Origin of the sequence: Nocardia pneumoniae NBRC 100136 (assembly GCF_000308755.1) — a bacterium.
Classification (GTDB): Bacteria; Actinomycetota; Actinomycetes; order Mycobacteriales; family Mycobacteriaceae; genus Nocardia; species Nocardia pneumoniae.
Genome location: NZ_BAGF01000035.1, coordinates 1 through 115037 on the forward strand (window position 1 = coordinate 1; position 115037 = coordinate 115037).

The window sequence follows — 115037 nt, forward strand, 5'->3', positions numbered from 1 at the left end:
AGCGCGGCTGACCGCACTGTTGCGCGGCGACGGGGACGGCGGGCGGCCGATCGGTATCATCAGTGGCCCGCCCGGGGTCGGGAAGTCGAGTCTGGCACTGCGGGTGGCGCACGCGCTGCGCACGGATTTTCCGGACGGTCAGCTGTATCTGGATCTGCATGGCTATAGCGCGATGCCGACGTCGACGGCGTACGAGGCACTGGACCGTTTCGTGCGGGCGCTCGACGACACCGCGCGGGGCGATCCCGAACTGGACGAAGAACGGCTGGCCCAGCGCTACCGTGCGTTACTCGATGGTCGGCGAGTGCTGGTGGTGATCGATAACGCGCTGACGCCGGAGCAGGTGCGGCCGCTGTTGCCGCCGCCGTGCTCCGCGGCGGTCGTCACCTCGCGGGGTCCGCTGTCCGGGCTGGTGGTGCGGGACAATGCGGTCCGGCTCGTGCTGCGCCCGCTGGCGCCGGTCCATGCCGAGGCATTACTGCGGACCGCGACCGGCTCGCCGGACAGTGGTGCCGCGGCGACGGTGGCGCGGATGTGCGGATATCTGCCGTTGACGCTGAAGATCGCGGCCGAACATGCGGCCCTGTCGAGCCTCACCCTGCCGGAACTCGCGGCGGAGCTGGCGAACGAACGCAACCGGCTGGACGCACTGGCCGGTGTTGACGGTGACCCGACATCGGAGGTACGGATGGTGTTCTCCTGGTCTTACCGACATCTGCCCGAGGATCTGCGCCGGGCGTTCCGGCTGCTCGGACTGCACCCGGGCGGTGAGTTCAGTACCACCGCCGCGGCGGCGCTGCTGGGTCTGCCGCCGGATCGAGCGCGCCGGACCCTCGACGCACTGGTGGCGTTCAGCGTGCTGGAGCGCCTGTCCCGCGATCGCTACCGATTGCTGGACCTGCTGCGGGAGTACGCCGCCGAGCGGGCTGCCGAAGACGAGCCGGAGAGCGAGCGCCACGCGGCGCTGACCCGAGAATTCGATTGGTACGCCCACACCGTCGACGCCGCAGACCGGCTGCTGGCGCCGATGCGGCGTCACGTGCCGCTGGGGCCGCCCGGTCCCGGAACCCCGATCACCGAGCTCGGTACCTATGACGCCGCTCTGCGCTGGTGCGATTCCGAACGAGCCAATCTGACCGCGGCGGTGCGGGCCGCGGGTACCGATGGTATGCCGGACCTCGCCTGGCGGCTGGCCCTCGCGGCGGTGACCTTCTACAAGATCCGCCGCTACCATGACGATTGGCTTGCGACCAGCGAGCTCGCCGTGGCCGCGGCACGGGCGGCGGGTGATGCCTTCGCCGAACAGTGGTGCCTGACCAGCCTGGGTGGCGCGCTGGTCGAGGTCGGCCGGATCGATGAGGCGCGGTCGGCGTACGAGCAGTCTCTGCGGATCAATCGCGAGATCGGGGATCGGATCGGGGAGGGGATGGCGCTCGGGAACCTCGGGGAGGCCGCGCGCGAGCTCGACCGCCCCGACTACGCGCGTGAGCTGGGCGAGCAGGCGCTCGCGATCTGGCGCGAGATCGGTGATCGGCGCAACGAGGCGATCGTGCTGCGGGATGTGCTGGCGCGGACGCGATTCGATCGCGGTGACTACCCAGCGGCGGAACAGCTCTACCGGGATGCCCTTGCGGCGTGTCACGGCATCGACTCGCATACCGAGGGGAACGTCCTCCACGATCTCGGCATGACCCTGCAGGCCATGTCGCGGCCCGGTGAGGCCGCCGACACCTATGAAGAGGCGCTTGCGGTGCGGCGAATGAGCGGCGACCGTTTCGGGGAGGGCGAGACCCTCGCTGCCCTCGGCGAGGCCCGCACGCTGCTCGGCGACCGGGTCGGGGCACAGAGCGCCCTGCTCCAGTCTTTGGGCGTCTACGGGGAATTGGGGTCGCCCCGCGCCGACGCCGTTCGCGCGCGACTGCGTCAGCTCGGGTTCGATCCGGAGGAGCGCCAGCCCGGTTAGACGGCCGCTATCCCGCCCGTTCGGCGCGGATCGCGCCGAGCGAGGTTCCGCGCTCGGCCAAGCCGTCCGCGACCCGCCGCTCGATATGGGTGATCACGGCGAAGAGATCGGCGCAGTAGACCGATGGATTGCGGAAGCCGCTTCCCGGTCGATACCGATGTGGATAGAGCCCGCCGCCGCAGATCCGGCGATGGACGCACGCGCGACAGGTGTGCGACAGCGCGTCGAACCCGAGTTGCCTGGCCACGAAGGCGGGCAGCTGTAGTACCTCGTCGAGCGAGTGCCGGACGACATCGAGCCCGGTGGCTGCCGCCCCCTCGTGCACCGCTTTCATGCTGTCGACCTGCTCATAGGAGCCGTCGGTCTCGATGACGACGAGCGTGACCGGATTCAAGCCGAATGACTCGTAGCTCTGAGTGCCCCCCAGCACCAGATGCACCAGGTCTTCGAAGATGCGCACCCTGCATGGACGTTCGGGTGCGTCGAACCACTGGTCGAAAATGGGGATGAGCCAGTCGGCATACGGCGTGCTCCGGTCGTCGGGGATCAATCCGGGCGGCGGGTTCTGCCAGGTGCCGTGCGGGAGAAGAAAATCGAGCGCGGGAACATCCAGGTCGAGCAGGCCACGCCAGACTCGGAGCGGGTCGGCCTCGAGCTGAACCGTGCTCAGCACTCCGCTGAAGAACGCGCTGCGGGCCGGTTCGCGCATGACTGCGATGGCCGCCGACACAGCGTCGTAACTGGATCTGCCGTCGCGGAAGCGACGGTGCAGATCGTTGGCCGTTCGGTCGCCGTCGAGGCTGATGCCGACACCGATGTCGGCGGCAATCAAACGGTCGGCCGTCTCCGCGTCGAGCAGCACACCGTTTGTCTGAATCGACGTGACGACCCGGATTGGAGCGATTCGGTCGCGCAGCGTCTCGACGATCCGCACGACGTAGCCGGGGCCGCCGAGCAAGGGCTCGCCACCGTGTAGCCGGACCGTGACGCTGTCCAGGTCGTGCGCCCGGGCGTGCTCGGCGATGCGATCGGCTGTGGCGGCGACGACGTGCGGCGTCATCCTGCGGGGTTGGTTGCGCCAGGATTGGTCCGCCAGGTGGTAGACGTAGCAGTAGTCACAGTCCAGATTGCAGCGCGACTGCACCTTGAGGATGAACTCGCGGAACGGGTGCAGGTTCTCGCTCGGTCGCCGCGTGCGCGGGCCGAAGCCCGGCCACGGCAGATCCGCGGGCATCGAACGATCCGGTTACCGGTCGTGTCGTGGGGTTCGAGCCGCAGTGACCAAGCGGCCGTTCGAGCTATGGGCGTAGGCGGCGCAGTCCTCGGCCCGGGGGTCTCGCAGGCGCTCCAGGGCCAAGTCGAGCGCGGCGGCCGGAGCGGAACCCGGCGAGATCTGGGTGGGCGAATTCATGGCGGCTCCTTCCGCAAAATGCAGCTCTATCATCGCATTTCAGCCACTGCGATGGGGTCCGAACGGAGAGGCCGGCCACCGATCGGGCCGCCGCGCGGGGTCGCGGGTCCGTCGGTCCCGGTGTGCCGGGTGTCCGGGTCGGCACTTGTCGGTGCCGGTCCCTAGACTCATGCCCGTGAGTTCACCGACGACTGCCCAGCGTTCCGCCACCGCGTCCGACCCTGCCGGGGACCGGCCGACGCTGCTGCTGCTGGACGGGCATTCGATCGCCTACCGCGCGTTCTTCGCGCTACCGGCGGAGAACTTCAAGACGGTCACCGGGCAGACCACGAACGCGGTGTACGGGTTCACCGCGATGTTGATCAACCTGCTGCGCGACGAGAAGCCGACGCATGTGGCCGCGGCGTTCGACGTGTCGCGCCAGACCTTCCGCGCCGAGGCGTACCCGGAGTACAAGGCCAACCGCACCACCACGCCGGAGGAGTTCCGCGGGCAGGTCGAGCTCACCAAGGACGTGCTCGGCGCGCTGGGCATTCCGGTGATGGCGATCGACGGCTTCGAAGCCGACGACATCATCGCCACGCTCACCACGCGCGCGTCGGCCCAGGGCTTCCGCGTGCTCATCGTCACCGGTGACCGGGACTCCATCCAGTTGGTCGACGAGAACGTCACCGTGCTGTACCCCCGCAAGGGTGTCTCCGACCTGACCAGGTTCACCCCCGACGAGGTGATGGCCAAGTACGGTCTCACCCCGAACCAGTACCCCGACTACGCGGCGTTGCGCGGCGACCCGAGCGACAATCTCCCGGGCATCCCCGGTGTCGGAGAGAAGACCGCCGCCAAGTGGATCCGCGAGTACGGCAACCTGAACGCCCTGGTCGACAAGGTCGACGAGGTGAAGGGCAAGGTCGGCGACGCGCTGCGGGCCAACCTGAGCAGCGTGGTGCTCAACCGCCAGCTCACCGAGTTGATGCGGGACGTGCCGCTGCCGTACACGCCCGACCAGCTGGCGCAGGGGCCGTGGGATCGGGAGAAGATCCACCGCTTGTTCGACGATCTCGAGTTCCGTGTGCTGCGCGACCGGCTGTTCGAGACGCTGGCACCGCCGGAACCCGAGGCGGAGGCGGGCTTCGAGATCAGCGGCGGCGCGCTGGAGATCGGCGCCGTCGCCAGCTGGCTCGCCGAGCACGCGAAAGCCGGTGTGCGCCATGGCGTCTCGATCGTCGGAACGGGTACTCCGGCGCACGGTGACGTGCGCGCGATCGCCATCGCGGCCGGTGACGGCGAGAGCGGCTACATCGACGTCACCGTGCTCACCCCGGAGGACGAGGCGGCGCTGGGCGCCTGGCTCGCCGATCCGGCCGTGCCGAAGGCGCTGCACGAGGCGAAGGCCGCCGTGCACGCGCTACGCGGCCGCGGCTGGACCCTCGGCGGGCTGACCAGCGACACGGCGCTGGCCGCCTACCTGGTCCGCCCCGGCCAGCGCACCTTCAACCTCGACGACCTCTCGCTGCGCTACCTGCATCGGGAGCTGCGCGCCGAGACCGCCGAGACCGCGCAGCTGTCCCTGCTCGACGAGGAGGACACCGTCGACGCCGAACTGGCGCGGGCGCAGATGCTGCGTGCCCGCGCCGTCGCCGACCTGGCCGACGCGCTGGACGAGGAGCTGGGCAAGATCGAGTCCACGCCGCTGCTGGCCGATATGGAGCTGCCGCTGCTCGGCGTGCTGTCCACGCTGGAGGACGCGGGCATCGCGGTGGACACCGATCAGCTGGCGACGTTGCAGCGGCAATTCGCCGACCGGGTCACCGAGGCGGCCAACGCGGCCTACGACGTGATCGGCAAGCAGATCAACCTGGGTTCGCCCAAGCAGCTGCAGGTGGTGCTGTTCGACGAGCTGGACATGCCGAAGACCAAGCGCACCAAGACCGGCTACACCACCGACGCGGACGCGCTGGAGTCGCTGTTCGAGAAGACCCAGCACCCGTTCCTGGAGCACCTGCTCGCGCACCGCGACGCCACCCGGCTCAAGGTCACCGTCGACGGCCTGCTCAAGTGCGTCGCCGAGGACGGGCGCATCCACACCACGTTCAACCAGACGATCGCCGCGACCGGCCGGTTGTCCTCGACCGACCCGAACCTGCAGAACATCCCGATCCGCACCGACACCGGACGGCAGATCCGCGACACCTTCGTTGTCGGCTCCGGCTACGAGTCGCTGATGACCGCGGATTACAGCCAGATCGAGATGCGGATCATGGCGCACCTGTCCGGGGACGAGGGCTTGATCGAGGCGTTCAACTCCGGGGAGGACCTGCACAGCTTCGTCGCGTCGAAGGCGTTCGACATCCCGATCGCCGAGGTGACTCCGGAGTTGCGCCGCCGGATCAAGGCGATGTCCTACGGCCTGGCCTATGGCCTGAGTTCCTACGGACTGTCGGCGCAGCTGAAGATCAGCACCACCGAGGCGAAGGAGCAGATGGAGGTCTACTTCGCCCGCTTCGGCCGGATCCGCGACTACCTGTACGAGGTGGTCGAGCAGGCCCGCAAGGTCGGCTACACCGAGACGCTGTTCGGCCGTCGCCGCTACCTGCCCGATCTGGACTCCAGCAACCGGCAGCGCCGGGAGGCGGCCGAGCGGATGGCGCTCAACGCCCCGATCCAGGGCACCGCGGCCGACATCATCAAGGTCGCGATGATCAACGTGCACCGGGCGATGCGGTCGGCCGGGCTGCGCTCGCGGATGCTGCTGCAGATCCACGACGAGTTGCTGTTCGAGGTCGCGGAAGGGGAGCGGGAGACGTTGCAGGCGCTGGCGCGCGAACAGATGTCCTCGGCGATCGCCCTGTCGGTGCCCTTGGAGGTCTCGGTGGGCGTCGGCCGCAGCTGGGACGCCGCCGCGCACTGACAACCCGGCGAAACGCGCCGGTCGGACAGTACGGGCCCGGCTTCCGGCTTTTCGGGAGCTATCATCGGCTCGCCGCGCCAGCAAAGGAATCACCGTGAACGGGACGCGTGTCCCGCCGCGCGCGGGCATCTACCGTGAAGCTGGTCATATAGGGATTCACGCATACCGAGCGCAGGGGATGTCCCATGACTGTCACCGACGAATACCTGGCGAACAATGCGGCGTACGCGAGCACCTTCCAAGGCCCGCTACCTTTGCCGCCCTCGAAGGGCGTGGCCGTGGTCGCGTGCATGGACGCGCGGCTCAACGTCTACGGCGCGCTCGGCCTCGCGGAGGGGGAGGCGCACGTCATCCGCAACGCGGGCGGTGTGGTGACCGCCGACGAGATCCGCTCGCTGGCGATCAGTCAGCGGTTGCTCGGCACCAGGGAGATCATTCTGATCCACCATACCGATTGCGGCATGCTCACCTTCACCGACGACGCCTTCAAGGCCGCCATCCAGGAGGAGACCGGAATCAAGCCGGAGTGGTCGGTGGAATCGTTCTCGGACCTGGAAACCGATGTGCGCCAGTCGATCGCGCGCATCGTCGCCAGCCCGTTCGTGCCGCACAAGAACGCCATCCGCGGCTTCGTCTTCGACGTCGCCACCGGCGAGCTGAACGAGGTAGCCGCTCGCTGACGGAGCGAACAGCGTGATGCGACAACGAGATTCGATGCGCCGCTCGGATCGCGCTGTGACACAGTGCTTTACTGCGGGCGTTGCCGCACCAGGCGCGCCGAACCGCTGGCGAGATCCACCTCATCGCGCGGCGGCGCGCCGTCGGACTTGTCTTCCCGATGCATCAGCGTGGTCATGCGCTGCTCGAATTCGTAATGCTTCGCGCCCTGGAACAACGCCGTCACCTCTTCGAATCCGACGGCCGACACCGGACGACCGGACCGTTTCCTGGTCCACGGCAGTACGCGGCTTCCGGTGAGTTTGTTCCACCCGACTTCGGCGAAGGCGAGCGCGATGAGCAGCAGGGACAGACCCGGGATGGTCATGGCGACGAGACCCATGCCACCGACGGTACCTTCGCGCTGCCCGCAACCTCCTGAACTGCGCGAATGGTACTCGCCAGTAGACAAATCGGGCACTCGGATATGGTTGCTATTGCGCCGCGATGTCCCTATCCTCGATCGCGTGCCGAATCCCGTCGACCGCCACAGTGCAGCGCTCCGCGTCGCAGACCGCGACCGCGCTGTGTCCATGGCGTCGCTCACCGGGCCCTCCGTGGTTGCGTCGGCTACCGCCGCCGCGCCGGAGGATCGTGCCGGGCTAGTTCCGCTTACCGCGATGGTGGCGCGGCGTCGTCGAGGCCTCGTAGTAGCCCGCCGTAGCGGGGTCTGATCCGGACCGGCTCCCTCGCTGCGGGCTGTTCGACTTGTTAGTGCTGGTCCCCTCTGTCAACTCCAGGCACGACATTCTTCGGGAAGACCTACTTTCAATGACCATCCTGTCTCTCGATACCGAAACCTTCCATGCCGCCGCTCCCAAGGGCCTGCGGGCCGAAAGCGCCGGCCTCACCTCGGCGGAGTTCCACCGCCGCTACTGCGAGCACAATGGCCCCATCCGCCTCGGTGACTGGTCGCCTGCGGGCAGCCGCACCGCCGAGTTCACCGCCACCCTCGAGTTCGCCGGGCACCTGCGGACCGTCGTCGCCACCGGCAGCCCGGTCGCGGCGATGACCTCGGCCCTCTACGACGAGGGATTCCCGGTGGAGATCCTGCAGTTCCACCAGCGGCGCACCGCGAGTGGCACCGCCACCTTCGTGCAGTGCGAATGCGACGGCAGGCGCGGCTGGGGCGCGGCCATCGCCGACGACGGAGCCGAATCGACCGTGCGCGCGATGATCGCGGGCGTCAACCTGCTCGGCGCGTCCTGATAGCGAACGTCGACCGCGGGGAGGCGGAACACCCCGCGGTCGACGCGTCTCATCCGGCTGCGGACGCACGCCAGGCCCGGACTCGGACTGCCCCTCGCAGGGCGTCCGTGTCCGGGCCTGGCGTCGTATCGGTGTCGCGCGGGAACTTACCGCGCCGCGGTCACTGCTGACCGGCCTGCTGTTCAGCGAGCTGCTTGCGCACCTCGTCCATGTCCAGCGCCTTGACCTGGGTCACCAGATCCTCGAGCGCGGCGGGCGGCAGCGCGCCGGGCTGCGCGAAGACCAGCACACCCTCCCGGAAGGCCATGATGGTCGGGATCGAACGGATGTTGGCGGCCGCCGCGAGGCCCTGCTCGGCTTCGGTGTCGACCTTTCCGTGCACCACGTCGGGGTGCTTGTCGGAGGAGGCCTCGAAGGTCGGTGCGAAACTCTTGCACGGGCCGCACCAATCGGCCCAGAAATCGACGAGTACCACGTCGTTCCCGGTGACTACCTCGTCGAAATTCTGCTGGGTCAGCGTCTGGGTGGCCATGACGTCCTCTCGTTTCGGTGTGCCAGCTATAACGCGGGCTGCCTCGGTTATCTTCCACGGCGGATCCGGCCGACCGGCCACTCGCGCCGCTGATCACCATCCCATCGACGGATACCCAGCACGGTCGCCGGAAAATCCCGGTCCCGGGCGACGGCGTGGATCGCCTCCCCGAGCAGCTGCGGCGGCACCCGCCTGGCCAGGGTGATGTGCGGTGTCCAGGCGTCCGGGCGCAGGTTGGCCGGAATGCCGGGGCAGGGGGAGATCGTGTGGAAGATCCGCCGGTGCAGCGTCAGCAGCGGCTCCGACGGCGCCACCAGCCGCACCAGGATTAGGCGGCGCGCACCGAAGACCGCCAGCCCGCCGAGGCGCACCGCGATCGGCGCGAAGGCCTGCTCGTGCAACGCCTGCTCGATGCGCGGCCACACCTGCTTGGCCACCGCGGCGGTGATGTGCGGGCGGTTGGTCTCGTCGGTGCGCGCGGCCAGGCTCGACACGCCGGCCTCCGCCAGCAGCCGCCACTGCTGGCGGATCTCCGCGTCGGCGGCGTCATCGAGGAGTAGTTCGACCGACTGCACCATGGTTCCCCGAAGGTAACCGCATCGGGGGCCTGCGCGGGCCGGTTCCGCCGTCGGGGTGCCGCGGCGGGAGGATGTTCCGGTGAACGACGCGAACAAACCCCGTGCGGCGCTGCGGCTGGGCCTGATCGACGGTGACGGCATCGGGCCCGAGGTGGTGCGCGCCGCCAGGCAGGTGGTCGACGAGGCGCTGTCGGCGGTCGGCGCGGCGCCGGTCGACTGGGTGCCGCTGGCGATGGGACACCGTGCCATCGCCGAATTCGGTACTCCGCTGCCCGAGCGGACGCTCGACGCGCTCGACGGAGTGGACGGCTGGATTCTCGGCCCGCACGACAACGCGTCCTATCCCGCCGAGCATCGCGCCGCGGTGGCGCCGGGCGGCGCGATCCGCAAACGCTTCGACCTCTACGCCAATATCCGTCCCGCGCGGGCGTTTCCGGGCGTGCACGCCACCGCGCCGGACATCGATCTGGTGATCGTCCGGGAGAACAGCGAGGGCTTCTACGCCGATCGCAACATGTTCGCGGGCACGGGCGAGTTCCGGCCGACACCGGATGTCGCGATGTCCGTCGGCCTGGTGACCCGCGCCGCCTGCGAGCGGATCGCGCATCAGGCGTTCCGGCTGGCCGAGACGCGGCGCAGGCGGGTGACCATCGTGCACAAGGCCAACGTGCTGCCGCTGACCATGGGACTGTTCCGGGACGTCTGCTACGAGGTGGCCCGGTCCTATCCGGGTGTCGAGGTCGACGACGAGCACGTCGACGCGGCCGCCGCGCACCTGGTCCGCGCCGCCGCCGACTACGACGTGCTGGTCACCGAGAACCTGTTCGGCGACATCCTGTCCGACCTGGCGGGGGAGTTGAGCGGCTCGCTCGGACTGGCCGCGTCGCTGAACTGTTCCGCGACCAGGGCCATGGCCCAGGCCGTGCACGGCGCCGCCCCCACACTGGCCGGGCACAATCGCGCGAACCCCGCGGCGCTGCAGCTGTCGTCGGCGATGTTGTTGCGGTGGTTGGCGGTCAGGGACGCGGAGACGGCGTTCGCCCGGGCCGGAGCGCGGATCGAGCGGGCCGTCGCCGCGACGCTCGAGGCGGGCGTCGCCACCGCCGACCTCGGCGGCCTGGCTTCGACCAGCGAGTTCACCGAGCAGGTGTGCGCCAGGGTGCACCGCAGATAGCGCTGTGCATCCCAAAGCCGCTGGTCACCGAGCAAGCGGGTAGGGTGTCGCGGCGATGTACCGGCACGTGGACGCCAGGGCACCGTGCAACGACTTCGTGTCGCTGTTTCCGCACTGCCCAGCGCGAACCGCGCCGGTCGCTTAGATTGCCAAACGGGTGGTGACGCCCGGGTTGCGTGTAGTCGAAATGTGGAGGACTGCTGTGTCTGATCGATCGTTTCCCGGCAGGCGCGCCCTGCGGGCCGCACTGGGCGTGCTCGCCGCGGGCGCACTGGTGCTGACGGGCTGTACCACGAACACCGAGGAGTCCGGGCCCTCGGTGCCCAAGGTGCAGGTGGACAAGGTCGACGAGATCGCCGCGCAACTCCCCGACAAGATCAAGCAGTCGGGCAAGATCGTCGTCGGCGTGAACATCCCCTACCAGCCCAACGAGTACAAGGACGCCAGCGGCCGGATCGTCGGCTTCGATGTGGACCTGATGGACGCCGTCGCGACCGTGCTCGGCGTCAAGGCCGAATACGTCGAGTCGGCCTTCGAGAAGATCATCCCCGCGATCCAGGCGGGCACCTACGACGTGGGCATGTCCTCGATCACCGACTCCAAGGAACGCGAGCAGCAGGTCGACTTCACCACCTACTTCAACGCGGGCATCCAGTGGGCCCAGCAGAAGGGCAAGCCGGTCGACCCGGAGAACGCCTGCGGCAAGAAGGTCGCCGTGCAGGCAACCACCGTGGAACACACCGACGAGGTGCCCGCCAAGAGCGCCAAGTGCGTCGCCGAGGGCAAGCCCGCCATCGATATCAAGCCGTTCGACGAGCAGAGCGCAGCGACCAACGCGCTGGTCCTCGGCCAGGTCGACGCCATGTCGGCCGACTCTCCGGTGACCGCGTACGCGATCAAGCAGAGCGACGGCAAGATCGAGACCGCGGGCCCGGTGTTCGACTCCGCGCCGTACGGCTGGGCGGTGCCCAAGGGCGCGCCGCTGGCCGCGGTGTTGCAGAAGGCGGTCCAGCACCTGATCGACAGCGGTAAGTACCTCGAGATCACCAGGAACTGGGGTGTCCAGGACGGCGCCATCACCAAGTCCGTGATCAACGGCGCCGTGAGCTGATCGATGACCGACAACGACACCCGGCCGGCGCCCGGCGATCCCGGGCCCGACAGGGCGGACTCGACGCGGGAACCGGAGCCGATCAAAGCGGTTCCGCTGCGCAGGCCCGGTCGCTGGATAGCCGCGGCGATCATTCTGATCCTGGTGGCGCTGTTCGTCTACGGCGCCGCGACGAACCCGGCCTACCGCTGGGATACCTACGGAAAGTATCTGTTCGACAGCCGGATCACCGCCGGCGCCATCGTGACGCTGGAATTGACCGTGCTCGCGATGGCCATGGCCGTCGCGCTCGGGACGGTGCTGGCCGTGATGCGCCTGTCGCCGAACCCGGTCCTGCGGGCCACGGCGTGGGTGTACCTGTGGATCTTCCGCGGGACTCCGGTCTTCGTGCAGTTGGTGTTCTGGGGTCTGTTCCCCTCGCTGTATCGGCAGATCCACCTCGGCGTTCCGTTCGGCCCGCAGTTCTTCGAACTCGACGTGCAGGGGCTGCAAGCGGCGTTCGCCTTCGCCGTGATCGGTCTCGGCCTCAACGAAGCCGCCTACATGGCCGAGATCGTCCGGGCGGGCATCAATTCGGTCGGTGAAGGGCAGCGGGAAGCGTCCATAGCGCTCGGTATGTCCTGGAGCCAGACCATGCGCAGGACGGTTCTGCCGCAGGCGATGCGGGTGATCATTCCGCCGACCGGCAACGAGCTCATCGGCATGCTGAAGACCACCGCGCTGGTCACCGCCATCCCGTTGAGCACCGACCTCTACGGCCGGGCTCGCGATATCTACGGGGTGAACTTCCAGCCCATTCCGCTGCTGCTGGTCACCGCCACCTGGTATCTGGCGATCACCAGCGTGCTGATGGTCGGGCAGTACTATCTCGAGCGCTATTACTCGCGCGGCGTCTCCCGGCAGCTGACCGCCAAGCAGCTGCAGGAACTCGCCGACGCCCAAGCGGTGGTGAAGGCGAAATGAGCACCGATCTCGGAAAGACCACGCCTCCGTCGATGATCGTCGCGGATCGGGTGTGCAAGAACTTCGGTGCGCTGCAGGTGCTCAAAGGCGTTTCGCTCGAGGTGGGCCGCGGCGAAGTGCTGTGCGTCATCGGGCCGTCCGGCTCCGGCAAGTCCACCTTCCTGCGCTGCATCAACCACCTCGAACAGGTGAACGCGGGCAGGCTGTACGTCGACGGCGAACTGGTGGGCTACCGGGAGAAGAACGGCAAGCTCTACGAGCTGCATCCGCGCGACGCGGCCAAGCAGCGCCGCGAGATCGGCATGGTGTTCCAGCACTTCAACCTGTTCCCGCACCGGACCGCGCTGGAGAACGTCATCGAGGCGCCCACCCAGGTCAAGAAGGTCCGCAAGGCGGAGGCGGTGACCCGGGCGCGAGAACTGCTGGACCGCGTCGGCTTGGCCGAGAAGGCGAACGCCTATCCGGCGCAGCTGTCCGGCGGCCAGCAGCAGCGCGTGGCCATCGCCCGCGCGCTGGCCATGGACCCGAAGCTCATGCTGTTCGACGAGCCCACCTCCGCGCTGGACCCGGAACTGGTCGGCGAGGTGCTCACCGTGATGCGCGAACTCGCGGAGTCGGGCATGACGATGGTCGTGGTCACCCACGAGATGGGCTTCGCGCGGGAGGTCGCCGACCAGTTGGTCTTCATGGACGGCGGTGTGGTCGTGGAGGCGGGGCCGCCCCGCGAATTGCTGGCGAACCCGCGGCACGAGCGCACCAAGGCGTTCCTCTCGCGGCTGCTCTGAACCGGGCGCAGCGCGGCGCGAACCGCCGCCGAGCAGGTGTGTCAACGAGCAAGGCAGGGGCGTTGCACGCGGTTCGGCTGAGGGTGATACCTGCGGCCGTGTCGCGCGTCCCTTTACATGGCGGCGCGCAAGGCGATTCGCAGCTGACCGAGGAGGACCTTGGCCGCCGGACTACTCGGATGATGGGTGCGCCAGGCCAGTGCGAGCTGTCCACATAGTTCCGGCTCGACGATGCGGACGGCCCGCACCCCGAATGCCGCGGCCTCCTGTGTGGTGAGCGCGGGCACCACGGCGACGCCGAGGCCGCGCGCGGCCAGTCGCAGCAGCAGCGGGGGCGCCGCCGCCTCGTAGGCGATGCTGGGCTCGAAACCCGCGGCGGCGCACGCACGCTGGAATACGCCGCGAATACCGGTGCCTGGGGGCAGGCAGATCAGCGGACGATCACGCAGCGCCGCGAGCGGAATCTCGGCGTCGTAGTCGGCGTCCGCCACCGGGACCGCTGCCACTATCGCCGTGTCCAGCACCACGTCGATGCCGATGCCGGGATCCAGTTCCGCTCCGGTCAGTCCGACCAGCGCGATGTCCAGTTCGCCGCGGCCGAGGGCGGCGAGCATCCGCTCGGACGTGTCCTCGCTGAGGCTGATGGCGACCTGCGGATGGTCGTCGTGGAAATCGGCGAGCACTGCGGCGACATCGAATTCCTCGACCGCCGCGCCGGAGATGAGCCCGACCCGGACCTGTCCGCGCAGCAGGCCGGTGAACTCGTCCACGGTCCGGGTGATCCGCTCGGCAGCGGCCAGCGCCTCTTCCGCGTGCGGCAGCACGGCGGCGCCGACTTCGGTGAGCCTCACCGTGCGCCCGCCGCGGTCCAGTAGCGGCTGGCCGAGTTCGCGTTCCAGTTGCCGGATCTGCGCGCTGAGACCGGGCTGGGCCAGATGCAGCCGGGCCGCGGCGCGGGTGAAGCTGGCCTCCCGCGCGACCGTGACGAAGTACCGGAGCTGGCGCAATTCCATAACTGTTGATTCTAGATCACAGAAGAACTATCTGTTTTACTTCTTGATCGCGGTAGAGCATCGTCGAAGGCATGGGAAACAACACCGCACAGACCATCGACATCGACGCCTTCACCGGTCCCGTCTTCCGCCCGGGCGAACCGGACTACGACGCGGAGATCGCCGGTTTCCAGACCGCCTACACCCACCGGCCCGCGCTGATCGTCGGCGCGGTGCACGCCGAGGACGTGCGCGCCGCGGTGGAATACGCCGCGCGCCACGATCTTCCGATCGCCGTGCAGGCCACCGGGCACGGGCTGTCGGTCGCGGCCGACGGGGGAGTGCTCATCAGCACGCGCCGGATGACCCGCATCCGGATCGATCCGGTGAGCCGGACGGCGCACATCGGCGCGGGGGTGCGCGCGGGCGCGCTGGTCGAAGCGGCCGCCGAGCACGGGCTCGCGCCGCTGAACGGTTCGTCGCCCTCGGTCGGTGTGGTGGGTTACCTGCTCGGCGGCGGGGTCGGGCTGCTCGCCCGGCAGTTCGGGTACGCCGCCGAGCACGTCCGGGCGATCGAGCTGGTCACCGCCGACGGCCGGGTGCGCACGCTGCGGCCCGGCGACGAGCTGTTCGGCGCGGTGCTCGGTAGCGGAGGCAACTTCGGCGTCGTCACGGCGCTGGACGTCGCGCTGGTTCCGCTCACCGAGGTGTACGGCGGGCAGTTGGTGTTCGACACACCGCTGGTCGAGCCCGCGCTGGACGCGTGGCGGCGGTGGACCGCGACCGTGCCGGACGAGCTGACCTCGACGGTCACCATGCTCGCCTTCCCGGATATTCCGCAGGTGCCCGCGCCGCTGCGCGGGCGGTACGTCGCCTCGATTCGGATCGCCTTCACCGGCCCGGCCGAGGAGGGCGAGCGCCTGGTCGCGCCGCTGCGCGCGGTCGGCGAGCGGCTGAGAGACGACCTGCGCGCGATGCCCTACACCGAGTCGCACACCATCCACAGCGACCCCGACCACCCGCATGCCTACGCCGCCACCAACGCGCTGCTCGGTGCGCTCCCCGAGGACGCGGCCGCCGCACTGCTGGCCGCCGCCGGTCCGGAGTCCGGCGCGGGCGCGGTCGTCGACGTCCGTCATCTCGGCGGGGCGTTGGCTCGTCCGGGCGACGCCGGAATCGCGGTGGATCATCGCGAGGCCGAGTACATCGTGCGGATCATCACCGCACCAGAAGACGACGCGGCCCGGGCCGCGATCCGTGCCGCGCTGGCGCCGTGGACTCTCGGGCACAGCCTGAATTTCCTCTACGGCGCCGGCGAGGAGGCCGACGAGGCGCAGACCCGCGCGGGATATCGGCCCGAGACCTACGCGCGGCTGGCCGCGCTCAAGGCGAAGCACGACCCGCGCAACCTCTTCCGCTTCAACCGCAATATCCGGCCCGCCCGCTGATGCCCTTCGCGCCGTCGCGCCCTGGTCGGCGCGACGGCGAGATGCTATCTTCGTGATATCACTCTGATATTGGGAGGATGTCATGCAGTTTCGCTCCGCGTTCCGCCTCAACGGCTTCCTGGTGCTGTTGGGCTGGTTCGTGCTCACGGTGGCGTTCGGCGCCGCCGCGGCGCTCGGTTTCGTCGCGGGAGCCAAGGACGGCAACGCGCTCGCTATCGGCGGTGCGGTGGCCGCGACGGTCGTCGTGGTGGTCCTGCTGTTGCTCGCGACCGGCCTGACCGTGGTGAACCCGAACGAGGCCAAGGTGGTGCAGTTCTTCGGCCGCTACGTCGGATCGGTGAGCGAGCCGGGGTTCTTCTCGGTGCTCCCGTTGACCGACCGCAAGAGCATCTCGCTGCGCGTGCGCAACTTCGAGACCCAGAAGCTCAAGGTCAACGACGCCGACGGCAACCCGGTGGAGATCGCCGCCGTGGTGGTCTACCGGGTGGTGGACAGCTTCAAGGCCGCCTTCGCCGTCGACGACTACGAGGAGTACGTCGAGACCCAGTCCGAGGCGGCGGTCCGCCATCTGGCCACCACGCATCCCTACGACGCGCACGACGCGGGCCGCACCAGCCTGCGCGACGGCGCCGAGGTCGCCGAGGAACTCACCGTCGAACTGCGGGAGCGCACCGAGATGGCGGGCATCGAGGTGCTGGAGGCCAGGATCACCCACCTCGCCTACGCGCCCGAGATCGCCCAGGCCATGCTGGTTCGCCAGCAGGCCGCCCAGGTGGTCGCGGCGCGCACCCGGATCGTCGAGGGCGCGGTCGGCATGGTCGGCTTGGCGCTGGAGCGGCTGGCCCAGGAGGGCATGGTGGAGCTGGACGAGGAGCGCAAGGCGGCGATGGTGTCGAATCTGCTCGTCGTGCTCTGCGGTGATCGTCCGACCCAGCCCGTCGTCAACGCCGGTTCGCTCTACTCCTGAGGCGGGCGGCCCGTGGCTGAGCGGAAGAAACTGCTGCTACGCCTGGACCCGGCCGTCCACGACGCCATCGCGAAGTGGGCGGCCGACGACCTGCGCAGTATCAATGCCCAGATCGAGTACGCGCTGCGCCTGGCGCTGGCACAGGCCGGGCGCACACCCAAAACCGGTGAGGGAACGGCGTCGGCAGGGGCGACCGAGTGACGCTGCGGCGCGTTCCGGACCGGAAATGGCTGGTGCCGGACCTTCCCGGCGCGAAGACTGGTTATCAGCAACCTTCCAGCGGCCCGCACCGAAAGGGGAGTCCGATGACCACGACAGTGCACGTCGACAACACCGTGCGCGACTACGACACCTGGAAGAGGATGTTCGACGATCTGGAACAGTTCCGCGCCGAGGCCGGAGCCCGCACCTGCCGGGTGGAGCGGTTCACGCACAACCCGAACCGGGTGCTCATCGACCTGGATTTCGATACCGCGGCAGCGGCCGAAGCCTTCCGGGACGCATTGCACAAGATCACCGACAGCGCACAGGCCCAGGCGATGCTGGTCTTCCACGAGGTCTCCCTCCTCGAACTGGTCGACGAGCACCACCCCTCCTCGCTCACGGCTTCCTAGTCACGAAGATGGCGGTGCCAGGGAACAGCTCGCCGCGCAGCGGGCTCCACTGGCCCCATTCGCGGTCGAGCCATTCCGGCCACTCCGGCTCGACGATGTCCTCCACCACCAGTCCCGCCGCGACGATCTCCCGCACCCGGTCGCCGATGGTCCGGTGGTGCTCGACGTAGGTGGGCACGCCCGCGTCGTCCACCTCGACATAGGGGGTGCGGTCGAAGTAGGGGATGGTGGCGGTCAGGCCCGCCGGGCCGGGATCGTCCGGGAAGATCCAGCGCATCGGGTGATTCACCGAGAACACCCACCGTCCGCCCGGCCGCAGCACCCGCGCCACCTCGCGCATCACCAGCGCCGAGTCGGCGACGAACGGCACCGCGCCGAACGCCGAACAAGCCAGGTCGAACGACGCGTCGGCGAACGGAAGGGCCTCCGCGTCCGCCTGCACCAGCGGCACCCGCGGGCCGCCGCGGGCCATGACGGCCTGTCCCCGCTCCAGCATCCCGTGCGACAGGTCCAGCCCTACCGGCCGCGCGCCCTGCCCGGCCAGCCAGCGCGAGCAGGGCGCCGAGCCGCAGCCGATCTCCAGGACCACTTTGCCCGCGACGTCGCCGAGCAGCCGCCAGTCGCCCTCGTGCACGCCCTCCGGGCACCACACGAACTCGCCGCCGGGGGAATCGACGCCGAGGAACTCCGCGTGCGTCCTGTGGTACTCCGCGGCGTCGGCATCCCACCAGCGTCGGCTGGCCAGCCTGCTGGCCGCCGATCCGATCCGGGTACGGGTCGTGCCCGCCGTTCCGAGCAGTGCGTTTGCTTGCGCGTGGTGATCTTCCGACACGCCGATCAGACTATCGGCGTGGCGGCCCGACCGGTTTGCCCGGCCGGACCAAGGTCGCGTACGCTGAACGCGCGAGTGTCTTCCGTACAACCGTACCGGAGTTCAACCCGTGCTGAGTTTCACGCGCGTTGCGTGCGGTACGTTCCTAAGTGTCCGTCTTCACACCTCGCGGTGAGATCGCAGCGTACCGAAAGTTCCAATGTCCGCAACCGACCACAATCCGTCCGGAGCAAACCGACACATGCCCACCACCGTCACCTCGCCGCAGGTAGCCGTCAACGACATCGGCTCCGCCGAGGATTTCCTCGCCGCCATCGACGCCACGATCAAGTACTTCAACGACGGCGACATCGTCGAAGGAACCATCGTCAAGGTCGATCGCGACGAGGTCCTGCTCGACATCGGTTACAAGACCGAAGGCGTCATCCCCTCCCGCGAACTCTCCATCAAGCACGATGTCGACCCCAACGAGGTCGTTTCCGTGGGCGATGAGGTCGAGGCGCTTGTTCTCACCAAGGAGGACAAGGAAGGCCGCCTGATCCTGTCGAAGAAGCGGGCGCAGTACGAGCGTGCGTGGGGCACCATCGAGGAGCTCAAGGAGAAGGACGAGGCCGTCCGCGGCACCGTCATCGAGGTCGTCAAGGGCGGCCTGATCCTCGACATCGGCCTGCGCGGCTTCCTGCCCGCCTCGCTCGTCGAGATGCGCCGGGTGCGCGATCTGCAGCCGTACGTCGGCAAGGAGATCGAAGCCAAGATCATCGAGCTGGACAAGAACCGCAACAACGTCGTGCTGTCGCGGCGCGCCTGGCTGGAGCAGACCCAGTCCGAGGTCCGCAGCGAGTTCCTGCACCAGCTGCAGAAGGGCCAGGTCCGCAAGGGTGTGGTCTCCTCGATCGTCAACTTCGGCGCGTTCGTCGACCTGGGCGGCGTCGACGGTCTGGTGCACGTCTCCGAGCTGTCCTGGAAGCACATCGACCACCCGTCCGAGGTCGTCGAGGTCGGCAACGAGGTCACCGTCGAGGTGCTCGACGTCGATCTGGACCGCGAGCGCGTCTCGCTGTCGCTCAAGGCGACCCAGGAAGACCCGTGGCGGCAGTTCGCCCGCACCCACGCGATCGGCCAGATCGTGCCGGGCAAGGTCACCAAGCTCGTTCCGTTCGGCGCGTTCGTTCGCGTCGAGGAGGGCATCGAGGGCCTGGTGCACATCTCCGAGCTGGCCGAGCGCCACGTCGAGGTCCCGGACCAGGTCGTCGCGGTCGGCGACGACGCGATGGTCAAGGTCATCGACATCGACCTGGAGCGCCGCCGGATCTCGCTGAGCCTCAAGCAGGCCAACGAGGACTACCACGCCGAGTTCGACCCGTCGAAGTACGGCATGGCCGACAGCTACGACGAGCAGGGCAACTACATCTTCCCCGAGGGCTTCGACCCCGAGACCAACGAATGGCTCGAGGGCTACGAGAAGCAGCGCGAGGAGTGGGAGTCCCGCTACGCCGAGGCGGAGCGTCGCCACAAGATGCACACCGCGCAGATGGAGAAGATGGCGGCCGACGCCGCGGCCGAGGCCGCGAACGGCGGCGGCGCGTCGAACTACTCCTCCGAGAGCGGTGCGCAGTCCTCCGCCAACCAGGCCGAGCCCGCCGGCGGTTCGCTCGCCAGCGACGCCCAGCTCGCCGCCCTGCGGGAGAAGCTCTCCGGCAACGCCTGATCGGCAAAGCCGAACGACTGCGCCCCAACCGGGATTCCGGTTGGGGCGCAGTCGTCTTTCCATCAGTGCCTGGCGGTGTGCTCATGCCGCCAGGGTTTCGTGGTACCGCGACGGACTTGGGGCGCTTCGGCAGGCGGTTGTGCCGCTTCGTGCGGCGCCACCATTTGGGCCGTGGTGAGCGCGACGACCTGGATTTGCTCGAGCCGCAACCCGAGCGTGGCCAGCCGGGCGATGACGCCCAGCCGATGCTCCGCCAATCCGGGCCGGATCTCCAGCGGATCCCGCTGCGGAGCGCGCAGGACGTATGTCCGGCGCTCAGCGTCGAATCGCACGGGCATGCCGTCCCGGATGGCGCGGTACGCGTCCAGATCCAGCGTGCTGTGCCGGATCGGGTCGATCATCAGCGATTCGATGAACTGCTCCGCCTGCCGCAGCCACGGCTCCCGCTCGGACGGGTCCAAGTGCTCGACCCGCTGGGCGACGCGCCACCGATAGTCCTCCGCCGCGGGGCGCAACAGAGACCGGTGTCGCTCGATCTCCACCGCGAAGGCCACGAGTTCTTCGTGGTCCGCGGCCAGGCGGTCGGGCGTCGAAGCATGGACCTCGGGCATAGTGCCCCCTATCTCTCAGGTTGCGGATTACTTTGCGTGGCAACCAGAGCGACGTCCGACGCGTTCTATTGTGCCGGAGGGGTCCGACAGAAATCGGTGCCGCGAGCGCGACACCGAGCCTGGCGATCAGACGGTTTTCAACGCGCCGCCGTCGACGATCAGGTCGGCGCCGACGACGCTGCGAGCGTGGTCGGAGGCCAGGAAGGCGACCTGGGCCGCGATCTCCTCGGCCTCGATCAGGCGTCCGGTGGTCATGCCGACGGCGGCGGGAAGCCGAGGGAGGAACTCCGCCACGTCGGTTCCGTTGGCGGCGGCGATCTTTCCGCCCGGCCCGTCTGGGGATGCCCAGAACGCGGTCCGCACGGGCCCGGGCGACACGGTGTTCACTCGCACACCGAGTGGGCCGAACTGCTCGGCCAGCACCTTGCTCAACGCCGTCACCGCCGCCTTGGCCACGCCGTAGTCGGCGACCGCGGCGCCCGGTGCGCGCCCGACGATCGAGGACACGTTGATCACCGTGCCGCGGCGCTCGAGCAGGCTCGGCAGCGCAGCCCTGGTCACCCGCACGGTACTGAAGAAGTTCAGATCCAATGTGCGCCGCCAGGTGTCGTCATCTATATCGAGGAATCCGGCGAGCGCGTTGAACTCCGCGCCGCCCACGTTGTTGACCAGTACGTCGATGCCGCCCAGCGTGGTGACCGCCGCCTCGACGAGCGTTCGGGCGCCCTCCGCGGTGCCCAGATCGGCCGAGACGACGTCGGCGCCCGTGGCGCGCAACTCGTCGGTGATCGTGCGTGCGGCGCCGACGACCCGCATGCCCTCCGCCGCCAGCGTCCGGGTGATCGCCAGGCCGATGCCGCGCCCCGCGCCGGTGACGACGGCGGTGCGCCCGGTGAGTCCGAGTTCCATGATCAGTGCGTCCTTTCTCAGTAGCCGACGGTGAAGCGGCGCTGGATGAATCGGGGTTGCTCGACTTCGTCGAGGAGAGCCAGGGCCACGTCCTCCGCGGAGATGTCCGCGCCGCCGACGAGCAGTTGGTCGCCTCCGATGCGGAAGCGACCGGTGCGCGCGCCGGGATTGATCCGGCCGGACGACGGGCTGAGGTAGGTCCAGTTGCGATTGGACTGGCGATAGACGTTCAAGGCGTCGCGCAGTGCGCGCACCACTTCGGCGTATTCCGCCGGTACGTCCAACGCCTCGGTGAGTATGCGGGTGAAATCGTCGCCGGTGTCGAGCAGTTGCACCCCGGGGGCGACCTCCAGGCTGCCCGCGCCGCCCACCGCGATCAGGCGCACCCGCGGGTGCCGGTTGAGCGCGGCCACCATCGCCTGCGCGCCGACTACGAAATTGCTTGCGTTGGCGATGGTGTCCGGGATGCCGTGTCCCGCGTTCACCGCGCTCACGACGACATCGAGATCCGCGATGGCGGCGGCGATGCTGTCGGCATTCAGCCAGTCGGCCACCTCCCACGTCTCCTGTCCCCGTTCGGCGGGGATCCGCGCGGCGTCGCGCGTGAAGGCGGTGACCCGATGCCCCCGCTGCAATGCTTCGGTGACGACCCGCGAACCGATGACGCCGGTCGCCCCGAAAACCCCGATATGCACAAGCACTCCTAAACATCGTTCAGTTACTACACGCCGTTCAGTAACGACACGGCCGATAGTAGCCAAACGCTGTAGAGTGTCAACCGTGGCCGAGATCGTGCGAAGTCGCCGGGAACGTCTGCGGGCGCAGACCCTCGCGGACATCAAGACGATCGCCATGCGTCTGCTCGCCGAGGGCGGACCCGACGCGATCTCGTTGCGCGCCATCGCGCGGGAGATGGGCATGACGGCGGGCGCCGTCTACGGCTACTACGCCACCCGCGACGACTTGATCTCCACGCTCATCTCCGACGTCTACACCGCACTGGTCGACCGCCTCGAAGCGGCGCGCGACGCCGTGCCCGCCGAAGACCCGGCCGGGCGCATCGTGGCGTGGGGAGAAGCGGTGCGTGACTGGGCGGTCGAGCGCCCAGCCGAATTCCGGCTCATCTACGGCGACCCGGTTCCGGGTTATCAGCCGCCACCCGGCGGCCCCGCCGCGGCGGCCGAATTGCGCGCCTGCACCGGCTTGGTGGGTCTCGCGGCGGCTGCCTGGCCGCATGCCGCGCAGCGACAGACCATCGGCGCGTGTGCGTGGTCGGACTTCGACGCGGACCTGGCCGAGCACGTCCGGTCAGAATTTCCGGCGCTGCCTCCGGACGCGCTCGCTCTCGCGTTGCGCATGTGGGGCCGGATGCACGGCTTGATCGCGCTCGAGGTGTACGGCCATCTGCGGCCCCAATCACAAGCTCCCGCAAAGCTTTTCCACGCCGAGATGGTAGACCTGATCCGCTCCCTCGGGCTGTAGGTCAGCGCCGCCTATCTCGTTGCGGCGCTGGGGAACGCTGATCGTCGCGGCGGTATCGGGGTGCCTGTTCGCGCGAGCCGTCGTGCGGCCGCGCTGCCGTCATCCGGTGTTCCGTCTCCACGCCGCTTTGGGACTGCCGAATCCGCCGCGGCGAATCCCCTCCACGATGGCTGTGTGAGCGACCGGTGGGCCTGGCGGCATTGTGAGGTAACTGCCGGTGGACGACAACCGAAACAGGGGGAGCATGCCGGGGCCGTGGGCTACTCGCACGGGCTTGATTCTGTATGTAACGATCCTTACAGTAGCGGCATGGCGGAGAAGTCGGTCGAGGTGGACAGAAGCGCCGCGGCGTCGAGGGAGCAATTTCTCGATGCGGCGGAGCGGTTGATGAGCGAACGCGGCTACGCGGGCACCTCGGTGTCGGCGATCTGCAAGCAGGTCGGCGTCGCGGCCACCTCGCTGTACTGGCATTTCGGCAGCAAGGAAGGGTTGCTCGCCGCGGTGATGGAGCGCGGGGCGGCGCGGTGGTTCGCGGGGCTGCCGCGCTGGGACGACCTGGTCGGCGACGTCGAGCAGCGCACGGAGGAAGTCCGGCGTCGCGGCGCGGCCGCGGTCACCAGCCATCCGGTTTTCCTGCGCCTGTTCTATCTGCTCGCGCTGGAGGGCAGCGCGGACCAGGTCGCGGGCGAGTTGGTCGTGCAGGTGCGCGAGCGTGCGCGCGGGTACTTCGCCGAGGCGATCGCCGCGATGCTGGCGGACGCGGTCGAGCCCGAAGTCGCGCGCGCCGCGGCCGACGAACTGGCGCGGTTCGCCGTCGCCTTCTCCGACGGCTGTTTCTTCGCGACCCAGCTCGAGCCCGGCGAAGCGGACTTGTCGACCATGTACGGCGATCTCGTCACCGCGCTGCATGCCCTCGCGCCCGCCGCGATCGCTCGGGCCCAGCACACGAAAGACCGGACAGGGCAGGGCCGGTCATGAGCGCCCGGCGAACAGTGTTGATCACCGGTGGCACGGGCAGCCTTGGCTTCCGGACCGCCGAAGCGATTCTGCGGGGAGACCCGGATCGGGTCGTCGTCATCACCGGCCGCGGCGCCGACGCGGTGGACACGGCCGCGGCACGACTCGGTGACCGGGCCGTGGGAATGCCCCTGGATTTGGCCTCGCTGTCCGCCGTGCGCGGCTTCGCCCGCGGGTTCGGCGAGGTGGGGCTTCCGCCGCTGGACGCGATCGTCTGCAACGCGGGCACCCAGATCGTTTCCGGCACCCTGCGCACCGTCGACGGCATCGAGCAGACCTTCGCGGTCAACCACCTCGCGCATTTCCTGCTGGTCCGCGAACTTCTGCCCGCACTGGCCACGCCTGGACGAATCGTATTCGTCGCCAGCGACACCCACGACCCGGCCAAACCCACCGGCATGCCCGCGCCGGTCTATACAACGGCGTGGGACCTGGCTTATCCGGACGATTCCGAGACGGTAGCCCCTGGCTCGGCCGGTCGTCGCCGGTACACCACGTCCAAGCTCTGCAACGTTCTGGCGACCTACCAATTCGCCCGAAAACTCGACACGCGGACCGTCCCGCCCGCCGTTACCGTGAACGCTTTCGATCCGGGTCTCATGCCGGGTACCGGGCTCGGCCGGGATTATCACGGAATCCAAGGCTGGGCCTGGCGCTATCTCCTTCCCGCGCTGACGATCGTCCCGGGAATCAATGTTCATACCCCGCGCCGTTCGGCCGCCGCACTGGCACGACTCGTGCTGGCACCCGAATTGGCCGGGACCACCGGGCGATATTTCTCCGGTCGGCGGGAGATCAAGTCCTCCGCCGAGTCCTATGACATCGCCAAAGGCGAGGATTTGTGGACCACCAGCGTGGAAATCATCGAGAAGAGGTAATCCGCTGGGCTTACCGCAGCCGCATGAGCGTGATCGTGCATTTGTACGCACACTGCCGCGACGGCGGCAGGCGGTCTTCGGTGCGCTCCGAGGCATCTTCGTCCACCGAGCCGATACCCCGTACGACCTCGCTTCTCGCGTGATGTCGCCTCGACGCACACCACGAACTGCGACTGCCGGTCTCCTGCCGCGCCCTGAGCGCATGCCCCGGTTCATCTAGTTCGAGTACCACGTGTGACCTGCGACGTTCGGCATATCGCGACGCGGGGGCGCACAGCAGAGTGGCCCAGCCTTGGCGAGAGGCTGGGCCACTTCGACATCGGGGGTTCAGCTGGCTGTTGCAGGTACCCAACGGACCGCGGGTGCGGTCGCGCGCTTCCGCGTGGCGGCGAAACTGTGCCGCGCGGGACTGATGAACGCGGTGAACCAAGAACGACGGTGCTCCGCGAGCGCCGCCGCCACAGCAGGGATCCGAATGCAGTGCACTCGCCCCGCCATACCCAGGCGGTGGCGACCCGTCTGGTTGATTCTGGTGCCCAATGTTGTTCCTTTACTTTGCTGGTGTCGGCCTGGATCGCCACGGCGAAGATTAGCCGAACGAAAGTGCCCGCCAAAGTATTTTCCGCGAGTAATTGCCTCGGCGTGTCGGAAACTCGGCTCGTCGAACCGGAAACCTCCGGAATTGTTGCGAATCGGTCTCGGCGTAGTCACGGATCGGGCAAACGGCGGCAGAAGTGGTGGAATGCGCGACCGCATTGGGTAATAGGGCTGATCGCCGTCCATGGGCGCCCGTCGGCATGCCCGTACATCGCACGCCACGCGGTCGGCGCTCGGGATCGGGGCGGCGCGGGCGAGCGCCCCGGCCGGATGCGAGACTGGGCGAATGTTACGAATCGGCCTCACCGGAGGCATGGGAGCGGGCAAGTCGACGGTGGCCAGGGTCCTCGCGGACCTCGGCGCGGTGGTCATCGACTCCGATCTGCTCGCCAGGGAGGTGGTCGCGCCGGGCACCGAGGGCCTCGCGGCGCTGGCCGAGGCGTTCGGCGCCGATATTCTCGCCGCGGACGGAAGTCTCGACCGTCCGGCGCTGGCGGCCAAGGCATTCGGTGACGACGCCGCACGCGCGAAACTGAATTCGATTACCCACCCATTGGTCGGAAAGCGCACCGCGGAATTGATCGCCGCGGCGCCGCCGGACGCGATTGTCGTGCAGGATATTCCGCTCTTGGTGGAAAACGGTCTCGCACCACTGATGAATCTCGTTCTGGTTGTGGATGTCGACGCCGAAACGCGTATCCGCCGCCTCGTAGAATTTCGCGGTATCGCCGAAGCCGATGCCCGAGCGCGTATTTCGGCACAGGCCACCGACGAGCAACGCCGAGCCGTTGCCGACGTGTTGCTGGACAACAGTGGCGCGCCCGGCGAGGTCGAGGCCGAGGTGCGCCGGCTGTGGGCCCGGCGGCTGGTGCCGTTCGAGCACAACTTGCGGACGGGGACCGCCGCACGACGCGGCGAGGTGCGGATCGTGCCCGCGAACCCGGACTGGCCCGCGCAGGCGCAGCGGCTGATCGCCCGATTGTGGGTAGCCTGCGGCGCCGCCGCGTCCCGGATCGACCACATCGGCTCGACCTCGGTGCCGGGGCTGCCCGCCAAGGACGTGATCGATCTGCAGATCACGGTCCCCGACCTGGCCGCGGCCGACGGCCTGCGGGATGCGCTCGGCGCCGCCGGATTCCCGGTTCGGCCGGAGACCACCCAGGACAATCCCAAGCCGACGCCGCAGGACCCCGCGGGTGTCGACACCGTGCTGTGGTCCAAGCGATTCCACCAGAACGCCGACCCGGGGCGGTTGGCCAACGTGCACGTGCGGGCCGAGGGCTCGCCCGGTCAGCAGTACGCCCTGCTGCTGCGGGACTGGCTGCGCGCCGACGCCGCCGCTCGCGCGGAATATGTCGCGGTGAAACGGGAAGGCGAGGCCAAGGCCGCGGGGTTGGGCGGTGCGGAGGCGACCTCGGCCTATCTCGCGGTCAAGGAGCCGTGGTTCGACGCCGCCTATCCGCGGGCCCTGGCTTGGCGGGACCGCTAGCGTGTAGCAACTGGGCGGGGCGGTCGGAAGGAGCCCTCGAATTCCCGCGACCGAGCGCTTACATCCAGGTCAGGTCGATGTCCATGGACTCCATCCAGCCCTCGAAGGTGTGGCCGTTGGCGGCGATGCCATCGATGGCGGCGGTCGCGTGCTGCACGGCGGCCTCGGCCTCGGCGAGCGTGACCAGTCCGGCGGCGTGCGCGGCGAACAGCTCGTCGACGTCGAGGAGCTGGGTTTCCCGCGAGGAGCGCACGACGATGTCGAGATAGTGGTCGACGGACTTCCACTTCTTCGGCGCGACCACGGTGAATTCCCCGACGTCGAGGTAGTAGTCCTGGTCGCGCCGATGGGCGGGGAGGTAGTGGAACACGGTCGCGCGCAGGAACAGCTTCGGCAGCAGCCAGGACTCGATGTAGTGGAACTGCGGATGATCCGAGGTGCGCGCCATGTACAGACCCCACGGCTCGACGTGGTATCGCTCGACCGGGCGTACGAAGCCCTTCGGGTCCGTATTGGTCAGGTCCGCGATATTGAAGTACTCGACTTTGGGCCGGTGCACGTCGACGGAAGGTGCCTGCGTCATGCATCAAGAATCTACCGCCGCCCCGACCGCGTCGAGCCGGACGCGGTAATCGGCTGGCTACATCCAGGTGAGCGTGATGCCGCGCGTGCCGAGCCAGTCCTCGACGCTGTGGTCGTGCGCCGCCAGTCCGTCCAGTACCGTCGTGGCGCGTTCGACGGCTCGATGCGCCTGGACCGTGTCGACCAGCCCGGCGGCGTGCGCGGCCAGCAACTCGTCGACGCCGAGGAGTTCGGCGGGGCGGCCGCGGCGCACGACGATGTCCAGATAGTGGTCCACCGACTTCCAGCGCTTGGGGCCGATGCGGCTGAACTCGCCGATGTCCAGGCGATAACCGGGGTCTCGGTGATGTGCGGGGTTGCGTCGCGCGACCGTGACGCGCAGCGAGAGCTCCGGCAGCAGCCAGGACTCCAGATAGTGCGAATCGGGTCCGCCGACCGCGCGCGCCATGTACAGACCCCACGGCTCGACATGGAACCGTTCGACCGGCCGGACGAATCCCTTGGCGTCGGTATTGGTGAGCTCGGCGAGATTGAAGTACTCCACCCGCGGCCGGTGCGGCGGCGGCGTGGTCGGCTCGGCGGGCCCCGGTGGCGCGGCCGTGGCGGCACCGGCCATAGCGGGAACCATGGTGCGGAGATCTCTGGCGACGTATCCGGCGAGGCCGGTGACGGCGGGTGCGGCGACAAGCAAGGGAATCAGACCGCTCATGACTGCACCTCGCTCCGCTCGGCTCCGTCATGCGCGGTGCGCGCTGTGTTGATGATTCGCTCGCTTCGCTCGCTCATGGTTCATCCTTCAACATCAGAACAACCACGTCAGGTTACACCCGGGGGAGGTCGTGCGCGCGGTTCCGGATAAAGTGTTCTCGAACACGAAACCTGTTGCCGCAACGGACATTTCGGACATGTAACCGAATGCGCCGATGGGTCCGAGGACAGCTGTGAGAACACCGCCGTCGCCGTTGTCCGACGCGAGGTCGGCGGCCGGAAATGTCGCTTCGGACACCCCCGCGCGAGCGCCCGCAAACGCGGCCAGACCGCGTCACCGGATCAGGGGATTCGCCGCCGTCGGAATCTGTCGGTGGCTCGGCCTAGGCTGGTGAACATGGCATTCGCAACCGAGATTCCGGCGGAGGGCTACGAGGACAGGGCCGCCGAGCAGCCGCTCGCGCACTCGGAGTTCCGCCCGGTCGGCGAGATCCAGCGCGTCGGCGGCCGGTTCGAGGTGGTCAGCGAACATCAGCCGGCCGGTGACCAGCCCGCCGCGATCGATGAGCTGGAGCGCAGGATCAAGGCGGGGGAGCGCGACGTGGTGCTGCTCGGCGCCACCGGCACCGGCAAATCGGCCACCACGGCCTGGCTGATCGAGCGGCTGCAGCGGCCGACGCTGGTGATGGCGCCGAACAAGACGCTGGCCGCCCAGCTGGCCAACGAACTGCGCGAGATGCTGCCGAACAACGCCGTCGAGTACTTCGTCTCGTACTACGACTACTACCAACCCGAGGCGTACATCGCCCAGACCGACACCTACATCGAGAAGGACAGCTCGATCAACGACGACGTCGAGCGGCTGCGCCATTCGGCGACCTCCAGCCTGCTGTCCCGGCGCGACGTGGTGGTGGTCGCGTCGGTGTCGTGCATCTACGGCCTCGGCACGCCGCAGTCGTACCTGGACCGGTCGGTGCAGTTGGAGGTGGGCACCGAGATCGACCGGGACGCGCTGCTGCGGCTGCTGGTCGACGTGCAGTACACCCGCAACGACATGGCGTTCACCCGGGGCTCGTTCCGGGTGCGCGGCGACACCGTGGAGATCATTCCGTCCTACGAGGAACTCGCGGTCCGCATCGAGTTCTTCGGTGACGAGATCGAGGCGCTGTACTACCTGCACCCGCTCACCGGCGACGTGGTCCGCCAGGTCGACACGCTGCGGATCTTCCCGGCCACCCACTACGTGGCCGGGCCGGAGCGGATGGAGCGCGCGGTGCGCGATATCGAGGCCGAGCTCGACGAGCGGCTCGCCGAACTCGAGCGTCAGGGCAAATTGCTCGAGGCGCAGCGCCTGCGCATGCGCACCCAGTACGACCTGGAGATGATCCGGCAGGTCGGGTTCTGCTCCGGCATCGAGAACTATTCGCGGCACATCGACGGCCGCCCGGCCGGTTCGGCCCCCGCCACGCTGCTGGACTACTTCCCGGAGGATTTCCTGCTCGTCATCGACGAGTCGCACAACACCGTCCCGCAGATCGGCGGCATGTACGAGGGCGACATGTCCCGCAAACGCAACCTGGTGGAGTACGGGTTCCGCCTGCCGTCCGCGGTGGACAACCGGCCGCTCACCTGGGAGGAGTTCGCCGACCGGATCGGTCAGACGGTCTACCTGTCGGCCACGCCGGGCCCGTACGAGCTCGGGCAGACCGGCGGCGAGGTGGTCGAGCAGGTCATCCGGCCGACCGGCCTGGTCGATCCGAAGGTGGTGGTCAAGCCGACCAAGGGCCAGATCGACGACCTGATCCACGAGATCCGCGAGCGCACCGAGCGCGACGAACGGGTGCTGGTCACCACGCTCACGAAGAAGATGGCCGAGGATCTCACCGACTATCTGCTCGGGCTCGGGATCCGGGTGCGCTATCTGCACTCGGAGATCGACACCCTGCGCCGCGTCGAATTGCTGCGGCAGTTGCGCCTGGGCGAATACGACGTGCTGGTGGGCATCAACCTGCTGCGCGAGGGCCTCGACCTGCCCGAGGTGTCGCTGGTGGCGATTCTCGACGCGGACAAGGAGGGGTTCCTGCGCAGCACCACGGCGCTGATCCAGACCATCGGACGCGCCGCGCGCAACGTCTCCGGCGAAGTGCACATGTACGCGGACAAGATCACCGACTCCATGCGGTACGCCATCGACGAGACCGAACGCCGCCGGGCGAAGCAGATCGCCTACAACGAGGAGATGGGCATCGATCCGAAGCCGTTGCGCAAGAAGATCGCCGACATCCTCGACCAGGTGTATCGAGAGGCCGACGAGACCGAGGTGGAGGTCGGCGGCTCCGGCCGCAATGTCAGCCGCGGCAGGCGCGCCCAGGGTGAGCCGGGCCGGGCGGTCAGCACGGGCGTCTACGAAGGTCGCGACGTCAAGTCGATGCCGCGAGCCGAACTCGCCGATCTCGTCAAAGAGCTCACCGATCAGATGATGAACGCGGCCAGGGAGTTGCAGTTCGAACTCGCCGGCCGGTTGCGCGACGAGATCGCGGACCTGAAGAAGGAATTGCGCGGCATGGACGCCGCCGGATTGAGTTGAGTCGCACTGTGTTCCACGCGCCGTCCTCGGTGCGGCGCCTCGCTGTGCTCGGGCGGCTTGGTGCGGTACGTCGCCAGGTCGTCACCGTGCTGAGCGTCGGAAACCGGCGCACCCTGGCGGCGCTGCCGCATGAGGTGGACTTGGCGTCGACTTTCGACGCTCTGCCTCCGCGGACCGGGCACCGCCCAGCCGCGGAGGCAGCGGGGCCGTCAGGCCTGGGTGGCCAGCCATTCGTTGACGCGGCGCTCGGCTTCCTCGCGCGAGACGTCCTCGACCTTGGTGAGCACCGCCCAGCGGTGGCCGAACGGATCGATGATCACGCCGTAGCGATCGCCGGTCACGAACGTCTGCGGTTCTTCGACGCTGCGTGCGCCGTGCTCGATCGCGCGCCGCACAACCGCGTCGACATCGGGGCAGTAGTGCACGATCGAGGTGTGCACCCACTCGCCGTTCGGGGCGAGCACGCCGTTGTCCGGGATCGGCATTCCCAGTTGCAGGGTCGAATCGCCGATCTTCAGCTCCGCGTGCGCGGGCTGGCCGTCGGGCAGGTCGTTGCGACTGAGCACCTCGGCCCCGAAGACGGCGGTGTAGAAATCAATGGCTTTGTTGCCGTCACCGACAGCGAGAAAGCAGGTGATCGAGTGGTAGCCGTCGGCGATGGGATTCACTGTGTTCGTCATGACCACAACTTTTGTCGATCGTGGTCCGGGGGTCTTGTAAGAAAGCGACACCGTGCCGAGTAATGCCGAATCCGCCGGACCGCGGCTGTCGCGTAATCCAGTGGCGCCCACCGACACCAAAGGCATTCTGCATCCGGCCGAGCAGGCCGAGCATCGCTCGTTGCATCGTTTGCCGCCGAGCAAGGCGGTGGATCGCTACGTCGAGTGGTACTGGGCGGTGCGCTGGGATCTGCGCGGCAGACCGCCGTATCGCGCCGAGGTGCTGTCCTATCCGAGCGTGAATGTCACCTTCGAGCGATCCGCCACGCACACCGGTGGATTCGTCAACGGTGTGCGCACCACCAAATTCATTCGCGAACTCAGCGGAGTCGGGGAGACATTCGGTATCCGCTTCCGGGCAGGTGGTTTCGGCGCGTTCACCGGGCTCCACGTCGGCTCCTTTCGCGACCGCGTCGTCGCCATCACCGACGTCATGCCCGATGCGGCCGGTTTGACCGAGCGGGTGCTCGACGCCGCCACCGACGAGCGGCGCCGCGCCGTCGTCGAGGAGTACCTCACGGGCAGGCCCGTGGTCGACGATCCGACCTACCGGCTGGTGCTGCGCATCGTCGACGCCATGGCCGCCGACCAGGAATTGACCAGGGTCGACCAGATCGCCGACCGCTTCGGCGTGCCCGCTCGCACGCTGCAGCGCATGTTCCGCCGATACGTCGGGGCGGGTCCGAAATGGGTGCTGCGGCGTTATCGGCTGCAGGACGGCGCCGATCTGCTGGCCAAGGGCCGGACCGAAGATCTCGCCGCGCTGGCCGCGGAACTGGGCTATTTCGACCAGGCGCACTTCTCGCGTGAGTTCACCGCGGAAGTGGGTATGGCACCCCTGGAATATGCCAAACATTCGCTACGATCCCGCGACGAGGTCACCGCGAAGGTCATGCCGACCAGGACGTAGTTGCTGGACAGCCAACGAGGAGCCGCAGATGGATGTCGTGGTGTTGATCGGGCGGGTGCTGTTCGTGGTGCTGTTCCTGAGCTCCGCGTTCGGGCACTTCACCCAGACCGGGGCGATGGCGGGGTACACGCAGAGCCGTGGCGTGCCCATGCCGAAGTACGCCGTGCTCGCCTCGGGTGTGCTGCTGGCGCTCGGCGGCCTGAGTGTGTTGCTCGGGGTGTGGGCCGATCTGGGGTCGCTGCTGCTGGTGGTCATGTTGCTGCCGACCGCCTTCCTGATGCACGCGTTCTGGAAGGAGACCGATCCGCAAGCCCAGCAGCAAGAGATGGTCCAGTTCAACAAGGATCTCGCCCTGGCGGGCGCCGCCCTGATGCTGTTCGCCTTCTTCGCGCACGTGGAGGAACTCGGATTGACCATCACCGGGCCGCTTTTCGACCTCTAGCCCGGTCGGCGCGCTAATATTGCACGTCCTTTATCGCGGGAAGAGGAAGACATGGACATCATCGGAGCGATTCTCGGCATATTCTGGGCCAACTATCGGCAGTGGCCGTAGCGGCGCGGTAGCCGAGCTCGGTCGGCCCGTCCCGGTGCGTGATTCACACGGCCGTGGGCGGGCCGATTCGTGTGTGATGTGCCCGGTCCTGTGACGAATATCCCAGGGGCGCAGTCGCCTTCGATTCCGTTGTGGCACATCACAGGTTTACTTCACCGAAATTGGGTCCGTGCTGGTTGGTCGGGCCATTCCGGCATTCTCCGGCGAATCGGTGGCGGGAATCGTCGAACACCCCAAGTGTGATGTCTTGCGATTTCGGATATTTCCGGTCGGTTTGCCGCTATGGTCGACCCCAGTCGCCGCGCCGCCGCCCCGACCTGGCCGGGAGATCCCCCGCGCGGCACCCGACCCACCGCATAGTTGGAGGAGAGAATGACCGCCTACCGGACCATTGTCGTCGGTACCGATGGCTCGGACTCATCATATGTCGCCGTCGAGAAGGCCGGCGCTCTGGCCGGCGTCTCCGGCGCGACGCTGATCGTCGCCTGCGCGTACTACCCGACCGACGATCGCGATATCGCCGCCGCCGCAGATGTGCTCAAGGAGGAGGCCTACCAGGTCCGCGGTTCCGCGCCGACCAACGAGATCCTGCGCATCGCGCGCGACAAGGCCATCGCGGCGGGCGCGGCCGACATCATCGAGCGCGCCGTGGTCGGTGAGCCGGTGGAGTCGCTGCTGTCGCTGGTCAAGGAGGTAGAGGCCGATCTGCTCGTGGTCGGCAACCGGGGTCTGAACACGCTGACCGGCCGGCTGCTCGGTTCGGTGCCCTCCGACGTGGCGCGCAAGTCGCGTTCGGACGTGCTGATCGTGCACACCGTGCGCTGAGGTTCACGGAGTCAGCGGGAGTACTCCCGGATCGAATCGGAATCCAGGCTCGCAGCCCGGCGGACGCCGGGCACCCGCGATGCAAAGCAGGCCCGACCGCGGCCGAACTGCTGACGAGGTCCGGTGTCGGTCGCGAATCGCGATGCGATACCGGACCTTTCGTCGTCCATGGGCAGTGCTGTCAGCGCAACCGGTCGAGCACATCCGGCAACTCGCCGCTGTGCACCACACCCAGCCGCTGGGTCGCGCGGGTGAGCGCGACGTACAGATCGTTGAGCCCGCGCGGCGATTCGCCGAGAATGCTCTGCGGCTCGACCAGGTAGACCGCGTCGAACTCCAGGCCCTTCACCTCGTGCACGGTCAGCACCCGCACCGACTCGCCCGCGAGGTCGCTCAGCTCCGCCACCAGCGCGTGCGGCGCGATCACCGCCGTGGTGCCCGGTCCGGTCTCGGCGGCGACGAGCCGAGCGACCTGCGCGTGCACGTCGCCGGGAGCGACCCGGTAGGCGCGGGGCGCGACGCCGGTCTCGCGGACCGACCGCGGCGCGGACGCGGTGGGATCGATCGCGGCGAGGACGTCGGCGGCGACGTCCATGATTTCGGCGGGGGTGCGGTAGTTGACGGTCAGCTCGGTCAGCTTCCACCGGGCGGCGACGTAGGGTTCCAGCATCCGCTGCCACGAGGACGTGCCCGCGGGGTCGCCGGTCTGCGCGACGTCGCCGACCACGGTGACCCACCGGTTCGGGATGCGCCGCATCACCATGCGCCAGGCCATCTCCGACAATTCCTGCGCCTCGTCCACGATGACGTGCCCGTAGGTCCAGGTGCGGTCGCCCGCGGCGCGCTCCGCGGTGGTCTGCCGGGTGCGCACGTCCTGGCGTTCGGCCAGCTGGCTCGCGTCGATCAGGTCGTAGGCCATGAGGATCTCGGGGTCGAGCTCGTCTTCGAGATCCTGCGGTGCGGAGCCGGTCAGGATGTCCAGCGCGTCCTGCGCCTCGGCGATCTGGGCGCGCCAGCGGCGACGGGCGCGCTCGCGCTCCTCGGTGTCGTCCACGCCGAGCAATTCGGCGAGCTCGTCCAGCAGCGGCGCGTCGGCGGCGCTGAACTCGCCGTTGTCCGGGCGCAGCAGTTCGGCGCGGTCGGCCGGGTCCAGTGAGCTCGCGGCCCGCTCCAGCCGCTTGGGGTCGGCGAGCAGGTCGGCGAGGACGTCCTGCGGCGACAGAATCGGCCACAGCTCGCTGATGGCGGCCTGGATCTGCGGGTCGGCGCGCATCTCGTCCCGGATCTCGGTGAGGTCGGCCGAACTGAGCAGGCTGGGACCTCCGGAGAGATCGGCGCCCATGGTGCTCGCGAGCTGGTCGGTCAGCGCGTCGATCACCGAGGCCGCGAAGATCGGCCGGGCCAGATTGTGCGGGCGGCGCGAGGACCGGGCGCGGCCACGAGCCTTGGTGACGATCTTGCGGTCCAGTACCACCGGATACCCGTCGAAGCTCAGCCGGATCGGTTCGGCAGGCACCTCCTGACGGTCGCGCACCGCCTGCTTGAGCACGTCGAGTATCGCCAGCGAACCCTTGATCTCGCCCGCGCGCAGGGAGTCCTCGCGGGTCGCCCGAACGCCCGGATAGAGGTCGCCGATGGTGGACAGCAGGACTCCCGTCTCGCCGAGTGAGGGGAGCACTTGCCCGATGTAGTCCAGGAAGGTGGCGTTCGGCCCGATGATCAGCACGCCGCTCTTGGCCAGCTGCTGGCGGTAGGTGTAGAGCAGGTAGGCGGCGCGGTGCAGCGCGACGGCGGTCTTGCCGGTGCCCGGCCCGCCCTGCACGACGAGCACGCTCTTGTGCTCGGAGCGGATGATCGCGTCCTGCTCGTGCTGGATCGTCTCGACGATGTCGTTCATGTGGCCGGTGCGTGCGGCGTTGAGCGCGGCCAGCAACGCGCTCTCGCTGCCGACACCGCCGTCGCCCGCGGTGACCCCGGCTCGTCGCGCGGCCTCCAGGTCGAGGTATTCGTCGTTGATCGCGGTCACCGTGCGGTTGCGCGAGCGGATGTGCCTGCGGCGGGTCACGCCGTCCGGGGCAGCGGTGGTGGCCAGGTAGAACGGCCGGGCCAGCGGGGCGCGCCAGTCCAGCAGCAGGGACTCGTAGTCGTCCTTCTCGTCCAGGATGCCGAGCCTGCCGATGTAGCGGTACTCCTCCTGGTCACCGTCGAGGTCGATGCGGCCGAAGCACAGCCCGTGCTCGGCGGCGTCGTATTTCGCCAGGTCCTCGGTGTAGAGCTGGGTGAAGGACTCTCGTTCGCTGCGGGCCTGCGGGGTGCCGCCGGTCTCCAGCAGCACCGTGCGCAGCCGGTTGCGCGCGTAGGCGCGCATCTCGTCCAGCCGGTCGTACAGCACCGACAGGTAGGCCTGTTCCTGTTCGGTCTCGCGGGTCCGCTCGGGGGTGCCGGCATCGGCGGCACGGTCCTGAGTGAGGTCGGGCAAAACGGAACTCCTTGTCACCGCGAAGAGCCGCGAGCACGCTACCCGGCCGGGCAGGTGAACGCTCGGAAAGCAGAGTTGTCGAGTCTACTGGGGTTGCGGAGGGCTCGCCGTAATCGCAGGTCACCCTCGTGACGGCGAGCTGGCGGCCTGGTCATCCGGCACGGCGAGCGTCACCGGCGTGAAGTGCTCGACCACCGGGAACGGGTCGTAGAAGTGATGCAAGAGGTCCTTCCAGCGCTGGTATTCCGGGGATCCGCGGAATCCGACGACGTGATCGTCGAGGTGGTCCCACTCCACCCGCAGCAGGTAGCTGCCCGGCGACTCGATGCCCCGGGACAGCGACAGCGACCGGAAACCGGGCATGCTCGCGATGATCGGCCGCGCCGCGGCGAAGGCGGCCTCGAAGTCGGCGGCCGACTCCGGGCGAACGGGCAGCAGGGCGTGTTCGATGATCATGCGTCGACCCGTCAGGAGGCGTGGGTGGTGTTCGGCCGGCGGACCGAGGTGGCGGCGCCGTCCCGGTGTCCCGCTGGTTTCGCGCGGTACATCGCGAGGTCCGCGTCGTGCAGCACGGCCTCCGGGGTGCGCCGGTCGCCCGCGCTGAGCTCGGTGACCCCGATCGAGGCGTTCACCTGGATGCGGTGCCCGCGGGCGATGATCGGCTCGGCCATGGTGGAACGCAGGCGGGCCACCAGCGCGTCGATGTCGACCCGCCGGGTGACGCCGGACAACAGCACGAGGAACTCGTCACCGCCGAGCCTGCCGACGATGTCGTCACCGCGCAGCGCGCGTTGCAGCCGCTGCGCGACGATCTGCAGCACGGTGTCGCCGATGGCGTGCCCGAGCGTGTCGTTGATCGCCTTGAACCCGTCCAGGTCGATGAACAGCACGGTGGACACCGGCAGCAGCTCCTCGGTGCTGGCCAGCGCGGCGGCCAGCTGGGACAGGATCAAGGAGCGGTTCGCCAGGCCGGTCAGCGAATCGTGCGTGGCCTGGTACTCCAGTTGCCGCCTGCTGGCGCGGAATTCGGTGATGTCGGCGAAGGACGAGACCGCCGAGGAACGCGCGTCGCCGGGATTGAGCAGGCGGCTGCTGCCCGACAGCCAGCGGCGCTGGCCGTCGACGCGGTCGACGCCGAAGACGTAGCCGGTGATGGTCTCGCCCGTGGCGAGGGTGCGTGCGACGGGGTGGCGGCTCGGCGGCAGCGGCTGAGCGTTGGCGTCCAGCAGCACCAGCGGCAGCGACTGGATGGTGCGGCCGATCACGTGCCGGTCGGGTCCCTCGGTGCCGAAGATGCGTTTGGCCGCCGGGTTCATCGACTCGATCCGCCCCTCCGGATCGATCACCACGACACCCTCCTCCAGCTGGGAGACCACCGTGGTGAAGTAGTGCTCGGCCTTGCGCTGCGCGGCCTCGGCGTGCCGCTGGGCGGTCAGGTCGTGGATGACCACCTGGTAGGCGAGCCGGTCGTGCCACGCGGTCAACACCGACACCGTTTCGACGGGGACGGTCTCGCCGTCCAGCCGCATCAGCGTCACCTCGGTCGGAACGGAGGCGGCGCCCGCGACTGTGAGTGCGCCGATGCGGTCGAGCATCGTGGGGACCGAGGCCGGATGGACGAAGTCGGTCAGCGGCCGGCCCACCACCTGTTCGGCGCTCTCGGCGGCCAGCAGCCGGACGGTAGCGGGATTGACGTAGACGACCATCCCGCCCTCGTGCACACAGATCCCGTCGGGGGTGTGCTCGACCAGGGAGCGGTAGCGCGCGGCCAGCTGTTCGGCGGCGTCGACCGCGGCGGCTAGCTTGTCATCACCCACTCGAACCCCCGATCATCGACCCCATTATGGCCATTGGAACACGGGATTATTGTGGTATCGACGTGGACAAGATCACACTGACCACGCTTTTGCTCTGATCACAGTACTGGCATTATTTCGCGTTCGATCCGGCGTGCATTACACAACCGACTGTGTCCCGGTGTGGACGCCCGCTCGGTCGGCCAGGGGCCGGTGGAGGAGCGATACCGCCGGGCGTCGACCCGAATACGGCTACCCATTCCATTCCGAGAAAACTCACCGCCGTATCAAGATCAGATGACGATTGCCGGGATCGGCGCGATCGTCGGATACGGCTGGATCGGGAGACTCTCTGGGCGGGTTTGCTCACCGGCGAGTGCGGCCTCCCTCCGCGCGCCGCAGGTCGTTCGTCGGATCGCCGTTGTCGTAGCCGCTTCGGCCAGGTCGACGACAGCGCGTTCCCGTGGACGCCGAGCGCGCCAGCGCGGGGGTGGATTGCGCTGATCGCGGTCCGTACGATGGTGCATGGTGTTGTGTATTCACGAGGGCTGGATCCGGGAGTGCGCCAGCGGAATTCGCCGATGGTGACTTTCGGCCCTGTTCGCGGCACTTTTGCGGTGGTGGCATAGGGGCGGACTGGATCGATCTGGAAAGTGGGGCGTGACAGATGGTTTCCTCGGGGCGGCGATTCACGTCGGAACAGTGGGCGACGGCGGCGGAACCGGAAGTGGCTGTGACCACCCGTGGGCCCGTGCCGGACACGGACGTGACCCGGACCGTGCGGGCGATCGGCCGCGTGCTGCGCAGACATCACCTCGACGCGGCCGCCCGGGCGCGCCTGACCGCGCCGCCCGACCCGGAACAGCCGACGGTGGCGCAGGTCGACGTCCGCGGCCGGGACATCACCACGCGGGTCCAGGTCACCGGGCCGCGCGGCTTCGCGGTCACGTTCGCGGTCGAACGCCTCGACCGTCAGCTGGCCCGCCTGGCCGCGCGGGAGTCACGGATCTGGCCCGACCCGGCGCGCCCTCCGCTGGCTCTGGTCGGCGAACCGAGGGGGATCGTCCGCAGGAAACTCTGCACCCCGCAGACCTGCACGCCCGCTGAGGCGGTCGCCGTGCTGGACGCGATGGACTACGACGCCCACCTGTTCACCGACGTGGAGACCGGCGAGGACGCCGTGGTGCACTGGGCGGCCGAGGGTGTGCGCCTCATCCGGCAGCGCGCGACGTGCCCGCCGGACTGGTCGCCGCAGGTGATCGTGGGCTCGGTCCCGATCGTCGTCGACGCGGAACCGGCCCCGCGCCTCAACCCGGGCGACGCCGCGAACATGCTCTGCCGCAAGGGATTGCCGTTCTTGTTCTACACCGACCCGGACACCGGCCGCGGCGGGCTGCTGTACCGGCGTTACGACGACGACCTCGCGCTCGTCGTTCCCGCCTGACGCGCTAGGCCAGCGGCGCGGACCAGCGGACCCTGGTGCCGCCGTTCGCGGCGCGTTCCACGGTGCAGCGGCCGTCCGACAGATGCGCGCGATGCGCGAGATTGGCCAGGCCGCTGCGCGTCACGTCCGCGGGCATGCCCGCGCCGTTGTCCTCGACGAGGACGGTCAATTCGTCACCGACGGCGATCTCGACGGACAGCCGGTTCCCGCCGGAGTGACGCACCGCGTTGCTGACCGATTCGCGCACCACGGCTTCGGCGTGATCGGCGAGCGCGTCGCCCACCACCGACAGCGGTCCGGAGAACCGCACGCTGGTCCGGAAGGCGGCGTCCGCGGTCTGCTGACGGATCGCGTCTTCCAGCCGCCGCCGCAGGGGGTCGCCGCCGTGCAGGTCGAAGATCGACGTGCGGATCTCCTGCACCACCTCCTGCAGACCGTCCATCTCGGCCGAAAGTCGTTGCCGCACTTGTGGATCCTCGGTGTGGGCCGCGGTGGCGCGCAGCCCGAGGCCGACCGCGAACAGCCGCTGGATGACATGGTCGTGCAGATCGCGCGCGATGCGGTCGCGGTCGGCGAGTACGTCGAGGTCGCGCATCCTGCGCTGGGTCTCGGCCAACTGCATGGCCAGCGCCGCTTGGTCGGTGAAGGCCGCGGTCAGTTCGATCAGGTCGTCGGTGTAGGGACCGCGGGCGGGTGGACGCGCGAGGATCAGCACGCCGAGCACGAGGTCGGCCGTGCGCAGCGGCAGGATCAGCGCGGGCCCCGCGGGCCCGATCGGTGCGCCCAGATCGACGGACCCGGCGTCGGTCACCTGCACCACCGCGCGTTCGGAGAGCGACTTGCCGGTGGCGGTGTCGGCGATGCGGACCCGTGGCGGGCCGGCGCCGGGGCCGAACCATTGCGCCACGAGGAGTTCGGTGGCCTCCTCGGGCGGCGTTCCCGGCGCCACCACGGCGAGCAACGCCTGATGCGAGCCGGTCAGCGCGCGAGCACGGGCGACCACCTGCGCGAGGACCAGATCCGGCGTGGTGCCCGCGAGGAACTCGGTCGCGATGTCGCGGGTCGCCGTGATCCATGCCTGCCTGGTCCGCGCGGATTCGTACAGCCTGGCGTTCTCGATCGCGATGCCCGCCGCGGCGGCCAGCGCCAGCACGGTCGACTCGTCGTCGTCGGTGAACGGTTGCCCGCCCGCCTTTTCGGTCAGGTACAGGTTGCCGAAGATCTCCTCGCCGATCCGCACCGGGACGCCGAGAAAGCTCCCCATCGGCGGATGCCGGGGCGGGAACCCCACCGACGCCGGATGTTTCGACAGATCCGCCAGCCGGATCGGCTCCGGTTGCACGAACAGCAGCCCCAGCACACCGTGCCCCTCGGGCAGTCGGCCGATCCGCGCCCTGGTCACCTCGTCGATGCCCTCGTGGATGAATTCGACCAGCTGCCGGTCGTGCCCGCGCACGCCGAGCGCGCCGTAGCGTGCGTCGACCAGGCGTGCGGCGGTCCGCACGATGGCGCGCAAGGTGTCGAGCACCGTAGCCGGGAGGCTGGTAGTGACGTCCGTCATAGATGTTTCCGGAGGCCGGGGGTGCGCAGAGCCCGCTCAGTCTAGTCGGCTGTCCGCGCGCTTGCCCCGGAGTCGCGGCAGCTGCACACCATGTGGGGTGCGGTCGATAGCCCCGAGTCGGGCTGGCGGGGCCCGCCCTGTGCACCGCGCGACCACCCGGCGGAATGACTGTCCGCGTCGTGCTGTTGACCAGTGTTGCCGGGAGGGCGATGCTACGAAGGCGTCCTGGCCCGTTTCCGGCCCCCATCCGTGATCTCCGGCCGAAGGTTCCCGCCATTCATCGAGGTGGCGGGCGGTCGGTGAAACTTGTCGGTGCCGATGCCTAGCATGGCGGCCGGGGGTATGTCCGGACGTCGAACACGAAGGAGAAGGGACGGCCTGTGGCGGAACGCCTCACTGTGCGCGGAGCTCGGGAGCACAACCTGAAGGGGGTCGACCTCGACCTGCCCCGCGACAGTCTCATCGTGTTCACCGGTCTGTCCGGCTCGGGCAAGTCGAGTCTGGCCTTCGACACGATCTTCGCGGAAGGGCAGCGGCGCTACGTCGAGTCGCTGTCGGCCTACGCGCGCCAGTTCCTCGGTCAGATGGACAAGCCCGACGTCGACTTCATCGAGGGTCTGTCGCCCGCGGTGTCGATCGACCAGAAGTCCACCAACCGCAACCCCCGCTCCACCGTGGGCACCATCACCGAGGTGTACGACTACCTGCGCCTGCTCTACGCGCGCGCGGGCACCCCGCACTGCCCGGTGTGCGGCGAGCTGATCGCCAAGCAGACGCCACAGCAGATCGTCGACCAGGTGCTGGCCATGGAGGAGGGCATCCGCTTCCAGGTGCTCGCCCCGGTCGTGCGCACCCGCAAGGGCGAGTTCGTCGACCTGTTCGACCAGCTGAACACGCAGGGCTACTCCCGCGTGCGGGTCGACGGCGTGGTGTATCCGCTCACCGATCCGCCGAAGCTGAAGAAGCAGGAGAAGCACGACGTCGAGGTCGTGGTCGATCGCCTCGCGGTCAAGCCGACCTCCAAGCAGCGCCTCACCGACTCGATCGAGACCGCGTTGCGGCTGGCCGACGGCATCGTCGTGCTCGATTTCGTGGACCGCGACGAGCACGCGCACGACCGGGAGCGCCGCTTCTCCGAGCGCCTGGCCTGCCCGAACGGGCACCCGCTCGACATCGAGGACCTGGAGCCGCGCTCGTTCTCGTTCAACTCGCCCTATGGCGCCTGCCCGGACTGCACCGGCCTCGGCATCCGCAAGGAGGTCGACCCGGACCTGGTGGTGCCCGACCCGGCGCTGAGCCTGAACGAGGGCGCGATCGCCCCGTGGTCGCGCGGGCAGACTGCCGAGTACTTCACCAGGCTGCTGTCCGGCCTCGCCGATTCCATCGGTTTCTCGATGGACACCCCGTGGCAGGACCTCCCGCTCAAGGCGCGCAAGGCGGTGCTGGAGGGCAGCGCCGACCAGGTGCACGTCTCCTACACCAACCGCTACGGCCGCAAACGCTCGTACTACGCGGACTTCGAGGGCGTGATGCCGTTCTTGCAGCGGCGCATGGAGAACACCGAGTCCGAGCAGATGAAAGAGCACTACGACGGGTACATGCGCGACATCCCGTGCCCGGTCTGCAACGGCGCCCGGCTGCGGCCGGAGATCCTCGCGGTCACCATCGCCGCCGATGGCGACAAGAAATCCATCGCCGACGTCAGCGACCTGTCCATCGGCGATTGCGCCCGGTTCCTGAACTCGCTGACCCTGGGCGAGCGCGAGACCGCCATCGCCGGGCAGGTGCTCAAAGAGGTGCAGGCGCGACTGGGCTTCCTGCTCGACGTCGGCTTGGAGTACCTGTCGCTCTCCCGCGCGGCCGCCACCCTCTCCGGTGGCGAGGCGCAGCGCATCCGGCTCGCCACCCAGATCGGCTCCGGCCTGGTCGGCGTGCTGTACGTGCTCGACGAGCCGTCCATCGGCTTGCACCAGCGGGACAACCGCAGGCTCATCGAAACCCTCACGCGCCTGCGCAATCTGGGCAACACGCTGATCGTGGTCGAGCACGACGAGGACACCATCCGCGCCTCCGACTGGGTGGTCGACATCGGCCCGTACGCCGGCGAGCACGGCGGCACGGTGGTGCACAGCGGGCCCTACGAGGAACTGCTCACCGATCCGAATTCCCTCACCGGCGCGTACCTTTCCGGCCGCGAGCGCATCGAGGTTCCGCTGGTGCGCCGGCCGGTCAGCAAGAAGCGGCAGCTCACCGTGGTCGGTGCGAGCGAGCACAATCTCGAGGGCATCGACGTCAGCTTCCCGCTCGGCGTGCTCACCGCGGTGACCGGCGTATCGGGATCGGGAAAGTCGACGCTGGTGAACGACATCCTGGCGACGGTGCTGGCGAACCGGCTCAACGGCGCGCGGCAGGTGCCGGGCAGGCACACCCGGGTCAACGGGCTCGACCACCTGGACAAGCTGGTGCAGGTGGACCAGTCGCCGATCGGCCGCACGCCGCGGTCGAACCCGGCCACCTACACGGGCGTCTTCGACAAGATCCGCACGCTGTTCGCGGCCACCACCGAGGCGAAGGTCCGCGGTTACCAGCCCGGCCGATTCTCGTTCAACGTCAAGGGCGGCCGCTGCGAGGCGTGCTCCGGCGACGGCACGCTGAAGATCGAGATGAACTTCCTGCCGGACGTGTACGTCCCGTGTGAGGTCTGCCACGGCGCCCGCTACAACCGGGAAACCCTCGAGGTGCACTACAAGGGCAAGACCATCGCCGAGGTGCTGGACATGTCCATCGAGGAGGCCGCGGCGTTCTTCGAGCCGGTCACCTCGATCTACCGCTATCTCAAGACCCTGGTGGACGTCGGGCTCGGCTACGTGCGCCTTGGTCAGAGCGCGCCGACCCTGTCCGGCGGCGAGGCGCAGCGCGTGAAGCTGGCCGCCGAACTGCAGAAGCGGTCCACCGGACGCACGGTGTACATCCTCGACGAGCCGACCACCGGCCTGCACTTCGAGGACATCCGCAAGCTGCTGGCCGTGATCAACGGGCTGGTGGACAAGGGCAACACGGTGATCGTCATCGAACACAACCTGGACGTCATCAAGACCTCCGACTGGGTGATCGATATGGGTCCGGAGGGCGGATCCGGCGGCGGCACCGTGGTGGCCGAGGGCACGCCGGAAGATGTCGCGGCGGTCGCGGGAAGCTACACCGGCCAGTTCCTCCGGGACGTGCTGGACCAGCCGCCCGCGCCGAAAGTCGCGAAGAAGGCCCCGGCGAAGAAGGCCGCCGCGGCCAAGGCCACGAAGCGGGTGACGAAGAAGGCGGCGGTGGTCGGCTGACCTGTCGTCGGCGCGGCGGGGTCCCGATTCGCTCGGGTCGCGCCGCGTTTCGTCGCTGGCGGGGCGGCTGAAGGTGTCGCCCCGTCGATGATGTCAGCAGGCGATGTCAGCGATTTGCGATCGCATCGATGAGCTCCGCGAGTTCTTTCGGCTTGGACCACATCGGCCAGTGACCGGTCGGCAGGTCGACGTACTCGGCATCGATGCGGCCCAGCTCGGCGAAGATCGCGGCTTCGCCGTTGTCCCGCAGCTTCTTGACCAGCTCGGCGGTCATGGTGCTGCAGATCACGGTGGTGGGGACGGCCCGGCGCGCGGGTGAATCGCTCAAACGCAGCGGTGCCGCGGCGATGGACACCGGCTCGGACACGGCGCGCTCGCGGAAGCGCGCCAAGGCCGCCTCGTCCAGTCCGGCCAGGCTGCTGCCCTCAGCCTCCAGCTCGGACCATTCCGGCAGGGTCCATTCGCGCGCCGCGATGTCGAGCGCGGAGTTGATGACGAAGCCGTTCGGCAGCGGCGCGCTGTCGACGTAGATCGCGCGGCGGAACAGCTCGGGTGCGCGGTCGATGGCCAGATAGGCGGGTGCCGCGCCGCCGGAATGCGCGACCAGAACGACGGTTTCACCCGGGGGCACCGCGTCGATGACGGCCTGGGCCTGGGCTTCCAGGGTCGCCGACAGCCGGTCTGGGTCCGCCGCGTCCAGGCCGGGCAGCGTGAGCGCTGTTACCTCGTTGCCGCGCTGGCGCAGATCAGGGGCGACCTCGTCCCACGCCCATGCACCGAGCCAGAATCCGGGAGCGAGAAGAATCCGAGTAGCCATGGCCTCACTGTGCCCTACCCTCTGGGAATTTTCCTAAACTTCGGGGCGGCAGAGTGTGATTCGTCCAGAATTCCCGCCCCGCGCCGTGATTTTCGCGTCGCGGCGGCCGGGTGGCTTTCCTCCCTGGGCCGGGAGTCGGCTCCGCTTCGCGTCAGTAGACCGGGCCGGTGTATTTCTCGCCCGGACCTTTGCCCGGCTCGTCGGGATGGGCGGACGACTCGCGGAAGGCGCGCTGCAGCGATTGCAGACCCTCGCGGATCGGCCCCGCGTGCGGACCCAGGTACTCCACCGACGCCGTCACCAGTCCGGCCAGCGCGGTGATCACGCGCCGCGCCTCGTCCAGGTCGCGGCGCGGACTGGCGTCCGGATCCTCCTCTGCCAGCCCGAGTTTCTCCGCCGCGGAGCTCATCAGCATCACGGCGGCGCGGCTGATCACCTCGACCGCGGGGATGTCGGCCAGTTCGCGTACGGAGGTGTCGAGCTCGTCAGTCATGCCCTTCAGGCTAGCGACGCCGCCCGCAGCATCCGGAGGTGGCCGATCTCCGTGATGTTCTTCATCAGCTCCGCGTTCACCCAGCCCGCCAGATGCGCGAGGGTCAATCCGGCGTCGGCGGGCCACGGATACGCGGTGGGGCGATCCAAGTCGGATCCGGTCAGTCCGTCGAGCACACGCTCCCACTCCGTGCCGAGGTCGCGCAGGCAGGCGATGGCCGCGGCGCCGTCGCCGGGCCAATGCACGTCCTCGCGTGCGGGTGGCGTCAGCCCCTCGGCGTGGTCGATGGCCGTGCCCCACCACCAGCCGATGTGCCAGGTGAGCCAGCCGATCGTGGGGACCGGCACGGGGTCTGGTTCGGTGTCGGCCCAGTCCGGTCGCCACACGCCGTCCGCGTCGGGGCGCACGGTCCAGGTGAGCCCGGCAGGTTCCCAGAGGAAATCCTCGGGCGCCAGCGCGTCGAGATGGATGCCGGCGAGCGACCAGGTCAGGTCGAACTGCCAGCGCAGCAGGTCACGGCGTGGTTCGCGCACCGGGGGAGCGTGGCACGCGCGATACGGCCGGGCAAGCGGTTTTCCTCCGGATTCGTCCCGATTCGGCGATAGCCGAACGGAATGTTAGACTGGCCGCTGACGACCGCCCCGGGGCTTGCCCGGGGCTGATAAGTGGAGCCCGACTCCCACCGTTTCCGACGAGTGATCGTACGGTCGACGGTCCGGTCACCCGCCCCGCGAGGGCGGGTTCCTCGTGCCGGGGTTCTCGCAGGAGAGCCGCCGCACGAGGGTCGATGCGAGTTCGCTCGTGATCGGCGATCGGTCGACATCGGGCCCCGTGTCGCGGAATACCGCGCCGGGGCCTTCGTGTTGAACAGGGGTTGCAGTTATTGCGTGCGGTCGTCTGACGACACCGCTTGACCTAGGAGGCCCCATCAGCACTGAGACCCGCATCAACGATCGCATCCGTGTTCCCGAGGTCCGTCTCATCGGACCTGGCGGCGAGCAGGTTGGGATCGTGCGTGTTGAGGATGCATTACGCGTCGCCCTCGAAGCCGACCTCGATCTGGTCGAGGTGGCACCCGATGCCCGTCCGCCGGTCTGCAAGATCATGGACTACGGCAAGTTCAAGTACGAGACGGCGCAGAAGGCGCGCGAGTCTCGGAAGAACCAGCAGCAGACGGTGATCAAGGAGCAGAAGCTCCGTCCGAAGATCGATGACCACGACTACGAGACCAAGAAGCGGAACGTCGTTCGCTTCCTCGAGGCCGGGTCCAAGGTCAAGGTGACCATCATGTTCCGCGGCCGTGAGCAGTCCCGGCCCGAACTCGGTTTCCGGCTGCTGCAGCGGCTGGCGTCCGACGTCGCCGACCTCGGTTTCGTGGAAACCTCGGCCAAGCAGGACGGTCGCAACATGACCATGGTCCTCGCCCCCCACAAGGGTGCGAAGACGCGGGTGAAGGCGCAGCAGGAGTCCGCGCAGCGCCCGGCGCCCAGCGCCGCACCGGCCGGTCAGCCCGCCGCGGAGCAGGCCGAGACGGCCGGCCCGCAGTAACACCGATCAGAACACCGGCGGTCCCACGGGGCCGCCGGACGACAGATAGAGGAATCCATGCCGAAGATGAAGAGCCACAGCGGCGCCTCGAAGCGATTCAAGGTGTCCGGTAAAGGCAAGCTGCTTCGCCAGCAGGCGAACCGTCGCCACCTGTTCGAGCACAAGCCCACCCGCCGGACTCGTCGTCTGGACGGCGTGGAGGTCGTCGCGGCCGCCGACGTCCGTCGCGTGAAGAAGCTGCTCGGTATCTGATCGCGCCGCCGCGCAGACCAGCCGGCACACCGCGACCGGACCCTGTCCGGCGCCATTCCCGACCCATTTCCGGGCGCCGCCCCGCGCCCCCACATCGAACAGGACTGACCAGTGGCACGCGTCAAAAGGGCCGTCAACGCGCAGAAGAAGCGCCGTTCCATTCTCGAGGCCTCCAAGGGCTACCGCGGCCAGCGCTCGCGGCTGTACCGCAAGGCCAAGGAGCAGCAGCTGCACTCGCTCGCCTACGCGTACCGGGACCGCCGGGCGCGCAAGGGTGACTTCCGCAAGCTGTGGATCGCCCGGATCAACGCCGCGGCGCGGATCAACGACATCACCTACAACCGCTTCATCCAGGGCCTGAAGGCCGCGGGTGTCGAGGTGGACCGCAAGATTCTCGCCGAGCTCGCGGTGTCGGACGCCGAGGCGTTCGCCGGTCTCGTCGCGGTCGCCAAGGCCGCCCTGCCCCAGGATGTCAACGCCCCGGCCGCCTGATCCGGACGCCGATTGATACCCGGACACGGACAACTGTCGGAACGACCCGTGGAAGCGCTCAACGAGCGCACTCCGCGGGTCGTTCTGTCGAGTCGGCCTTCGGCGGATCGCTGTGGAAGCTGACTTCATAGACTGGCGCAACCCTCGTGTCGTCGCCGCCGTCAAACTCCAGCGCGGCGCGCAGCGTCGCAAGACGGGCCGGTTCCTCGCCGAGGGCGCCAACGCGGTCGCCGCCGCGCTGGAGACGGCACGGGTGCACGAGCTGTTCTATTCGCGAGCGGCCGCCGAACGCGACCACGCGCTGATCGCCGCAGCGGCCGCCACGGGCGTTCGCACCACGCTGGTGAGCGACCGCGCGGCGCAGCATCTGAGCGAGACCGTCACCGCGCCCGGCTTGATAGCGGTCTGCGATCTGATCGACGTGCCGTTGGCGCACATCCTCGACGCGAGCCCGCGGATTCTGGCCGTTCCCGTCGAGATGGCCGAGCCCGGCAATGCGGGGACGCTGGTGCGGGTCGCCGATTCCGTCGGCGCCGACGGCGTGGTGCTGGCGGGCGACACCGTCGACCCGCACAACGGCAAATGCGTGCGGGCCAGCGCGGGCAGCATCTTCCACGTGCCGATCGCGCGGCACCGGGACGTCGGCGAGACGCTGGAGTCGATCGCGGCGGCGGGCATCACGATCCTGGCGACCGCGGCGAACGGTGAAGTCGACCTCGACGACGCCGACGAACTGTTCACCCGCCCCGTCGCGTGGCTGTTCGGGAACGAGGCGCACGGCCTGGATCCCGCCGTCGCGCGCCGCGCCGACCACCGCGTCCGCATCCCCATTCGCGGCCGCGCCGAAAGCCTGAATCTGGCGACCGCGGCCGCGATCTGCCTCTACGCGAACTCCCGCGTCCGCTACGGCGTCTAATGGTCAATCGCCGTACTTGCTCAGGTCCTGCATGATCTCCGCCGCCCACGCCGCGGGCACCGACTCCGGCCCGGCGACCCGCATCGCGCTCATCACCGTCAGCAGCATGCCGGTGGCGAGGAACCGCCGGGCCTCGGTCGCGGGTGCTCCGGTCAGTTCCCGGATCAGCTGGTAGATCGCGCCGAACCGCTCCCTGACCTCGTCGCCGATCTCGGGGTCGGCGCTGGCCGCGAAGCCGTGCAGCAGCACCTGGAGCAGTTCTCGTTCCGCCAGGAACACCGAATAGCCGTTGGCGAGGGCGGTCAGGGCCTCGTCGGGGCTCGCGTCGGGCGGCGCGGCATTGCGTGACGTCCGGAAGATGTCCTCGATCCGGTCGCATACGCGGTGCATCGCGGCGCGGAAGAGGTGCTGCTTGGTGCCGAAGAGCCGGATCACGTACGGCTGCGAAACGCCCGCGCGCCTGGCGATCTCGTCGGTCCGGGTGGCGGCGTAACCGGACTCGGCGAAGGCCGAGACGGCCGCGCACAATACCTGCTCGCCCCGTTCGGTCGCGGTCATTCTGGTCCTGGTCGTTCCCGCCATCGTGCTCCATCTCTGTCGGTTCTCGCGGCTGGCGATGTCGCTGGAGAACTCGCCACTGCTGGCTCGCCTTGACATGTTATCAGTCAATGCATACTGTTCGGGACATTAGTTATCAGTCAATTACAACAAGGGCTGGACATGACCGAAACTCTTCCCTCCGCCGCCGCGACGCCGGTCGCGGCGGCGCCCGCGCCGACCATCGGCGGGCGCAGGCTCGCCGCCGTCCTGGCCGCCGTCGGCATCCCGATGTTCATGGTCACGCTGGACAACCTCGTCGTGACGAACGCACTGCCGGTGATCCGCACCGAACTGGGTGCTTCGCTCACCGACTTGCAGTGGTTCGTCAACGCGTACACGCTGTCGTTCGCCTCGCTGCTGCTCACCGCCTCCGCCATCGGCGACCGGCTGGGCAGGCGCAGGATCTTCCTGCTCGGCATCGCCCTGTTCACGCTGGCGTCCGCCGCCTGCGCCCTGGCGACCGAGCCGGGCATGCTGATCGCCGCACGCGCGGTGCAGGGCTTCGGCGCGGCGGGCGTGATGCCGCTGTCGCTGACCTTGCTGTCGGCAGCCGTTCCGGAGCGGATGCGCAATGCGGCCATCGGCATCTGGGGTGGGATCGCCGGTCTCGGCGTCGCGCTCGGGCCGCTCATCGGCGGCGCGGTGGTGGACGGGCTGAGCTGGCAGTGGATCTTCTGGCTGAACGTGCCCATCGGCCTGCTGGTGTTGCCGTTCGCGGCGCGGGTGCTGGCCGAATCGCACGGTGGCAGCCGCCGCCTCGATCCGGTGGGCCTGCTGCTGTCGGCGGGCGGCGTGCTCGCCATCGTGTGGGGCGTCGTGCACGGGGCCGACGACGGCTGGACCTCCGCAGGTGTGCTGTCCGCGCTCATCGGCGGCGCCGCGCTGCTGGCCGGCCTGATCGGCTGGGAACTGCGGACGCCGGACCCGATGTTGCCGCTGCGGCTGTTCCGTTCCCGGGCCTTCAGCGTCAGCAATGTGGTCGGTTTTGCATTCTCGGTCGGCGTGTTCGGGTCGATCTTCCTGCTGGCACAGTATTTCCAGGTGGTGCAGGGCTACAGCCCGCTGGAATCGGGCGTGCGCACCATGCCGTGGACCATGGCGCCGATGGTGGTGGCGCCGATCGCGGGTCTGCTGGTGGACCGGATCGGCGCGCGCACATTGATCACCGCCGGGCAGGTGCTGCTGGCCGCCGCGCTGGCCTGGATGGCCGCGATCACCACCGTTGACATCGGCTACGGCTCGTACGTCGCGCCGTTCCTGCTCGCGGGCGTCGGCATGGGCCTGACCTTCGCGCCCGCATCGACCATCGTGATGGCCAGCGCGGCGCCGGAGGACCAGGCCATGGCCTCCGGTACCAACAACACAGTCCGCGAAGTCGGCGTGGCGATGGGTGTCGCGGTGCTCGCGTCGGTCTTCGCCTCGTCCGGTTCCTACCTCGGGCCGCAGAGTTTCGTGGACGGGCTGGTGCCAGCGGTGTGGGTCGGCGCGGGCATTGTCGCGGTGGGGGCGCTGGTGTCACTTCTGTTGCCGCGGCGGGTGGTCGCGGCGGGCTGATCGCATGCGATGCGCCTCTCCAACGCTTCGGCGGGGAGGGGCGCATTGTGCTGTAGGTGGCGCGACCGTGACACCGACCACGTCGTCGCACGTCATGGTGATCCAGGCTCTCCACCGCCGTTATCGGCGCTGGTCCCCGCGCCGATAACAGACTGTCCGGTCTGCGTTAGCGGGTAATCCGCGTGAATCGCCCCCGAGCCATCGAATACGATTCGACCAGCAGCAATGCGGGTCGGCAATCAGCTGTGCCCGCGAACCGATCCCCAGGGGAGAGACGGAGCATCGTGGCCGACGACATCGACGCAGGCGAGCAGAACGCGGCGCTGACCGAGGAGGCACTGGCCGCGGCCGCGGCGGCCGCCGAGAAGGCGTTCGCCGCTGCCGCCGACCTGGATGCGCTCGCGGTCGCGAAAACCGAACACCTCGGCGCCAAGGCGCCGCTGGCGCTGGCCCAGCGCGCTCTCGGTGGCCTGCCGAAGTCGGAGAAGGCCGACGCGGGCAAGCGGGTCAACCTCGCCAGGGGCCGCGTGTCCGAGGCCTTCGAGGCACGCCGCGCCACCCTGCTGGCCGAGCGCGACGCCGCCGTGCTGGTCGCCGAGGCCATCGACGTGACGCTGCCCGCGCGCCGCACGGCGGTGGGCGCCCGGCACCCGATCACCGTCATCTCCGAGCAGATCGCCGACGTGTTCGTCGCGATGGGCTGGGAGGTCGCCGAGGGTCCCGAGGTGGAGACCGAGCACTTCAACTTCGACGCGCTGAACTTCCTGCCCGACCATCCGGCGCGCACCATGCAGGACACCTTCCACATCGCGCCGGAGGGTTCCCGGCAGGTCCTGCGCACGCACACCTCTCCGGTGCAGGTGCGCTCGATGCTGGAACGCGACCTGCCGATCTACGTGGTCTGCCCCGGTCGCACGTTCCGCACCGACGAACTGGATGCCACGCACACCCCGGTGTTCTCCCAGGTCGAGGGCCTGGCGGTGGACAAGGGCCTGACCATGGCGCACCTGCGTGGCACCCTGGACGCGTTCGCCAGGGCGCTGTTCGGTCCGGAGACCCGGACCCGCATGCGCCCGAACTACTTTCCGTTCACCGAGCCCTCCGCCGAGGTCGACGTGTGGTTCCCGGACAAGAAGGGCGGTCCCGGCTGGGTCGAATGGGGCGGTTGCGGCATGGTGAACCCGAAGGTGCTGATCGCCAGCGGGATCGATCCCGAGGTGTACAGCGGGTTCGCGTTCGGCATGGGCTTGGAGCGCACCCTGCAGTTCCGCAACGGCATCCCGGACATGCGCGACATCGTCGAAGGCGACGTGCGTTTCACGCTGCCCTTCGGTATCCGGTCCTGAACCCACCCTTCGATCGAGAGAGCGAAACGTCAAGTGCGAGTAGCGCAGTCCTGGCTGACCGACATCATCCAGCGCACCAACCCCGAGTGGTCGGTGACGCCGGAGGAGCTCGACGCGGGATTCGTCCGGGTCGGGTTGGAAGTCGAAGAGGTCGACAAGCTCCAGCGCGTCGACGGCGGGGACGGGCGGCCGCCGCTGGTGGTCGGCCGGGTCGCCGAGATCACCGAGCTGACCGAGTTCAAGAAGCCGATCCGCTTCTGCAAGGTGGACATCGGCCAGCCCGAATTGCAGGAGATCATCTGCGGGGCGAGCAATTTCGCGGTCGGTGACCTGGTGGTCGTGGTGCTGCCGGGCGGTGTGCTGCCCGGCGGCTTCCAGATCACCTCGCGCAAGACCTACGGCCATGTCTCCAACGGCATGATCTGCTCGGTCGCCGAACTGGGCATCGGCAAGGACCACTCCGGCATCCTGGTGCTGGAGCCGGGCACCGCCGAGCCGGGTACCGACGCCAACGAGCTGCTCGGGCTGGACGACACCGTCATCGAGCTGAACATCACCCCCGACCGCGGCTACTGCTTCTCGGTGCGCGGGCTGGCCCGCGAACTGGCCTGCGGTTTCGATCTCGACTACGCCGACCCGGCCGTGCGGACGCTGCCCGACCACGAGCAGGAAGCCTGGCCGATCCGGGTCGAGCCGAGTTCGCTGTGCACCCGCTTCGCGGCGCGCCGGGTCACCGGCATCGATCCGACGGCGGTCAGCCCCTGGTGGTTGCAGCGCAGGCTGCTGCTGTCGGGTGTGCGGCCCATCTCGCCCGCGGTGGACGTCACCAACTACGTGATGCTCGAGCTCGGGCAGCCGCTGCACGCGTTCGACGCGGCGAAGGTGTCGGGCGGCCTGGTGGTCCGCGGCGCGAGCACCGGCGAGAAGCTGCGCACCCTGGACGACGTGGAGCGCGTCCTCGACCCCGAGGACGTGGTGATCGCCGACGATTCCGGGGTCATCTCGCTGGCGGGTGTGATGGGTGGCGCGAGCACCGAGGTGGGGGCCGAGAGCGCCGACATCCTGCTGGAGGCGGCCACCTGGAACCCGCTGCGGATCTACCGGACCGCGCGCAGGCACAAGCTGGTGTCCGAGGCGGGCAAGCGGTACGAGCGCGTCGTCGATCCGGAGATCAACGTCGCCGCGCTCGACCGCGCCGCGAGCCTGCTCGCGGAGATCGCGGGCGGCACCGTGGAACCCGTGCTCACCGACGTGCGGATCCCCGTTCCCGCCGCCGAGCCGATCCGCATCGACATCGATCTGGCCGATCGCGTCGCTGGCCTCGTCTACCCCACCGGGACCTCGGCGCGCCGCCTGGCTCAGATCGGCTGCACCGTCGAGGTCGGCGTCAGCGAGACCGGGCACGGTCAGCTGATCGTGACCCCGCCGAGCTGGCGGCCCGACCTGGCCCAGCCCGCCGACCTGGTGGAGGAGGTGCTGCGGCTGGAGGGGCTCGAGCAGATCCCGTCCGTGCTGCCCGCCGCCCCGGCCGGGCGCGGGCTCACCCCGGCCCAGCGCCGCCGTCGCGCGGTGAGCCGCGCGCTCGCGTTCGCCGGTGCCGTCGAGGTTCCGCCGCCGGTGTTCCTGCCCGCCGGTGTGTTCGACACCTGGGGCTTGGACGCCGAGGACCCGCGCCGGGTCACCACCCGGGTGCTGAATCCGCTCGACGTGGAGCGCGCCGAACTGGCCACCACCCTGCTGCCCGGGCTGCTCGAAGTGGCCGCACGCAACATCTCGCGCGGTGCGCGCGACCTCGCGATCTACGGCATCGCGCAGGTGGTGCTGCCCGGCCCGAACACCCGGGCCGTCGAGCCGCTTCCGGTGGACCGGCGTCCCACCGACGACGAGGTGGCCGAGCTGCTGGACTCGCTGCCCCACCAGCCGGTGCACGTGGCCGCCGTCCTGACCGGTCGCCGCGAGCCGCGCGGGCCGTGGGGGCCGGGTCGCCCGGTCGAGGCCGCGGACGCGTTCGCGCTGGCGGACGCGGTCGCCGACGCGGCGGGCGTCACCATCGAGCGCCGCCCCGCCGCTGTCCTGCCCTGGCACCCCGGTCGCTGCGCCGAGCTGCTGGTCGAGGGCGCCGTCGTCGGCTACGCGGGCGAGCTGCACCCCGCCGTGCTGGAGCGTTCGGGTCTGCCGCCGCGCACCTGCGCCGTCGAACTCGACCTGGACGCGCTGCCGCTGCGGGAAGCCAGGCCGGTGCCGCTGGTGTCGCCGTTCCCGGCGGTGCTCCAGGACGTTTCGGTGAGCGTCGAGAAGACGATTCCGGCGGCGTCGGTGGAGTCCGCGCTGCGGTCCGGCGGTGGCGAGCTGCTGGAGGACATCGCCCTGTTCGACGTGTACGAGGGCGCGCAGGCGGGCGAGGGACGCAAGTCGCTCACCTACGCGCTGCGTTTCCGCGCCGCCGATCGGACGCTGACCGAAGACGAGGCCAGCGCCGCGCGGGACGCGGCCGTCGCGGCGGCCGCCGACGCTGTCGGCGCGGTCCTGCGCGGCTGAGCCGCCGCACCGCAGATCCGGAGCCCGTGCAGCCCTTTCGGCGCACGGTCTCGTTCCTGTCGCTGCCTGAACGCTCTCTGTCGGCAACTGCGCCGCGGCCGGGGCGGTGCTGCGTCGAAGCTTGCGCTTCTGGATTCCCCGCGCGCCGAGCGCGTGTTCTCGCACCACCCGCCTGCCGCCTCGCTGCCGCGCGGGAGTAAGAACAGGGCATGCGACATCCGGCCAGTCCGATCCTCAACGCGCTGACCTACCTGCCGGAACGGGCGATCGCGCAGACCCCGGCGTTGCTCGGCATGGACTACACCGACCTGTCCGTGACCACCTTGGACGGGGAAGTCCTGCACGCCTGGTGGATTCCGGCGCGGGAATCGGCCGGGCACATCCTGTTCGCGCACGGCAACGCGGGCAATATCGGTGACCGGGTGCCGATCTTCGCGTTGCTGACCGAGGCGGGGTTCGACGTGCTGGCCTTCGACTACCGCGGGTACGGGCGCAGCACCGGAAGGCCCACCGAGCACGGCACCTATCTCGACGCCCGCGCGGCGCGTGAGGCACTGCTGGCGCAGCCCGGTGTGGATCCGAATAAAGTGCTCTACCTGGGCAAATCGCTCGGCGGCGGCGTCGTGCTCGAGCTGGCGCAGTATCACCCACCGGCCGGGGTGATGCTGATGTCCACGTTTACCGGCCTGCGCGACGCGGCCCGCTCGGTGTACCCGTTCCTGCCCTCGCCTCTGGTCCCGAACGCGTATCCGAACGAACGCCGCATCCGCGAGCTGCGCGCCCCGGTGCTGATCATGCACGGCGACCAGGACGAGCTGTTGCCGCCGCGGCACGCGGAACGGCTCTACGCCGCGGCCAGGGAGCCGAAACGGCTCGTCGTCTTTCCCGGCGCGGGGCACAACGACCTGATCACGGTCGGCGGCTCGGCCTGGTACGACCTGGTCCGGCACTGGGCGTCCAGCGTGCTGCGGCGGTGAACCGGACACCCAGGTCACCGCTGCGTAGCCTGGCGTCATGAGTGACAACAGCGAAATCGCGAGCCGGTTGGCCGGGTTGTCCGACGCGGAACTGGCGGGCGTCCTGCTGGTCGCGACGGCGGGACGGCCGGGGTTCGCGGCGGTCCACGCGGCGCTGGTGGGACTGCTCGAGTCGGGTGCTGAAGGCCCCGCGGCGGATGTGACTCCTGCCACGTCACCCGGCGCGGGTACGAACCCCGTCCAAGCGCCCGGGGTATCCGGGCAGGTCGGAGCCGGTTCCGCGGTACCGGCGGTACCGGTACCGCCGCCGGGTATCGCCACACCCGCCGAGAGCGGAGGATATTCGGCCTCGGGTGTTCCTACTTTCGAGTCAGTTCGCGATAAGGTCGAGCAGCGCTTCGGCACCGCGCAGGGTATGAGCGAACTCGACCGGCAGACTCCCGCGGGCCGCGGCGTGGACGAACAATGGCAGGCACGCGAGAAGGCAGCGCGGGAACGCCTGGATCGGATTCGGAAATCGTTGCACGACAACGACATCGACCCAGACCAGCCGTGACCCGGGCCGGGCGTGCCGGACGACGACTGTGATGGATGGATTTCGATGAGCGAGCCGCGTGAGATCGCCGAACGGCTGCTGGACGCCCAAGTGGAATTCCTGCTCGCCGAGGTGACCGGAGACCGCTTCGCCGAGGTGATCGCGCGCGACACCGAAGCCGTGCTCGCGGTCGCCGACACGCTGGTCTTCCGGGACGTCGTCGGGATCGAGCATGCCAAGGAAACCGTCCGCACCGTCATCGAGCTGATCGGCGGCAGTCCGGTGCTGGCCGACATGGTCGGGGTGTTCGCCGATTCCATCTACGACCACATCGCCGCCAACCACGACTACACGCTCGGCGAGGTGGTCGACCGCGAGCCGGTCGAGGCGCTGCTGGAGAAGATCTTCGGCATGCATCAGGCGCAGGAGCGCATCCTGGACCGGCTCACCGAGAGCCCGCTGGTCGCCACCGTCGCCTCGAAGTTCGTGGACAAGCTGATCACCGACTTCATGCAGGCCAACCGGGAACGCGCCGAGAAGATCCCGGGCGTCTCCTCGCTCATGTCGCTGGGGCAATCCGCCGCAAATCGGGCGAAGAAGGTCGCCGACAGCACCTTCGTGGGCGACCTGGCGGGCAAGGGCGCGCTGTTCGCGCTCAAGCGCACCAACAACGCCATCCGGGAGATGCTGCGCGACGCACCGGTGCACGACGCCGCGATGGAGTTCTGGGACCTGCACGCCGACGAACCGGTCAGCGGGCTGCGCGAATACCTGACCCAGAAGGATCTCAACGAGCTCGTGCTGCTGTGCTACGAGGTCGCGGTCACCACCCGCGAGAAGGAGTACTTCGGCCTGCTCGTGGACGAATGCGTCGAGGTGTTCTTCACCAAGTACGGTGACTACACGCTGGCGGCCATGCTGCCCGAACTCGGGCTCTCCGGCGACGACATCGCCAAGGAGATCCTGCGCTACGGCCCCGCGGTCATCGAGGGCGCGAAGCGGGATGGTGTGCTGGCCCGGCTGATTCGCGAGCGCCTCGCGCCGTTCTACACCTCCGACGCGGTGCTCGGGATTCTCGCGGGAGAATAGTGCTCGGCGACGGGGACAACTCCGCTACATCGGCAGTGCCGGGACGACAGCCTCGCCGACCTGCGCCAGCCGGTCGCACGGACTCTCTCCGGCGGTCTTGTTGACGAGCGTCAGTTGCAGCAGCCCCTGCTTCGCCGAGAACAGCACGTCGCACATCTGATCCTTGGCGGCGCCGTCGACGCGGAACTGGCGGCCCGCGCGTCCGGCGATGGTGACGTCCTGGAACTCGACATTGCCCGGCTTCCGCTCGAACTCGGCGACGGTGCCGCTGGTGGAGAACACGCCGAGGGTGAAGTCGGCGCCCTTCCATCCGCAGATCTCCCAGCCGGGCTGCTCGACGCCGCCGACGCCGACCTGTTCGGTCGCCGGGTCGAGTCCGGCCGCGGTCAGCGCGTTCTCGGGGATGCCGGTGCACGGGTCGAACAGCTGGGCTTGCGTGCCGCTGGCGCTCGTGGCCTGCGTGCTGGTCGCGGGCGGCGAGCCGCCGGATTCGTCTCCGCCGCAGGCGGTCAGCCCCAGCGCAAGCGCTACCGCCAAGGGAACCAACGTGATTCGGTACGCCATCCCGCTCTCTTACCCTTCGCCAGTGTCGGGCCGGACTGTATCAGAGCCGCACCACCGGGTTTGATACCGGGCGAAGAGGGGTATCACGCAGTGTGATTCGGCATCCGATCCGGCGGGGATGGATGCCGGTTTTGTCGCGCCCGGTAACCCTTCGTTGCCAGTGTGTTTAGAAGTCCGCACAGTGTCCGATTTGTCCGATTTTCGCGTTGACAGGGGGTAGGCGCTGTGAAAGCTTGCCCTTGTTTTCGTGCGCTCACCGCGGAGCGATCACGGCGGGGCAATCGGAGGAGCCAGGGTGGTGCGGTTACGTCGACGGCCGGAAAATTCCGGCGGCACACGGGTTGCCACGCCCGTCGCCCCCGTCGGTGAACGGCAGGCGTCCAGCAGCGGAATTGTCCGCCCTCGAACCATTCGCGGGCAGCTGGGCCGAATCCTGGTCGTTTCACTGGTTCTGGTGCTCGCGTTGCTGGGCGCCCTGGTCACCCGCGAGATCGACGCGTACCGCAAGAGCCGGGACACGGTGGCCGCGGTGTCGCTGGCGCTCGCGGTGCAGGACCTGGTGCACGAGACGCAGCGCGAGCGCGGCCTGACCAACGGCCTCCTCGGCGGCGACGGGCGACTGCGGCAGCCGGTGGACGACCAGCGCGGCGCCGTCGACCGCGCGCTGCGCGACTTGCAGCAGGCGATGGCGAGCAACCCGCCCGGCGCGGACCGGGTGCGCTCGGCCGCCCGGCCGCTGACCGACCTGGACGCGACCCGGTCCAGGATCGATGAGCTGCGTACGGCACGGCAGGCGGCCTTCCAGTACTACACCGACGCCATCGACGCGCTCAACCAGCTGTCCCTCGGTCTCGACCAGGCCAGCGACCCCACGGTCCGGCACGGTCTGCAAGCGCTGTACGCGCTGGGCGAGGCCAAGGAGCAGACCGCGCGGGAACGCGGCTTCCTCAACGGGGTCTTCGCCGCCGACGAGTTCGGGCCGGGCGAGTACGTGCAGTTCCTCGACATCCGTGCCGCCAAGCTGGCCGGTCTGGCCGCGTTCGCCCGCGACGCCACCCCGGCCCAGCGGTCCCGCCTGGACGCCGCGCTGGACAGCGCCGACGCGGTCGCGGCGGCGGAGTCGGAGAACATCGCGATCGCCTCCAGCGCGGGACGGCTGGTGCGGCCGGTCGACCCGATCACCTGGTGGACCCGGATGACCGCGGTGATCGACGAGCAGCGCACCGTGCAGCAGGCGGTCGGCGCCGACGTGCGCCAGCGCGCCGACGCGTTGCGCCGCGCGGCCGCGGTCATCCTCGGCGCGTTCGTGCTCGCCGCGTTGGCCGCCATCGCGGTGGAGGTGGCGCTGGTCGTCGCCGCGGTGCGGGCGATCGTGCGGCCGCTGGCGACGCTGGCCGCCGACGCCGACGACGTCTCGGGCAGGCGCCTGCCCGACGTGATCGCCGCCTGGCGCGCCGGCGCCGACACCCGGCCGGAGCCGCCGGCGCCGGTGCGCACACCGCCGGGGGCGAGCGCCGAGATCGCCGCGGTGGCCGGAGCGCTGGACCGGGTGCAGTCCACCGCGTTCGAACTCGCGTCGGAGCAGGCGCTGGTGCGCCGCAACACCACCGAGTCGATGGTGAGCCTGGCCCGCCGCAGCCAGAACCTGGTGCGCCGCCAGCTCAATCTGATCAGCGAATTCGAGCGCGAGGAACTCGATCCCAAGGCGCTGTCGAACCTGTTCGAGCTCGACCACCTCGCCACCCGCATGCGCCGCAACGCCGAAAGCCTGCTCGTGCTGGTCGGCGAGGCGAGCCCGCGCCGCTGGGCGGAACCGATCCCGCTGAGCGACGTGATACGGGCCGGTCTGTCCGAGGTCGACGACTACCGCAGGGTGGTGCTGCGACGCATGGACGACGTGCTGATCGCCGGGACGGCGGCCAGCGAGCTGGCGCACATGCTCGCCGAGCTGATCGAGAACGGACTCGCGTTCTCCCCGCCGGATCTCGAAGTGGAGATCTACGGGCGCGCCGTGCCGGGCGGCTATCTGCTCGCCGTGGTCGATCACGGTGTGGGCATGCCCGCGGAGCAGCTGGACCAGGCCAACGCGCGACTGCGCGGCGAACAGGACTTCGTCGTCGCGCCCACCCGCAATCTCGGCCACTACGTGGTCGGCAGGCTGGCCCGGCGTCTCGGGATCGGCGTCGAGCTGAGTGCCTCGCCGGTGAGCGGCATTGTCGCGCGTCTGATGCTGCCGCCGGGAATGCTGGAAGCTGAATCGGATTCTCCACGCGCGCGCGAGCAGTCCGCCGCGTCCGGAACCGAAACCGGGCGCGAGTCCGAACGGGCGGCCGCAGTGACGTACTCCGCGTCAGTTGGCCACGCGCGCGGTGATACCGCTCCACTTCCGGTTGTTTCGGGTCCGGAGGTGCAGCGCCCTCCCGCGGAAGTGGCCTATCGGATCGGTGCGCCGACCACGTCGGAGATCTCGGCCCCGGCGCAGTCTGTGGCCAGCGCGTCGGAATCGGCGGCCGCACCGATCGTTCCCATGATCGAATCCACTCGTCCGACCACGCAACCGGGCTCCGACGAGTCGGCGATTCAGCGCACCAAGAACGGCTTGGTCAAGCGAAACAAGAAGGCCCGCGCGGCCGCCGCGCGCCCCGGACCCGCCGCCGTGCCCCGGCCGCAGCTCGCACCAGCGGTCGATCGCTCTCCTGCGGACACCCGCAGCATGCTGTCCGCCTTCCGGGCCGGGCACCAGCGCGGCGCACCGGCCGCCGCACCGCGCCCCGCCGACATCCGCGCCGTCGATTCGGCGTACGAATTCCAGCCTGCCGTGCCCATCGCAGAGGAGGCCCGATGAGACATGATCGCGCAGCGCTCATCGAGCCGACCGGGTGCGGGAACCCCCGCGAGAAACAGGAGATCCGGTGACCACCCACCTATCGAGCGCCGACCCGCACACGTTCAACTGGATGCTGGCGAACTTCGTCCGCGAGACCCACGGCGTCCGGGAAGCCGTCGCGGTCTCGTCGGACGGACTGCTCATCGCGATGTCCGAAGGCTTGGACCGCACCTCCGCCGACCGGCTGGCCGCCATGGTGTCCGGTTTGGTCGGCCTCGCCAAGAGCGCGTCGCGCAGCTACTCGTTCAACGGGCTGAAACTGATCATGATCGAGATGAAACGCGGGTTCCTGCTCGTCTCGGCAATGGGTGACGGCAGCTGCCTCGGCGTGATCGCCGACAGCGGATGCGACGTCGGCCTGGTCGGCTACGAGATGGCGGTACTCGCCGACCGCGCGGGCGCACTGCTGGACCCGGCGCTGATCGCCGAACTCCGTGAGACGCTGCGGCGATGAGACCGCCGGATCTACCTCGGCTGCCGGACCCGCGCATGATCTCGGTCCAGGGCACCTACGGCGGGTTCGGCACGCCGCCGAACCGCCCGGCCGACGAATCAGCCGCTGGCGACGAACGATTCGTGCGCCCCTTCGTCGTCACCGCCGGACGCACCACCCCGCTGCTGGACGGGCTGCGGATCGAGACGCTGGTGCGGGCGGAGCCCGGGGCGCTGTCCGCCCCGCTGCGCTTCGAGCAGCACACCCTCGTGCGGCTGTGCCAGCAGCCGCACTCCATCGCCGAGATCGGGACCGCGCTGCGCGTTCCGATCGGGGTCGCGAAGGTCGTCGTCAGCGACCTGGCCGCCACCGGACACGTGACCGTGCGCGCCGCCGACCAGCTCACCGCCGCTGCCATCGAGAGGATCAGGGACCTTGTCCGGGCACTCTGACATACGAACGCCTACCATGCCGTCCTCGGTGAAAATCGTGGTCAGCGGCGGATTCGGCGTCGGGAAGACGACATTCATCGGGGCCATCTCCGAGATCGAGCCGCTGGTGACGGAGGCGGCGATGACCGAAATGGCCGTCGGCGTGGACGATCCGGGACGCGCGGACAAGACGCAGACCACGGTCGCCCTGGACTTCGGCCGCATCACCCTGGACGGTTCGCTGATCCTGTACCTGTTCGGCACGCCGGGCCAGGACCGGTTCGTCTTCCTCTGGGACGACCTGGTCGACGGCGCGCTCGGCGCGGTGATCGTGGTGGACACCGGCCGCGTCGACGACTGCTATCCGGTACTGGACTACTTCGAGGAACGCGGCACGCCGTTCGTCGTCGCGGTCAACCGGTTCGAGGGCGGCGCCCACTTCGACCTCGACGAGGTCCGCGAGGCGCTCGAACTGGAGCACTGGATTCCGGTGCTGGAGTGCGATGCCAGACAGCGCGATTCGGTCAAAGACGTGCTGGTGTCGCTGCTCGAGCAGGTGCTCCTGCACCGTACGGTCGACCTGCCCGCCTGAGCCGCTGGCTGAGCACCGCGGCACGCCTCGTCACCGGTCTGGGTCCACACCGCCGGTCGAGCACCGCGGAGCTGGCGTCGCGCATTTGACCACCGGCGCTTTCGCGGCCGTGCCGCTCGCCGCGATCCAGAGATGCTACGGTCCCCGCGACGGGACGACTCCTCGACTTGCCCGACGACGGCGAAGTGACTCCTGAGGAAGAGGATGTTCGACCCACCGATGAATTCGCCGCGCCGCGCCCGTCTGTAGTGGTGCCCGGTTCGACGAGTAGAAAGCGCAGCATCATGAGCAATGGCAAAGACCTCGCCCTGTCCCACGTCGGCGTGCTGGTCGCGGACCAGCAGAAGGCGCTGGAGTTCTACCGCGACGTGATCGGTCTCGAGGTGCGCGCCGACCTGCCGTTCGCGGGCGGGCGCTGGGTGACGGTCGGTCCGGCGCAGCAGCCGGGGATCGAGTTCATCCTGGAGACCCCCGAGATGGTTCCGGACGACGCGGCCCGCACGGCGGCGCAGAGCCGCCTGGCCAGTGGCGCGCAGGGAACGCTGATCTTCGTCACCGACGCCGTGGACGCGACCTTCGCCCGGCTGCGCGACGCCGGGGTCGAGGTGACGCAGGAGCCCATCTCGCAGCCGTACGGTGTCCGTGACTGCGGATTCCGCGACCCGTGGGGCAACCACCTGCGCTTTTCCGAACTCCCGGGCTGAGCCGGGACGGCCCGGCGCGGGCCGCGTCGCCAACATTCGCAGACCGGACAATACTGTCTGATCATGGGCGAATCGACGATCGACACCGCACAGGACGCCATCCGGCCGCTGCGTGACGACATCCGGTTCCTCGGTGGCGTGCTCGGCGACACCATCCGCGACCACGAGGGACCGGAGGTCTTCGACCTCATCGAGCGGGTGCGCATCGAGGCGTTCCGGGTGCGTCGCGAGGAGGTCGGGCGCAGCGCCGTCGCGCAGATGCTGGACGGTGTCGACATCGCGGTGGCCCTCCCGCTCATCCGAGCGTTCAGCTATTTCGTCCTGCTGGCCAACCTGGCCGAGGACATCCAGCGCGACCGTCGCCGCGCCGCGCACGAAGCGGCCGGGGAACCGCCGCAGGACTCCTCGCTCGCGGCGACCTACCGCAAGCTGGACGCGGCGGCGCTGGACGGCGACCGGGTCGCCGATCTGCTGGCCGACGCGCTGGTGTCGCCGGTGATCACCGCGCATCCGACGGAGACCCGCCGCCGCACCGTCTTCGACGCGCAGGCCAGGATCACCGAACTGATGCGGCGCCGCCAGCGCTACGCCGAGAGCGAACGCGAGCGCGCCGACCTCGAGTTGCGGATCCGTCGCCAGGTGCTCAGCCTGTGGCGCACCGCGCTGATCCGGTTGGCCCGGCTGCGCATCCAGGACGAGATCTCGGTGGGGTTGCGCTATTACGACCTCACGCTGTTCGACGTGATCCCGGCGATCAACGCCGAGGTACGCGCCGCGCTGCGGTCACGCTGGCCCGGTGTGGAGTTGCTGCCGCGCCCGATTCTGCGGCCCGGCTCGTGGATCGGCGGCGACCGGGACGGAAACCCGTACGTCACCGCCGATGTCGTGCGTCAGGCCGCCTACCGCGCCGCGGGGGTCGCCTTCGAGCGCTATCTGCGCGAGCTGGTCGAGTTGGAGAAGACCCTGTCGCTGTCGGCCCGGCTCGTCACGGTGACGCCCGAGGTGGCCGAGCTCGCCGAGACCGGATATCCCGATCCGGCCACGCACGCCGACGAGCCGTATCGCCGTGCGCTGCACCATATCCGCGCTCGCCTGACCGCCACCGCGCAGGCCGCGCTCGGAGAGGTTCCGCCGAACGGCCTGGATATGGGGGCGCGACCCTACGCGACCCCGCAGGCGGTGCTGGACGACCTCGACGCCGTGGACGCCTCGCTGCGTCGCAGCGGTGACGACCTGCTCGCCGACGACCGCCTCGCCGCGCTGCGCTACGCCCTGGAGACCTTCGGCTTCCACCTGCAGGGTCTGGACATGCGGCAGAACTCCGAGGTGCACGAGCAGGTGGTCGCGGAGCTGCTGGCCTGGGCGGGGGCGCACCCGGACTACGCGAGTCTGCCGGAGACGCGGCGGGTGGAGCTGCTCGCGGCCGAGCTGAGCACTCGCCGCCCGCTGCTGGGCCCGCACGCGCGGCTGAGCGAGTTGGCCGCGAAGGAACTCGGCATCGTCCGCGCCGCACGGGAGGTGGTGGAAACCCTCGGCGCGGAGGCGGTGCCGAACTACATCATCAGCATGTGCACGTCGGTCAGCGACCTGCTGGAAGCCGCCCTGCTGCTGAAGGAGGGCGGCCTGCTCGACCCGGGTGAGCCGGATGGGCCGCCGAGCTGCCCGGTGGGCATCGTGCCGCTGTTCGAGACCATCGAGGACCTCGGAGCCGGGGCGGACACGCTGTCCGCGGCGTTGGAGGTTCCGGTCTATCGCGAACTGGTGGCGGCACAGGGGATGCGCCAGGAAGTGATGCTCGGCTACTCCGACTCCAACAAGGACGGCGGATATCTCGCCGCCAACTGGGCGTTGTACCGGGCGGAGCTGGACCTGATCGAGGTGGCCCGCAAGACCGGAATCCGGTTGCGGCTGTTCCACGGGCGCGGCGGCACGGTGGGCCGCGGCGGCGGACGCAGTTACGACGCGATCCTCGCCCAGCCCGCGGGTGCGGTGCGCGGCTCGCTGCGGCTCACCGAACAGGGCGAGGTGATCGCCGCGAAATACGCCGAACCCGGTGCGGCGCACCGCAATCTGGAGTCGCTGATCGCGGGCACCCTGGAGTCGACCCTGCTGGACGTGGAGGGCCTCGGGCCGGACGCGGAGCCGTCCTACGGGATCATGGACGACCTGGCGGCGCGCGCCCGCGCGGCGTATTCGCGTCTGGTGCACGAAACCCCTGGCTTCGTCGAGTATTTCCGCCAGTCGACGCCGGTCGCGGAGGTCGGCGACCTGAACATCGGCAGCAGACCCGCGTCGCGCAAGCCGACCAACTCGGTCGCCGACCTGCGTGCCATCCCGTGGGTGATGTCGTGGAGCCAGGCGCGAGTGATGCTGCCCGGGTGGTACGGCACCGGCACCGCGCTCGAGCAGTGGATCGGCGGCGACCCGGAACGTCTGGCGACGCTGGCGGATCTGTACCGCCGCTGGCCGTTCTTCCGGACGGTGCTGTCCAACCTGGCCCAGGTGATGGCCAAGAGCGATCTGGACATCGCCGCCCGCTACGCCGAACTCGTCGACAACGCGGCGCTGCGGGAGCAGATCTTCGGCATGATCCGCGACGAGCACGCCAGAACCATCCGCATGCACGCCGCGATCACCGGCAACGATCACCTGCTGGCCGACAACCCCTCGCTGGCCGAGTCCATCCACAACCGCTTCCCGTACCTGGAACCGCTCAACCAGATGCAGGTGGAACTGCTGCGCCGACTGCGCGCCGGGGACGACTCGGAATTGGTCAAGCGCGGAATACTCCTGACCATGAACGGTCTGGCCACCGCCCTGCGCAACTCGGGCTAGCAGTCAGGTGTCGGAACGCCGGGATCCCCGGACCCCGCTGGGAGGAGTGCGGTGCGGTGTCGGATTGACGCTGCGGCTGTGGCGGGACTCGGGGTCCGTGTGGTCGGTGTCGGGCACAAGAGGAAGCCGCGCGCGTGATCGGTGCACCATGCGTAAATTTCGTACCCCGCATCGAGTCTCGAATGTGCGGAGCGGAGAAGTCGGCCGGACTCTGGCCGGGAAGGGACTCTCGATTGATGCAGCGGCGTGGCGGCACTCGCGTGACCGCATGATCGGCCACCGGGCAAGTGCCGAGCACAAAGCAAGCACCCGGCCATGGGCAGCTTCGCAGGAGTTGGTCTCTGCCGCATTCATTCGCGTGGTTGGAAGGAGAGTCGGTCGAATCCGGCTGAGAAGAAGCGCCATGCCGATCGATACAGCAGCTGTGGTGGCACGCGGGGATCGCGTGAAAGGGTCCTACGCACATGCGCAAGCCGCCCAGGACCGGGCTGGCATGCGGTAATTGCGGTCACCGTCGGTTTTTGGGTGGTTGGAGAAGAGAAGCCGGTCGGTTCCGGCTGGGAAGGAGCGCCGTGTCGATCGATGAAGCAGCCGTGGCGGCACTCGGGGATCGGGTCATAGGTCCGGAGCACAAGGGCATGCCGCCGACTTCCTGGGGTCGTACCGTGCGGGAATTCGTCGCCACCGGACCGACTCTCGATCAGCTGGAGACACCGGTGCTCACCGTCGATCGCGCGGCGGTCGCGACGAACATCGCGGTGATGGCCGACTGGGTGCGCGCGGCGGGCGTGCGGCTCGCACCGCACGGCAAGACCACGATGGCCCCGCAGTTGTGGGCCGATCAGCTGGCCGCCAGCTCGTGGGGGATCACCTTGGCCACGATTTGGCAGACGCAGGTGGCGCGATCCTTCGGCGTCGCGCGTGTGCTGCTGGCCAATGCGCTGGTCGATCCGATCGGATTGCACTGGTTGGCAAGAGAATTGGCGAACAACCCTGGTTTCGAGTTCATCTGTTGGGCCGACAGCGTCGAGACGGTCGCGCTGATGGACGAGCACTTGCGCACCGCGCCGGGCTCGGAGCGCGTCCGGGTTCTGGTCGAACTCGGCGGGCCGCGCGGCCGGACCGGAGCACGGACGGTCGAGCAGGCGCATGCCGTCGCGCGGGCGATCGACCGGGCATCGCGGCTGACGCTGGCCGGGGTCGGTGGCTACGAGGGCGCGCTCGCGCACGACCGCACCCAGGACGCCATCCGCGCGGTGCGCGACTATCTCGCCGAACTCGCCCGCCTGCATCACGAACTCGCTGCTGCCGGGCTGTATCGGGGTTCGGCGATCGTCACCGCGGGCGGCAGCGCCTACCCGGAGCTGGCGGTCGAATACCTCGCCCCGCTGGCCGACGAGCACGGCGCGCGTGGTGCCGCCACCACGGTCGTCCTGCGCTCCGGGGCGTACGTCATCCACGACGACGGCTTCTACGCGGCCATGTCGCCCTTGGCGGCACCCCGCTGCGAGCGGCCGTTGCGCTCCGCGATGCACGGCTGGGCCCGCACGCTCTCGCGCCCAGAGCCCGGGCTCGCCCTGCTGGACGCCGGAAAGCGCGATCTGCCGTTCGACGAGGGCTTCCCGATCCCGCAGCGCATTGCCGGACCGGACAGCATTCCACTCGATCCGGACGCCACGGTTTCTGCGCTCAACGACCAGCACACCTTCTTGCGCTTACCGGGCGGCGCCGCAACGGAATTGCCGATCGGCGCGGTCGTGCGCCTCGGCCTCTCCCACCCCTGCACTGCCTTCGACAAGTGGCGGCTCATCCCGGTGATCGATGACGCCGACGCCCCGACCCCGCGTGTGGTCGACTTCTTGCACACCTTTTTCTGACGGCGCGCCGAATCGGACGTCGAGGAGGTGGCGCAAGCCGGGAATCGGTCGATTGCGGGAAAGCGCAATGCTTTCCGGCGGCAGTGTCGGCAGCGGGAGCATCCGTCCGACCAGACCGGCGGCCGCACCCAGCAGGTCACCGCTGGGCGTGACCAGCGCGACCGCCGCCGCGGGACCTGTCTACGCGTCTCCCGAATCGGCTGTGCGCAGCGAGCGGTCGTCGCCAGACCCATTGCTGGCTGTCAGCGCGGCCCGGGCCTCGGGATCAGGGCCAGATGTTGTGATCGAGGTGAAAGAGGTTGTCAGAAGTCCACGTAGCCGCCGCCAGTGCAGTGTTGTTCCCGAGCCGTGTAGCGGCGATATCCCAACGGCGCGCCCGGAGTCGTGTACTTCGGCGAAGACGGCGCGCGCCCCGCCCTTTTCGACCCGCGTCGCGGCGGGCGAAAACGGACCGCGTCGGATCGTTTGCGCGGCAACGCTTTCCAGAGCAGGCAAGAGGGCGGCATTTCGTAGGTGCGCGTCGCGCGGGTCGGCTAGGTTGGGGAGGTGACCAAGGTCGTCTGGGAGGCATATCCGCAACGGGCCGGACTCGCTGAGCACGCACCCGGTTACCTACTATCCGACGATCCGTTCCAGATTGCCGAGCGGCTTTCCGATGTAGGTTTCGAGACGGTCCATCTCACCGGCGCCCGCTGGACTCGGTCCGACGAGAACTACACCTACACCGCGACCGTCACCGAATCCGAGGGGTCGCACGCTGATGCCGCCGCCGAGATCAATCGGTACCTGAAGGCGACCGAGCTCCAGCAGGACGTCCGGCGCATCCTGTACGCCTTCGTGATCCGCCAGGACTGCGGCGACGGGCCGGTCAGCCGTGACGAGGCATTACGGGTCGCCGGTAGTCATGCCGCCCTCGACGCGTTGATCTATCTGCGCCCGCGGGCCGATGACGTTGGCGTGGACGAGATACTGCACCGCGGGATCGACGCGCTCGCCCTGCTGCACGCCGAACGAGAACTGGGACTGCTGAACGACGACTAGCCGATCCGGTGGTCAGCTTGCCGCGCCGCCGATCAGCGCGCGCACCAACCGGTCCAGCGCGGGGCGTGGATCGAAGTCCGGCGCTGGATTCACCAGCTGGTGCAGGATGATGCCGTCGAACTGGGCGACGAGGATCCGCGTCGCCGCTTCGTCGCCGCCGACTCCGGCCAGGAGGGTGGCGGCCCAGTCGGTCAGCCGACGGTGCCCGCGTCGCACGCTCTCGCGCAGCGCGGGCATGGTCTGCGCTTCCAGGAACAGGGCGTAGCGGGCCAGCGTTCGTATCCGGTCGGTGCGCGCCGCGTGGACGACGAACGCGGCCATGCCGTCGACGAGTTCATCGACCGTGCGCGGAACGGGCTGGCGGTTGAGCGCTTCCCAGTCGGCGTAGTCGCGTGCTTCGAGCCGCTCGGCGATGCCGGTCAGCAGCGCCTCGCGGCTGCGGAAGTAGTTGGAGGCCGACCCGGCGGGCATGCCGGCGACCTCGTCGACCGCGCGGTGGGTGAGCGCGCGGGTGCCGCGGGACCCCAGCAGCTCGATCGCCGCGTCCAAGACCAGTTCGCGCTTGGTGGACACACCGTAATACTACATCGGTAGTGATGCTTGTTACAGCCGACGTGGCTCGCACTACATTAGTAGTAAGCTCGGGGCAGCTGCCTGCGGCGGTGCGGGCGGCGGAAAGGGAAAGCCGTGTCGCAGGCGGTCATCGTGGGCGGTGGCATCGGCGGTCTGGCGGCCGCGGTGGCCTTCCTCCAGCAGGGGTGGGACGTCCACGTGCTCGAGCGGGCCACCGAAATCACGGCCGTCGGCGCAGGATTGTCCTTGTGGCCCAATGCTCTTCGCGCCCTCGACGCGCTCGGTCTCGGCGATCGGGTCCGCGAACGCGCCGTCGAGGGAGGGACCGCGGGCATCCGTGACCCAGCGGGCCGCTGGCTGACGCGGATGGACGCTGAGGCGACCCGAGCGCGCTACGGCAGCCCGATCATGATGCACCGCGCCGATCTGGTGCACATCCTGCGCTCGGCGATCCCCGCGGACGCGGTGCGCACCCGCGTCACGGTGACCGACGCGGGGACCGACGGCACGGTGGTGCACTCGGCCGGAACGTCCAGCGGTGAGGTCGTCGTCGGCGCCGACGGCATCCGCAGCGTTGTGCGTCGCGCGGTCTGCGGGGAAGTGCGGCCGCGCTATGGCGGCTATACCGCGTGGCGGGTGGTCGTCACGCCGCGCGAGCCGGTCCTCGGGATGGGCGAAACCTGGGGCCGCGGCGAGCGTTTCGGCTACGGCGCGCTCGCCGACGGCCGGGTCTACTGCTTCGCGACGGCGAACATGCCCGCGGGCACCCCCGGCGGCGGGCTGGCCGAGCTGCGTGACCGCTTCGGCGCGTGGCACGAGCCGATCCCCGCCCTGCTGGCGGCGGCCGAAGAATCCGACCTGCTGAAGCACGACCTCTACGATCTGCCCGCGCTGAAAACCTATGTCGCCGGGCGTATCGCGCTGGTCGGCGACGCGGCGCACGCGATGATGCCCACCCTCGGACAGGGCGCCTGCCAGGCGCTGGAGGACGCGGTCGTGCTGGCGCGGGCGGCGGTCGACGGAGACCTGAGCCGCTACGACCGGGAGCGCAGGCCGCGTACGCGGATGATCGCGAGCCGTTCCCGCCGCCTCGGCGCGGCGGCGCAACTCTCGTTCGCGCCGGTCGTCGCGATCCGCGACTCCTTGGTGCGCGTGGTTCCTTCGTCGGTGCAGCTCAAATCGCTGGCCGCGGTGCTGGATTGGAGCTGTTAGCCGACCGCCGACACCGGGACACACGGCACAATCGCCGCAGGCGCGCGGATGCCTCGATGTCTTCCTGCGAGCACGCTGAAGTCGAGGTGAGGGGGCATCCATACCGAATGCGCAGGTGGGCGCCGACATGCGGACGGCAGCGGACGCTCGACACGGAGAAGTGGTGCGCAGCTTCCCCGCAGCGGGCCGCTCGGGCGGAGGGCGCCGACAACGTCCGGCGGACCGGTCGCATGAACTCGAGGTGAAGCCAGGTGATCGTCCACACCGACTGATCCGATCTTCGTGCGCCGAGGTGGGACACGGCTGGCGGACGTTGGATGACCGCCTCGGTCGGCCTCGACAGACGGTTACGGCACTGGGAAGTCGCGCAGGGCGTGGTCGCAGCGGGCGGCTTGGGTGCGGAAGGCGTCGGCGAGTTCCTGCGGCCCGGTGAGCAAGGTGAAGTCGAGGTCGACCGAGGTGATCATCCACACCAATTGCTCCGGTGATTCGGCGCCGACATGCAGGCGGCAGCTGTGGTCGTCGACGGCTTCCACGGCGCCCATCCCGGGCCACACGCGGTCGGCGGCGTCCTCGGCGGATCGGTGCAGGAGCACGGTCGCCTGACACGGCCATGCATGGAGCGACAACCGCATCGAAAGATACTTCGCCACATCGCCTTCCGGGGGCTCCCGTGGTGTGAAGCGGGGGCCGGTCGGGATCCGCGGGGTGATCCGGTCGACCCGGAAGGTGCGCCAGTCGGCGCGGTCCACGTCCCAGGCGACCAGGTACCAGTGCCTGCTGAAGTGCACAAGCGTGCGCGGCTCGACCATGCGCACGGTGGGTGTGCCGTCATGCGCGCGGTAGTCGAATCGCAGGCGTTCGTGTCGCTGGCAGGTCTCGGCGATGGCCATGAGGGTCCCGGGGTGGACCCGCGTGGCGGGCGCGGCGACGCGGAGTGTCGCGCCGCGCAGCGTGCGGACGCGATGCCGCAACCGGGGCGGCAGCACGTGTTCCAGCTTGGTCAAGGCGCGCAGCGAGGCTTCCTCGAGACCGGTTACGGTGCCGGAAGCGCTGCGCAGGCCGACGGCCACCGCGACCGCTTCGTCGTCGTCGAGCAGCAAGGGCGGTAGCGCCGCGCCCGCGCCGAGCCGGTAACCGGCGGCGCCCTGGGTCGCGTGCACCGGATAGCCGAGTTCGCGCAGCCGGTCGATGTCGCGGCGCACGGTTCGTCCGGTGACGCCGAGCCGTTCGGCCAGTTCGGCGCCGGTCCAGTCGCGGCGGGTCTGCAACAGGGCCAGCAGTTTCAGCAGGCGGGCCGACGTTTCCCACATCCCGTCAGAATGCCGGAAACTTAGGAACAAATCCGTCCTAAGCGGTTTCTACGGTGGCCCGCATGACTACCGACCAGGACATCCGCCCCTTCCGCATCGAGATCCCCCAGGAGAAGATCGACGATCTGCACCGCCGCCTCGCGAACACGCTGTGGCCGCGGGACCTGCCCGGCGTGGGATGGGGCAAGGGCATGCGCGTGTCCTACCTGCGGCCGCTGGCCGAGTACTGGCGCACCGAATTCGACTGGCGCGCCGTGGAAGCGAAGCTGAACGAGCTGCCGCAGTTCGTCACCGAGATCGACGGGCAGCAGGTGCACTTCCTGCATGTGCGCTCGCCGGAGCCGGATGCCATGCCGCTGGTGCTCAACCACGGCTGGCCCGCGTCGTTCGTCGAGTTCCTGCCGGTGATCGGGCCGCTGAGTGATCCCCGTGCGCACGGCGCCGACCCCGCGGACGCGTTCCACCTGGTCATTCCCTCGCTGCCGGGGTTCGCCTTCTCCGAGGTTGCCCCGGACGCCGGGGCGGGCTCGACCGAACGCTTCGCGGAAGTGGTCGCCGAGCTCATGGCGCGGCTCGGCTATGACCGCTACGGCGTGCAGGGCGGCGACGCCGGGTACTTCGTCGCCGCGCAGCTTGGGCACATCGCGCGTGAGCACCTCGCGGGCATCCACGTGAACGGTCCGATCACGATCCCCGCGTGGGACAGCTACGAATTCCGAAACGGCGCGGAGGAATCCGGGTCTGGGGGCGAGCGGTCCCAGGGCGGCGCGGACCAATCAGTGTCGGCGGGGGAGTGGTCCACCGGCGGTGCGGGCGAGTCCGCGTCCGCGGGGGACTGGTCCGCGGTCGGTGCGTATTCCGAGTACAGCCCGGAAGATCAGGCGAAACTGGCCGTGCTGACCGGCCCGGAAAGCTATTCCCGCTACGACTACGCGACCTTGCAGGCCAACCGTCCGCAGACGCTGGCGATCGGCGTGCACGACTCGCCCGCGGGGCTGTTGTCCTGGGTCACCGACCTGTTCCGGCAGTACACCAACCCGGCGATCGAATCGCCGGATGACGCGGTGGGCCGCGACGCGCTGCTGACCAACATCAGCCTCTACTGGTTCACCGGAACCTTCGCCTCGTCGCTTCGGCTCTACAGTGAGTCCGCGGCCTGGGGCGCGCCGGTGCGGAAGTCCGATGTGCCCACAGCGGCGGCGCTCTTCCCCGGTGACATGTCCATCCGCAAGCTCGCCGAAGACACGCACAATATCGTGCGGTGGACCGAGTTCGACCGCGGCGGGCATTTCGCCGCGATGGAGGCGCCGGATCTACTGACCGCGGACGTGCGGGAGTTCTTCCGGTCGCTGCGCTGATCATCGGGATCCGCCGCCGAGGGAGGACGTGCTGATCGACACACTCGGCCCAGGGTGGCCTACTCGCCGGAGTAGCGCGCGTGCATGGCGGCGGCTGTCGCCGCGAGTCGCGCGCGCAGCTGCGGTGGTTCGAGCACTTCGACGAACTCGCCGAGCGGAAGAAGGCCCGTCGCGAGCACCTCATAGGACTCGGAGGGCACGACCACCTCCACCCAGCCTTCGGCATCCGGCGGTCCCGCGGAGGCCAGTGCCTCGGCGACCGCTGCCGGGTCGTTCATCAGCCGCAGCAGCCGCACGTGGTCGGCCGCGATCCGGCAGCGCGCCCGCACGCGCAGCATCGAACGCGCGAAATCCTCCGCGGCGTCGGCCCAGTGCGCTCGCAAATCGAATTCCGCTGGGCGAACGAAGGTTGCGCCGGTCGGTTCGGCGGCAAGGATGCGGCTCACCCGGTAGGAACGCAGCGCCGACCCGTCCCGGGCCACCAGGTACCAGGTGCCCGCCTTGAGCACCAGGCCCAGCGGGTCGAGCAGGCGTTCGACCACCTTGTCCTTGCGGCCGTACCGCACACGCAGCCGCCGGTCGTGCCAGAGCGCGTCGGCGACGGTCGCGAGCGTCGGCGTCTCGTCCGGCCGGTGGAACCAGCCCGGCGCGTCCACGTGCACCCGCTCGGCGATGCGGGTCGCACGTCCACGCAGTTCGGGCGGCAGCGCGGCGAGCACCTTCAGCTGCGCGGTGGCCAGCACCGTGCCGAGCCCGAGATCGGCTGCGGCGCCGGGCAATCCGGTCAGCAGTACCGCGTCGGCCTCCTCGGTGGTGAGTCCGGTCAGCCGGGTCCGGTAGCCGTCGACCAGCCGCACGCCGCCCGCCCGGCCCGGCTCGCTGTACACCGGGACGCCCGCGGCCGAGAGCGCGTCGATGTCGCGGTACACGGTGCGCACCGACACCTCCAGCTCCCTGGCCAATTCCGGCGCCGTCAACCGGCCGCGCGTCTGCAGCAGCAACAGCAGCTGTACCAGTCGACTCGCCCGCACGCCTGCGACACTAGCCGGAAAACCTGACAGAAGATGGCAAGGATCAGCCGTACCGTCGTCCGCATGACCAATTGGAGCCGATTCACCGAAGAAGCGCCGCACATCGCCGAGATCTTCCTGCGCAGGCACCGCGCCGCGGGCAACCTCTGCATGCTCGGCACCCTCCGTTCCGACGGATACCCGCGGATCAGCCCGGTCGAGCCGCGCATCTTCGAGGACCTCCTCGTCATCGCGGGCATGCCGGGGACGACCAAGTTCCGCGACCTGGCCCGGGACCCGCGCTTCTGCCTGCACACCGCCACCGTCGACACGAACGTCTCCGACGGCGACGCCAAACTCTTCGGCACCGTCGTCGACCTCCCCGACCGGGCCGTGCACGCCCGCTTCGCCCAGCAGCTGTTCGACGAAACCGGCTTCGACATACGCGACCAGGAATTCGACCATTTCTACGTCGCCGATCTCACCGGCGCCTCGACCGTGGAGGTCGTCGAGGACCACCTCGACATCACCATCTGGAAGCCCGGCGAGGGCGAGCGCGTGGTCCAGAAGCGCTGAGCCGGCGGTCGCGCGTTGTCACCGGAGGGGCGCGTCGCATGGTACGCACCGCCCAGGTGCTCTATACCCTCTGGCGCACGGGGGCCGATGAAGGCCACACAGATGTGCTGCTATCGGCTCGACTCACTCCAGCCGCGCTCGGCGCGGCGGCGGGTGAGGAAGTCTCGTTCGGCCGCGTTCCCGGCACGGGTGATGGCGGCGTCGTAGGCGGCCACGGCGTCGGCGGTGCGTCCGAGCCGCGCCAGCAGGTCGGCGCGAATGGCGTGAAAGAGGTGGTAGCCGTCCAGTGCGAGGCCTTCCACTAGGTTCAATGCCGTTGCCGGACCGTCTACTTCGGCGACCGCCACCGCACGGTTGAGCGCGACGATCGGGCTCGGGGTGAGCGCGGCGAGCTGGTCGTAGAGCCGCAGTATCTGGGTCCAGTCGGTGGCCGCGGCGACGGGTGCGTCGGTGTGCACCGCGTTGATCGCCGCCTGCAGTTGGTACGGCCCCGGCCGGTTGCTGCGCAGACACTGCCGGACAAGGGCGTGTCCCTCGGCGATCAGATCGCGGTCCCACCGGCTGCGGTCCTGCTCCCGCAGCGGCACCAGTGACCCGTCGGCGCCGGTCCGGGCGGTTCGACGGGACTCACTCAGCAGCATCAGGGCCAGCAGCCCGGCGACCTCTGGTTCGTCCGGCATGAGCTCGTTCAGCAGGCGCCCGAGACGGATCGCCTCGGCGCACAGATCGGCGCGGACGAGGCGTGTGCCGGAGGTGGCGGTGTGTCCTTCGGTGAAGATCAGATACACGACGGCGAGCACCGCGCGCAGCCGAGCGGGCAGCTCCGCGTCGGCGGGCACACGGTAGGGGATGCGGGCGTCGCGGATCTTGCCTTTGGCGCGGACCAGCCGCTGCGCCATGGTCGATTCGGAGGTCACGAAGGCGCGGGCGATCTGCGCGGTGCTCAGGCCGCCGAGCAGTCGCAGGGTCAGCGCCACCTGCGCGGGCACCGCCAGCGCGGGATGGCAGCAGGTGAAGATCAAGCGGAGGCGATCGTCGCGCAGCGTGCTCACCACCTCGTCGGGCTCGTTCTCGGCGTGCAGCAGGGCGGCCTGCGCGTGCCGGTCCGCGCGGGACGCTTCGCGGCGCAGGCGGTCGATGGCCCGATTGCGTGCGGTGGTGATGATCCAGCCCGGCGGGCTCGGTGGGAGGCCGTCGGCGGGCCAGCGCTGGACCGCCGCGGTGAACGCGTCCTGCACCGCGTCCTCGGCGACGCCGATGTCGCCGAAGACGCGGATCAGGCTTGCCACCGCGCGCCCGTAGTGCTCGGTGAACACCGCCTCGATCACCGCGCCGGTCACGGGTGCGCCCATCTACTCGTCCTGGATCGGCCGGACCTCGATGGGCAAGGTGAGGACGGCGGTCAGCTTGCGTCCCCACGCCAGCGCCTCATCGAGATCGGCGGCTCGGATGACGGTGAATCCGCCGATGTGCTCCTTGCCCTCGATATAGGGGCCATCGGTGACGAGCATGTCGCCGTCCTTGGCGTGCAGCACGGTGGCGGTCTCGGGCGCGTGCAGACCGGCGGCGAACACCCACGCGCCCGCTGCCCGCATCTCGGCGTTCAGCTCGCCGAGATCGCGCATGATCTCATCCAGGTTGTCCGGGACGCCCTCGCCGTCGGGCTGGTAGATGCTGAGCAAATACTGCTTCATCGGGTCGTCCTCCTCATTCGCGCCGGTAGCTGGCGATGATGACGCCGGTGCTGGTCGCGACGGCGTCGGCGAACCGCAGATCGCCCAGTTCCACGCCGTCGAACAGTCGACGGCCCGAGCCGATCACCAACGGGTGGATCAGCACAACGTACTTGTCGACCAGATCCCGCCGCATCAGCGAGCGCAGTAGATCGCCGCTGCCGAGCACCACCAGGTTCCGGCCCGGCTGCCGCCGCAGCAGTTCGGGGACCGTCGTCGCCGCGTCGCCGGTGAGCCAGGTCGAGTTCTGCCAGGCCAGCGGCCCGTTCGCGGTGCGGGACGCGACGAATTTCTCGGTCTTGTCCAGCACCTCGGTGATCGGATTACCGATCTGGTGCGGCCAGTATCCGGCGAAATCCTCGTAGGTGCGTCTGCCGAACAGCAGCGCGCCGCGATGGGCTGACATATGCCTGCCCATCACCTCGGCCTGGACCGGATCGTCGTATCGGTGCGCCCAGCCCCCATAAGCGAATCCGTCTCTGGTGTCCTCGTCGGCACGCCCCGGGGCCTGCATGACGCCGTCCAGGGTCAGGTGTTCCACCGCGATGATCTTGCTCATGTCCGCTCCTTCCGCGGCCGGGTCGGCACCGGCCTCATCCTCTACACGAACGGACCCGCGGCGAATCGACAGTGACCGCGCGATTTCTCCGCCTAGCGGACGGATCCCTCTGGAGCGGACGAAGGAGTTCCCCTACTGAGCGGGCAGGAGGCGCTGGATGTCGGGATAGGTCAGGATGCCGGATGGCAGGGGCGTGTCGTGTAGCACGGCGCGCGCGACGTCCACGGCGGCTGACAGCGCCGCACGGTAGAGCAGGGAGCCGGTGCTGACCCGGCGCACGCCGAGTTCGGCCAGCGTCGCGATGGTGGGGCCGACGGCGGCGTACAGGATGTTCACCGGCAGATCGGTCGTTGTGACGATCCGTTCGATCCCCGCTCGGTCGGTCAGGCCGGGAACGAAGATGCCGTCGGCTCCGGCCGCGGTGTAGCGCTGAACGCGGTCGTGTGTGGAGCCGTGGTCGAGGCTCAGCCAGTAGGTGTCGACGCGGGCGTTGATGAACAGCTCCGGCGTGCGGTCCTTGATCGCGGCGATGAGCTCGGCTTGGTCGCCGGGTGCGGCGAGGGCGTTTCCCGCGCGGCCGTCTTCGAGGTTCACGCCCGCGATCCCGCACGCCGCGAGCTGCTCGACGAAATCCGCCACTGCGCTAGGTCTTTCGTCGAATCCGCCTTCGATGTCGACGGTCACCGGCACCGGCAGCCGCGCCAGCCGCTGGGCGATGGCGAGCGTTTCGCGCTTGGTGATGCCCGCGCCGTCGGCGAGCCCGGCAGCGGCGGCGACCCCGAGACTGGTCGTGCCGATCGCCGGGAATCCCTCTACCGCGAGCAGGGCGGCCGAGGCGAAATCCCAGGCGTTCGGCAGCACCAAGGGCTGCTCCCGGTAGTGCAGATCGCGAAAGATCTCGAACTTGGTCGTCGGGGCCGGCGCGGCAGGCGAAGTCATGTGGTGACCGTAGGCGCGAGACGCTTCGGCATCGACCGAAATGACGGGGCGCGATCATGGTGTGGTGCCGACCAGAGGAGCCGAACTCGCGGGCTTGGCCGCGCTGCTCGCCGACCGTACCCGCGCCGATATCTGCCTCGCCCTGTTGGACGGGCGGGCCTGGACCGCGGGCGAGCTCGCACGCCGCAGCGGCGTCGCGCCGTCCACCGCCACCGAGCATCTCAACCGCTTGCTGAGCGGTGGGCTGCTGGTCGAACACCGCCAAGGCCGCCACCGGTACGTCCAGCTGGCTGGACCTCAGGTGGCGGAGCTGCTCGAAGGCATGGTCGCCCACCTGGATCTACCCCGTCCCGCCGTGACCGGACTGCGGGCCGCCACCGTCGCCGCGGCGCTGGTCCGCGGACGCACCTGCTACGACCATCTCGCGGGCCGTCTCGGTGTGGCGGTGACCGACGCGATGATCGCGCGCGGCCTGCTCGACAGCGAAGGTGGTTTCGCACTCACGGCATCGGGCCGGAGCTGGCTCGCCGATCCGATGGGTATCGAACCCGCTGCGCTGCTGACTACGCGGCGGGCTATCGCGCGCCCCTGCCTCGACTGGACCGAACGACGCATCCACCTCGGCGGCTCGGCGGGCGCGCAGCTGTACCGGAGGCTGCGGGAGTTGGCGTGGATCGAGCGGGTCGGCACCGGACGCGCCGTGCGCGCAACGCCACGGGGTGAAGCCGGGCTGGCGGAAGCGCTCGGTATCGAACCGGTGGCGCTGCGCTGAATCGTCGGTGCCCAATGGACCAAGCGCACGGGCGAGCCGGTTCGACGAGCCGGAGACCTCCCTGACAGTGCGCTGGAGCGCCGCGAAGGCAGCGCCTTCGCGATCGAACGGGCTGGCGCCGCGCGTACGGTTGCTTGTGCGGTTTGCGTACTTCCCGGCCGGGTAACACCCTGCCCGTGACCGAGCCGGGCAACCCAGGCTGTGAATGAGCTTGCACAGTCATGCATAATCATCACATGGTTGATTCCTCGGGCGGACCCGTCATCCGGGTCGCGGTAGCCGGTGCCAGTGGGTACGCGGGCGGTGAAGTGTTGCGTCTGCTGCTGGGTCATCCGGCCTACCGAACCGGGCGCCTCGTCATCGGGGCGCTGACCGCGGGCTCGAACGCCGGAACCGCGCTCGGGGAGCTGCAGCCGCATCTGCTGCCGCTGGCCGATCGGGTGCTGGCGCCGACAACGGTCGCCGAACTGGCCGGGCACGATGTGGTCTTCCTCGGGCTGCCCCATGGGCAGTCGGCCGCCATCGCCGCCGAGCTGCCCGAGTCCACGGTGGTCATCGACTGCGGCGCCGACTTCCGGCTCACCGACCCGAAGGCATGGGAGAAATACTACGGCAGCCCGCACGCGGGCAGCTGGCCCTACGGTCTGCCCGAACTGCCCGGCGGCCGGGACAAGCTGCGCGGCGCGACGCGTATCGCGGTTCCGGGGTGCTACCCGACCGTCGCCAGCCTCGCGTTGGCTCCCGCGGTCGCCGCGGGCATCGTGGAGCCCGCAGTGCACGTGGTCGCGGTGAGCGGCACGTCGGGGGCGGGCCGCAAGCTGGACGTGGCGTTGCTCGGCTCCGAGGTGATGGGCTCGGCGCGGGCTTACGGCATCGCGGGCGCGCACCGGCACACACCGGAGATCGCGCAGAATTTGGCGGCGGCGGGCGGTACGGACGTCGCGGTGTCGTTCACCCCGGTGCTCGCCCCGATGCCCCGCGGAATCCTCGCCACCTGCACCGCGCCGATCAGGGTGGACGCCGCCCAGGCGCGCGCCGTCTACGAAAAAGCTTACGCCGACGAGCCTTTCGTGCATCTGCTGCCGGAAGGCGTACTCCCGCAGACCGGTTCGGTGCTGGGTTCCAACGCCGTCACCCTGCAGGTGGCCGTGGACGCCGACGCCGGGCTGCTCGTGGTGATCGGCGCGATCGACAACTTGACCAAGGGCACCGCGGGCGCGGCGGTGCAATCGATGAACCTGGCACTCGGATTCGACGAGACCGAAGGACTTTCCACCGTAGGAGTGGCACCGTGACGACAACCGATACCGCTAGCGGCAAGCTGGTCCGGACCCAGGGCGTGACCGCCCCGCTCGGCTTCCGCGCGGCGGGCATCGCCGCGGGCATCAAGGCCAGTGGCAAGCCGGATCTCGCGCTGGTGTTCAACGAAGGCCCGGAATACCCGGCCGCGGGCGTGTTCACCCGCAACAAGGTGAAGGCGGCGCCGGTGCTGTGGTCGCAGCAGGTGCTGACCGGCAAGCGGCTGCGCGCGGTGATCCTCAATTCCGGCGGCGCCAACGCCTGCACCGGCCCGGGCGGATTCCAGGACACGCACAAGACCGCCGAGGAACTCGCGGCCGCGCTGAGCAACTGGGGCACCGAGACCGGCGCGGGCGAGATCGCGGTCTGCTCGACCGGGCTGATCGGCGACCGGCTCCCGATGGACAAGCTGATCCCCGCCGTCACGGAGATCGTCCACGAGATGGGCGGCGGCCTGTCCGGCGGCTCGGACGCCGCCTGGGCCATCATGACCACCGACACGGTGCCCAAGGAGGCGGCGTTCCACCACCGCGACAAGTGGAACGTCGGCGGCATGGCCAAGGGCGCAGGCATGCTGGCCCCGTCGCTGGCGACCATGCTGGTGGTGCTCACCACCGACGCCGCGGTCACCGCCGACCAGCTCGACCACGCCCTGCGCAACGCCACCGCGCGCACCTTCGACCGGCTCGACGTCGACGGCTCCTGCTCCACCAACGACACCGTCCTGCTGCTCGCCAACGGCGCCAGCGAGGTGACCCCGAGCCAGGAGGAACTCGACGCGGCCGTGCTCGCGGTCTGCGACGACCTGGCCGCCCAGCTGATGGCCGACGCCGAGGGCGTCACCAAGCGGGTGCTGGTCACCGTCACCGGAGCGGCGACCGAGGACGAGGCGGTGGCCGCGGCCCGCACCGTGGCCCGCGACAGCCTGGTCAAGACGGCGCTGTTCGGCTCCGACCCGAACTGGGGCCGAGTGCTGGCCGCGGTGGGCATGGCGCCGGTGACACTCGACCCGAACCGGATCTCGGTGTCGTTCAACGGAAAACCGGTGTGCGTGGACGGCGTCGGCGCGCCGGGGGCCCGCGAGGTGGACCTGTCCGGCGCCGACATCGAGGTGCTGATCGACCTGAAGGTCGGCTCGGCGACCGCGACCATCCGCACCACCGACCTTTCGCACGGTTACGTCGAAGAGAACTCGGCCTACAGCTCATGAGTCAGGTGTTGCACACGCTGTCCGCGCTGGACAAAGCGCACGTTCTGGCCGATGCCCTGCCGTGGTTGCAGAAGTTCCGGGACAAGATCGTCGTCGTCAAATACGGCGGCAACGCCATGATCGACGACAACCTCAAGCAGGCCTTCGCCGCCGACATGGCCTTCCTGCGCACGGTCGGCGTGCACCCGGTGGTGGTGCACGGCGGCGGCCCGCAGATCAGCGCGATGCTGAAGAAGCTGGGTCTGCACGGCGAATTCCGCGGCGGCTTCCGGGTGACCACGCCCGAGGTGATGGACGTGGTGCGGATGGTGCTGTTCGGTCAGGTCGGCCGCGAGCTGGTCGGCCTGATCAACGCGCACGGCCCGTACGCGGTCGGTACCTCCGGTGAGGACGCCGGGCTGTTCACCGCGACCCGCCGCACCGTCGAGGTGGACGGCGAGCCGACCGACATCGGCCTGGTCGGCGACGTCACCGAGGTGAACCCGGACGCCGTGCTCGACCTCATCGGCGCAGGCCGCATCCCGGTCGTGTCGACCATCGCGCCGGACGCCGACGGCGTGGTGCACAACATCAACGCCGACACCGCCGCCGCCGCGCTCGCCGAGGGCATCGGTGCCGAGAAACTGGTGGTCCTCACCGACGTCGAGGGCCTGTACACGAACTGGCCGGATCGGTCGTCGCTCACCACGCACATCGACACGGACGCGCTGGCCGAGTTGCTCCCCGGGCTCGATGCGGGCATGGTGCCCAAGATGGAAGCCTGCCTGCGCGCCGTGCGAGCGGGAGTGCCGTCCGCGCATGTGATCGACGGACGGGTCCCGCACGCGGTGCTGCTGGAACTGTTCACCGGAGAAGGAATCGGAACGATGGTGACGCCCACCCCCGAAGGGCCGGGCTCGCTGGACGGAACGAAACAATGAGCACAGCTGAACTGCAGAAGCGGTGGTCTGCCGCGCTGATGAACAACTACGGCACGCCCCAGGTCGCGCTGGTGCGCGGAGCGGGCGCCGTGGTCTACGACGCGGACGGCAAACGCTACGTCGACTTCCTCGGCGGCATCGCGGTCAACAGCCTCGGCCACGCGCACCCGGCGATCCTGGAGGCGGTCACCCAGCAGCTCGGCACGCTGGGGCACGTCTCGAATCTGTACGCCAGCGAGCCGGTCGTCGAGCTGGCCGAACGGTTGCTCGCGCACTTCGGCGACGGCGAGGGCAGGGCGTTCTTCTGCAACTCCGGCACCGAGGCGGTCGAGGCGGCGTTCAAGATCGCGCGGTTGACCGGGCGGCACAAGATCGTCGCCTGCGAGGAGGCCTTCCACGGCCGCACCATGGGCGCGCTCGCGCTCACCGGCCAGCCGTCCAAGCGGACGCCGTTCGAGCCGATGCCACCCGGCGTCGTGCACGTGCCCTACGGTGACGCCGCGGCGCTGGACGCCGTGGTCGACGAGGACACCGCCGCGGTGTTCCTGGAGCCGATCATGGGGGAGAGCGGCGTGGTGGTACCGCCGTTCGACTACTTGGCCAAGGCGCGCGAGATCACCGCGCGCAACGGCGCGCTGCTGGTGCTCGACGAGGTGCAGACCGGCATCGGCCGCACCGGCACGTTCTACGCACACCAAGCCGTCGGCATCGTGCCGGACGTGATCACCCTGGCCAAGGGCCTCGGCGGCGGATTGCCCATCGGCGCGGTGCTGGCCAACGGACGCGCGGCCGAGTTGCTGACGCCCGGCCTGCACGGCACCACCTTCGGCGGCAATCCGGTGTGCGCCGCGGCGGCGCTCGCGGTGCTGCGCACGATCGATGAAACCGACTTGCTCTCGCATGTGGAATCGGTCGGCAAGCGGCTCAGCGACGGTATCGAGCTGCTGCAGCATCCGCTGGTCGACCAGGTGCGCGGCGCGGGTCTGCTGCTGGGCATCGTGCTCACCGACAACGTGTCGGCGCTGGTCGAGGCGCGGGCGCGGGCGGCGGGCTATCTCGTCAACCCGGCCAAGCCGAACGTGATCCGCCTCGCGCCGCCGCTGGTGCTCACCGAGACGCAGGCGGACAACTTCGTCGCCGATCTGCCGGAGATCCTCGACGACGCCCTTGCCGACGCGAAAGGGGCTGCGGCACAATGACATCCGTGCGGCACTTCCTGCGCGACGACGACGTCAGCCCGGCCGAGCAAGCCGAGATCCTCGCGCTCGCGGCCGAACTCAAGAAGGAGCCGTTCGCGCGGCAACCGCTGGCCGGCCCCCGCGGCGTCGGCGTGATCTTCGAGAAGAACTCCACCCGCACCAGGTTCTCCTTCGAGATGGGCATCGCCCAGCTCGGCGGGCACGCGGTGGTCGTCGACGGCCGCGACACCCAGCTGGGCCGGGAGGAGACGCTCGGCGACACCGGCCGGGTCCTCTCCCGCTACGTGGACGCGATCGTGTGGCGCACCTTCGAGCAGTCCCGGCTCGACGAGATGGCCGCCACCGCGACGGTTCCGGTGGTCAACGCGCTGTCCAACGAGTTCCATCCGTGTCAGGTGCTGGCGGATCTGCAGACGCTGGCCGAGCACAAGGGCGATCTGACCGGGCGCGAGCTCGCCTACTTCGGCGACGGCGGCAACAACATGGCGCACTCGCTGCTGCTCGGCGGCGTCACGGCGGGCCTGAACGTGACCATCGCCGCACCGGCCGGATTCGAGCCGCTGCCCTGGATCGTGGAGGCCGCGCGCAAGCGGGCCGCCGAAACCGGAGCCACCATCACGCTGACCGGCGACCCGGTCGCCGCCGCGTGGGGCGCCGACGCGCTGGTCACCGACACCTGGACCTCCATGGGACAGGAGAACGACGGCCGGGACCGGGTCGGCCCGTTCCGGCCGTTCCAGCTCAACGCCGACCTGCTGGCACACGCCAAGCCGGACGCCGTCGTGCTGCACTGCCTTCCCGCGCATCGCGGCGAAGAGGTCACCGACGAGGTGCTGGACGGACCGCGCAGCGTCGTCTGGGACGAGGCGGAGAACCGGCTGCACGCACAGAAGGCGCTGCTGGTCTGGTTGCTGGAGCGACGATACGGGGGCGGGAGATGAGCGAAGGCGGGCGAAGCGCCGGGAGTGTTCGCGCACATCGCGTCGAGCGGGACGGCGTCAGCGAGCGCCGACGCCTGCGCCGAGAAGGCGCTGTCGTGAGCGAGCGTCGGGCAGTGCGCCAAGGGCACAGCGGACGCACGACGAACCCGCTTGCCGGGGAGGCGCTGTCGTGAGCGTCTCGCAGTCGGAATCAGGCAGGACCGGTCCGGCGATCGCACGCACCCGCGCCGGGCGGCAGTCGCGCATCGTCGAGCTGCTGTCCGCGCACGCGGTGCGCAGCCAGACCGAACTGGCGGCGCTGCTCGCGGCCGAAGGCATCGAGACCACCCAGGCGACGTTGTCCCGGGACCTGGACGAACTGGGCGCGGTGAAGCTGCGCGCCGCCGACGGCGGGGCGGGCGTCTACGTGGTGCCCGAGGACGGCAGCCCGGTCCGCGGCGTCACCGGCGGCACCGACCGGTTGTCCAAGCTGCTCGGCGACCTCCTGGTCTCCACCGACGCCAGCGGCAACATCGCGGTGCTGCGGACGCCGCCCGGCGCCGCGCACTTCCTGGCCAGCGCGCTCGATCGCGCCGCCCTGCCCTACATCGTCGGCACCATCGCGGGCGACGACACCATCGCCGTCATCGCGCGCGAGCCGCTGACCGGCGCGGAGGTCGCCGCGAAGATCGAAGAACTCGCGTGAGCGCTCCGCGCTTGTCCGGCCGCGCCGGGTCTATGGGCCGTCGCGTTCACGCGAGGGATATCGGCCCCGTCGGTTGATGTCCGCCGCTTCGGCCCTGGCTGAGGCCCTTGGGAATCCCGCTTGCGAGCGCGGAGGGCGCTGGCTGTGCGAGGGTGTATGCGTGCCTGTTGTCCCAGCGTAGGGACGACACCACCCGGTTGTGAATGAGCTTGCATCATCATGCATAATCATTTGCAGGACGGTGCGGGCCGCTGTGGCGGGAAGCCGGTCCGTACTACACAGACGAGCACCGAAACATCGAGGAGCACACAGACATGTCCGAGCGCGTCGTACTCGCCTACTCCGGTGGGCTGGATACCTCCGTCGCGATCAGCTGGATCGGCAAGGAGACCGGCGCCGAGGTGGTGGCCGTCGCCATCGACCTGGGCCAGGGTGGCGAGGACATGAACGTGGTGCGCCAGCGCGCGCTGGACTGCGGCGCCGTCGAGGCGATCGTGATCGACGCCCGCGACGAGTTCGCCGACGAGTACTGCCTGCCCACCATCCAGGCCAACGCGCTGTACATGGGCCAGTACCCGCTGGTGTCCGCCATCAGCCGCCCGCTCATCGTCAAGCACCTGGTCGAGGCCGCCAAGTTCCACGGTGCGAGCACGGTCGCGCACGGCTGCACCGGCAAGGGCAACGACCAGGTCCGCTTCGAGGTCGGCATCGGCGCGCTCGCGCCCGACCTGAACGTGATCGCCCCGGTCCGCGACTACGCGTGGACCAGGGAGAAGGCCATCGCGTTCGCCGAGGAGAACGCGCTGCCGATCAACGTCACCAAGAAGTCGCCGTTCTCCATCGACCAGAACGTCTGGGGCCGCGCGGTGGAGACCGGCTTCCTCGAGGACCTGTGGAACGCCCCGACCAAGGACGTCTACGACTACACCTCCGACCCGACCGTCCACTTCGAGGCGCCGGACGAGCTGATCATCAGCTTCGAGCGCGGCGTTCCGGTGGCCATCGACGGCCGCCAGGTCAGCGTGCTGGAGGCGATCGTCGAGCTCAACCACCGCGCGGGCCGCCAGGGCGTGGGCCGGTTGGACATGGTCGAGGACCGCCTGGTCGGCATCAAGAGCCGCGAGATCTACGAGGCGCCCGGCGCGATCGCGCTGATCACCGCGCACCAGGCGCTGGAGAACGTCACCATCGAACGCGAACTGGGCCGCTACAAGCGGCAGGTCGAGCAGCGCTGGGGCGAGCTGGCCTACGACGGTCTGTGGTTCTCCCCGCTCAAGCGGGCGCTGGACGCTTTCATCGGCGACACCCAGCAGCACGTCTCCGGCGACATCCGGATGGTCCTGCACGGCGGCTCCGCGGTGGTCAACGGCCGCCGCTCCGAGCAGTCGCTCTACGACTTCAACCTGGCCACCTACGACGAGGGCGACACCTTCGACCAGTCGCTGGCCAAGGGCTTCGTGCAGATCCACGGTCTGTCCTCCAAGGTCGCCGCCCGCCGCGACCTGAACCAGAAGTAATCCGGCGTGAGCACGAATCAAGGTGCGCTCTGGGGCGGGCGCTTCGCGTCCGGACCGGCCGAGGCGATGGCCGCGCTGAGCAAGTCGACGCACTTCGACTGGGCGTTGGCCCCCTACGACATCCGCGCGTCGAAGGCGCATGCGCGAGTGCTGCACAAGGCGGGCCTGCTGTCCGACACCGACCTCTCGGGCATGCTGGCCGGACTGGATCGGCTTGCGGCGGACGTGGATTCGGGCGCGTTCGGCCCCGCCGAGTCGGACGAGGACGTGCACGGTGCGCTGGAACGCGGCCTGATCGAGCGGGTCGGCGCCGAACTCGGCGGCAGGCTACGCGCAGGACGATCGCGCAACGACCAGGTGGCCACCCTGTTCCGGATGTGGTTGCGCGATGCCGTGCGCCGGGTCGCCGCCGGTGTGCTCGCGGTGGTGGACGCGCTGGTGGAGCAGGCCGCCGCGCACCCGGACGCGGTGATGCCGGGTAAGACCCACCTGCAGGCCGCCCAGCCGGTGCTGCTGGCCCACCATCTGCTCGCGCACGCCCATCCGCTGCTGCGCGATCTCGATCGGCTGCGCGATTTCGACAAGCGTGCGGCCGTGTCGCCGTATGGTTCCGGCGCGCTGGCCGGTTCCTCGCTCGGACTCGACCCGGAGGCGATCGCCGCGGAACTGCACTTCGACGCGGCCGCCGCCAACTCGATCGACGCCACCTCGGCGCGGGATTTCGCCGCCGAGGCCGCGTTCGTGCTGGCCATGATCGGCGTCGACCTGAGCCGCATGGCCGAAGAGGTGATCATCTGGAGCACACCGGAATTCGGCTACGTCACGCTCGCCGACGCGTGGTCGACCGGGTCCTCGATCATGCCGCAGAAGAAGAATCCGGACGTCTCCGAGCTCACCCGAGGCAAGGCGGGCAGGCTGATCGGCAACCTCACCGGACTGCTGGCCACCCTCAAAGCGCAACCGCTCGCCTACAACCGTGACCTTCAAGAGGACAAGGAACCCCTGTTCGACTCGGTCGCGCAACTCGAGCTGCTGCTGCCTGCCATCGCGGGCTTGGTGTCGACGCTGACCTTCCACACCGACCGCATGGCCGACCTGGCACCGGCGGGATTCACGCTGGCAACCGACATCGCCGAATGGCTGGTCCGCCAAGGCGTTCCCTTCCGCGTCGCGCACGAGGCGGCGGGCGCGTGCGTGCGCGCCGCCGAATCCCGCGGCGTCGGTCTCGACGACCTCACCGACGAGGAATTCGCCGCCATCGACCCGGCGCTGACCGGAAAGGTGCGCGAGGTCCTCACCGTGCAGGGCTCCATCGCGTCACGCAACGCGCGGGGCGGAACGGCCGGTGTGCAGGTCGCGGCGCAGCTCGATGAGGTGCGTCAAGCGGCGTCCGCTGCCCGCGCCTGGCTGGGCTGAGCCAGGGGACCCCGTCATCCCGCCATGAGCTCTCCGCCGAGAAGTTCGGGCACCGCGCGAGACGGTGATATTCGGCCGGTGCTCAACTGCCGCTGGTTTCTCGGCCGAGTCTGCCCTACCCGGCATCGACCCCGTGCACGTCTATCTGTCCTGCAGCCGCAGCTCGAGGAGGTCCGCCCGGCGGGGTCCGGCACGGAAGCCCGGCTGGGCTGACCGCGTGCTCGGCGCGGCTCGGTTCGTCGTGCAACCGTCCGCGGAGATGTTCGATTGCGGCGAGTTGGTCTACGCGACGATGGTGATGTCGGCCCCGCTGAACAGCAGGTCGCTGGGACGCTGGGCCCCCGCGTCCGGCACGAGCTCGGCCCCCGGCGCCACCTCGTGTAGCTGCCGGAGGAATACTTCGACGGCCAGCGTGGCCATACTTTTGCCCGGACAGACATGCCTGCCGAATCCGAAGGTCAACGGCAGCTTGCCGGTTCCGTGCAGGTCCAGGCAGCCCGGGAACGCCTCCGGATCGCGGTTGGCGGCGGCGAACAGCACCAGCACTCCTCCTGCGGGCAGCCGGGTGCCGCTGGCCAGCACGACCGGCGTCCTGGCTCGGCGTTTCCACGCGACCAGGCCGGGATCGAGCTGGAGGATCTTCGCGGCCACCCGGGCGCAGCCTGCCGGGTCGTCGAGCAGATTCCACCACGTCCGCGCCGGGTCGTCTAGCAACCGCTGCAGGCCTTGCTGGATGCTGCCGCTTACTGTGTGCACCCCGGCGGCGAGCGAATTCGCCATGGCCGACACCGCGATCCGATGGGAGAGCCCGGCGTCGCGGAGCCTGCGCGCGAAACCGATCGCCTCGCTGCCGCGACCCGCTCGCACGGCTTTGCCGCTCACGGTGAACAACCAGCCGAGCGCGCCCACCGCGTCGGCCAGTTCGCGTCCGCGCATCGCGCGACCCAGCAGACCCGATTGCGCGCCGCTCCACGCGGCTACGTGCGGCCAGTCCGATGCGGGCAGGCCGACGGCCGCGCCCACCGTCCGCGCGGCGTACGCGATCGACAACGCCGTGATGTCGAGCGGCGATCCGGATCGATGGCCCGTTTCGCGCAGCGCGTCGTGAAAATGCTCGGCCATGTCCGCGGCCCGGCGCGGCCGGTCCGCGGCGGAAATCGTGAAGTGTCCGGACGGACCGGCCATGGTGTTCCACACCCGCTTGTGCAGCCGGTCGTCGGTCAGGTTGGCCGTCGCCTTGGCGGGTGGCGGAACCAGATGCCGCACGAAATGCGGGATCGCTCGCGGCGTCGTCGCGATGCGCGGGTAACCCACCAGGGGGTCCAGCGAATTCGCGTTGGAGATGCCGGGTGTCGTCGCGTCCAGTACCTCGCGCACGTCGGCGTACTTCCAGATCATGTGTAGCCCGGAGGGGTGCCGATAGGTCGGCTCCGGCCATTCGTGCAGTCGGCGATATCGTTCGTCGCGTTCGGCGTACGACATCTCATTGCAGGTCAGCTTGTCGAACGGAAATTCCGTCGCCGCGACGATCGGCTCGAGCACGACGTGATCGTAGGGATGCGCGGCGAAGAATGCCGACCGGTCTTTCTCGAGGGTGGGAAGCGTCGGTCGGGTCGACTTCGCGATCGAACCGGCCCGCGGCCCGCGCCCCTGGCTACGCTGCGGCAATGACCTTGCTGCTGCTTGCCTTTGCCATCGCCTCCGAGGTGACCGCGACTGTCTCACTGAAGCTTTCCGACGGATTCAGCAAGCTCATTCCGTCGATCGTTGTCGTCGTCGGGTACTGCGGGGCGTTCTACTTCCTGGCCCGGGCATTGAAACGCGGCATGCCGATCGGGGTGGCCTACGGCATCTGGTCGGCGGTCGGCGTCGCCGCGATCGCCGTGATCGGCGTGCTGTTCCTGGACGAACGGCTCAGCCTGGTGCAGGTCGGCGGCATCGCGCTGGTGATCCTCGGCGTGCTGGCGCTGGAACTCGGTGGCGCGCACTGATACCGCTGCCTGCGGTCGGCGCGTGACCGATCTCGCCGGATCGTGATCATGTTCCGCCACAATGTCCGCGCGCGCCGATCGTGAGCCATCGTGCCGACCGTCAATCCTCCACTCGGACAAGGTATCTCGCATTGGACAGTGCCGTGAGCACATCCTCGCGATGGGTGGGCCCCCGGGTCTCCAGGGTCAGCGACACCTCGACCTCGTCCACCGCCAGCCAGGTGCCGGTCCGTGAGTGCGCGACATCGACGACGCTCGCGCCCGTCTTCCCGATGACGGCGAGCAGCGCGCCGAGCGCGCCGGGACGATCGGAAATCGTCACCCGCACAGCCAGATAGCGGCCCGCCGCGCTCAGACCGTGGCCGATCACACGGGTCAGCAGCAGTGGGTCGATATTGCCTCCGGACAAGATCGCGCAGACCGGACCGCGCAGCTCGAGTTCCTCCGGCGCACGACTCATCAGCGCGGCGACCGCCGCCGCGCCCGCGGGTTCCACGACCAGCTTCGCGCGTTCCAAGCACAGCAGCAGCGCCTGCGACAGCGCTTCCTCGTCCACCGTTACGATCGCCGGAACATGCTCGGCCACATGGGCGAACGGCACCGCGCCGGGCTGCCCGACCGCGATGCCGTCGGCCATCGTCGACATGCGATCGACCCGGACCGGACGGCCCGCCGCCAGCGAATCCGGCCAGGCGGCCGCCTCCGCGGCCTGGACGCCGATCACCCGCACCCCAGGCGCCAAGTGCTGACACGCGACCGCGACACCCGCCAAGAGCCCACCCCCGCCGGTCGGCACCAGCACCGTGCCGACCTCGGGGAGTTGCTCCAGGATCTCCACACCGACGGTCGCCTGTCCGGCGACGATATCGGGATGGTCGAAGGGGTGGATGAGCGTCGCCCCGGTGCGGTCGGCGAAATCCAGCGCGGCGTCCAGTGACTCGTCGATGGTCTCGCCGACTTGGCGCACCTGCGCTCCGTACGCCTTGGTCGCCATGAGTTTCGGCAGCGACGCGCCGATCGGCATGAAGACCGTCGACTCGATGCCGAGCGAAGCCGCCGACCACGCGACACCTTGCGCATGATTCCCCGCGCTCGCGGCGACGACCCCGCGCGACCGCGCCTCCTCCGGCAGATTCGCGATGCGGTGGTAGGCGCCGCGAGGCTTGAACGACCCGGTTCGCTGGAGGTTCTCGCACTTCAGCCACACCTCGGCGCCCGCACGCTCGGACAACACCCGCGACGCCACCAGCGGCGTCCGGCGGATCACCGGAGCGAGCAGCCGCGCCGCCGCCTCGATCCGCGCCATCTCGACCAACTCCATGCCGCCATGCTGCCACTGTGCCTATCCGGCAGACGACGGTCAGACGGTCGAGCGACCGCAGCCACCAATGCGACCGGTCGGTACTGTGAGATTTTCCTGACCGTCACATGAGTGTCCGGGAACGCAACACGATTCCCCTAGCGTGTTGCCATGCCCCCGAGACGACGTTCGGCGCTGCTCGCGAGGTTGGTCGTCGACGAGCCAGGCCGCCCGCAGATCATCCTCGGCGAACTGCGCCGCGTGATCCTCGACGGAGCGGTGCCGCCCCGCACTCTCATCCCGCTGCGCGGGGTGGCGGAGTTGTTCGGGGTGAGCCACATTCCGGTGCGTGAGGCGCTGAAGACGCTGATCGGGGAGGGGCTGGTCACGCACGAACCGCACGCCGGATACGCGGTGGCTCAGCTGACCGCCGCCGAGCTGCGCGAGATGTACGTCGTGCGGGAGACGCTGGAGACCGCGTCGCTGGCCGCCGCGGCGCTGAATCACTCCGCCGCGGATCGCGCCGAGTTGCTGAACGTGAACGCGAGTCTGGAACAGGCGATCCGTGACGACGATCCGGCCGCCTACCATCGCAGGTCGCGCACGTTCCACGTCGCGTTGACCCGGCCCTCGCGCATGTTCCGGCTGCTGCACATGCTCGAGTCGGCGTGGAACGTCACCGAGCCGGTGCAGTCGATGGTGCATATCGGCCGGGCCGATCGGGTCCGTCTGCACACCGACCACGCCCTGATGCTCGACGCGTTTCTCGCCAGGGACGTCGATCGGCTGCTGCTCGTCGCCGAACAGCACCATCGCCGGCTGGAGGCCGTGATCGCGACGCTGCCCACCGACACGGGGTTGCTTGCTCCGGAAGATATATCTGCTGCGCAATAGCCGGGCAATAACCGCGCAACCACCGGGCAATAGCCGATTCCTACCGTCGTTTCGATCGCAGTTTCACCCTTCGGATGGGAAACACCATGACCGAAACCATCGCCCCGGTAGCACCGGCCGCCCCGACACCTACCGATTACGATCCGCGGCTCACCAACGAAGACCTGGCGCCGCTGCGCGACCAGGGCTGGGGCACGTACAACATCTTCGCGTTCTGGATGTCGGACGTGCACAGCGTGGGTGGTTACGTCACCGCGGGCAGCCTGTTCGCGCTCGGGCTCGCCAGCTGGCAGGTGCTCGCGGCGCTGCTGATCGGCATCACCCTGGTGTACTTCTTCTGCAACCTCGTCGCCAAGCCGAGCCAGGTGACCGGCGTGCCGTATCCGGTCATCTGCCGCAGCGCGTTCGGTGTGCTGGGCGCCAATATCCCGGCCATCATCCGCGGTTTGATCGCGGTGGCCTGGTATGGCATTCAGACCTTCTTGGCTTCGGCGGCGCTGGATGTGATTCTGGTGAAGCTCTTTCCGTCGCTCGTGCCTTACGCGGTGGCCGACGACTACGGGTTCCTCGGTCTCTCGTTGCTCGGCTGGGGCAGTTACCTGACGCTGTGGGTAGTGCAGGCCTGCGTGTTCTGGCGTGGCATGGAGTCCATCCGTCGATTCATCGACTTCTGCGGGCCCGCGGTGTACGTGGTGATGTTCCTGCTGTGCGGCTACCTGATCGCGAAGGCGGGCTGGGGCGCCATCGACCTGAAACTCGGCGCGGTGCGGTACACCGGATGGGATTCGGTGCCGGTCATGCTCGGCGCCATCGCGCTCGTGGTGTCCTATTTCTCCGGTCCGATGCTGAACTTCGGCGACTTCTCCCGATACGGAAAGTCGTTCACGGTGGTGCGGCGGGGCAACCTGCTCGGCCTCCCGGTGAACTTCCTGCTGTTCTCGCTGCTGGTGGTGATCACCGCTTCGCTGACCGTGCCGGTCTATGGCGAGCTGATCACCGACCCGGTCGCCACGGTGGCGCGGATCGACAGCACCTTCGCGATCGTGCTCGGCGCGCTGACCTTCACTGTCGCCACCATCGGCATCAACATCGTCGCGAACTTCATCTCGCCCGCCTTCGACTTCTCGCACGTGAGCCCGCAGCGGATCAGCTGGCGCGCAGGCGGCATGATCGCCGCGGTCGGCTCGGTGCTGATCACGCCGTGGAACCTGTACAACAACCCGGACGTCATCCACTACACCCTCGAGGTACTGGGCGCCTTCATCGGCCCGCTGTTCGGTGTGCTCATCGCCGACTACTACCTGGTGCGCAAACAGCACGTGGTGGTGGACGACCTGTTCACCATGTCCAGTAGTGGAACCTATTGGTACCGCCGGGGGTACAACCCCGCCGCGGTCATCGCGACCGCGATCGGCGCGCTGGTCGCCGTGATCCCGGTGCTGGCCAAGGATCTCACCGGGATGTACACCGCGGCGCAGTACAGCTGGTTCATCGGCTGCGGTCTCGGTTTTCTGGTCTACTTCGCGCTGGCCACCCGTACACGGTTGGCGGTGCGGGGAAGCGCGGACTGATGCGCATCCGGGTGGTCAATCCGAACACCACCAGGTCGATGACCACCACGATCGAGCAGTGCGCCAGGGTCGTCGCAGGCCCTGGCGTGCTGCTCGACGCGGTGACCTCGGAGATGGGACCCGCGTCCATCGAAAGTCACTACGACGAAGCGCTGAGCGTCCCCGGCCTGCTCGCCGCGATCCGGCGCGGGGAAGCCGACGGCGTCGACGGCTATGTGCTGGCCTGCTTCGGCGATCCCGGTCTCGACGCCGCCCGCGAGCTGGCCGCGGGACCGGTGGTCGGGATCGCCGAGGCCGCCATGCGCACGGCGAGCTACCTCGGTCGGGGATTCAGCGTGGTCACCACGCTGCACCGGACTATCGGCCGGGCCACCGATCTGGCGGACCGCTATGGGATGCGGCGGTTCTGTCGCGGCATTCACGCCTGTGAGATTCCGGTCCTGGCGCTCGGCGCCGATCCGGACGCGCGCAAGATCGTCACGGAGGTGTGCCGGGAGGCGGTCGAGGCGGACGGGTCGGACGCGATCGTCCTCGGCTGCGCGGGCATGGCCGACCTCTGTGCGCAGGTAGGCGCCGAGGTGGGCGTGCCGGTGGTGGACGGCGTGGCGGCGGCGACGTTGACCGTACAGTCGCTGCTCACGCTCGGTCTGCGGAAATCGGGCAGGGGAGAGTTCGCCGCGCCGCCGCCCAAGCCGTACACCGGGTCCCTGCGGTCCTTCGGCGCCTGAACGCGGTCAGGCGGCCGCGGCGGTGGCGAGCCTGTGCAACTCGGTGTCCGGCTCGGCGACGTCGATGATCAGCCGGGTAACCTCGGCGCCCGCCAGGTCGATACGAATGGCGTGGCCGTCGAACCGTGTGTCCCAGAATTCCTTGCGTCCCTTGCCGCGGAACGTGCCCGCCGCGATCACGCCTGGAAAGAACGTGCCGGGTGTGCGCACCCACGGTGGGCGGCGGTCGACACCGGCCAGACCGAGCGCGGTGATATCGGACAAATCGAAGGTCAGCCGTTCGCGCAGCGCGAGCAGTTGATGCGCACCGAGCACGTGAACCGTAACCGTCGTTCCCGTGACCTCGATCTCGACCATCGCGCACCTCATTCCACCGAGAACTCGTACAACATCAGGATGAAGAACGGTCCTGGCCAAAGCCTGTGCCGTTCCTATGATTTCTCTCAGTTTCGGGACATGGTGTTACAGGGATATGCGCATCTATCCATGTTTCGCCGATAGGCATGGAACAAAGTGGTGAAGCAGCCAGGAGGAGGGGCGGTCTTACCCCCGGCGGACGGATGTGCGTCGTGGAATGGGCTCGAGGCGGCCGGTTGATCGCTCCGTGCGCGGTGGCGCGCGGTCGATACGCCGTGGCCGCCTCGAACCGACGATCAGCGCACTCACGTTCCCGTGACGTGCGCGTGGGCGGCGATATCGAGGACTCCGGCCAGCCACGGCGTGTAGGCCTCCGGATTGTCGGCCAAGGCGTCTCGGAGCGCGTCCAACCGGATCCACGCGTAGTCGGCGACCTCGGCGGGGTCCGGCCGGGGTGTGCCGACAGCCAGCCGGCCGATCAGCACGTGATCCCACTCGGACTCGACGCGGCCGGTGCGCCGGTCCGCGGCGTGATAGCGGTAGATTCCGGCCTCGGTCAGGGCGGTCGTCAACCCCATTTCCTGGGACAGCCGGAGCGCCGCCGCGGCGGCGACCGGCTCACCGGGGGCGGGGTGGCCGCAGCAGGTGTTGGCCCAGAGCGAGGGGAACCTGGTCTTCACCGCCGCGCGCCGCTGCAACAGCACCCGGTCCGCCGCGTCGAACAGCAGCACGGAGAACGCGCGATGCAGAAGTCCGGGAGCCATATGGGCTTCGGCGACCGAACACGCGCCGACCGCGCGCCCCGCGTCGTCGACCAGTTCGACGGGCAGGGCCTCGCGGTCGGTGATCGGCTGGGCGAGGGTGTCGGTCACCTGCTCACCTTATCGGCGGCGATCAGCAGGTAGTGGAAGCTGCCCTCGCGATAGGCGGTCAGGAACGGCTTCTCCACACCCGTCGCGAGCTCGGATTTCGTGCGCAACTCCCAGTACGGGATGGTCGCCGCCGTGAGGTCGGTCACGGCGATGGGCACCAAGTGATTCTCGGCCAAAGCGCGGAAGTACTCGCCGCGCGGATGGATCATGCAGCCGTAGTGCGCGTCGATCCAGCTGACCGAGGACGAGCGTCCTCCGGTCACGTCATTGGAGCAGCCGGTGATGCACACGTAGCGTCCACCCGGCTCCAGCAGCCGGGAGAACTCGCGGAACAGATCGAACAGGTCCACGTACATCGTCGTCTCGTTGGTCCAGATGCCGCGCATGGAACCGGCCTCGAATCCGGTGTCCAGCATGTTGCGGAAGTGGAACCGCACCTTGTCCGCGACGCCGCGGTGGGCGGCCTGTTCGTTGGCGAAGCCGACCTGGTATTCGGAGATGGTCACCCCGTCGACCTGGCAGCCGAAGCGCTGATTGGCCATGAAACTGGTGCCGCCGCGGCCGGAACCGCCGTCCAGCAGCCGGTCGCCGGGGCGGACGTCACCGAGGTGGTCGAGCAGGAAGTCCGCCTGCGCGGTTTCCAGCCGGTGCAGCTCGGTGACGATGCGTTCCTCGCGGGTGTCCTCCGGTCCGGTCAGCACGGACAGGTCGGGCTCGCCGATGCCGTAGTGGTGGTGATAGAGGCCGTCGACCTCGCCGAGTCTGGTGTTGACCCGGTCGTCGTTCGGATTGTTGTTCCAGTACGCGGCGACGGACCTCTGGTAACTGGTACGCAGAACGGCCCCGGTCTCCGGGTTGAGCATGGTCATGCGCGATCATCCTCTCTCGGTGCTGGTACTGCCTCAGTGCGGGTCGCGATAGCGCTTGCTGTCGGCGTGCCAGGCGCGGTTGCCGCCCATCCAGGCCCACAGACCGGCGAGGAAGCGGCCCAGCTCCGGCGATCCCGCCGTGGCCAACGGCGCCGCTTCGCGTTCGAATCGGTGCACCAGTTCGTCGTGCACCTCGGCGGTGCGCACGACGGCCTCCCGGCGCGAGCAGCGCTCCTCGGCGGCCAGGACGGTCGGCAGGTTGAATTCCCTGCCACCGGAAAGGTCCTCGCGCGCCATGGAATACAGGTCGTTCACCATCTGGCTGGCGAGCGCGGCCGTGGTGACCACCCGGCGCACCGCGGGATCGGTGTATTCGGCCGCCCCCAGTTCATAGCCGCCGACCACGTCGGTCGGCGCCATACAGGGCAGGAAACTGTGCGGCTGCCGGTTGGTGAGGTACTCCCATACCGGCGGCATTCGTCCCGCCGCCCGCCATCCCGCCTCCGCGCCGAGTGCGATGAACCAGCCCGCGATCTCGGTGCGCAGCCGGGCCAGCTGCGCCGAGCTGGCGTAGCGGGCCAGATGGGCGAAGGAGGTGCGGAACGCGCGCAGGATCGGGTCGGCGTCGAGGGCTGCCTCGAGCTGGGCTTGGTAGCGCGCGGGCAGATGGACCGGATCGATCGCGGCGGCGGCCAACTCGAGACGCGGCCCCAATTCCGCCTCGGCGCTGGATGGCGTGCCGTCCGGCGCGTGGTCGTCGGCGTCCTCCTCGCAGTAGTAGTCGTCCACCGACCATTCCGACACCGCGCATTTCGCCACCGCAAGCAGCCGGTCGGGGTCGTCGCAGTCGGGATGCGCGAGCATGATCAGCCGCCCGAAGTCGGCGTCGCGCAGCGTGTCCAAGCGGCCTTCGTACAGGCCGATATCCCTGGCCCAGTCCACGATTCCGTCGTTGACGGCCGCGGCGAGCGCGGGATCGTCGCGCAGCGGTGGCGGACAGTACAGCGGGGGAATCGGGTCCTGATTATCGCGGTTCGCCTCGGCGATGCCCGGCCCGGTCGGCCCTCGTGGAACACGCCTGGAGTTGCCTGCGGGTTCCGGTTGGTCCCTTCCGGCTGGCGGGACAGATACCCCGCGGTGTCTGTCGAGGAACGCCGACGCTGTACCCAGCCCGGTCGGTCCGGTGGGAATGCGGGGCGGTGCAATCTGTCGCGCGGCCCCGAGAATCGCTTCCGATGTTCTGGCGCTGGGGACTGCTGTGGTCGGCGCGGTGCCCGTAGCGTTGCCCAGCGTATTGCGGGCCGTGGCCGGTGAGATCGCCGCGACGCCGGAGGGTGGCCGCGCAACCGATGGCGGCTCCGCCGAGGGCGGTAACGGCCCCGCTGAGGACGAGCCCGGGGCGCACGAGCCGTCGGCAGCCGCTGCGGTGCGGTCGATCCCGCGCGGCGGAAGCAGCAACGCGGCGCTACCGAGCCCGCGTGGGCCTGGTAATGCGCGTGGCGCGACCTTCGCTCGAGTGGGTAGTATCGAATCACTCTGCGCTACAGCATTTTCCGCGTGTGCTACGGCCGTCGAGCCCACGGCCTGCCGAGCAGCCGCGGACCGGCGCGGATCAATCGCGTCTACATTCTGCTCCCCAGTGGGAAACAGCTCGCGCGGCGCGGTCGCCCGGGTATCGGCGAGCAGCGCGATGACGGTGGCAGCCACCTCGTCGGTCGCCTTGGCCGCCGCGGCGCGGGAGAGCACCGACATGCCCCTCACCCCGGTCAGTCCGCTTGCCGGGCGACCAGGACGTTGTCGAGCACGCCCAGCGCGTCGGGCACCAGCACGGCCGCCGAGTAGTAGCAGCTGACCAGGTAGGAGATGATCGACTGGTCATCGATGCCTTTGAAGCGGACGTTCAGGCTCGGCTCGTACTCGTCCGGGATGCCGGTCTGGTGCAGGCCGATCACGCCCTGGTCCTTCTCGCCGGTGCGCATGGCCAGGATCGACGTGGTCTGGGTGTCGCTCACCGGGATCTTGCCGCACGGGAAGATCGGCACGCCGCGCCATGCGGGCACCCGGTGCCCGTCGATCTCGACCGGATCCGGGTAGAGCCCGCGCTTGCTGCATTCGCGCCCGAAGGCGGCGATCGCCTTCGGATGGGCGAGAAAGAGTTTCGTGCTGCGGCGCATGCTGAGCAGCTCGTCCATGTCGTCCGGGGTCGGCGGGCCGGACTCGGTGTAGATGCGCTGCTTGAGATCGCAGTTGTGCAGCAGGCCGAAATCGGGGTTGTTGACCAGGTCGTGCTCGCGCCGTTCGTAGAGCGCCTCGATGGTAAGCCGCAGCTGTTGCTCCACCTGGTTCATCGGGTCGTTGAACAGATCGGCGACTCGCGTGTGCACCCGCAGCACGCTCTGGGCCAGGCTGAGCTCGTACTCGCGCGGGGAGGCGTCGTAGTCGACGAACGTGCCCGCCAGCAGGGGCTCGCCGGAGTGGCCGGAGGCGACCTCGATGTCGGCCTCGCCCTTGGTGTTCTGCGGGCGGCTGGGCGCTGCGGCGACGCTGGCGAGTTGCTCCCGGAGCGCTGGGGCGCTGTCGAGCAGGTCGGCCAGCGATTGCCGGGGGAGAACCAGCAGGGTCGTCCTGGTGACGGTCTTGACCGTGACCGGCCAGATCGCCGACGGGTCGGTGAGCATGGCGTCGCCGAAGAAATCACCGCCGCCCAGCATGCCGAGCTTGGTCTGCTCGCCGTATTCGCCCGACCCGATCTTGGTCAGTTTGCCGTGCACGATCAGCAGGACCTGATCCATCGGATTTCCGAATTCCGCTATCACAGTGCCCGGTTCGAGATCGCGCTGTTCGAAATGCCGTGCGAGGGAAGCCAACACCGCTTCGTCGTCGAAGTCGCGCAGCGGCGGGAGCTCGCGCAGTTCCTGCGGTATGACCCGCGCGGTCGAGCCCTCGATGACAAATTCCACCTCGCCGTTGCCCACGGTGTGGGTCAGGCGGCGGTTCACGCGGTACACACCACCGCTGACCTGCGTCCATGGCAGCATGCGGGTGAGCCAGCGGGAGCTGATGCCCTGCATCTGCGGTTCGGATTTGGTGGTGTGCGCGAGCAGCCCGGCCGTGCTGGTACTGAGGCTCTTGCGCCCGTTGTTTTCCGTTTGGACCGGCATTTCTATGGTCATGCGTGCGTCCTCACCTCGAGACGGCCACCGAGACAATCGATGGTGACGGGTTTGGGGGTCGATAGTTCAGAGTCGCTGGGTGTTCACAACAAATCGGCAGACACGAGGTCTGCGAAGCTCATCGAACGAAATGACCTACGCGCCAGGGCGTTCCAGACGTGGTCAATGGTAGACCGCGAAACCGCCTGTGCGCAGAGAAATCTCGAAGATGCCTCGGCGGTATTCCGGATGGTCACGACACGCGGTCGATTCCGGTAACGGTGGGTGCCGTCCCGGGCTGGATCTCCGAATCAGTTTGTGATCGCTGTGAATTAGCTGTTTTCGTGGCTCTTGTTTGCCCGGGTCTACCGCTGCCCGTCGGGGCCGGACTACGGGTTCATCACCTTCCGCGGTCCGCTGGCGCTGACGCTTCCCGCCGAGCCGTACCCGCCACGGGCGTCCGGCCTGGAGTCGGCCGCAACGACACGGACGCCACGATGCCCACCATCGGCGGCGTCCACTACGACCTGACCGCCGCGGGCCGCGACCGGGCTCGGAGCGCCGCTGTTGCTCGGCTCGATGTCGTTCCGATCGGCACGCAGACCCTCCGATCCGCGCTGAGCAGGGCGTTGGGCCGGACGCGTTCGCGGGCAAGTACGGGAATGTCATGGCAGGCTGACCGTGCCGCCGGTCATGTGACGTGTCACAGCGGACACATAATGGACATGAGGTGTGGGAAGCTCGTCTGAACACCTCGGGGTGTGTGATGCGGGTCACGTTCCAGCGTAGGGCCAGGAGTGATGGTGAAGTTGAGTGCGAAGGATGTGGTGGGCTCGGTGCAGCGGTTGATGGCGACCGCGCAGAACGGCCTCGAGGTCATCCGCTTCGGCGGACTGACCCACGACGTCGAGGCGTCTCCGTTCGAGGTCGTCGAGCGCAGACGCATGTACCGGTTGCGCCGTTACTTCCCCGAGGACACCACGCCCGGCCGTCCCGTCGCCCTGCTGGTTCCCCCGCTCATGGTGAACGCCGACATCTGGGACGTGAACGCCGAAGGCGGCGCCGTCGGCATCCTGCACAGCGGCGGAGTCGATTGCTGGGTGGTCGATTTCGGCTCACCGGCGAGCGAGGAGGGCGGCTGGCAGCGTGACCTCGCCGACCACGTGCTCGCGATCAGCAGCGCGATCGACACCGTCACCGAGGCCACCGGCAGCGGCGTGCACCTCATGGGCTACTCCCAGGGCGGCATGTTCGCCTACCAGACCGCCGCCTACCGGTACGGCAAAGGCGTGGACAGCATCGTCACCTTCGGCAGCCCGGTCGACATCGTCGCGGGCATCCCGTTCGGGCTGCCCTACGGCATGGTCTCCGACCTCGCCGATTTCCTGGCCGACCACGTGGTCACCCGGCTGCCGATCACCGACTCCATGGTGCGGATCGGCTTCCAGCTGCTCGATCCGGTGAAGACCGCCAAGTCGAGGATCGATTTCCTGCGTCAGCTGCACGACCGGGAGGCCCTGCTGCCGAAGGAGCGTCAGCGCCGGTTCCTCAACAGCGAAGGCTGGGTCGGATACGCGGGCCCGGCCGCGGCGGATCTGCTCAAGCAGTTCGTCGCGCACAACCGGCTGATGCTCGGCGGTTTCGTCATCCGCGATCAGCCGGTCTCGCTGGCCGAGCTGAAATGCCCGATTCTGGCGTTCGTCGGCGAGGTCGACGACATCGGCCAACCGGCCGCGGTGCGCGGCATCGTCCGTGCCGCGCCGAACGCGGAGGTCTACGAGGCGACGCTGGTAGCCGGGCATTTCGGCTTGGTGGCCGGGAGCATGGCCACCAACCACACTTGGCCGCTGGTGCGGGAGTGGGTCCACTGGATGAACGGCGACAAGCCGCTGCCTCCCGAGATCGTGCCGATGGCCGAGCACGTGCCGAACAATCGCCCGCGATCGGCGGCCACCCGGGTGATCCACACCGCCGCGAGCCTGGCGGAAGCGGGCACCGGGGTGGGGAAGGCGCTCGAGGGCATCGCGAACAACACCGTGCGCGGCTCGTTCGAGCTGGCCGGCGAGGCGGCGCGGGCGCTGCCGAGGCTGACCCGCCTCGGCATGATCCAGCCGCACACCAGGATCTCGCTCGGCCGCCTGGTCGCCGAACAGGCGCGGCGCGCTCCGCAGCGGGACCTGTTCCTGTTCGACGACCGGGTGCACACCAACGCCGCGGTCAACACGCGCATCGACAACGTGGTGCGCGGCCTGATCCAGGTCGGTGTGCGTCCCGCGATGCGCGTCGGCGTGGTGATGGAGACCCGGCCCAGCGCACTGGCCGCCGTCGCGGCGCTGTCGCGGCTCGGCGCGGTGGCGGTACTGCTGGCTCCGAGCAGCGAACTGGGTCACGCCATCGAGCTGACCGGCGTGGAAACGCTGATCTCCGATCCGGAGAACCTGCGGCAAGCCGCCGCGACCGGCGCCAGGGTGCTGGTGCTCGGCGGCGGTGCCGCGCGCGAGCTGTCGATCCCCACCAGTGACCGGATGATCGACCTCGAGCAGATCGATCCTGCCCAAGTGCGGCTGCCCGCGTGGTACCGGCCGGATCCCGGTCTGGCCCGGGAGTTGGCGTTCGTGCTCGTCACCGGGACCGGCAACCGGCTGGAGACCAAGTACATCACCAACCATCGCTGGGCGCTGTCGGCGTTCGGCACCGCGACCACGGCGGACCTCAACCGCAGGGATACGGTGTACTGCCTCGCCCCGCTGCATCATTCGTCCGGGCTGCTGGTGAGCCTCGGCGGTGCGGTCGCGGGCGGAAGCCGGATCGCGCTGGCGCGTTCGCTCGATCCGCGGCGCTTCGCGGCGGAGGTGCACCGCTACGGCGTCACCGTGGTCACCTACACCTGGACCATGCTGCGCGACATTCTCGACGCCGATGTCTTCCCGGCCGGTCACCGGCACCCGATCCGGCTGTTCATCGGCTCCGGCATGCCCGCGGGGCTGTGGCGGCGCACCGTCGAGCAGTTCGAGCCCGCCCGCGTGCTGGAGTTCTACGCCTCCATCGAAGGCGACGTGGTGCTGGCCAACGTGACCGGCGCGAAGCGCGGCTGCAAGGGCAGGCCGGTGCCGGGCACCGCCAAGGTGGAACTGGTGGCCTACGACCCGATCACCGAGAGAATTCTCCTCGACGGGTCCGGTTTCGCCCGGCGCTGCGCGGACAACGAGGTCGGGCTGCTGATCGGCAAGGCGTCCGAAGGCGTGGACATCTCCGCGGGCGGCCTGCGCGGGGTGTTCACCGCGGGTGACTCCTGGATGCCGACGGAGAACCTGTTCCGCCGCGACAGCGACGGCGACTACTGGCTGATGGACCGCACCGACACGGTGATCCGCACCCGCCGCGGCCCGGTCTTCGGCCAACCCATCGTCGACGCGCTCAACGACATCACCGCCGTCGACATGGAGGTCGCCTACGGCCTCGACGTCGGCGACCACTGCGTCGCCGTCGCGGCGGTGAGCGTGCGCGAGGGCTTCCGCCTCGAACCCAAGGACATCACCGAGGCGGTGCGCGCACTGGAACCGGACCAGCGTCCCGACCTGGTGTATCTGGTGGACGACATCCCGCGCAGCCCGTCCTACCGCCCCTCGACCCGTGCGGTGCAGGCCGCCGGGCGACCGCGGCCGGGGCCCGGCACCTGGTGGTACAACCGCGCATCGGACGCCTACGAGGTCCTCACCGAGAGCCGGGCGCGCACGCTGTTCGGCGATTGACGAGGCGCTGAGCCCCCCTTGATCGCGCATTGCCAGTCACGTTGCCGAAGCACGGGATTCACCGGCCAATGGCATAGTGAGTCCTTGTGAGAACGAGCCTCATCTACCGCAACGGGACCGTCTACGAGGTGCTGATGCGCGGGTTGTACGGCAGGCACTACACGGCTCGGTATCGCGCCATCGCGGAACTCGTCCCGGCGGGGGCGAGCGTGGTCGACCTGTGCTGCGGGCCCGCGACGCTCTACACCCGCTATCTGCGCCACAAGTCGGTCGACTACACGGGCCTCGACCTGAACGAGCGCTTCGTCGCGCGGGTGAGCGAGGCGGGCGGGCAGGGCAAAGTGTGGAACCTGCGTTCCGACCAGCCGCTGCCCGCCGCCGACTACGTGATCATGCAGGCCAGCCTCTACCACTTCCTTCCCGAGCCGGGGCCGGTGATCGATCGGATGCTCGCGGCGGCCACCGAGCAGGTGGTCGTCGCCGAACCGGTCCGCAACCTGGCGACCAGCGACAATCCGGTCCTCGCCACCATCGGCAAGCGGTTCACCGACGCGGGCGACGGCGAACAGGCCCACCGCTTCACCGAGCGGACGCTGGACGAGTTCTTCACCGGGTACGGCCCTCGGGTGGTGCGGCAATCCCTGATCGCGGGCGGCAGGGAGAAGCTCTACGTGCTCACGGCGTAAGGGTCGCGGTCCGGTCCATCACCGCGAACCGGGTCTGTACGGTGTCCGGATCGACGACGCGGCACGACCCGCGGCAGCCGCCCGGTGGCCGGAATCCCTGAGCGTGAGGCCGGGAATCCGGGTTCGTCGTGGACCGGCCCCGGGCTGTCAGACGGTGAACGCGGTGACCGCGTCGATGACTCGGCCGACCTGCTCGTCGGTCAGGTCCGGCCACAGCGGCAGGCGTACGACGGTCGCGGAGAACTCCGCGCTCCGAAGGCACGGCCGGGGTGTGCGGCCGAGTTTGAAGCCCGCCGGGCTGGAGTCCAGCGGAATGTAGTGGAACGGCGCCGAGATGCCCCGCGCCGCGAGGTGGGCGATGAGGTCGTCGCGGCGGCGTTCGGTCGGGGTGCGCAAGTAGTACAGGTGCGCGGTGTGCCCGCGGTCGGCGGGCACCGACATGAGGCGCACGTCGTTGCGCCGAGCCCAGTCCGGGAGGGCGGCGGCGTAGGTGTCCCACACGCGGTGGCGCCCGGCCTGGATGGTGTCGAACTCCTCCAGTTGCGCGTCCAGCACGGCCGCGTTCAGCTCGCTGGGCAGGTAGCTGGAGCCGATGTCCTGCCAGGAGTACTTGTCCACCGCGCCGCGCAGGAATCGCGCCCGGTCGGTGCCCTTCTCCCGGATGATCTCGGCCCTGGCCATCAGGATCTCGTCGGTGAGCAGCAGTGCGCCGCCCTCGCCGCAGTGCACGTTCTTGGTGTCGTGGAAGCTGAGCGTGCCCATCGTGCCGATGGTGCCCAGCTGACGGCCGCGCCAGGTGCCGCCGAGCCCGTGCGCGTTGTCCTCGACGACGGCGAAGCCGTGCGCGTTCGCCAGCTCCAGCAGCCCGGCCATGTCGGCGGCGACGCCGCCGTAGTGGATGACCACCACGGCCTTGGTCCGCTCGCTGATCAGGGCGGCGACCGATGCCGGGTCCAGATTTCCGGTCGCCGGGTCGATGTCGGCGAACACGCAGGTGGCGCCGCGCAACGCCATGGCGGTGGCGGTGGAGGTGAACGCGAAGCTGGGCACGATCACTTCGTCGTCGGGGCCGAGTTCCAGCAGCAGGCCCGACATCTCCAGCGCGGAGGTGCAGGAGGTGGTCAGCAGGGCGTGCGGCGCGCCGGTGATGGCCTTCAACTTCGCGGTGGCCGACGCGGTGAACTGCCCGTCGCCGTGGCTGTGGTCGGAGGCCAGCACCGCCTCCAGATTGGCTAGTTCCTTCGGCGCCCGGAACGGGCGGCTGAAGATGACGCGGTCAGTGTTCAACCCGGTCGGTCTCCCTGCTGGCGGTGGTCGCGGTCGGTTCCGAAGCATCGGCCGGACGCGGCGTCGGCGTCTCGACGGTGAGATAGAGCGGCTTGCCCACCAGAATGTGCAGGGCGACGCCCAGATACTCGGCGATGAGTCCGAGCGAGAAGAGGATGGCGCCGGAGCAGAGCAGCAGCACGACGATGGTCGAGGCCCAGCCCTCGGGCGCCCAGCCATCGGTGGTCAGCGCCTCGAACACGACGATGGCCGCCATCACGCCACCGGCCAGGGCGAGCGTGACGCCGAGCAGGCTGACCAGCCGCAGGCCGCGCGTGCCGCTGCACAGCACCATCTTCCAGAACAGGGAGAACAGGCGGCGGTAGTTGTAGCCGGAGTCCTCGCGCCCCTCGGCGCGCAGCACCACCGGCGCCTGCGCGACGGCGCCGACCACCCAGGTCAGCGCGACGTCGAGGTAGACGCCGTTGGAGGCGACCTCGGCGAGTTGCCTGCCGATGTCGCCGCGGATCAGCCGGTAGCTTTCGAACCGGGTGGAATCCGGGAACGCGAACAGCGTCGCCAGCACCAGTTTGGCCCCGCGCGAGGTCAGGTTGCGCAGGAAGCCGTGCGGCCGGGTGTTGGTCGGCTTGGAGTACACCAGGTCGGCCCGCTCGGCCAGAGCCGTGTCCAGGAACGAGCTGATGAAGCGAGGATCGTGCTGACCGTCCTCGTCCATGGTGACGATCCAGTCGCCCGCCGCGGCCGACATCCCGGCGATCGTGGCCGCGTCCTGCCCGAAGTTGCGGCTGAGCCAGACCGTGCGCACCTCGGCGTAGGTCTGCGCCAGTTCCTGCAGCACCACGTCGGAACGGTCGGGGCCGTGGTCGTGCACGAGGATGATCTCGCTGACGGTGAAGGTGATCCCGCCGGGAGTTTCCACGGGGCGGGTCAGACCGTGCAATTCGGCGACCAGCCCGGCGATGGTGTCCTCGCCCCGGTACACCGGCACGACCACCGATATCGTGTGCGGCCGGTCCAGGCCGGGCCGAGCCGGATCACCGTTCGTCGCCGGGGCGCCGGAACGGAGTGCACGGGCATGGGGAATCGGCATCAGCTGGATCGACTTTCGATGACGGTGCGTGCCGGTACTCGTTGCAGGACTGCAGAGCCCGAACCGGTGTGGACTCTAGCACGGTGCGGTTTCCGGCTACCGGAGCAGCTGATCATGCCCTCATCATGGTGGCCTCGCTCGACCGATGCCAAGCGGACAGGCGCACTGTAGGGTTTGGAACTCGTGACGGACAGTGCAGTGCTCGGCTCGCCGCAGGATGTCTATTCGCGGCGGGATGTCTACCGGTGGGGGGCCATCACCGCGCTCGGAGTGGTCGCGGGTTATGTCGCTGTGCTGCTCGCCAATATCCGGCATTTCTTCACCGACGACACCGAATCCCAGTACACCTCGCTGTGGGTCGGTCTGGGCCGTGCGCTGCGTGAGGGCACCTTCCCGGTGATGGTGCCCGAGCAGTGGATGTCGGGCAACAACACGATGGACGACGCGGGCCTGTTCAATCCGCCGCAGCTGCTGATCGATCTGATCGCGCCTTCGGTGGACAACGTCGCGCTGTACGCCACCGTCGTGAAGCTGATCTTCTCGATCATCGCCGCGCTCGGCGTCTACCGGGTATGCCTGGCCTACGGCGGGCGTCCGTCCTGGTCGGCGGTGGCCGGTATCGCGCTACCGCTGTCGGGTTTCTTCCTGTTCTTCGACGAAGCCAGCTGGATGACCGCGCTCACCGGCACCGCGTGGCTGGTGCACGCCTGGGCGGCGTCGGTGCGATACACCCGCGGCCTCGGCGGGAGCGACGGGCCCGGAGGCGGTAGCTTGCGTGACCACGCAGGGCCCCGCGTACGCCGCATCATATCCAGCGGGCCGATCCCGGTGTTCGTCTATCTGTATCTGACAATCTCGACGCAGTACATCTTCCCGGCGGTCGAGGCCGTGCTGATGCTGCTGGCGGTGGCCGTGGGCGAGCTGGTGTACCAGCGCAAGTGGCAGCCCGTGCTGCGGCTGACCGTCGCGGCGGGCTGCGCGGGGCTCGCGGGCCTGCTGACCTTCCTGCCCTCCATGCTGTCGGCGAAGGTGACCTGGCGTGGCACCGCGCAGATCAACAACGATCAGTTCCTCACGGTGCCGTGGTCGGAGTCGCTCAACGCCAGCCTGCCCAGCTCGCTGCCCGCGTTCAGCTCGTGGTGGGGTTACGTGCAGCCGCTGCCGGTCACCTATATCGCCTGGTTCCTGATTCCGGCGCTGGCGTTCGTCGACTGGCGTCGCGCCCGCGAGGCGTGGCGGGAACTCAGCGCGGTGGCGCTCTTCGCGATCATGATGCTGATGTGGACCGCGGGCCCCGGTTCGGTCGGGCCGCTGCGCTGGCCCGCTCGCGTGCTCCCGATGCTGGCGATCGGTCTGCTGGTGCTGGTGTGCGTGCTGCTCGGTCGCTTCGGCACGGTGCGGGACGCGAAGAATCGCGGGATCGCGGCGGGTGTGCTGATCCTGGCGCTGTGGGTGCGGTCCTTCTCCGCCGACCCGCACGACTGGGTCTGGCACGTGGTAGCGGCGGTCGCGCTGGCCGCGCTGGTGGCCGCGGCGGTGTGGCTGGGACGAACCAAGGGCACCGCCGCGGCGTGCGCGCTGACCATCCTGGCGATGTTCCCGATCGCCTACTTCCAGGTCAGCGCCGCGCAACCCACTCCGATGTCCTGGAACCTGCCCGCCAAGCGGTCGGAGGCGAAGGCGGCGTTCCCCGATTTCGCGGGTAACACCATCCAGCTGGGCGACCGCGGTCTGCTGCAACCGCAGGACAAGAGCGTCGAAGGCGCCTACGGGTCGCTCGTCTTCGGCAACTACGCCCGGGGGCTCGAACTCACCTACGTCAACGGCTACACACCGAGCGGGCACTTCTATTTCGGCGAGCTGCTGTGCATGCGCTGGGACGGCAGCGTCTGCCCGGATGCCTACCGGCGGATGTTCGCACCGGAATCGGCCACGGGGCGGCCGCTGGTCGACCTGATGAAGCTGGACCGGGTCGTGCTGCAACGCGCGCTGTTCCCGGACGCGCCGAATCAGCCCGCGCCGGAGGGCTGGAAGTGGGTCGACTATCCCGGTCACGAACGCTACATCGCGGTGCTGGAACGAGTGGCCGGTCCGATCTCGACGACCAACGGCCGCGTCGCCGACGCCAAGGGCGTGACCGCGACTTCGATCTCCGAAACCGACACCACCAGCCGGGTGCGGGTGTCCTCGGCCGACGGCGGCCGGATCGTGTTCTCGCGGCTGGGCTGGCCGGGCTACCGAGTCACCGTGAACGGCCGGTCGATGCCCATTACGACGGTCGCCAAATCGTTCGTCGCCGTGGACGTCCCCGCGGGCACCCAGAACGCCGAGCTGGTGCTGACCTGGCGTCCGCCGGGCTGGAAGATCGGCATCGCCGCCGCGGTGGCGGGTGTGCTCGGCATCGGCGTGCTGCAGTGGCTGCACGTGCGCGCGCGGCGGCGCGAGGAGCCGGAGCCGAGCGATGATTCGGCTCCTACCGAGCCGGACCGCGAATTGGCGGACGTCGTTTCGTGACGGCGAACGAACGCCTCGCCGCCACGACCGCGGCGGCCGATGAGCCTGCCGCGGGGCTGCTGGTGCGCGTCGTGCGTAGGCAGGAAGTCGCCTTCGCCCTGGTCGGTGTGTGCAACACCCTGCTCGGTATCGCGCTGACGGTGGCGTGGCTGGCCGTGCTGGGTGACGCGTGGCCACCCGCTGTGGCCGTCGTCCTGGCCTACGGCATGGGCATCGTCGTGGCCTTCGTCCTGCACCGGACCCTGGTGTTCCGGGTGCGTGGCCGGGTGCTGCGCGATTTCGCCGGCTTCGTCGTGGTGAATTCCGGTGGGCTGCTGATGAATACGGTGCTGCTCTCGCTCGCGGTCACGGTATTGCGCCTCCCGCGGATTCCGTCCGCGGTGGTGGTGATGGGTCTGGTGGCGGTCGCCAGCTTCTTCGGCCATCGCTACATCTCGTTCCGCCGTCGCCCCGAGGTCCGGTCCGGCGGCGCGGCGGGGTAGTTCCCGGCACCGGCTGGCCGGGATAGCGCGGCGTTGCCTGTAGGGTCTGTGACTCGTGGCCGAACGTAGAACCTTCGCTTCGCGAGAAGTCTTCACCTGGGGCATCGTCACCGCGCTCGGTGTGGTCGCGGGATACGGAGCGGTTCTACTGGCGAACGTTCGGCATTTCTATACCGACGACACCGAGTCGCAGTACGCGCCGCTATGGGTGATGCTGGGTCGGTACCTGCGCGAGGGACGGTTTCCCGCGCTCGTGCCCGAGCATTGGATGGCGGGCAACTACACCATCGAAGAGGCGGGCCTGCTCAATCCGCCGCAGCTGCTGATCGATCTGATCGCGCCGTCGGTCGACGATCTCGCCCTGTACGCCACCGTGGTGAAACTGATCTTCGCGATCGTCCTCGGGCTCGGCGTCTACCGGATCTGCCTGGCCTACGCGGCGAAGGCGCCCTGGGCGGCGGTGGCGGGCGTCGCCATCCCCTTCACCGGATGGCTGCTGTTCTTCGACGAATCCAGCTGGATGACCGCGTTCACCGGCACGGCCTGGCTGGCCCACGCGTGGGCTTCCGGGGTGCGTTACGCCCGTGGCGACAGCGGCCCGATCCCGACATTCGTCTTTCTGTATCTGGCCATCTCGGTGCAGTACATCTTCCCCGCGGTCGAGGCCGGTCTGATGATCGGCGCCGTCGCGATCGGCGAACTCGTGCACCAGAAGGCGTGGCAGCCGTCGCTGCGCTTGCTCACGGTGGCCGCCTGCGCCGCGCTGGCCGGTTTGGCGACCTACCTGCCGAGCATGCTGTCGGCGAAGGTGACCTGGCGCGGCACCGCGCAGATCAACAACGATCAGTTCTTCACCGTGCCGTGGTCGGAGTCGCTGAACGCGAGCCTGCCCAGTACGTTGCCCGCGTTCAACTCGTGGTGGGGCTATGTGCAGCCGATGCCGGTGGTCTACATCGCGTGGTTCCTGATTCCGGCGCTGGCCTTCGTGGACTGGGGCAAGGCGCTGGCCTCGGCGCGCGAACTGGTCGCGCCCGCGCTGTTCGCGGTGATGGCGCTCATGTGGACCGCGGGGCCTGGCGCGATCGGTCCCCTGCGCTGGCCCGCCCGCGTACTGCCGATGATCGCGCTGGGCCTGCTGGTGCTCGTGTGCGTGCTGCTGGGGCGTTTCGCGACCTTCGACGACTGGCGGCGGCGCGGCATCGCGGCGGCGGTGCTCATCGGTCTGTTGTGGGCGCGATCGTTCTCCGCGGCTCCGCAAGACGTGATCTGGCACGTCGTCGCCGCGCTCGGCATCGCCGCGCTCGGGGCGGCCGTGGTCTGGCTGGCCCGCGGTCGCGGCGTGGTCGCCGCGTGCGCGCTGGTGATCGCGTCGGTGTTCCCGATCGCGTATCTGCAGGTGTGGGCGGCGCAGCCGACGCCGATGGGCTGGAACCTGCCGGAGAACCGGTCGGAGATGAAGGCCGCGTTCCCCGACTTTCCCGGGACCACGCTGCAACTCGGCGACCGCATGCTCATCCCGCGGGAGGAGCGGAGCTTGCGTGGCGCGTACGGGTCGCTGGTGTTCGGCAACTACGCCAAGGATCTCGAGCTGACGTATGTCAGCGGATACACCCCGAACGGGCATTACTGGTTCGGCGAGACGCTGTGCATGCGCTGGGACACCAGCGTCTGCCCCGACGCCTACCGGCGCGCTTTCGCGACCGAACCGACCACCGGCGAGACCATCGTCGACCTGATGAAGATCGACCGGGTCGTGCTGCATCGCGCCCTGTACCCGGACGCACGCGAGCAGCCCGCGCCGCCGGGCTGGACATGGGTCGACTATCCGGGACACGAAAAGTACATCTCGGTGCTGGAACGCAGCGAGGGCCTGATCTCTGCCCGGAACGGCCGGATCGCGGCCGTCCAGGGCGGGACCGCCAGCTCGATCGGCGAATCGGATACCACCAGCCGGGTGCGAGTGAGTTCCCCCGAGGGCGGACGGGTGGTGTTCGCCCGGCTCGGGTGGCCCGGCTACCGCGTGACGCTCGACGGTCGCGAGATCCCCACCACACTCGTGGCCAAAACATTTGTGGCCGTGGATATTCCGGCTGGCACGACCGGCGGTGAGCTGGTGCTGAGCTGGCGGCCGCCCGGCTGGCAGCTGGGCGTGGCCGCGGCACTGCTGGGCTTGGTCGGCGTCGGCGTCTTGGAATGGGCGTATCTGCGCGGCAGGCGGCGGACGGACCGTCCGGTCGACGGGACCGATGAGCCCGCGCTGTCCGATGCCGCCGCCACCCCGGAGCCCGACCTGGCGGACGCTGCCCGATGAGCGCGGGCGCGGCGGCGCGGGCGAGGATCATGCGGCGTCTCGACGCCACGAACGCGATGGAGTCCCTCGCCGCGTTCGGGACGAATGCCGGATCCGGCGGCAACCCGGACCGGAAGGACATCGCCCCGGACCCGGGGCCCTTGCTGCGATTGGTGCGACGCCAAGAGATCGCGTTCGCGGTCGTGGGCATGGTGAACACCGGGCTCGGCATGGCCCTGACGGTGATGTGGCTGGTACTGGTCGGCGACCGGGTCCCCGCCGCGGTCGCGCCCGCCGCGGCCTACGCCGTCAGCGTCGTTGTGGCGTTCGTCCTGCACCGGACCCTCGTCTTCCGGGTGCGGGGCCGGGTGATGCGCGATTTCGTCGCCTTCGTCGCGGTGAACTCCGGCGGACTGCTGCTGAACATGGCGCTGCTCCAAATGGCGGTCTCGATCCTGCATCTGCCGAGCATCCCGTCCGCGATCGGGGTCATGGCGCTGGTGGCGGTGGCGAGTTTCTTCGGGCATCGCCACATCTCGTTTCGCCGCGCGCCCGCCACGGACGGTTCCCGACCCGATTCGACCGGAAGGTAGGTTTCCAGGTATGCCTGAGCACACCACCCTGGATGCCACACTGCTGAGCTTGCTGGCCTGCCCGCAGGACAAGGGCCCGTTGCGGCTGGTCCATGCCGCCGACGGCAGCACGCTGCTCTACAACCCGCGCCTGCGCCGGGCATACCCCGTCGAGAACGGCATCCCCGTGCTGCTCATCGACGAGGCCAGGGACGTCACCGACGCCGAACACGAAGCGTTCACCGCGCCGGAGGCCGACGCCTGACCCTGCGCGCGTTCTGCTGAACTCCGCTCTCCCCGCTCCCGGGAACGCGAGGCCGAGGCTCGGCAACGGATGAGTCACGTTCGTTTGGGTTCGTTGACCCTCCGAAGCCGGGTCCGCCATGATCATTTACACCTCGCGAAGGTCCGCACGCTCCGGCGTCGGGCGCTCGAACCAGCCTGCTGAGCAACACAGGGGGCGTAAGGGGAGAGAGGTCGGGAACGTAATGAGCAGCTTGCGTTTACGTAACTGGACAGCTCGATGTGCGATTTTCTGCGGTGTGGTGGCGGCGGGGTTCGCCATGGCCGCCCCCGCACCGGCCGAACCACTCTGGCCGGGTGGCCCGGACATTCCCGGTCTGCCCGCACTGATTCCGCCGCCACCGCCGCCACCGCCCGTGGCGCCTTGTTCCACCGCCGCCCGCGCGTGTATGCGGCTGTCGACCGATGAAGCCTGGCTGATGGACGGTGGCCGGGTGGTCTACGGTCCGACGCCGATTTCGCATGGGATGCCGGGATACGAAACGCCGCCCGGGGTCTTCAAAGTGTCGTTCAAGAAGGAATTCCACTGGAGCACGATGCACAACGCTCCGATGGAGTACGCGGTCTTCTTCAACGGCGATATCGCCTTCCACGTCGGCCCCATCGAGAAGAAATCACACGGTTGCGTCCGAATGACGTATGAAGGCGCCAAGGCGTTCTACGAGTACTTGTCGCCCGGCGACATCGTCGAAGTCGTCGAATGACCGGCCGCGATGATCGCGGGCGTCACCCCGAGGCCGTTTCGTGGCCGATGTCCCCGGTCAGATAGCGCTGCAGCGTCGGGCCCACCGCGGCGACCAACTCGGACGCAGGCATGGAGGCCAGCGGTTCGACGCCGATTATCTTGCGCCCCACCAGGACACCGATCATCTGTGCGGCGACCAGCGCGATCCGGGTGCGACCGTCGTCCTGCGGGGTGGCGATCCGGTGGCGGACGCGTTCCAGCACGACTTCCAACAGGAACGTCCTGGCCAGGGCCGGGTCGTCGCTTCCGGCGAGGATGCTGCGCACCGCCGCGACGATACCCGGCCCAGCCGGGGAATCCCACACCGCGACAACGGCGCGAAGAATGGTTTCGCCCAATTGATCCAGCGGAGCCGACTCGATGATCTTCAGTGTCGCTTCCGGATCCACCGGGAGCTCCACCACCGCGGCGAAAAGCTGTTGTTTGGTGCCGAAGTAGTGATGCACCAGGGCCGGATCGACCCCGGCGTCGGTGGCGACCGCGCGAATCGAGGTCTTGTGGAACCCGACGTCGGCGAACCGCGCGCGGGCGGCCGCGAGGATGGCCTCGCGGGCGCCCGACTGTCCCGGCCTGCGGCCGCTGCGGCCGGGCCGCTCGCCGGAACCGTCGCCTGCCGTCACGCGGTCCGCCGTCGTAGCGTCGCCGCGCCCAAGATCAGGGCCACGATCGCGAATCCGGCGACGATCGCCAGATCGCGCCACATCTGTCCGGTGACCTCCGGATGGGTCGAAACCTGTTGCAGCGCGTCGACGGCGTAGCTCAACGGCATCACGTTGCTGATCACCTCCAGCCAATCGGGCAGCTGGCCGCGGGGAACGAGCAAGCCGCACAGGAAGATCTGCGGCGCCACCACGACCGGCATGAACTGTACGGCCTGGAACTCCGTGCGCGCGAAGGCGCTTGCCAGCAGCCCCAGAGCCACCCCGCAGATCGCGTCGACCACCGCGATCAGCACGATCCAGCCGGGGCTGCCCGCCGCGTCGAGCCCGAGCAGGCCGAAGGAGACCACGCAGGCGACGGTGGCCTGCGCGGCCGCGGCCAGCGAGAACGCGGTGCCGTATCCGGCGAGCAGGTCCAGTTTCGACAGCGGTGTGGACAGCAATCGCTCCAGCGTGCCCGAGGTGCGTTCGCGTTGCATGGCGATCGCGGTGATCAGGAACATCACGATGAACGGCAGGATGCCGAGCATGCTGATGCCGACCCGGTCGAACAGCGGGACCGGGTTCAGCGGGTTGGCCGGGGTGTCTTTGTAGATGAAGTACAGCAGCGCCATCAGCAGGGCCGGAACCACCAGGATCATCGCGACGGTGCGGTGGTCGTTGCGCAGCTGTTTCAAGATGCGGCCGGTGGTCGCGGCGTAGGGGCGCAGCGTCGGCGTCCGCCGCGGCGCGGCTTCGAGGGTGGCGGTCATGCGTTCGGTCCCATCGTGATCAGGGTG

The 115037-nt window shown here is 69.1% G+C and carries 106 protein-coding genes (1 of these 106 running past the window's edge); 65 read left to right on the top strand and 41 right to left on the bottom strand.

Annotated features, from left to right (window positions below; all coding sequences use genetic code 11):
• On the top strand, positions 1–1963 hold a 1963-nt coding region (locus tag ON34_RS09855; protein ID WP_051022333.1), incomplete at its 5' end, for an ATP-binding protein.
• Positions 1964–1970: 7 nt separating this feature from the next.
• On the opposite strand, the gene ON34_RS09860 is transcribed toward ON34_RS09855, so the two are convergent.
• The gene (locus ON34_RS09860) at positions 1971–3197 is read right to left on the bottom strand and encodes an FxsB family cyclophane-forming radical SAM/SPASM peptide maturase (protein ID WP_051022334.1); all 1227 of its coding nucleotides are present in this window, start codon (positions 3195–3197) and stop codon (positions 1971–1973) included.
• Positions 3198–3209: 12 nt separating this feature from the next.
• Positions 3210–3374 carry a hypothetical protein gene (locus ON34_RS09865; RefSeq protein WP_157172245.1) on the bottom strand — a complete coding sequence of 55 codons (165 nt, stop codon included), beginning with the start codon at positions 3372–3374 and terminating at the stop codon, positions 3210–3212.
• A gap of 169 nt (positions 3375–3543) precedes the next feature.
• Between ON34_RS09865 and polA the strand changes: the two genes are divergently transcribed.
• Together polA and ON34_RS09875 are read left to right on the top strand one after the other, a co-directional pair.
• Positions 3544–6282, top strand: coding sequence for a DNA polymerase I (polA, locus tag ON34_RS09870; protein ID WP_040777318.1), 2739 nt, complete (start codon positions 3544–3546; stop codon positions 6280–6282).
• A 185-nt stretch (positions 6283–6467) separates the two neighbouring features.
• A complete protein-coding gene (locus tag ON34_RS09875; RefSeq protein ID WP_040777320.1) occupies positions 6468–6962 on the top strand; it encodes a beta-class carbonic anhydrase in 495 nt (164 codons plus the stop codon).
• Positions 6963–7030: 68 nt separating this feature from the next.
• Here the strand turns inward: ON34_RS09875 and ON34_RS09880 are convergent, their stop codons facing one another.
• The gene (locus ON34_RS09880; RefSeq protein WP_040777322.1) at positions 7031–7342 is read right to left on the bottom strand and encodes a DUF6191 domain-containing protein; all 312 of its coding nucleotides are present in this window, start codon (positions 7340–7342) and stop codon (positions 7031–7033) included.
• A gap of 428 nt (positions 7343–7770) precedes the next feature.
• On the opposite strand from ON34_RS09880, the gene ON34_RS09885 reads away from it, so the two are divergent.
• Positions 7771–8208: a 2-isopropylmalate synthase gene (locus ON34_RS09885; protein WP_040777325.1), complete on the top strand. Its 438-nt coding sequence runs from the start codon at positions 7771–7773 to the stop codon at positions 8206–8208.
• Positions 8209–8368: 160 nt separating this feature from the next.
• On the opposite strand, the gene trxA is transcribed toward ON34_RS09885, so the two are convergent.
• Together trxA and ON34_RS09895 are read right to left on the bottom strand one after the other, a co-directional pair.
• Positions 8369–8740, bottom strand: a complete 372-nt coding sequence (gene trxA / locus ON34_RS09890) for a thioredoxin (RefSeq protein WP_040777328.1) — start codon at positions 8738–8740, stop codon at positions 8369–8371.
• Between the two features lie 47 nt (positions 8741–8787).
• The gene (locus ON34_RS09895; protein ID WP_040777331.1) at positions 8788–9318 is read right to left on the bottom strand and encodes a 2'-5' RNA ligase family protein; all 531 of its coding nucleotides are present in this window, start codon (positions 9316–9318) and stop codon (positions 8788–8790) included.
• Positions 9319–9397: 79 nt separating this feature from the next.
• On the opposite strand from ON34_RS09895, the gene ON34_RS09900 reads away from it, so the two are divergent.
• The 4 genes from ON34_RS09900 to ON34_RS09915 all read left to right on the top strand — a co-directional run bounded on the left by ON34_RS09900 (position 9398) and on the right by ON34_RS09915 (position 13351).
• Complete coding sequence (locus ON34_RS09900) at positions 9398–10492, top strand: isocitrate/isopropylmalate dehydrogenase family protein (RefSeq protein WP_040777575.1); 1095 nt, start codon at positions 9398–9400, stop codon at positions 10490–10492.
• A gap of 187 nt (positions 10493–10679) precedes the next feature.
• The gene (locus tag ON34_RS09905; RefSeq protein WP_083889274.1) at positions 10680–11603 is read left to right on the top strand and encodes an ABC transporter substrate-binding protein; all 924 of its coding nucleotides are present in this window, start codon (positions 10680–10682) and stop codon (positions 11601–11603) included.
• Between the two features lie 3 nt (positions 11604–11606).
• A complete protein-coding gene (locus tag ON34_RS09910) occupies positions 11607–12566 on the top strand; it encodes an amino acid ABC transporter permease (RefSeq protein ID WP_040777333.1) in 960 nt (319 codons plus the stop codon).
• A gap of 32 nt (positions 12567–12598) precedes the next feature.
• Positions 12599–13351 carry an amino acid ABC transporter ATP-binding protein gene (locus tag ON34_RS09915; protein ID WP_040777579.1) on the top strand — a complete coding sequence of 251 codons (753 nt, stop codon included), beginning with the start codon at positions 12599–12601 and terminating at the stop codon, positions 13349–13351.
• 113 nt (positions 13352–13464) lie between these two features.
• Here the strand turns inward: ON34_RS09915 and ON34_RS09920 are convergent, their stop codons facing one another.
• Positions 13465–14364, bottom strand: coding sequence for a LysR family transcriptional regulator (locus ON34_RS09920; RefSeq protein ID WP_040777336.1), 900 nt, complete (start codon positions 14362–14364; stop codon positions 13465–13467).
• Positions 14365–14435: 71 nt separating this feature from the next.
• On the opposite strand from ON34_RS09920, the gene ON34_RS09925 reads away from it, so the two are divergent.
• The 4 genes from ON34_RS09925 to ON34_RS33460 all read left to right on the top strand — a co-directional run bounded on the left by ON34_RS09925 (position 14436) and on the right by ON34_RS33460 (position 17372).
• The gene (locus ON34_RS09925; RefSeq protein WP_040777339.1) at positions 14436–15791 is read left to right on the top strand and encodes an FAD-binding oxidoreductase; all 1356 of its coding nucleotides are present in this window, start codon (positions 14436–14438) and stop codon (positions 15789–15791) included.
• An 82-nt stretch (positions 15792–15873) separates the two neighbouring features.
• A complete protein-coding gene (locus ON34_RS09930) occupies positions 15874–16758 on the top strand; it encodes an SPFH domain-containing protein (RefSeq protein ID WP_040777342.1) in 885 nt (294 codons plus the stop codon).
• Positions 16759–16770: 12 nt separating this feature from the next.
• On the top strand, positions 16771–16959 hold the full coding sequence (locus ON34_RS09935) for a type II toxin-antitoxin system antitoxin (RefSeq protein WP_040777345.1): 189 nt from the start codon (positions 16771–16773) through the stop codon (positions 16957–16959).
• A gap of 104 nt (positions 16960–17063) precedes the next feature.
• Positions 17064–17372 (top strand): hypothetical protein, encoded by a 309-nt coding sequence (locus ON34_RS33460; protein ID WP_051022335.1) that lies wholly within the window; start codon positions 17064–17066, stop codon positions 17370–17372.
• On the opposite strand, the gene ON34_RS09945 is transcribed toward ON34_RS33460, so the two are convergent.
• Entirely contained in the window at positions 17359–18204 is an 846-nt protein-coding gene (locus ON34_RS09945) for a class I SAM-dependent methyltransferase (RefSeq protein WP_040777348.1), read from the bottom strand. The two genes, ON34_RS33460 and ON34_RS09945, sit on opposite strands and share 14 nt — an antisense overlap.
• A gap of 241 nt (positions 18205–18445) precedes the next feature.
• Here ON34_RS09945 and rpsA point away from each other — a divergent pair, with 241 nt between their 5' ends.
• The gene (gene rpsA / locus ON34_RS09950) at positions 18446–19912 is read left to right on the top strand and encodes a 30S ribosomal protein S1 (protein ID WP_040777351.1); all 1467 of its coding nucleotides are present in this window, start codon (positions 18446–18448) and stop codon (positions 19910–19912) included.
• Positions 19913–19974: 62 nt separating this feature from the next.
• Here rpsA and ON34_RS09955 read toward each other — a convergent pair whose 3' ends face one another.
• The 3 genes from ON34_RS09955 to ON34_RS09965 all read right to left on the bottom strand — a co-directional run bounded on the left by ON34_RS09955 (position 19975) and on the right by ON34_RS09965 (position 22127).
• Positions 19975–20523, bottom strand: a complete 549-nt coding sequence (locus ON34_RS09955) for a hypothetical protein (protein ID WP_040777354.1) — start codon at positions 20521–20523, stop codon at positions 19975–19977.
• 126 nt (positions 20524–20649) lie between these two features.
• On the bottom strand, positions 20650–21432 hold the full coding sequence (locus ON34_RS09960; protein ID WP_040777357.1) for an SDR family NAD(P)-dependent oxidoreductase: 783 nt from the start codon (positions 21430–21432) through the stop codon (positions 20650–20652).
• 17 nt (positions 21433–21449) lie between these two features.
• Complete coding sequence (locus ON34_RS09965; RefSeq protein WP_040777360.1) at positions 21450–22127, bottom strand: NAD(P)-dependent oxidoreductase; 678 nt, start codon at positions 22125–22127, stop codon at positions 21450–21452.
• 85 nt (positions 22128–22212) lie between these two features.
• Here ON34_RS09965 and ON34_RS09970 point away from each other — a divergent pair, with 85 nt between their 5' ends.
• The 4 genes from ON34_RS09970 (at position 22213) to coaE (ending at position 26895) form a co-directional block, all read left to right on the top strand.
• Positions 22213–22914: a TetR/AcrR family transcriptional regulator gene (locus tag ON34_RS09970; RefSeq protein ID WP_040777362.1), complete on the top strand. Its 702-nt coding sequence runs from the start codon at positions 22213–22215 to the stop codon at positions 22912–22914.
• A 309-nt stretch (positions 22915–23223) separates the two neighbouring features.
• Positions 23224–23892 (top strand): TetR/AcrR family transcriptional regulator, encoded by a 669-nt coding sequence (locus tag ON34_RS09975; RefSeq protein WP_051022336.1) that lies wholly within the window; start codon positions 23224–23226, stop codon positions 23890–23892.
• Positions 23889–24809: an SDR family NAD(P)-dependent oxidoreductase gene (locus ON34_RS09980; protein WP_040777365.1), complete on the top strand. Its 921-nt coding sequence runs from the start codon at positions 23889–23891 to the stop codon at positions 24807–24809. The genes ON34_RS09975 and ON34_RS09980 overlap by 4 nt, the downstream gene beginning before the upstream one ends.
• Positions 24810–25692: 883 nt before the next feature.
• Complete coding sequence (gene coaE / locus ON34_RS09985; RefSeq protein WP_040777368.1) at positions 25693–26895, top strand: dephospho-CoA kinase; 1203 nt, start codon at positions 25693–25695, stop codon at positions 26893–26895.
• 58 nt (positions 26896–26953) lie between these two features.
• Here coaE and ON34_RS09990 read toward each other — a convergent pair whose 3' ends face one another.
• Both ON34_RS09990 and ON34_RS09995 read right to left on the bottom strand, forming a co-directional pair.
• Positions 26954–27478, bottom strand: coding sequence for a ribonuclease FAU-1 family protein (locus ON34_RS09990; protein ID WP_040777371.1), 525 nt, complete (start codon positions 27476–27478; stop codon positions 26954–26956).
• A gap of 57 nt (positions 27479–27535) precedes the next feature.
• Positions 27536–28186, bottom strand: a complete 651-nt coding sequence (locus tag ON34_RS09995; RefSeq protein WP_083889276.1) for a ribonuclease FAU-1 family protein — start codon at positions 28184–28186, stop codon at positions 27536–27538.
• A gap of 396 nt (positions 28187–28582) precedes the next feature.
• Here ON34_RS09995 and uvrB point away from each other — a divergent pair, with 396 nt between their 5' ends.
• On the top strand, positions 28583–30772 hold the full coding sequence (uvrB, locus tag ON34_RS10000) for an excinuclease ABC subunit UvrB (RefSeq protein WP_040777587.1): 2190 nt from the start codon (positions 28583–28585) through the stop codon (positions 30770–30772).
• Between the two features lie 209 nt (positions 30773–30981).
• Here uvrB and ON34_RS10005 read toward each other — a convergent pair whose 3' ends face one another.
• The gene (locus ON34_RS10005) at positions 30982–31452 is read right to left on the bottom strand and encodes a VOC family protein (RefSeq protein ID WP_040777374.1); all 471 of its coding nucleotides are present in this window, start codon (positions 31450–31452) and stop codon (positions 30982–30984) included.
• A 100-nt stretch (positions 31453–31552) separates the two neighbouring features.
• On the opposite strand from ON34_RS10005, the gene ON34_RS10010 reads away from it, so the two are divergent.
• The 3 genes from ON34_RS10010 (at position 31553) to ON34_RS10020 (ending at position 33779) form a co-directional block, all read left to right on the top strand.
• Complete coding sequence (locus ON34_RS10010; RefSeq protein ID WP_040777378.1) at positions 31553–32401, top strand: helix-turn-helix domain-containing protein; 849 nt, start codon at positions 31553–31555, stop codon at positions 32399–32401.
• Positions 32402–32429: 28 nt separating this feature from the next.
• Complete coding sequence (locus tag ON34_RS10015; protein ID WP_040777381.1) at positions 32430–32843, top strand: DoxX family protein; 414 nt, start codon at positions 32430–32432, stop codon at positions 32841–32843.
• Between the two features lie 483 nt (positions 32844–33326).
• Positions 33327–33779 carry a universal stress protein gene (locus ON34_RS10020; RefSeq protein WP_040777384.1) on the top strand — a complete coding sequence of 151 codons (453 nt, stop codon included), beginning with the start codon at positions 33327–33329 and terminating at the stop codon, positions 33777–33779.
• Between the two features lie 181 nt (positions 33780–33960).
• Here ON34_RS10020 and ON34_RS10025 read toward each other — a convergent pair whose 3' ends face one another.
• From ON34_RS10025 to ON34_RS10035, 3 genes are all read right to left on the bottom strand, one after another.
• Positions 33961–36258 carry a HelD family protein gene (locus tag ON34_RS10025; protein ID WP_040777387.1) on the bottom strand — a complete coding sequence of 766 codons (2298 nt, stop codon included), beginning with the start codon at positions 36256–36258 and terminating at the stop codon, positions 33961–33963.
• 120 nt (positions 36259–36378) lie between these two features.
• Positions 36379–36714 (bottom strand): antibiotic biosynthesis monooxygenase family protein, encoded by a 336-nt coding sequence (locus ON34_RS10030; protein ID WP_040777390.1) that lies wholly within the window; start codon positions 36712–36714, stop codon positions 36379–36381.
• 11 nt (positions 36715–36725) lie between these two features.
• Positions 36726–38075, bottom strand: a complete 1350-nt coding sequence (locus tag ON34_RS10035) for a diguanylate cyclase domain-containing protein (protein WP_040777393.1) — start codon at positions 38073–38075, stop codon at positions 36726–36728.
• Positions 38076–38781: 706 nt separating this feature from the next.
• Here ON34_RS10035 and ON34_RS10040 point away from each other — a divergent pair.
• On the top strand, positions 38782–39498 hold the full coding sequence (locus ON34_RS10040) for a sigma 54 modulation/S30EA ribosomal C-terminal domain-containing protein (RefSeq protein ID WP_051022348.1): 717 nt from the start codon (positions 38782–38784) through the stop codon (positions 39496–39498).
• A 4-nt stretch (positions 39499–39502) separates the two neighbouring features.
• On the opposite strand, the gene ON34_RS10045 is transcribed toward ON34_RS10040, so the two are convergent.
• A complete protein-coding gene (locus tag ON34_RS10045; RefSeq protein ID WP_051022337.1) occupies positions 39503–41059 on the bottom strand; it encodes a sensor histidine kinase in 1557 nt (518 codons plus the stop codon).
• 380 nt (positions 41060–41439) lie between these two features.
• On the opposite strand from ON34_RS10045, the gene uvrA reads away from it, so the two are divergent.
• Positions 41440–44391: an excinuclease ABC subunit UvrA gene (uvrA, locus tag ON34_RS10050; protein WP_040777396.1), complete on the top strand. Its 2952-nt coding sequence runs from the start codon at positions 41440–41442 to the stop codon at positions 44389–44391.
• 106 nt (positions 44392–44497) lie between these two features.
• On the opposite strand, the gene ON34_RS10055 is transcribed toward uvrA, so the two are convergent.
• The 3 genes from ON34_RS10055 to ON34_RS10065 form a co-directional block, all read right to left on the bottom strand.
• Positions 44498–45208, bottom strand: coding sequence for an alpha/beta fold hydrolase (locus ON34_RS10055; RefSeq protein WP_040777399.1), 711 nt, complete (start codon positions 45206–45208; stop codon positions 44498–44500).
• A gap of 151 nt (positions 45209–45359) precedes the next feature.
• Complete coding sequence (locus ON34_RS10060; protein ID WP_040777406.1) at positions 45360–45701, bottom strand: DUF1844 domain-containing protein; 342 nt, start codon at positions 45699–45701, stop codon at positions 45360–45362.
• A 5-nt stretch (positions 45702–45706) separates the two neighbouring features.
• Positions 45707–46234, bottom strand: a complete 528-nt coding sequence (locus ON34_RS10065) for a DinB family protein (protein WP_040777409.1) — start codon at positions 46232–46234, stop codon at positions 45707–45709.
• A 349-nt stretch (positions 46235–46583) separates the two neighbouring features.
• Here ON34_RS10065 and infC point away from each other — a divergent pair, with 349 nt between their 5' ends.
• The 4 genes from infC to ON34_RS10085 all read left to right on the top strand — a co-directional run bounded on the left by infC (position 46584) and on the right by ON34_RS10085 (position 48909).
• Complete coding sequence (infC, locus tag ON34_RS10070; protein WP_083889279.1) at positions 46584–47249, top strand: translation initiation factor IF-3; 666 nt, start codon at positions 46584–46586, stop codon at positions 47247–47249.
• A 57-nt stretch (positions 47250–47306) separates the two neighbouring features.
• Positions 47307–47501 carry a 50S ribosomal protein L35 gene (rpmI, locus tag ON34_RS10075; RefSeq protein WP_040777415.1) on the top strand — a complete coding sequence of 65 codons (195 nt, stop codon included), beginning with the start codon at positions 47307–47309 and terminating at the stop codon, positions 47499–47501.
• A gap of 111 nt (positions 47502–47612) precedes the next feature.
• Positions 47613–47993 (top strand): 50S ribosomal protein L20, encoded by a 381-nt coding sequence (rplT, locus tag ON34_RS10080; RefSeq protein ID WP_040777418.1) that lies wholly within the window; start codon positions 47613–47615, stop codon positions 47991–47993.
• 112 nt (positions 47994–48105) lie between these two features.
• Complete coding sequence (locus tag ON34_RS10085) at positions 48106–48909, top strand: TrmH family RNA methyltransferase (RefSeq protein ID WP_040777421.1); 804 nt, start codon at positions 48106–48108, stop codon at positions 48907–48909.
• 3 nt (positions 48910–48912) lie between these two features.
• On the opposite strand, the gene ON34_RS10090 is transcribed toward ON34_RS10085, so the two are convergent.
• The gene (locus ON34_RS10090) at positions 48913–49467 is read right to left on the bottom strand and encodes a TetR/AcrR family transcriptional regulator (RefSeq protein ID WP_083889281.1); all 555 of its coding nucleotides are present in this window, start codon (positions 49465–49467) and stop codon (positions 48913–48915) included.
• A gap of 162 nt (positions 49468–49629) precedes the next feature.
• On the opposite strand from ON34_RS10090, the gene ON34_RS10095 reads away from it, so the two are divergent.
• The 6 genes from ON34_RS10095 to ON34_RS10120 all read left to right on the top strand — a co-directional run bounded on the left by ON34_RS10095 (position 49630) and on the right by ON34_RS10120 (position 57548).
• Positions 49630–51063, top strand: a complete 1434-nt coding sequence (locus ON34_RS10095; RefSeq protein ID WP_040777427.1) for an MFS transporter — start codon at positions 49630–49632, stop codon at positions 51061–51063.
• A 284-nt stretch (positions 51064–51347) separates the two neighbouring features.
• Entirely contained in the window at positions 51348–52409 is a 1062-nt protein-coding gene (gene pheS / locus ON34_RS10100; protein WP_051022338.1) for a phenylalanine--tRNA ligase subunit alpha, read from the top strand.
• 33 nt (positions 52410–52442) lie between these two features.
• Entirely contained in the window at positions 52443–54947 is a 2505-nt protein-coding gene (gene pheT / locus ON34_RS10105) for a phenylalanine--tRNA ligase subunit beta (protein WP_040777431.1), read from the top strand.
• A 209-nt stretch (positions 54948–55156) separates the two neighbouring features.
• On the top strand, positions 55157–55924 hold the full coding sequence (locus tag ON34_RS10110) for an alpha/beta hydrolase (protein WP_040777434.1): 768 nt from the start codon (positions 55157–55159) through the stop codon (positions 55922–55924).
• Between the two features lie 37 nt (positions 55925–55961).
• Positions 55962–56480, top strand: a complete 519-nt coding sequence (locus tag ON34_RS10115) for a hypothetical protein (RefSeq protein WP_040777437.1) — start codon at positions 55962–55964, stop codon at positions 56478–56480.
• Positions 56481–56525: 45 nt separating this feature from the next.
• Positions 56526–57548, top strand: a complete 1023-nt coding sequence (locus tag ON34_RS10120; protein WP_040777595.1) for a hypothetical protein — start codon at positions 56526–56528, stop codon at positions 57546–57548.
• A 24-nt stretch (positions 57549–57572) separates the two neighbouring features.
• Here ON34_RS10120 and ON34_RS10125 read toward each other — a convergent pair whose 3' ends face one another.
• Positions 57573–58112, bottom strand: a complete 540-nt coding sequence (locus tag ON34_RS10125) for a DUF3558 domain-containing protein (RefSeq protein ID WP_051022339.1) — start codon at positions 58110–58112, stop codon at positions 57573–57575.
• 454 nt (positions 58113–58566) lie between these two features.
• On the opposite strand from ON34_RS10125, the gene ON34_RS10130 reads away from it, so the two are divergent.
• The 8 genes from ON34_RS10130 to ON34_RS10165 all read left to right on the top strand — a co-directional run bounded on the left by ON34_RS10130 (position 58567) and on the right by ON34_RS10165 (position 68912).
• A complete protein-coding gene (locus ON34_RS10130; RefSeq protein WP_051022340.1) occupies positions 58567–60957 on the top strand; it encodes a sensor histidine kinase in 2391 nt (796 codons plus the stop codon).
• A 67-nt stretch (positions 60958–61024) separates the two neighbouring features.
• Positions 61025–61453, top strand: coding sequence for a roadblock/LC7 domain-containing protein (locus ON34_RS10135; RefSeq protein WP_040777440.1), 429 nt, complete (start codon positions 61025–61027; stop codon positions 61451–61453).
• Entirely contained in the window at positions 61450–61884 is a 435-nt protein-coding gene (locus tag ON34_RS10140) for a DUF742 domain-containing protein (protein WP_040777442.1), read from the top strand. The genes ON34_RS10135 and ON34_RS10140 overlap by 4 nt, the downstream gene beginning before the upstream one ends.
• A gap of 16 nt (positions 61885–61900) precedes the next feature.
• On the top strand, positions 61901–62455 hold the full coding sequence (locus ON34_RS10145; RefSeq protein ID WP_040777445.1) for a GTP-binding protein: 555 nt from the start codon (positions 61901–61903) through the stop codon (positions 62453–62455).
• A 284-nt stretch (positions 62456–62739) separates the two neighbouring features.
• Positions 62740–63159 carry a VOC family protein gene (locus ON34_RS10150; RefSeq protein ID WP_040777448.1) on the top strand — a complete coding sequence of 140 codons (420 nt, stop codon included), beginning with the start codon at positions 62740–62742 and terminating at the stop codon, positions 63157–63159.
• 63 nt (positions 63160–63222) lie between these two features.
• A complete protein-coding gene (gene ppc, locus ON34_RS10155) occupies positions 63223–65994 on the top strand; it encodes a phosphoenolpyruvate carboxylase (RefSeq protein WP_040777451.1) in 2772 nt (923 codons plus the stop codon).
• Between the two features lie 638 nt (positions 65995–66632).
• Positions 66633–67871 (top strand): type III PLP-dependent enzyme domain-containing protein, encoded by a 1239-nt coding sequence (locus tag ON34_RS10160; protein ID WP_444543830.1) that lies wholly within the window; start codon positions 66633–66635, stop codon positions 67869–67871.
• A 546-nt stretch (positions 67872–68417) separates the two neighbouring features.
• The gene (locus ON34_RS10165; RefSeq protein ID WP_040777457.1) at positions 68418–68912 is read left to right on the top strand and encodes a hypothetical protein; all 495 of its coding nucleotides are present in this window, start codon (positions 68418–68420) and stop codon (positions 68910–68912) included.
• Positions 68913–68924: 12 nt separating this feature from the next.
• Here ON34_RS10165 and ON34_RS10170 read toward each other — a convergent pair whose 3' ends face one another.
• The gene (locus ON34_RS10170; RefSeq protein ID WP_040777460.1) at positions 68925–69485 is read right to left on the bottom strand and encodes a TetR/AcrR family transcriptional regulator; all 561 of its coding nucleotides are present in this window, start codon (positions 69483–69485) and stop codon (positions 68925–68927) included.
• A gap of 114 nt (positions 69486–69599) precedes the next feature.
• Between ON34_RS10170 and ON34_RS10175 the strand changes: the two genes are divergently transcribed.
• Positions 69600–70697 carry an FAD-dependent monooxygenase gene (locus tag ON34_RS10175; protein WP_040777464.1) on the top strand — a complete coding sequence of 366 codons (1098 nt, stop codon included), beginning with the start codon at positions 69600–69602 and terminating at the stop codon, positions 70695–70697.
• A 347-nt stretch (positions 70698–71044) separates the two neighbouring features.
• On the opposite strand, the gene ON34_RS10180 is transcribed toward ON34_RS10175, so the two are convergent.
• On the bottom strand, positions 71045–72010 hold the full coding sequence (locus ON34_RS10180; protein ID WP_040777467.1) for a helix-turn-helix transcriptional regulator: 966 nt from the start codon (positions 72008–72010) through the stop codon (positions 71045–71047).
• 62 nt (positions 72011–72072) lie between these two features.
• Here ON34_RS10180 and ON34_RS37140 point away from each other — a divergent pair, with 62 nt between their 5' ends.
• On the top strand, positions 72073–73368 hold the full coding sequence (locus ON34_RS37140; RefSeq protein ID WP_040777470.1) for an epoxide hydrolase family protein: 1296 nt from the start codon (positions 72073–72075) through the stop codon (positions 73366–73368).
• Between the two features lie 59 nt (positions 73369–73427).
• Here ON34_RS37140 and ON34_RS10190 read toward each other — a convergent pair whose 3' ends face one another.
• Positions 73428–74399, bottom strand: coding sequence for a helix-turn-helix transcriptional regulator (locus ON34_RS10190; RefSeq protein WP_040777473.1), 972 nt, complete (start codon positions 74397–74399; stop codon positions 73428–73430).
• Between the two features lie 63 nt (positions 74400–74462).
• Between ON34_RS10190 and ON34_RS10195 the strand changes: the two genes are divergently transcribed.
• Positions 74463–74954 carry a pyridoxamine 5'-phosphate oxidase family protein gene (locus tag ON34_RS10195; RefSeq protein WP_040777476.1) on the top strand — a complete coding sequence of 164 codons (492 nt, stop codon included), beginning with the start codon at positions 74463–74465 and terminating at the stop codon, positions 74952–74954.
• 110 nt (positions 74955–75064) lie between these two features.
• On the opposite strand, the gene ON34_RS10200 is transcribed toward ON34_RS10195, so the two are convergent.
• From ON34_RS10200 to ON34_RS10215, 4 genes are all read right to left on the bottom strand, one after another.
• Positions 75065–76306, bottom strand: a complete 1242-nt coding sequence (locus tag ON34_RS10200) for an RNA polymerase sigma factor (RefSeq protein WP_040777479.1) — start codon at positions 76304–76306, stop codon at positions 75065–75067.
• On the bottom strand, positions 76307–76648 hold the full coding sequence (locus ON34_RS10205; RefSeq protein WP_040777482.1) for a YciI family protein: 342 nt from the start codon (positions 76646–76648) through the stop codon (positions 76307–76309).
• A 13-nt stretch (positions 76649–76661) separates the two neighbouring features.
• Entirely contained in the window at positions 76662–77246 is a 585-nt protein-coding gene (locus ON34_RS10210) for a dihydrofolate reductase family protein (protein WP_040777485.1), read from the bottom strand.
• A 132-nt stretch (positions 77247–77378) separates the two neighbouring features.
• Positions 77379–78185, bottom strand: a complete 807-nt coding sequence (locus tag ON34_RS10215; RefSeq protein WP_051022341.1) for an isocitrate lyase/PEP mutase family protein — start codon at positions 78183–78185, stop codon at positions 77379–77381.
• Between the two features lie 64 nt (positions 78186–78249).
• On the opposite strand from ON34_RS10215, the gene ON34_RS10220 reads away from it, so the two are divergent.
• From ON34_RS10220 to argH, 9 genes are all read left to right on the top strand, one after another.
• Positions 78250–78957, top strand: coding sequence for an ArsR/SmtB family transcription factor (locus ON34_RS10220; protein ID WP_040777603.1), 708 nt, complete (start codon positions 78250–78252; stop codon positions 78955–78957).
• Between the two features lie 236 nt (positions 78958–79193).
• Entirely contained in the window at positions 79194–80252 is a 1059-nt protein-coding gene (argC, locus tag ON34_RS10225; RefSeq protein ID WP_040777488.1) for an N-acetyl-gamma-glutamyl-phosphate reductase, read from the top strand.
• Positions 80249–81466 carry a bifunctional glutamate N-acetyltransferase/amino-acid acetyltransferase ArgJ gene (argJ, locus tag ON34_RS10230; RefSeq protein ID WP_040777491.1) on the top strand — a complete coding sequence of 406 codons (1218 nt, stop codon included), beginning with the start codon at positions 80249–80251 and terminating at the stop codon, positions 81464–81466. Before argC ends, argJ begins: the two co-directional genes overlap by 4 nt.
• Positions 81463–82386 (top strand): acetylglutamate kinase, encoded by a 924-nt coding sequence (gene argB / locus ON34_RS10235; protein ID WP_040777494.1) that lies wholly within the window; start codon positions 81463–81465, stop codon positions 82384–82386. Before argJ ends, argB begins: the two co-directional genes overlap by 4 nt.
• On the top strand, positions 82383–83585 hold the full coding sequence (locus ON34_RS10240; protein ID WP_040777496.1) for an acetylornithine transaminase: 1203 nt from the start codon (positions 82383–82385) through the stop codon (positions 83583–83585). Before argB ends, ON34_RS10240 begins: the two co-directional genes overlap by 4 nt.
• On the top strand, positions 83582–84526 hold the full coding sequence (argF, locus tag ON34_RS10245; protein WP_040777499.1) for an ornithine carbamoyltransferase: 945 nt from the start codon (positions 83582–83584) through the stop codon (positions 84524–84526). The genes ON34_RS10240 and argF overlap by 4 nt, the downstream gene beginning before the upstream one ends.
• A 169-nt stretch (positions 84527–84695) precedes the next feature.
• Positions 84696–85211 carry an arginine repressor gene (locus tag ON34_RS10250; protein ID WP_051022342.1) on the top strand — a complete coding sequence of 172 codons (516 nt, stop codon included), beginning with the start codon at positions 84696–84698 and terminating at the stop codon, positions 85209–85211.
• A 314-nt stretch (positions 85212–85525) separates the two neighbouring features.
• Positions 85526–86728 carry an argininosuccinate synthase gene (locus ON34_RS10255; RefSeq protein WP_040777502.1) on the top strand — a complete coding sequence of 401 codons (1203 nt, stop codon included), beginning with the start codon at positions 85526–85528 and terminating at the stop codon, positions 86726–86728.
• Positions 86729–86734: 6 nt separating this feature from the next.
• Entirely contained in the window at positions 86735–88144 is a 1410-nt protein-coding gene (gene argH, locus ON34_RS10260; RefSeq protein ID WP_040777506.1) for an argininosuccinate lyase, read from the top strand.
• Between the two features lie 282 nt (positions 88145–88426).
• Here the strand turns inward: argH and ON34_RS10265 are convergent, their stop codons facing one another.
• Positions 88427–89686, bottom strand: a complete 1260-nt coding sequence (locus tag ON34_RS10265) for a cytochrome P450 family protein (RefSeq protein WP_157172247.1) — start codon at positions 89684–89686, stop codon at positions 88427–88429.
• A gap of 125 nt (positions 89687–89811) precedes the next feature.
• Here ON34_RS10265 and ON34_RS10270 point away from each other — a divergent pair, with 125 nt between their 5' ends.
• Positions 89812–90135, top strand: coding sequence for a DMT family transporter (locus ON34_RS10270; protein ID WP_040777512.1), 324 nt, complete (start codon positions 89812–89814; stop codon positions 90133–90135).
• Positions 90136–90235: 100 nt separating this feature from the next.
• On the opposite strand, the gene ilvA is transcribed toward ON34_RS10270, so the two are convergent.
• A complete protein-coding gene (gene ilvA, locus ON34_RS10275) occupies positions 90236–91456 on the bottom strand; it encodes a threonine ammonia-lyase (protein ID WP_040777515.1) in 1221 nt (406 codons plus the stop codon).
• A 150-nt stretch (positions 91457–91606) separates the two neighbouring features.
• On the opposite strand from ilvA, the gene ON34_RS10280 reads away from it, so the two are divergent.
• The 3 genes from ON34_RS10280 to ON34_RS10290 all read left to right on the top strand — a co-directional run bounded on the left by ON34_RS10280 (position 91607) and on the right by ON34_RS10290 (position 94628).
• Positions 91607–92329, top strand: a complete 723-nt coding sequence (locus ON34_RS10280; protein WP_040777518.1) for a GntR family transcriptional regulator — start codon at positions 91607–91609, stop codon at positions 92327–92329.
• Positions 92330–92415: 86 nt separating this feature from the next.
• Positions 92416–93900 (top strand): NCS1 family nucleobase:cation symporter-1, encoded by a 1485-nt coding sequence (locus tag ON34_RS10285; protein WP_040777606.1) that lies wholly within the window; start codon positions 92416–92418, stop codon positions 93898–93900.
• Complete coding sequence (locus ON34_RS10290) at positions 93900–94628, top strand: aspartate/glutamate racemase family protein (protein ID WP_040777521.1); 729 nt, start codon at positions 93900–93902, stop codon at positions 94626–94628. The genes ON34_RS10285 and ON34_RS10290 overlap by 1 nt, the downstream gene beginning before the upstream one ends.
• 6 nt (positions 94629–94634) lie before the next feature.
• Here the strand turns inward: ON34_RS10290 and ON34_RS10295 are convergent, their stop codons facing one another.
• The 5 genes from ON34_RS10295 to ON34_RS10315 all read right to left on the bottom strand — a co-directional run bounded on the left by ON34_RS10295 (position 94635) and on the right by ON34_RS10315 (position 99899).
• Entirely contained in the window at positions 94635–94985 is a 351-nt protein-coding gene (locus tag ON34_RS10295; RefSeq protein ID WP_040777525.1) for a hypothetical protein, read from the bottom strand.
• A 305-nt stretch (positions 94986–95290) separates the two neighbouring features.
• Positions 95291–95857 carry an isopentenyl-diphosphate Delta-isomerase gene (gene idi, locus ON34_RS10300; RefSeq protein ID WP_051022343.1) on the bottom strand — a complete coding sequence of 189 codons (567 nt, stop codon included), beginning with the start codon at positions 95855–95857 and terminating at the stop codon, positions 95291–95293.
• Positions 95854–96726 (bottom strand): geranyl diphosphate 2-C-methyltransferase, encoded by an 873-nt coding sequence (locus tag ON34_RS10305; protein WP_040777528.1) that lies wholly within the window; start codon positions 96724–96726, stop codon positions 95854–95856. Before ON34_RS10305 ends, idi begins: the two co-directional genes overlap by 4 nt.
• A gap of 33 nt (positions 96727–96759) precedes the next feature.
• A complete protein-coding gene (locus tag ON34_RS38045; protein WP_281032441.1) occupies positions 96760–98478 on the bottom strand; it encodes a family 2 encapsulin nanocompartment cargo protein terpene cyclase in 1719 nt (572 codons plus the stop codon).
• A 14-nt stretch (positions 98479–98492) separates the two neighbouring features.
• Positions 98493–99899 (bottom strand): family 2B encapsulin nanocompartment shell protein, encoded by a 1407-nt coding sequence (locus ON34_RS10315; protein ID WP_040777531.1) that lies wholly within the window; start codon positions 99897–99899, stop codon positions 98493–98495.
• 779 nt (positions 99900–100678) lie between these two features.
• On the opposite strand from ON34_RS10315, the gene ON34_RS10320 reads away from it, so the two are divergent.
• Both ON34_RS10320 and ON34_RS10325 read left to right on the top strand, forming a co-directional pair.
• Entirely contained in the window at positions 100679–103630 is a 2952-nt protein-coding gene (locus ON34_RS10320) for an AMP-binding protein (RefSeq protein WP_040777534.1), read from the top strand.
• 86 nt (positions 103631–103716) lie between these two features.
• Positions 103717–104316 (top strand): class I SAM-dependent methyltransferase, encoded by a 600-nt coding sequence (locus ON34_RS10325; protein WP_040777537.1) that lies wholly within the window; start codon positions 103717–103719, stop codon positions 104314–104316.
• Positions 104317–104463: 147 nt separating this feature from the next.
• Here ON34_RS10325 and rffA read toward each other — a convergent pair whose 3' ends face one another.
• Together rffA and ON34_RS10335 are read right to left on the bottom strand one after the other, a co-directional pair.
• Positions 104464–105603: a dTDP-4-amino-4,6-dideoxygalactose transaminase gene (gene rffA / locus ON34_RS10330; protein ID WP_040777539.1), complete on the bottom strand. Its 1140-nt coding sequence runs from the start codon at positions 105601–105603 to the stop codon at positions 104464–104466.
• Positions 105593–106693, bottom strand: coding sequence for a glycosyltransferase family 2 protein (locus ON34_RS10335; RefSeq protein ID WP_051022344.1), 1101 nt, complete (start codon positions 106691–106693; stop codon positions 105593–105595). The genes rffA and ON34_RS10335 overlap by 11 nt, the downstream gene beginning before the upstream one ends.
• A 270-nt stretch (positions 106694–106963) precedes the next feature.
• Here ON34_RS10335 and ON34_RS10340 point away from each other — a divergent pair, with 270 nt between their 5' ends.
• The 6 genes from ON34_RS10340 (at position 106964) to ON34_RS10365 (ending at position 113558) form a co-directional block, all read left to right on the top strand.
• Complete coding sequence (locus tag ON34_RS10340; protein ID WP_063821658.1) at positions 106964–109207, top strand: hypothetical protein; 2244 nt, start codon at positions 106964–106966, stop codon at positions 109205–109207.
• Entirely contained in the window at positions 109204–109689 is a 486-nt protein-coding gene (locus tag ON34_RS10345) for a GtrA family protein (RefSeq protein WP_040777542.1), read from the top strand. Before ON34_RS10340 ends, ON34_RS10345 begins: the two co-directional genes overlap by 4 nt.
• A gap of 55 nt (positions 109690–109744) precedes the next feature.
• Positions 109745–112000, top strand: a complete 2256-nt coding sequence (locus tag ON34_RS10350) for a membrane protein (RefSeq protein WP_040777545.1) — start codon at positions 109745–109747, stop codon at positions 111998–112000.
• Positions 111997–112572 carry a GtrA family protein gene (locus tag ON34_RS10355; RefSeq protein ID WP_245547965.1) on the top strand — a complete coding sequence of 192 codons (576 nt, stop codon included), beginning with the start codon at positions 111997–111999 and terminating at the stop codon, positions 112570–112572. The genes ON34_RS10350 and ON34_RS10355 overlap by 4 nt, the downstream gene beginning before the upstream one ends.
• A gap of 10 nt (positions 112573–112582) precedes the next feature.
• Positions 112583–112816, top strand: a complete 234-nt coding sequence (locus ON34_RS10360) for a Trm112 family protein (RefSeq protein WP_040777548.1) — start codon at positions 112583–112585, stop codon at positions 112814–112816.
• Positions 112817–113093: 277 nt separating this feature from the next.
• The gene (locus ON34_RS10365; RefSeq protein ID WP_245547966.1) at positions 113094–113558 is read left to right on the top strand and encodes a L,D-transpeptidase; all 465 of its coding nucleotides are present in this window, start codon (positions 113094–113096) and stop codon (positions 113556–113558) included.
• A gap of 22 nt (positions 113559–113580) precedes the next feature.
• Here ON34_RS10365 and ON34_RS10370 read toward each other — a convergent pair whose 3' ends face one another.
• The 3 genes in view from ON34_RS10370 to ON34_RS10380 are tightly spaced (each overlapping or abutting the next) and all read right to left on the bottom strand, a layout consistent with a single transcriptional unit that may run on beyond the window.
• The gene (locus ON34_RS10370; RefSeq protein ID WP_040777552.1) at positions 113581–114219 is read right to left on the bottom strand and encodes a TetR/AcrR family transcriptional regulator; all 639 of its coding nucleotides are present in this window, start codon (positions 114217–114219) and stop codon (positions 113581–113583) included.
• Positions 114216–115010 (bottom strand): ABC transporter permease, encoded by a 795-nt coding sequence (locus ON34_RS10375; RefSeq protein ID WP_051022346.1) that lies wholly within the window; start codon positions 115008–115010, stop codon positions 114216–114218. Before ON34_RS10375 ends, ON34_RS10370 begins: the two co-directional genes overlap by 4 nt.
• A protein-coding gene (locus tag ON34_RS10380) for an ABC transporter ATP-binding protein (RefSeq protein ID WP_040777555.1) crosses the window boundary here: on the bottom strand, positions 115007–115037 show its 3' portion. The gene runs 701 nt beyond the window's last position; 31 of the gene's 732 nt are visible here — the last part of the coding sequence; the start codon falls outside the window, past its right edge; the stop codon is at positions 115007–115009. The genes ON34_RS10375 and ON34_RS10380 overlap by 4 nt, the downstream gene beginning before the upstream one ends.

Bases quoted from the DNA above. Each gene is read 5' to 3' on its own strand.
- ON34_RS09860 (WP_051022334.1), bottom strand. From the start codon at position 3,197: ATGCCCGCGGATCTGCCGTGGCCGGGCTTCGGCCCGCGCACGCGGCGA.
- ON34_RS09865 (WP_157172245.1), bottom strand. From the start codon at position 3,374: ATGAATTCGCCCACCCAGATCTCGCCGGGTTCCGCTCCGGCCGCCGCG.
- polA (WP_040777318.1), top strand. From the start codon at position 3,544: ATGCCCGTGAGTTCACCGACGACTGCCCAGCGTTCCGCCACCGCGTCC.
- ON34_RS09875 (WP_040777320.1), top strand. From the start codon at position 6,468: ATGACTGTCACCGACGAATACCTGGCGAACAATGCGGCGTACGCGAGC.
- ON34_RS09880 (WP_040777322.1), bottom strand. From the start codon at position 7,342: ATGGGTCTCGTCGCCATGACCATCCCGGGTCTGTCCCTGCTGCTCATC.
- ON34_RS09885 (WP_040777325.1), top strand. From the start codon at position 7,771: ATGACCATCCTGTCTCTCGATACCGAAACCTTCCATGCCGCCGCTCCC.
- trxA (WP_040777328.1), bottom strand. From the start codon at position 8,740: ATGGCCACCCAGACGCTGACCCAGCAGAATTTCGACGAGGTAGTCACC.
- ON34_RS09895 (WP_040777331.1), bottom strand. From the start codon at position 9,318: ATGGTGCAGTCGGTCGAACTACTCCTCGATGACGCCGCCGACGCGGAG.
- ON34_RS09905 (WP_083889274.1), top strand. From the start codon at position 10,680: ATGTGGAGGACTGCTGTGTCTGATCGATCGTTTCCCGGCAGGCGCGCC.
- ON34_RS09910 (WP_040777333.1), top strand. From the start codon at position 11,607: ATGACCGACAACGACACCCGGCCGGCGCCCGGCGATCCCGGGCCCGAC.
- ON34_RS09915 (WP_040777579.1), top strand. From the start codon at position 12,599: ATGATCGTCGCGGATCGGGTGTGCAAGAACTTCGGTGCGCTGCAGGTG.
- ON34_RS09920 (WP_040777336.1), bottom strand. From the start codon at position 14,364: ATGGAATTGCGCCAGCTCCGGTACTTCGTCACGGTCGCGCGGGAGGCC.
- ON34_RS09925 (WP_040777339.1), top strand. From the start codon at position 14,436: ATGGGAAACAACACCGCACAGACCATCGACATCGACGCCTTCACCGGT.
- ON34_RS09930 (WP_040777342.1), top strand. From the start codon at position 15,874: ATGCAGTTTCGCTCCGCGTTCCGCCTCAACGGCTTCCTGGTGCTGTTG.
- ON34_RS33460 (WP_051022335.1), top strand. From the start codon at position 17,064: ATGACCACGACAGTGCACGTCGACAACACCGTGCGCGACTACGACACC.
- rpsA (WP_040777351.1), top strand. From the start codon at position 18,446: ATGCCCACCACCGTCACCTCGCCGCAGGTAGCCGTCAACGACATCGGC.
- ON34_RS09955 (WP_040777354.1), bottom strand. From the start codon at position 20,523: ATGCCCGAGGTCCATGCTTCGACGCCCGACCGCCTGGCCGCGGACCAC.
- ON34_RS09960 (WP_040777357.1), bottom strand. From the start codon at position 21,432: ATGGAACTCGGACTCACCGGGCGCACCGCCGTCGTCACCGGCGCGGGG.
- ON34_RS09975 (WP_051022336.1), top strand. From the start codon at position 23,224: ATGGCGGAGAAGTCGGTCGAGGTGGACAGAAGCGCCGCGGCGTCGAGG.
- ON34_RS09980 (WP_040777365.1), top strand. From the start codon at position 23,889: ATGAGCGCCCGGCGAACAGTGTTGATCACCGGTGGCACGGGCAGCCTT.
- coaE (WP_040777368.1), top strand. From the start codon at position 25,693: ATGTTACGAATCGGCCTCACCGGAGGCATGGGAGCGGGCAAGTCGACG.
- ON34_RS09990 (WP_040777371.1), bottom strand. From the start codon at position 27,478: ATGACGCAGGCACCTTCCGTCGACGTGCACCGGCCCAAAGTCGAGTAC.
- ON34_RS09995 (WP_083889276.1), bottom strand. From the start codon at position 28,186: ATGAGCGGTCTGATTCCCTTGCTTGTCGCCGCACCCGCCGTCACCGGC.
- uvrB (WP_040777587.1), top strand. From the start codon at position 28,583: ATGGCATTCGCAACCGAGATTCCGGCGGAGGGCTACGAGGACAGGGCC.
- ON34_RS10005 (WP_040777374.1), bottom strand. From the start codon at position 31,452: ATGACGAACACAGTGAATCCCATCGCCGACGGCTACCACTCGATCACC.
- ON34_RS10015 (WP_040777381.1), top strand. From the start codon at position 32,430: ATGGATGTCGTGGTGTTGATCGGGCGGGTGCTGTTCGTGGTGCTGTTC.
- ON34_RS10020 (WP_040777384.1), top strand. From the start codon at position 33,327: ATGACCGCCTACCGGACCATTGTCGTCGGTACCGATGGCTCGGACTCA.
- ON34_RS10030 (WP_040777390.1), bottom strand. From the start codon at position 36,714: ATGATCATCGAACACGCCCTGCTGCCCGTTCGCCCGGAGTCGGCCGCC.
- ON34_RS10045 (WP_051022337.1), bottom strand. From the start codon at position 41,059: ATGACGGACGTCACTACCAGCCTCCCGGCTACGGTGCTCGACACCTTG.
- ON34_RS10055 (WP_040777399.1), bottom strand. From the start codon at position 45,208: ATGGCTACTCGGATTCTTCTCGCTCCCGGATTCTGGCTCGGTGCATGG.
- ON34_RS10060 (WP_040777406.1), bottom strand. From the start codon at position 45,701: ATGACTGACGAGCTCGACACCTCCGTACGCGAACTGGCCGACATCCCC.
- rpmI (WP_040777415.1), top strand. From the start codon at position 47,307: ATGCCGAAGATGAAGAGCCACAGCGGCGCCTCGAAGCGATTCAAGGTG.
- ON34_RS10090 (WP_083889281.1), bottom strand. From the start codon at position 49,467: ATGACCGCGACCGAACGGGGCGAGCAGGTATTGTGCGCGGCCGTCTCG.
- ON34_RS10095 (WP_040777427.1), top strand. From the start codon at position 49,630: ATGACCGAAACTCTTCCCTCCGCCGCCGCGACGCCGGTCGCGGCGGCG.
- ON34_RS10110 (WP_040777434.1), top strand. From the start codon at position 55,157: ATGCGACATCCGGCCAGTCCGATCCTCAACGCGCTGACCTACCTGCCG.
- ON34_RS10115 (WP_040777437.1), top strand. From the start codon at position 55,962: ATGAGTGACAACAGCGAAATCGCGAGCCGGTTGGCCGGGTTGTCCGAC.
- ON34_RS10120 (WP_040777595.1), top strand. From the start codon at position 56,526: ATGAGCGAGCCGCGTGAGATCGCCGAACGGCTGCTGGACGCCCAAGTG.
- ON34_RS10125 (WP_051022339.1), bottom strand. From the start codon at position 58,112: ATGGCGTACCGAATCACGTTGGTTCCCTTGGCGGTAGCGCTTGCGCTG.
- ON34_RS10140 (WP_040777442.1), top strand. From the start codon at position 61,450: ATGAGACCGCCGGATCTACCTCGGCTGCCGGACCCGCGCATGATCTCG.
- ON34_RS10145 (WP_040777445.1), top strand. From the start codon at position 61,901: ATGCCGTCCTCGGTGAAAATCGTGGTCAGCGGCGGATTCGGCGTCGGG.
- ON34_RS10150 (WP_040777448.1), top strand. From the start codon at position 62,740: ATGAGCAATGGCAAAGACCTCGCCCTGTCCCACGTCGGCGTGCTGGTC.
- ppc (WP_040777451.1), top strand. From the start codon at position 63,223: ATGGGCGAATCGACGATCGACACCGCACAGGACGCCATCCGGCCGCTG.
- ON34_RS10160 (WP_444543830.1), top strand. From the start codon at position 66,633: ATGCCGCCGACTTCCTGGGGTCGTACCGTGCGGGAATTCGTCGCCACC.
- ON34_RS10180 (WP_040777467.1), bottom strand. From the start codon at position 72,010: ATGTGGGAAACGTCGGCCCGCCTGCTGAAACTGCTGGCCCTGTTGCAG.
- ON34_RS37140 (WP_040777470.1), top strand. From the start codon at position 72,073: ATGACTACCGACCAGGACATCCGCCCCTTCCGCATCGAGATCCCCCAG.
- ON34_RS10195 (WP_040777476.1), top strand. From the start codon at position 74,463: ATGACCAATTGGAGCCGATTCACCGAAGAAGCGCCGCACATCGCCGAG.
- ON34_RS10200 (WP_040777479.1), bottom strand. From the start codon at position 76,306: ATGGGCGCACCCGTGACCGGCGCGGTGATCGAGGCGGTGTTCACCGAG.
- ON34_RS10205 (WP_040777482.1), bottom strand. From the start codon at position 76,648: ATGAAGCAGTATTTGCTCAGCATCTACCAGCCCGACGGCGAGGGCGTC.
- ON34_RS10210 (WP_040777485.1), bottom strand. From the start codon at position 77,246: ATGAGCAAGATCATCGCGGTGGAACACCTGACCCTGGACGGCGTCATG.
- ON34_RS10215 (WP_051022341.1), bottom strand. From the start codon at position 78,185: ATGACTTCGCCTGCCGCGCCGGCCCCGACGACCAAGTTCGAGATCTTT.
- argC (WP_040777488.1), top strand. From the start codon at position 79,194: ATGGTTGATTCCTCGGGCGGACCCGTCATCCGGGTCGCGGTAGCCGGT.
- argB (WP_040777494.1), top strand. From the start codon at position 81,463: ATGAGTCAGGTGTTGCACACGCTGTCCGCGCTGGACAAAGCGCACGTT.
- ON34_RS10240 (WP_040777496.1), top strand. From the start codon at position 82,383: ATGAGCACAGCTGAACTGCAGAAGCGGTGGTCTGCCGCGCTGATGAAC.
- argF (WP_040777499.1), top strand. From the start codon at position 83,582: ATGACATCCGTGCGGCACTTCCTGCGCGACGACGACGTCAGCCCGGCC.
- ON34_RS10255 (WP_040777502.1), top strand. From the start codon at position 85,526: ATGTCCGAGCGCGTCGTACTCGCCTACTCCGGTGGGCTGGATACCTCC.
- ON34_RS10270 (WP_040777512.1), top strand. From the start codon at position 89,812: ATGACCTTGCTGCTGCTTGCCTTTGCCATCGCCTCCGAGGTGACCGCG.
- ilvA (WP_040777515.1), bottom strand. From the start codon at position 91,456: ATGGAGTTGGTCGAGATGGCGCGGATCGAGGCGGCGGCGCGGCTGCTC.
- ON34_RS10280 (WP_040777518.1), top strand. From the start codon at position 91,607: ATGCCCCCGAGACGACGTTCGGCGCTGCTCGCGAGGTTGGTCGTCGAC.
- ON34_RS10285 (WP_040777606.1), top strand. From the start codon at position 92,416: ATGACCGAAACCATCGCCCCGGTAGCACCGGCCGCCCCGACACCTACC.
- ON34_RS10290 (WP_040777521.1), top strand. From the start codon at position 93,900: ATGCGCATCCGGGTGGTCAATCCGAACACCACCAGGTCGATGACCACC.
- ON34_RS10295 (WP_040777525.1), bottom strand. From the start codon at position 94,985: ATGGTCGAGATCGAGGTCACGGGAACGACGGTTACGGTTCACGTGCTC.
- ON34_RS10305 (WP_040777528.1), bottom strand. From the start codon at position 96,726: ATGACCATGCTCAACCCGGAGACCGGGGCCGTTCTGCGTACCAGTTAC.
- ON34_RS38045 (WP_281032441.1), bottom strand. From the start codon at position 98,478: ATGTCGGTGCTCTCCCGCGCCGCGGCGGCCAAGGCGACCGACGAGGTG.
- ON34_RS10315 (WP_040777531.1), bottom strand. From the start codon at position 99,899: ATGACCATAGAAATGCCGGTCCAAACGGAAAACAACGGGCGCAAGAGC.
- ON34_RS10320 (WP_040777534.1), top strand. From the start codon at position 100,679: ATGGTGAAGTTGAGTGCGAAGGATGTGGTGGGCTCGGTGCAGCGGTTG.
- ON34_RS10335 (WP_051022344.1), bottom strand. From the start codon at position 106,693: ATGCCGATTCCCCATGCCCGTGCACTCCGTTCCGGCGCCCCGGCGACG.
- ON34_RS10355 (WP_245547965.1), top strand. From the start codon at position 111,997: ATGAGCGCGGGCGCGGCGGCGCGGGCGAGGATCATGCGGCGTCTCGAC.
- ON34_RS10360 (WP_040777548.1), top strand. From the start codon at position 112,583: ATGCCTGAGCACACCACCCTGGATGCCACACTGCTGAGCTTGCTGGCC.
- ON34_RS10375 (WP_051022346.1), bottom strand. From the start codon at position 115,010: ATGACCGCCACCCTCGAAGCCGCGCCGCGGCGGACGCCGACGCTGCGC.